The organism is Xanthocytophaga agilis (assembly GCF_030068605.1).
Lineage (GTDB): Bacteria > Bacteroidota > Bacteroidia > Cytophagales > 172606-1 > Xanthocytophaga > Xanthocytophaga agilis.
This window is the reverse complement of the sequence record NZ_JASJOU010000005.1, coordinates 288,357-403,699: the sequence shown is the minus strand read 5'-3', so window position 1 is coordinate 403,699 and position 115,343 is coordinate 288,357. Positions and strand designations below refer to the sequence as shown.

Genomic DNA, 115,343 nt, shown 5'->3' with positions numbered 1-115,343 from the left:
AAGAGCAAAGTTTGATTTGGGGATCTTTGGTTTCTCTACAAGCTTTTTGATCGTTCCCTGATTATCAAGTTCTGTAATGCCAAATGACCAGGGAGTATCTACCTTCTTGACTCCCAGCATAGAAATAGGAGAAGCTAATAAAGTTTGTAAATCCAGGGTTACAATTGTATCTCCTAACACTATTAATACCTCGGAATCATTCTGTATATGTTCCCTAGTAAGCCAGATTGCCTGACCAAGACCTTCACGTGGTTCTTGAATTACATAGGTGACGTGAATATCAGGATACGTTTCAGATATGTATGTTTCTATTTTGTCACCCAGATAACCTATGACTAATATAAAATCACGGATCCCTGCAGCAATTAGGTCATCCATGATATATGATAATATAGCTTTTCCCGCTACCGGAACCAGTGCTTTGGGTTGTGTATGTGTATGGGGGCGTAAAGTTGATCCTACCCCAGCTACCGGAATAATTGCTTTCATGAAAAAAATCATACTGATTTAAGGATGTAATATTGCAATCATTCTGCATATTTTCTGCTTTTTTTCTTCAAAAAAATGTTAACATATGTAAGGCCTTCTTACTGATTTTTCATAACAAGTCGCTAAAATGTATTCAGTCCTCATTTTTAGCCCTGCAAAGTTATCCACAAAATTGGTGTTTTTTAAGGGGTAGTTAATAAATTACTACTCAGCCAATTATAGGGATGATTTTGAGGGCTGTGGATAAGTATTTTCATTGTGTGGATAAAAGAGCCCTATTCTTGCTACTGGTATATTCACTGTATTGATTTCCAGTCGTTTCCAAATAAATTATGTTTTGTGTTTTTCTAAGGCCGTATGTTTTTTGTATAAAAACGGCATAAGTCATCAGGAAAATAGAAATATTTTTGCCAAATGGAAAGTGATTAAAAGGTGTTACCTGGTTTTTTTATAAAAAAAGATATACCTTGCCATAGATAAGGTAACTCTCTGATACACAAAGTGTATCTTTTTTCCAAACATTACGTAAACTGTTTATATTTCATCAATTATATGATACTCATGAAAAAGAACTGGCTTTTACTTATTATCTTGTTTTCCTTAAGCGTTACTACTGGGGTATATGCCCAAAAAAAATCGAAAGAGGATAAAGAGTTGGAAAAAGAATGGAAGAAGAAATTAAAGGATATGGATCCTCTGAAATTGAAAGCATTGTATGATGAGAAAAATGCTTTGATACAAGATAAAACAGATTTAAATAGCCGGGTAGTTGATCTTGAAACTCAGTTGAGTGACAAGGATGCAGAGATAAGTAAAGTAAAAGCTCAGTTACAGGAAAACGAAAAACAGCTTACAGATGCCAAAGCTGCTGCTGACAAAGCGTCTAAAAATAGTTTCGGCGGACCAATGTCATCCAATGGAGTAGTTTTTAAGGTACAGGTAGGAGCTTTTAAAAACAAAGATCTGACGAAATACTTTAAAAATAATAAGAACTTCAGTGGAGATGTTGACTCTGACGGAACCAAAAAATATACACTTGGATTCTTTGGAGATTATTGGGAGGCTGAAAACTTCAAGAAATATCTGCGGGAAATGGGTGTAAAAGATGCATGGATCGTAGCTTATAAAGACGGAAGCCGCGTTGAATTAAAAGAAGTGCTTGAAGGCGCTACAACAAGTAATCTATCGAAATAGTATAAGTCTTCTTTTCATATCAAAGCCTCGCCTGACAAAGCGAGGCTTTTTATTTTGATAGACATTACTAAACCAATAAACTAAAAACAATTCTGATTTTACAGGAAATACCTCTATATCTTTGACCAGATATACGATACTTTATACTATAAACTATGCAACAAGTTTTAATCTTAACTGGAATTAGCGGAAGCGGAAAGTCAACCTTTGCCAAACAATTTGTTCAGGACAACCTAAACTGGCTTCGAATCAATCGGGATGATTTACGAAAAAGTATTCTGACTGTCTCATTAAATGACTATTGGACATGGGATGTCAAAGCTATTAACCGTATTGAGATGCTGGTAAATGAATTACAGGAAACAGCTATACAAAAAGCATTGGATAGAGGGTGGAATGTTTTGATAGATAATACTCACATCCGGCAAAAATATATCAATGAATTAATTAATGTTATCTCAAACTATAAAGTCGAGATCCGTTTTAAACTGATTGAGATATCGTTGGAAGACGCAATAGAAAGAGACAAACAGCGAATAGATGTAGTTGGAGAGCGTATTATCCGGGAACAATATGAGAAACTTAGAATACTGAAAAAGAACTTTAACTTTGACAAAGTCATTACACCACAACCAGAAATTTCCATAACACTGGAACAAGACGAATCACTCCCTAAGTGTGTATTGGTAGATATTGATGGTACAGTCGCAAAGATGAATGGACGTATGGCTTATGATTGGAAGCGGGTAGGTGAGGATCTTCCTAAGTGGAATGTGATCAATGTTGTCAAATCATTGAAAAATCATGGATACCACATTATATTTTTTTCAGGACGGGATGGTAGTTGTCACAATGAAACTTCTGCCTGGATTACACAGTATTTCGATTGGACTGAAAAGGAACATTTTCAGCTTTTTTTGCGAACACCTAAAGATCAGCGTAAGGATAGTATTGTGAAAAAAGAAATGTTTGAAACCTATATTCGCGATAAATACTTTGTAGAAATGGTGATTGATGACCGTGATCAGGTCGTAGCTATGTGGCGAAAAGAATTAGGACTAACCTGCTTACAAGTAGATTACGGTAATTTCTAAAAGTACTTACTCAAAGAGGAATACAGAAATATCTCCATTTCAGTATTCCTCTTGTTGAAATTTTAGGCTACACTTTTAGGCTCATTAAGCTTCTTCTCAATATAATCTACCGCCTGTCCTACTGTCTTAAGCTGTTCCCCTTCTGTATCTGGAATTCGTATGTCAAAGACTTGTTCAAACTCCATGATTAATTCAATATAATCTAATGAATCAATGCCCAGATCTTTAATAAAGTTAGCAGTAGGAGTTACCTGAGAGGGCTCTATGTTAAGCTTCTCTACCAGCATTTCTGTCACTTTCTCTTGTACATTAACCATAATATATAAAAAGAAAAATAAGATGAATACTTAGAATACGTAATGATACTTGTAATTATGAAGCAAATGTATGAATCTGAATGGAAATTAAATTTTTGAAATACATCTTTGTGTGTAATAATCCGATTTTTACAAAAGAAATTATATTCTATGTAAAAATTGTTCCTTTTATCAGTACACTATAAATAGAGTACACTACCAAAATGTAAAGATACTATTTGAAAGAATATAAAAAACCGGCTTTATCTGTATAAATAGCTAAATACCGTCCTACCAATATGGCAAATTTTGCAGCTACTGGTAGCTTGATACTTCGTTGTGAATGGGAATAGATATTTAAAAAATATAATGTTTCTTTATCTGTAAAATATATTTCTTCTCCCAAACACTGAAAGTAGGTTAGTCCTTTAAAGGGTAATACTTTACGATAGTTACCCAGATTATCAAACACCAGGATTCCCGAGTTACGATCAGCCATAAATAATTGATTCTGGTATTCCCGTATCCAGGTAATCTGATAGTCCTGTGTTTTAAGTATAAGATTAAGAGGAGAGTTTATTTCCACTTTTTGCCTTTGAAGATCATATTTTTTCAGGCTGAAGTCTGTATCATCAAATATCCATAGTTGATCATCATAAGCAAGTGTCATAACTCTGCCAAATCCTATCTCTTCAGTTTGCAGGCGAGCCGGTTGATTATATCCTGGTAATGGTGTCAGAAAGCGATCCAGTTGCACATATTGTTGCAAATCTCTGTAAAATACAAGTATTTGCATAGACCGCCAGGCCTCCAGCATAGATACGTCTCCAACTACAGCAGGCGAATAAGAATACAATGCATTACCTAAGGTGTCATAGGCTGTAATATTTCCCTTCTCATCAGCTGTAATTATGCGATCATATTTATCAACAGAGACTGCAACAACAGGTATTGAAGAAATCTGGCGAACCAGAACCGGAGTTTGGGAAAAACATGTTATTATGATCAACAGACTAAAAATAATCTGGAACAGGCAATGACGATATATGACACATGTGTGTTTCAATGGCTAACGAGTAGGTTGTCAACTAGTAGAACCTAGAAGAGTTATTATCCGGTAAAAACCTCCAGACTTATCTTTTTTCCGTCAAAAGATGCATATGTACAGTGATGTATCCATTCTCCAAGATTGGTATAGGTTGCATTTTCGCCTACAGAAAGATTATCCAAAGGCAGGTGTCGGTGGCCAAAGATATAAAAGTCATGATGCTGTTGTTGCTCTACTTCTTTGCAGTAAGTCCATATCCATTCGTCATCGCCCATAAATTTTTCTTCCCCTTTTTTCGTACTTGCTGCCCGACTGCTTTTAGACCACGCATTAGCTATACCCATTCCAAGATTAGGATGGATTCGGGCAAATAACCACTGACAAAGTGGATTTGCAAATATCTTTTTAAGGAATTTATATTTATAGTCGCCTGGACCTAGACCATCTCCATGTCCTACCAATAACTTTTTGTTGTTTACAATGAATGTAGTGGGTTCTCTTAAAACTGGAATTCCTAATTCTTCCTTGAAGTAATTAAACATCCACATATCATGATTACCTGTAAAAAAGAATACAGGAGTACCCCCATCTGTTAGTTCTGCAAGTTTGCCTTGCAAACGTAAAAAACCTTTGGGCACTACATATTTATATTCAAACCAGAAATCAAATATATCACCTACCATACAGATAGCATAAGCTGAATTCTGTATAGATTCCAGCCATCGTACAATTTTCGCTTCCCTGTTACGACTACTTACAGCATTGGGAACACCTAAATGAAAATCGGATGCAAAATAAATTTTTTTGCCTTCCGGAAGAGTAAGGATTTGAGTAGGATAAGAATCTGTAGTTGACAAAAGTATAGCGGATTAAGTCACAAAATTGGTCATAATAATAAAATTATGCAAAAAAGATACCTCATTACCTGATAGGTATATTGTCTTAATAATAGGATTCAAACTATTTTAATTAGACTCGTTATTGTTATTTTTCGTCAAATAAGGTTTTTTACTGGTAAAAAGATACTATTTTCGCGCCGTTTTGTGATCAATACGTAGTAATTACTGTTTCACTATTCCTTAACTTTATCATGTCACAATTAAAAAGAGTAGTTGTTACCGGCTTGGGAGCACTTACACCAATAGGTAATAATCTTGCAGAATTTTGGAAAAGCTTAGTAGAAGGCAAAAGCGGGGCTGCTCCTATCACTAAATTTGACACCACTCATTTTAAAACAAAATTTGCCTGTGAATTGAAAGGATATGATCCTTTGCAACATTTTGAGAAACCAGAAGTAAGAAAGATGGATGCGTATACTCAGTATGCATTTGTTGCTGCTGATGAAGCTTTGAAAGATGCAGGCTTTGATCTTGAGAAACTTAACAAAGACAAAGTAGGTGTTATCTGGGGATCTGGTAATGGCGGTTTCTTTACTTTTCAGGAACAGGTAACAGATTATGTAGAAGGCGGAAAAATTCCAAGATTTAATCCCTTCTTTATTCCTAAGACTATTGCGGATATTGCATCCGGAATGATTTCTATCAAACATGGCTTCCGTGGAGTAAACTTTACTACTGTCTCCGCTTGTGCCAGTTCAAACTCTGCATTGGTTGATGCATTCAATTACATTCGTTTAGGTAAAGCGGTTGCTATTGTAACAGGTGGCTCAGAAGCTCCTATTTGTGAAGCAGGTATTGGAGGTTTCAATGCTTGTAAGGCCCTTTCTACCCGCAATGATAGCCCGGAAACTGCTTCCCGCCCATTTGACGTAGAACGGGATGGATTTGTGATGGGAGAAGGAGCTGGATGTCTTATTCTGGAAGAATACGAACATGCAAAAGCACGTGGTGCTAAGATTTATGCCGAATTGGTAGGTGGAGGTATGTCAGCGGATGCGTATCACCTTACAGGCACTCATCCGGAAGGCGAAGGTGCTGTGTTAGGTATGCAGGCAGCTTTGGAAGATGCAGGTATTCAGGCTTCAGATATTGATTACCTGAACACACATGCTACATCAACCCCATTGGGAGATCTAAGCGAAATGAAGGCAACAGCTACTTTGTTTAGTGGCAATAACAATTTACGAATTTCTGCTACTAAGTCTATGACAGGGCATTTGTTGGGTGGTGCAGGTGCTATTGAAGCTATAGCTGCTGTAATGGCTATTAAAGAAAGTATGGTTCCTGCTACTATCAATACCAAAGAGTTAGATCCTAATATTCCACAAGGACTTAATATTGTAATTGGCAAAAGTGTGAGTCATCCAATACGTTATGCTATGAGCAATACATTCGGTTTTGGAGGGCATAATGCAACAGCAATTTTTAAGAAGTATGAATAATGCTGGTAAAACCAAAAAAGCTCCACAGTTTGGAGCTTTTTTGTTGAATGATCTTCACTATTAAAACAACTTTGCTTTTTCCACTTCTTCCAGTGTTACATTGTAAAATTCTTTGTGAATATTGAAAGGCGTATTGTCTGTAATGCAGCGGTAATACTCTCCATTTTCCTGCATTACATAGGAGTTAACATTATCTCTGAGATTATAAGCCAGAATATTGATAGCCTGCTGTTTGATACGTGGTGATGCTAATCTGAATAACGACTCTACGCGACGATCAAAACTACGCACCATCATATCTGCACTACCTCCATATACTTTCGGATCGCCATTACTATGAAAGTAATACAGGCGGGCATGTTCCAAAAAGTCTCCTACAATAGAACGAACTGTAATATTTTCACTCAATCCCTGCCTTCCAGGTCGCAAACAACATATTCCTCTGACAATAAGATTGATAGGTACCCCAGCTTGTGATGCAAGATACAATTCATCTATGGTTTCTTTGTCTTCCAATGAGTTGATTTTGATTACAATACCACTAGGTAATCCTTTTCTGGCATTTTCTGCTTCCTGCCGGATAAGTTCGATCAACTGTCGGCGCATATCTCTTGGTGCAGTAATCAGATACTGGTAAGTGCTTGGAAGTGAATGTCCTGTTATAACATTGAAGAACTCAGAAACATCCTGCGCATAGATCTCATTGGTAGTTAACAGACCTGTATCTGTATAGATTTTGGATGTATCCTCATTGTAATTCCCACTAGACAAATGGACGTAGCGTGTCACACCATCCCCATCTTTGCGAACTATAAGTAAAAGCTTCGTATGGGTTTTGTAACGGCTAATACCATATACCACAAAGCAACCTGCTTTTTGCAGACGTTGTGCTTCACGGATATTGTTTTCTTCGTCAAAACGTGCTTTAACCTCAAACAATACAGATACGTGTTTTCCATTCTCCGCCGCTTTTAGAAGTGCGTTGGTGATACGTGAATGTTTAGCTAAACGATAGATGGTAATCTTAATGGCTAGAACATCAGGATCTTCTGCTGATTTTTCCAGTAAGTCTACAACAGGTTCGATATTATTGTACGGATGATGGAGTAAAATATCCTGTTGTTTGAGCACGTCAAAAATATTTTTCTCCTTCAGACTTGGCGGTAAGTCCAACGATGGAACTTGTGGTGGAATTGGAGGAATACGATCCCTAAACTCTTTGTGACCCACAATTTGCCATAAAGATGTAAAATCTAGCATCTTATCTGCTACAAATACATTGTCGTCATCCAGCTCCCAACGAGTCTTCAGCGTTTTCATCATCCAGTATGAAGCTCCTGGTTCAATTTCTATCCGAACTACACGACCTGTACGCCTGGTTTTCAGCTTTTGCTTTACTTCATCAATAAAATCAGCTTCTACATCGTCACTCTCTTCCAGCGTAAAATCTCCGTTTCTTGTAATGCGAAAAAGATTAACAGATACAATTTCAACGTTCCGATAGAGCTTACCAATTTCCATCCGGATAATTTCTTCAATAGGAACAAACACGATTTGTTCATCCCGATAGATTTCAAAGAAACGAGGGAGGTTCTGAGGAATCTGGACAAAGGAAAGTCGCTGACCTTCACGACTGTCATCTTTGGTTACCACGCCAAAGATGAGAACTTTATTTACCAGAATAGGAAACGCATGATATCCATCAAACACCATAGGTGTAAGCATTGGAAATATAGTGCGCATAAAGTAAGCCAATACATCCGAACGTTCTTCATCCGTTAACTCAGATGGTTTGGCAATGATGAAGTTGTTAAGCCTGAAGAGTGGCTGAAGATGTATCTTAAATTCATCTTGCTGATCTTTGAAAAACGCCTGCGCAGTATTGAGCAATGTTTTACGAAATGGCATTTCCCGCAAGCCCGAATAATCTACGCGCTCTTTTCCATAATCAATGTAGTTATACAAACTTCCTACACGAATCATGAAAAACTCATCCAGATTAGATGATGTGATTGCTAAAAACTTAAGTCGTTCAAATAAACCACGTTTAGAATCTTTCGCCTGATCCAGCACCCGCCAGTTAAACTGCAGCCAGCTTAGGTCCCGGCTGATATAATTACTTTGTCCAATTACATTCGAAACTTTCTCACGTGATAACATCGTATCACGTAAACGGAAGATTGGCTGTAGTAAAAATGAAAAAGGGGGAGATGCGGCCTGCCCCTTTTTATCTTCTGTATTTCCAGCTTGATTAAGCACTTTTCTACTGGTTAATGAATGAACAATCCTGAATAATCACTTCCTGTTAAAAAAATATCTGGAAAGGTGAATAGAATGTTCATTCATCTTTCCAGAATAACTGTTTTTTATACATCTACCTTTGCATAACGGGCATTTTTCTCAATAAATTCCCGGCGAGGTGCTACTTCGTCTCCCATAAGCATAGAGAACAAGTGATCAGCCTCTGCTGCAGATTCAATAGTTACTTGTTTCAAACTACGACGCTCTGGGTCCATGGTAGTTTCCCATAGTTGTTCTGCGTTCATCTCTCCCAATCCTTTATAACGCTGAACATGTACAGAATCTTCACGGCCATCTTTCGCCAATTCTTTGATCGCTACATCACGTTGATCTTCGCTCCAGCAATAGCGGAACTCTTTGCCTTTCTTTACCTGATATAATGGAGGAAGAGCAATATACAAATAGCCATTCTCGATCAGTTGCTTCATATATCGGAAGAAGAACGTAAGAATCAAGGTACGGATATGACTTCCATCAACATCGGCATCTGTCATAATAATGATTTTATGATAACGAAGTTTATCTAGATTCAACGCTTTTTCATCTCCATCTTTACCAAACTGCACCCCTAGCGCTGTGATCATATTTTTGATCTCTTCGTTTTCATAAATTTTATATTCCTGCGCCTTCTCTACGTTAAGGATTTTACCACGCAATGGAAGAATAGCCTGGAATGCACGGTTACGACCTTGTTTAGCTGTTCCACCCGCAGAGTCACCCTCTACCAGATAAACTTCACAAAGAGAAGCATCTGTTTCGGAGCAATCTGCCAGCTTTCCAGGTAACCCTGTTCCTGATAATACATTTTTACGTTGAACCATCTCACGTGCTTTGCGGGCAGCGTGACGAGCCTGAGCCGCCAGAATCACTTTATTGACAATCTGACGAGCTTCTTTAGGATGTTCTTCCAGCCATGTTTGAAGAATGTCTGCAACTGTAGTATTTACTGCACCCGAAACATCTGAGTTACCAAGTTTTGTTTTGGTCTGTCCTTCAAACTGTGGTTCTGCAACCTTTACAGACACCACTGCTGTCAGACCTTCTCTGAAATCATCTCCTGCAATGTCAATTTTCACTTTATCAAGCATCCCTTCTTTATCTGCGTATGCTTTTAACGTACGGGTCAATGCTGCCCGGAAACCAGCTACGTGAGTACCGCCTTCAATCGTGTTGATGTTGTTGACATACGAAAACACATTTTCTGAATAAGATGTATTATAATGCATAGCTACCTGAACCGGAATAGCTCTATCTCCTTCCATGTAAATAACTTGCGGAATAAGTTTTTCACGGGTAGAATCCAGATATTCAACAAATTCAATTAACCCACCCTCTGAATAGAATTCCTCTGTAATAGGGTTGCCATTATCATCTTTCTCACGAAGATCTGTAAGCGTAATGGTAATGCCACGATTGAGATAAGAAAGTTCTCTCAATCGGGTAGCAATGGTCTCATATTTATATTCTGTTGTGGTGAATATAGTTGCATCAGGATGAAACTCTACTGTTGTTCCATGTTTATCTGATTTTCCTATTTCTTTAACAGGATACAAAGGCTTACCCATAGAATATTCCTGTTCAAACATTTTTCCTTCACGTTGAACAGTTACTTTCAGATGTGATGACAATGCATTCACGCAGGATACCCCTACGCCATGCAATCCACCAGAAACCTTGTAACTATCTTTGTCAAATTTACCTCCGGCGTGTAGGACAGTCATTACAACTTCCAATGCCGATCTTTTCTCTTTTGGGTGAATATCTGTAGGAATCCCGCGACCATTGTCAACGACTACAATTCCATTATCAGGGAGGATGCTTACTTCAATTTTGTCACAATGTCCAGCTAAAGCTTCGTCAATTGAGTTATCAACAACTTCCCATACCAGGTGGTGCAGACCTCTTACGTTAGTGTCCCCGATGTACATACCCGGGCGTTTGCGTACTGCTTCTAGACCTTCTAAAACCTGAATACTGTCAGCACCATAGTTAACGGTTGTGGGTTGCTCTTCTACAATTTCGCTCATATAGTTCTTGTTCTATGGAATAAATTAAAAATTCTTGATAATGAGAATGTTAATACAAAAAAAGTAAGGATTTAAATGAAAGAAGTAAACTACTCCTTAAACGGAAAAATACTACGGTAAAGTTACCATTTTTTTTGCTTTTAGCGAAATTTTTTGACGCTATCCGTTCCTTTTTATAACGAAAAAAACGGGCGAAAAATTTCATTTTATCTAATATCAAAAACTGGCTATTATAAATAAACATTTACTAAAAAGTAATCTTTATTACACATATATAATCTCACTCTTTTGTTGTAGTTCTACTTTTATTATAGTTTTCGAAAACATATCTTTAAAAATTTATTACTTATATTATCGTTACCATATGAAAAACTTAATTTTATTAAAAACAGCATTATTACTATTAGCCTTAACACTAATTTCAAGTTGTGATAAATCAAAAGATGAACCTTCTCAACCTAAACCCTCTAAGGAATTTTATATACAAGCCACTATTGATAATAAGAGTACTATTCTGGAAACAGATAATACTGGTGCAAATGGTATGGGAATGGGGACTGGATATAATTCTTCTGGCAATGGAGAGGGTGAGGAATATATGACGCAATTTGGCGGTATTTATAACATCACAGAAACTAATGAAATAGAAATTAGATTAGTAACTAAAATAATGCAAAGGACAGAAGAAAATAGCGACATATGGAAAGCAACTATGTATAGTTTATTTAAACCACAAACTTACATCTATGGTAGAGATAGTCAGGATGGGGATACGATAGACGAGGAAAGTTATAAGAATGGAATTGTAATCAGCTATATAGACAACGATGGAGCAGAATGGCGTTCTGATTATGGCTCAGCCGATCAAACAGGTAGTATATTTAAAATCACTTCTGTTGTTAAGAATACCGATCCAACAACTTATCCAACAATGAGGCAAGTGATTACTGGAGAGTTTTCGTGTAAATTGTATAATAAAGCAGGTAAATCTAAAAATATTGAGGATGGAAAATTTAATATAAAAATTTTAAACCACTCTGATTTTAGAATTGATGAATAAACGAAAGAGCCTCTGTTTCCAGAGGCTCTTTCGTTTAGTATAAGTATACCAGATTAGTTTACAACTTCAAGTTTGACATTAAGTGTAAACTCATCCAGATCTAATGGTACTGCACCTGCGACCTGTGGTGAAATTGCGAGTTCGAGTGCCTGTGTTTCAGAACAGATATACTCACGATTACTTTCCAGTGCTGAATCCACAAAGGCATCCAGATTCTGGAATGTCAACCGGATCTTGTCCTGAACTTCCAAACCTGAGTCCTTACGTAGGTTCTGAATACGGTTTACAACATCACGTGCAATCCCTTCACGACGAAGATCATCATTTAGTGTGATATCCAAGGCAACAGTTAAGCCACTTTCACTAGCTACGATCCAACCTGGAATATCTTCGGCAGAGATTTCAACATCTTCTGGTGTGATCGTAAGTGATTCTCCATTCAGACTGGTTACAAACTGACCTGTTTTTTCCAGTTCACGGATATTATCCTGGTTCATTGTCTGGATCAATGCTGCAACATCTTTCAGTCTTGGACCATATTCTTTACCCAGCTTTTTAAAGTTAGGTTTGATCTTCTTTACTAATAGTCCGGATGCATCATCAACATATTCAACCGTTTTGATATTTGTTTCTGAAAGGATCAGATCTGCAACAGAACGAACACGATCTTTTTGATCTTCATTCAGGATAGGCAATAATATCCGTGACAATGGCTGACGTACCCGCAATGTATGTTTTTTGCGTAGTGAGTGTACCAAGGAGGAATAACGTTGCGCCAAATCCATAGATTCTTCCAGTTTTTTGTCTATACGTTGCGTATCTGCCTTTACAAAATCAGTCAAGTGCACAGATTCAGGTGCTAGTGGCGTATTTTTTGCTTTCGCCTCTTCCCGTACATTATCTGTCATGTTTTGATACAGCCAATCAGCAAAGAATGGAGCTACGGGACTTATAAGCTGGGCAATGACAACGAGACATTCCTGTAAAGTTTCATAAGCTGCTCTCTTATCTTCAGTAAGCTCTCCTTTCCAGAAACGGCGACGAGACAATCGTACATACCAGTTTGACAACTGTTCTGTTACAAAATATTGTATCGCACGAGTTGCTTTGGTTGGTTCGTAGTTGTCATACGCTTCGTCTACTTCCAAGATTAATGACTGAAGCTTTGATATAACCCAACGATCCAATTCTGATAATCTTTCATATGGAACCCGATCAAACTCAGAAAGTTTGTAGTTATCAAGGTTGGCATACATTGCATAAAACTGATAGGTATTAAACAATGTGCCGAAGAATTTACGTTGCACTTCTATGATACCATCAGAATACTGATCTGCCAGTTTCATATTTTCATAGAATTCTGGCTTTTCTTTGATATTATAGACATGACGACCGCCCTTTTCATCTTCATACACTTTCTCCCAGCTAAACTTCAGATCATCCCATGGGTTCGCATTAGAGATCATATACCAACGTACGGCATCCGAACCATACTTACCTAAGGCATAGAATGGATCTACTACATTGCCTTTACGCTTTGACATTTTCTCTCCATTCTTGTCAAGAACCAGACCTGTTGATACAACGTTCTTGAAAGCTACACTATCAAACAACATACCTGCAATTGCATGCAGTGTGAAGAACCATCCACGAGTTTGATCTACCCCTTCTGAGATAAAGTCTGCCGGATAGCTATTTTTAAAGATATCCTGGTTCTCGAATGGGTAATGCCATTGTGCATAAGGCATTGCTCCAGAATCGAACCATACATCGATCAGATCAGGCTCTCTAAACATTACCTTACCACTTGGAGATACAAGATATACTTCATCAACATATGGACGGTGTAGATCATGTTCTCCTTTGGCTAGCTGAGCCAGGAATTTCTCGTTCTTTTCACGTTGCTCTGCTGATAATACTGTATCCTTCAGTGCGTGAGTTACACTTTGCTTCAGTTCTTCCACTGATCCTATACATACCTCCTCATCATCTTCACTACGCCAGATAGGCAGAGGTGTACCCCAGAAACGGCTACGACTCAAGTTCCAGTCTACCAGATTTTCTAGCCAGTTGCCAAAGCGACCGGTTCCTGTACTTTCAGGCTTCCAGTTGATGGTTTTATTTAGTGATACCAATCGGTCTTTCATTACTGTAGTACGGATAAACCAGCTATCCAGTGGATAGTAGAGTACCGGCTTGTCTGTACGCCAGCAATGTGGATAGGTGTGTTCGTATTTCTCAACTTTAAACGCCTTGCCTTCCAGCTTTAAGATGATAGAGATGATTTCGTCAGTAGTCTTGTAATCACCTGCTTTCTCATCCTCAGCTGTATAGTTTTTCACATAAAAGTCATCTTCTCCCAATGGACGATGTGTCTTTATGCTATATTCCTGTACTTTCTTGGCTAACTGGCTACCTATTTCTTTTACGAATTGTCCTTTACGATTTACAACAGGCATTTCTTTGTCTGTATCATCTTTCACCATGATAGCAGGGATGCCATTTTGCTGAGCAACCCGGAAGTCATCTGCACCAAATGTAGGCGAAGTATGTACCACTCCTGTACCATCTTCAGTAGTAACAAAGTCACCGACTATCACCCGAAACGCCGGAGCATCAGGCTTTACAAATGGCAATAATTGCTCATATTCAACGCCTTCCAGATCACCACCTTTGAATTCTTTCAGAACTGTCCATGGCAATATCTTATGATCGCCATTCTGATAAGCTTCAAAGTCACCATCTTTTCCTTTTTCAGTAAAGTATTTTCCTACCAGTGCTTTGGCTAACACTACCTGCACAGGAGCATACGTATAGGGATTGAAGGTTTTTACCAATACATAGTCAATAGACTTTCCTACTGTCAATGCTGAGTTGGCAGGAAGTGTCCATGGAGTAGTTGTCCAGGCTAATACAAATACATCAGTCTGAGGTTCTTTTAACTTGAATAAGAATTCAGACTTTGCATTCTCTAACACCTTAAACATCGCAACAATGGTCGTATCTTTTACATCCCGATACGTTCCTGGCATGTTTAACTCGTGTGAACTTAATCCCGTACCCGCTGCTGGTGAATATGGCTGAATAGTATAGCCCTTGTAAAGCAGTCCTTTCTCATGTAGTTGCTTTAATAGCCACCATAAAGATTCAATGTAGTCATTTTGATAGGTAACATAGGGATGCTCAAGATCTACCCAATAGCCCATCTGTTCAGTGAGATTATTCCACTGATCAGTAAAGCGCATCACGGTTTCCCGGCATTTTTTGTTATATTCCTCTATGCTTATTTTTACACCAATATCTTCTTTCTTAATATTCAGTTCTTTTTCTACCTGCAGTTCAATAGGCAATCCATGTGTATCCCATCCACCTTTACGTTTTACCTGAAAGCCTTTTAACGTTTTATAGCGACAAAAAATATCCTTAATAGTCCGTGCCATAACGTGGTGAATACCAGGTGTTCCGTTGGCTGACGGCGGTCCTTCATAAAACGTAAAACTGGGTTTGCCTTCGCGAAAGCTAACCGATTGTTCAAACAGACGATTCTGTTTCCAGAACGCAAGTACGTCCTTGGCAATCTGCGGATAATCCGCATTTTTATATTCCTTGTACTTCACAGTTTTGAATGACTGAGTGATAGAATAAATAAAAGAGCACGAAATTAGTTAAAAATGCCGAAACAAGTGCATTTACTCGAAAGAAACACATATTCAGTATCTTGTCTGTTGTGACTCTTGTATCTTCTATAACAGTTTTAATTTAGGAAAAAGTTTTCCTGCACCAGTTGCAAATGTCTGGTGAAGGTAATTTTGCTATACAATGGATTTTTATCCGCTCTATTTATTCTGTTATCTGGCTATTTTACAACTTGTAACAGCCTATGAGAATAAATGATTATTGCCCCTTTTCTTTTTTTCTCAGATTCATATTGTGGAAGTAAAATAAACGAATAACATGTATACTTCTATAACGATTGCCTGCAGCCAATTGCTGGAATACATTGCTATACCCAAACTGAAAGTTATCATGATCATTTACATGATAAGCTAAGCCTGTAAAAAATCGATTCTGGTCGAAATAGTTATTGATAATCTCTTTACCAAAGTTGAGGAGTATCTCATCATTTACTACCCAGGAAAAGGTTTTAGGTGCAAACTTGTTTTTATTCAGAGGAATGAAGAGTTGAAGATTATATCGAAGTCGGTAGTTAAAATTGTATCCGTCTGCCAGTTCATCGTCATTCTTAATTTTGTGACGGAACCGTTCTTCCAGGCGAATCCATTGCATAGTACGTACTCTGCTATAATTGGTATGCCACTGTAATTGTTGCCAGATACGATGTTCTGGCTGTGAAATATTGGCATGCCCCTCAGTAGGAAAAAAGTTTACATACGCATAACCCGCTGTGAGTTTAGTATTAGTGGCAAAGTAATACGTTCCACCCAAACGAATAATAGATAGAGATAGGTCTTTTACAAAGTCATCTTTTGTTCGCAAATGAAAATCTGTCCATATACCCCATTTTTCGGAAAGGCGGGTTTGATTCATATAGGCCATCCATACTTGGCGAACTGTTGTAGTTTGTTTGGTAGTTTGTGCTTTTGTATAAAAAGCAGTAGTTAGCAGAAGAACAAAGAGAAGGAAGTATCTGTGTTTCATTATCTTGAATAGATGAAGAGGAGTATACAAAGATAAAATCTTTCAATAAAAAAATCCTCCAATCAAGAGTTAGATTGGAGGATTTAGAATATGAGTTAAATCAAGGAGAAGCTACGCTATTTCTGTAAGAGACCGTCTACTGTAATGGTTGTATAGTAGAAAGCACCAATAGTTGGTCCGCCAAAATACTGGAAGTAACGTTTGTTCAACAAGTTAGAACCCCCAATCTTAATCTGTGACTTAATAGCAGGCAGTCGATAGGTAATCTGACCGTCAAATGTATAATACGAAGGTACTGTTCCATTGCCCAGAGGTGCCTGCCATGCGAAACTGGATTGCCAACGCCACGCAATATTAAAACCAAGGTTTTTTGCTATCTCACGATTACCAATGCTTAGATTTACAATATCCTGAGGGGTATTGAATGAGGTTTCTAGCCCGGAATCTTTGCGATCCACCTTTGCCAGCTTTGCATAACTGTAGTTTCCGGTAAAAGTAAACTTACGGAAGAAATTGTAGGTAATACCCAAAGATGCTCCATAGTTATAATACGTATTCTTGGCGTTTGTCCACATTCGGTAACGTGTTTGTTTAGTATTATCAGCTGCTTCATAAATTGCAGGACTCACTCCCTCTGCCTGATCATCTATTTTAGTTGTATTAGGAACAACTATCTCAACCTGATCAATGAAGTTATTGTAGATATTATAATAGCCATCTACATCCAGAAATACTTTATCATTGAACAGAGAGGCTTTATAGCCAATGTCAAATGCTTCAATTTGCTCTGGTTGTAAATAGGTGTAGGTATTACGAACCAAAAGATCTTTGTTATCTAGTATTGCCTGGTCCTGAGTTTTTCCATTCTGGTTTACATCATTCGTAATTGCTTTCTGGAATGCATCTACTGAGCTACGTAGGTAAGAGTTTTCAAACAATCCGTTAGTAAGCATAGATAAACCGCCATAACGAATTACACCCCCATTGTTAACTGTTGAGAATCCTTCAAACAGAGTGGGGAAACGGTAACCATTCTGGAAAGAAATACGGAAGTTGTGTTTTTCTTTCAGTGTATATACAGCTGCAATACGTGGATTTAGTTTTGCTTTAAAATATTGTGCTTTATCCAAGCGTGCAGAAGCTACCAGCTTTAGATTTTTATTTAACAGATACTTTGTTGCCTGTACAAAGCCACCCACTTTATTATAATGAAGTATTCCTAGTGGATCGTTTTTATCCGGATTGATAAAACTGTTTCCTTCCGGAGTAATCAGGAAATCACGGAAATCAGCGCCTACCAGCAGATCAATCCAGGTAATCTTACCTGCAAAGTCGTATTGTCCTTCCAAATGATAAAATTTATGATTCATCAGAAGTTGTGCCCCAATATCCCAGTTATTGATGTAAGTTAGTTCATGCAGCTTATCATTATAGGCTTTAGTACCTGGTTCATAACGTCCTGCATCCGCAAATGCTCTTGCCTGCTGATGGGCATTTGTTACAGAAACGCCTCCGTTGTATAGCTCATTGTATTTACTTTGGTATTCACTAAACCATTTTGCATCTGTTTTGAATGCTCTGTCTATGTTTTCACCCATTGGACGGATATTATAAGACTTATCAGTATACTCCTGAGTCAAATAAGCACGAAAGAAATAATTAGTACCCCGTAAATACACCTTGTGCTGTTGGATTCGGTAATCATCTAAACGAATCCGGTTTCCACGTTGATAGATAGCATCGGAAACTCCTATACGATAAGAATAACTAGCTTCCAGTTTCTCAGTGAATTTGTAATGAATAGCAGCATCAGCTTTCAGATTACTTACATTGTAGTCATCATTTACCAAATCCTTTTCATAATAACCTGTCCGACGCACCTCATACCGTTTTCCGTCTGCCAGAGTAAGTGTTTTCCGGTTTGAACTCTCATTTCCATATGAGTTTAATGGATCTTTACCTGGATTATCCGCTCCTAGTAGTCCTGTTGAACTATTTGCTGTTGCGTTTAAGTCATAGGAGTTATTTGCTACCCAGTCAGTTCCTTTTAGATATCCAATGTTTACTTTAAATGCAAACTTGTCATTTATGGCCTTTGCATAACGGATAGCCGTTTCTGTAAACGGGCGAACTGAATAGTCAGGGTCATTGATGTGGTTAATTCCAACTTTTTGATAGACACTAAGTCCCTGATAGTAAAAAGGTGATTTGGTAATTACATTGGAGATACCATTCAAGGCATTCATCCCATACAATGCAGAGGATGCTCCAGGAGTTACTTCAATACTTTCAACATCCAGTTCGGTTGGGCCTACTGTATTGGCGATAGATACTCCTAAGCCGGGCGCTTGAGTATCGGCTCCATCTACCAACTGTAAAAAACGGGGATTTGTTGTATTGCCAAAACCACGGGTATTAGGTACTTTAAATCCCAGACTAAGAGTAGTCATTTGGACACCTTTTACAGACTCTATAGCATCGAAAAAGCTGGGTGCAGGTGTTTCTTTAATGGCTCTAAGATCAAGTTTTTCGATTGCGACTGGCGATTTCATGACCGTTTCTTCAACACGTGATGCTGTTACAACTACCTCCTGACCTAACATAGTCTGGGTTTCCAGTTGCACATTGATCTTATCTTCCAATGTTTTTACTACATACTCCTGAGGTGCATAGCCAACAGAAGAAAAAACGAGTGTAAGAGGAAATTTTAGTTTTGTTTTTAATGCAAAGGCTCCTTTGCCATCAGTAATAACTCCACTTATGGTACCTTTAATCTGTACAGTAACTCCAACAAGTGGCTCCTGAGTTTGATTATCAATAACCTTTCCACTTATAAGTAATAGATTATCCTGTGCAGACAGGGATAGAATTACCAAGTTGAAAAGCACATAGAATAGGAATAAACTTTTTTTCATGGAATGATAAAGATTTGTTTGGTGGGAACAGAATCGTTCAGGTATCCAGTAGACTGTTTGAAATGCAGCGGTCTTGCAACTTAATAAGTTAACAATAACTTATTGAAATTCAAATCATTGTACTCTGAGTATATATATATATATATATAGGCTAAGTATGTAGAATATTTGGATTTTAATCAACATATAGACAATCCAAATGCTCATAAACAGAGAAAAAATTAAACATAAGACTTGCTTTTAAATAGTATGTATCTGAATGAGGCAACAAAAGTAAATATTATTGTCAATATTCCTATAGGATTAGTAGAGATATGTGAAAATATTTTTTTACTTGCAGACTTTACTAAAAGATTAACTTGAGATAGGTACTCTACGGAAATAAAAAATGTAGATTGATGGTAACGAAGCAGAAGAGATTATCGTAGAAAATATCAATATAGAAAATAACAGAAGTGTAAGTTTTTCAAAACAATTACATATTAGGCTCAGGACAAAGTTTGTATCTTGGTGAGACATTGGAGAAGAAGTAGTCTATGTGTTGAAGTAGTGTTAATTGTTGCGACCCGCCACTCGTCTTCCTATAAAATAGAAATACTACCTCAGTATAAAAGCCATAAAAGCACCCTGTTAGATGGATCTGGCAGGATTATTTAGTTAGGATAAGACAAACATAAATGTTGTAGTTGATTATGAATCAAATTGTTTTCATTCAGACTTATCTTGTGAAGTATGTTGTTTTGTTTCTGTTTTTAACTACAGCAACAGGATGTTTTCGGGGCCAGATTATGACAGATAAGAAGTTTGCCAAACACTACAAACATCTTCCTGTCAAACCTACTTTCCATTCGATTCAAAATGATTCAGTAACCTTACACTATGCCAGTGTTGGCTCTGATACTTTACCTACTTTATTACTGATTCATGGCGCGCCTGGTGGTTGGTATGGATATATGAATATGTTGGATGATACAGTGCTGCAACAGCATTTCCACATTATTGCAGTAGATCGACTGGGATATGGCAAATCTAAACGTAAAAACCAGTTTGCTGTCACATCTATTGAAAAGCAGGCTCAGGGAATATTACCTTTATTAAATGAAGCCACAAAAAGCCAGCCTGCTATTGTTGTGGGCAGATCATATGGAGCTGCTATTGCTGCACAACTCACACTTCTAGCGCCAGAAAAGGTAAAATATCTATGTATGGTGGCTCCTCCTATTGATCCTGAAAAAGAAAAAATATTCTGGTTTGCACGTGCAGCTCGTTATCGGGTAGTACAATGGTTTTTGCCACATTCATTTGTTGTTGCTACAGCTGAAAAATTTGCACATGCCAGCGAACTACGTGAACTAGAACCTAAATGGCAACAATTGAATACTCCTCTTACCGTATTGCAAGGTGGAAAAGACTGGATTGCCGATCCTCTTAATCTGACATTTGCTAAAAAACACATCAAATGTAAAAAAGCTCGCTTCATGTTCTTACCACTAGCCGGCCATTTTATTACTCAAACGCACGCAGAACTTATTAAGAAAGTTGTTTTCGAAGCTGCTGGACTATCTTTAGGCGAAATTGCCTCACAAGGAGAGTATTTACTCGAAGAGAGTGAAGTAAAATAGTATCTTTGCACATAGATAAGGTCATCTTAATAAGTTAGGATTAAAAGATTCTAGCCCACAGCAGTGTTAAAAACAAAGAGGTATTCTGATTAATAAAATCGGAATCGTTTACATCTTTGTCTCTGAAAGAATAAATATTTATTTGTCTTTGTCCTCGCAGCACAGATATTGATCTGATGCTACTTTTTATTTGTATTCAAACCATGAATAAAGAAGCTGTTCTCAAACAATATTTTGGGTATGATGCATTTCGCCCGTTACAGGCAGAGATTATAGATACAATACTTGGCAAAAAAGATTGTTTGGTTCTCATGCCTACAGGTGGTGGAAAATCTATCTGTTATCAGGTGCCTGCAATGGTTTTGCCTGGAATAACAGTGGTTATCTCACCATTGATTGCTTTAATGAAAGATCAGGTACAGGCATTAAAGGCCAATGGGATTGAGGCAGCCTATATCAATAGTACACTCAATACATCTGAGCAGAATGCAATTCTTAAAGATTGTGAGAGTGGAAAGATTAAAATTATATATGTCTCTCCTGAGAAAATTTTTGCTAGTGGCTTCCTTGCCTTTTTACACACCCTCCCTGTCAATCTGTTTGCGGTAGATGAGTCTCACTGCGTCTCTTTTTGGGGGCATGATTTTCGCCCGGAATATACCCAGCTTAGCATTCTGAAAGAGTCCTTTCCAGAGGTACCTGTGGTGGCTCTTACGGCTACTGCAGATAAAGTAACCCGAAAGGACATTCTGCAACAACTGGATATTGCAGAAGCAAAGGTATTTATAGCCTCATTTGACAGACCTAATTTGAGTCTAACGGTTTTGCAGGGACGCAATCGGATGAAGGCTATTCATGAGTTTCTTCTAAAACATCCGAATCAACCAGGCATTGTGTATTGTCTGAGTCGTAAGTCTACAGAATCAGTAGCAGCTAAGCTAAACGAACTTGGCTATAAAACAAAGTACTATCATGCAGGTATGGATAATGATGAAAGATCCACAGTACAAGATGAATTTTTGAAGGATGACGTACAGATTATTGTAGCAACTATTGCTTTTGGGATGGGTATCGACAAATCAAATGTGCGTTGGGTAATTCATTATAACATTCCTAAAAATGTTGAAAGTTACTACCAGGAGATCGGACGTGCTGGGCGTGATGGTTTACCTAGTGATACCGTTTTATTTTATAGTTATGCAGATGTGATGATGCAAATGGATTTTAATGAGAAAGCATCTCCTGAACGTAAAGAACTACTCAATGCCAAACTGGATCGGATGAAGCAATATGCAACATCTGATATATGCCGCAGACGTGTACTACTTAGCTATTTCAATGAAAGTATTGATACTGATTGTGGTAATTGTGATGTATGTAAAAATCCTCGTACCAAATTTGACGGGACAATACTTGCACAAAAAGCATTGTCCGCCATTGCTCGTACAAATGAAAAAGTGGCACTGGGCCTTCTGATTGATATACTGCGAGGCTCTTATCGGCATGAGATAACAGCAAAAGGATATCAGCAGTTGAAAACATTTGGTACAGGTAAGGATATACGATATGAGGAATGGGTTGATTATATCTACCAAATGCTGAATCTGGGCATAATGGACATCGCCTATGATGAAGGCCATGTGTTTAAACTAAACTCTACAAGCTGGCAGGTATTAAAAGAAAATCGTCCGGTACAGTTATCTGCGTTTGTACCTTTCTCTGAACGTAAAGCGGCTGTTGTAGAAGCAACAGAACCTGTGAAAACCAAACGCGAAATTATTCGGGATGAATTATTTGAACATCTTCGTACCATTCGTAAAAAACTGGCTGATAATGAAGGAGTACCTGCATACATAGTATTTAGTGATGCTTCGCTTTCTGACATGGCACAGAAGAAACCTGTAACTAAAGCCGAAATGCTGAATATTACGGGTGTTGGTCAGGAAAAATTTAATCGATATGGCGAAACATTTTTGAACACTATTCTGGATTTTCTGGCACAAAACAAAGGGGCTGCCCGATTAGCTGATGTGGATACCTATCAGTTAACACAGCAACTTTATGAACAGGGAAATACCATTGAAGATATTGCTGCAAAACGAAATATGTCTCCAGGAACGATATTTACACATTTTCTGAAACTAAGTCAGCAGGGAATTTCCATCGATTGGAGTCGTTTCATATCAGTAGAAGATAAAAATAATATACTGGATGGAGCCAAAAAACTGGGAATGCAAAAAGGGGATAGACTACAACCTTTGTTTGAGTATCTTGATCAGAAACATAGCTATGAGAAGATACGAATCGCATTGATGCTGAAAGAACAGGAGAATGTGAGCAGTCTATGAAACGAAAAGCGCCACAAAAATTACTTTGCGGCGCTTTTCGTTTCATAGAATTTTATTTTCTGGGCAATAGTCGCATATCTTCTTCATCTAGCAAAATATTGACAGCCGCTACATTGTCTTCCAGATGGCTGACAGAAGAGGTCCCAGGGATTAAAAGTGTGACAGAAGAGGCTTTTAATAGCCATGCTAATGCAATCTGATACTCAGAAGCATTGTGTTTCTCTGCTACTTTCTTTAATGCTTTTTCTGCACTTAGATCGCCTGCTTGTAGGGGATACCATGGAATAAATGCAACCTGATTTTGTTCGCACCAGGTTAATACATCATTCCAGCGCTGATTTCCATAGTTATACATATTCTGAACAGATACAACTTTTACAAGTTTACTTGCCTGTTCAATCTGTTGAATAGAGACCTCTGACAAACCAATATGACGAATCATGCCTTTGTCCTGAGCATCTTTCAGTACTCCAAGAGATTCTTCTACAGGTACTTGAGGGTCAAATCGATGGAGTTGATACAAATCTATTGTATCAAGCCTCAGGCGTTTTAAACTTCCTTCCAGAGCTGCTTTCAAATGTTTGGGTTGCCCGTTCACTGACCATTGGTTAGGTCCTGTACGGGTAAAGCCTCCTTTAGTGGCAATGACCAGATCTTTGGGATAAGGATAAAGAGCTTCTGCAATAATTTCTTCTGAAACATCAGGGCCATAGCTATCTGCTGTATCAATAAAATTTACTCCTACTTCAACGGCTTTTTTAAGTACACGTATAGCTTCTGCCCGGTCTTTAGGCGGTCCCCAAATGCCTTGTCCGGTAATGCGCATGGCTCCATACCCCATTCGATTGACAGGTAAGTCTCCTGCAAGTGTAAAGGTTCCGGCAGTTGCGGCATTGATTGTGGTTATTTCTTTCATGGCAGGATAAGAATAGTGAGAAAAATGGACGAAAGATTTTATTATAACTAAGTCTTCGGGATTTAAGTTTATTTTTTATTTACAATAGAGAAAATGTAGCTTTCTGTAGCTAACTTATAGATGGATAAAATAGGGAAATTCAAATAAAAACGCGTGTTTGTGGCTTTTTGCCAAACATCTGAATAGCATATAAGAATCAGATAAAATATTTTTTGGTTTTTATTCCCCATTTTTTTCCCGTAATTTTTTCAAAAAATTTACTCCCTCTCGTTTTTATAATCACGAGAGAGGTTTATAATTTTGAAAAGAGATAAGTCAATGCTGACATATTGTTAGCCTCAAACCACGCCTACATTTCAATATTCTGTGAGAGAACAAGTACTAAAAGCCATTTTGCAACTACTTGCCATCAGTGCGAGAATTGATGGTATTTCAGAAGAAGAACGGGAAACAATTCGAAAGTTTTTATACGAAAATGTTGACGATGAGTCAGTCCCTACTTACATCCGTACATTCGAAAACTACCTGAAAACCTCATCATCTACAGATGAGGAGATCTATCGCATCTGTTCCCAGATTAATAGCGAATTGGAACTAAAGCAAAAGGTCATCATTGTTTTGCGTCTGATTGAAATTGGTTTGGCCGACAATACATTTTCTTCGTCAGAAGATCATTTTATGCGACTAGTATGTGAGGCCTTACATGTCGAAAAAAGTATCTATACAACCATCCGCGAATTCGTAGAGACCAGAGATATTTATAGTGTTCAGTCAGAGGATGTATTGATTATAGATTCACAGGACCCCCCTAAAGATCTTACAGCGGCGTATCTGCAGAAACCCGGAATTAAAAGCACATTGGGAGTACTACGCCTGACTGAAGGAGATATGTACTTGTTAGGAGCTGCCCATCCGGCTACTGAGGTATTTCTGAATGGCCAACAACTCAAATCACATTATGTTACTCCTCTAACCAGTGGTAGTGTAATCCGTGCTTCTTCTGAAACAATTTATTATAGTGATATCCTTGGGCATTTTTTACGTTCTGAACATATTCAACGTATTGTTTTTGAGGTAAAGGATGTAGAGTTTTTCTTTCCTAATGGGAAACAGGGATTACATCCTGTGAATATAGCAGAGGAATCCGGTACATTGGTGGCGATTATGGGGGCAAGTGGTTCTGGGAAGTCAACCTTGTTAAACGTACTCAATGGAAATTTGCATCCACAGCGGGGACGTGTGTTGATTAATGGACTGGATATTCATCGCCAGGCAAACCAAGTCCAAGGAGTAATCGGCTATGTACCACAGCAGAACTTCCTGATTGAAGAACTGACAGTCTATCAAAATTTATACTTTACCACTCAGCTTTGTTTTGCTCATTTATCAGAATTTGATGTAAATCGTTTGGTTGTACAAACATTGCGCAGCCTTGGTTTATATGAAGTAAAGGATTTGCGGGTAGGTTCTTCTCTTGATAAAACAATCAGTGGAGGTCAGCGGAAGCGTCTGAATATTGGTTTGGAGCTGGTTCGTGAACCTGCGGTTATGTTTGTAGATGAACCAACCTCAGGATTATCTTCACGGGATTCTGAAAATATCATGGATTTGTTGCGGGAGTTAACCATGTTGGGCAAATTGATTTTTGTGGTTATTCACCAGCCATCTCCTGAAATCTTCAAGATGTTTGATAAGCTGATTGTTATGGATACAGGTGGGTATCAGGTTTATTATGGCAACCCAACAGAGGGTGTTCTCTATTTCAAAAATCTGGTTCATCAGGTAGATAGACAGGAGATTAATTCTGAACAAATATTTAATATCCTGGAAGCTAAAGTTGTAGACGAATATGGTAATCCCACAACGGATCGTAAAATATCCCCACAACGATGGTATCATTACTTTAAAGAGAAAATCAAGTTACCTGTTCTGACTCCGACTAGGGAGCAGCCTCCCCATAGTCTGAATATTCCCAATAGATTTCGTCAGTGGAATATTTATACAATACGCGATATTTTGGCTAAGCTGAGTAATAAACAATACATTACTATCAACCTTATACAAGCTCCTTTACTTGCACTGATCCTGTCATATATTGTACGTTATCATCCGGTTGACGAACTTACCAATAAGGGGACATACGTATTTGCTGAGAATGTAAATATTCCGGCATTTATATTTATGAGCATCATCATCTCTCTGTTTATGGGATTAACCATAAGTGCAGAGGAAATTATTAAAGATGCTAAAACGCGTAAACGTGAGGCTTTTCTGCACCTGAGCCGGAATAGTTATCTGTCTTCGAAGGTATTTGTATTATTTGGCTTCTCAGTCATACAAACGGTAAGTTATATATTGGTTGCCAATCGGGTCGTAGGCATTGAAGGAATGGACCTGACTTATTTCTTTGTGTTGTTTAGCGGGGCTTGTTTCGCCAATATGCTGGGACTGAATGTTTCTGCCACATTTAATTCTGTGATTACCATTTATATTCTCATTCCTATATTACTCATTCCACAACTTGTTTTGGGAGGGATCGTAATAAAGTTTGATGAGATCAATCCTGCTATTTACAAACAAGGGGAAGTTCCTGTAATGGGTGATTTTATGGCTTCACGGTGGGGATTTGAAGCATTGGTGGTTGAACAATTTATGCATAACCGGTATGAGAAGCGATTTTATCCCTACGATAAAGATATTGCTGTAGCTGATTATAAAAAGACATACTATCTGCCCACACTCTCCTCAAAGCTGGAATATTGTATGAGTCTGGAAGATACTGAAGATAGGCTGTATAATGAACAATATATTGATTATCTGGAAGTATTGAGACATGAAGTAAAACATGAAATGACTGAGAACCCTACTATGCGTTTTGCAGGAGTAGATAGTATTACTCCTACACGGTTTACGCATAAACTTGCTATACGACTCAAAAAATTTCTGGATAGATCACGTTTGTTTTATCTGCAAAAATACAATCAGGCTTATGAGCAACGGGATAGCCTTATGCGAAGAATTACCCAAGGGGAAGAAGCCCGTCAGCAACTAATCGAGCAACGCTCCCGTTACTATAATGAGATTATCGGGCAACTAGCTACAAATACGACAGCTGAAAATAGAATTATAGAGTATAAGGGAAGTTTAATACAAAAAATCTATCCGATCTATCATACACCTGTTGTTACAGGAAATTTTTGGGACTGGCGAACGCATTTTTATGCTCCCAGCAAACCTTTTCTGGGCTTCCAAATCCCCACATTGTGGTTTAATATGTTGATGATCTGGCTGATGACAGGAGCATTGTATCTTACGCTTTACTATAATGTATTCCGACGTATTGTAGAAGGAACAGTATTTGGAGAATTGTTTGGAATGTGGCGACGAAAACGGGATGAAGAGCCTGCCCGATAAGAGAATATAAATATAGATATAACAAAAACGGGAGTAAGTTGCTACTCCCGTTTTTGTTATTCGCCTTCAACCAACGCCTCTTGTTCTTCTTTGCGTTCAATCCAGAAATTATTGAACCCTTCTCCTACCCGTATATAGGCTAATCCATACTGGATCATTTCCAGGATAGCAAGAAAGTTATAGATAACTGCAATTTTGCTGTCGTTGAGGGCAATAATATCCGTAAAGGAAAGACGATAATCGGCATTGAGACGTTCTGTAATCCACTTTTTTTGTCCTTCAATAGTATATGGATACTGAATTACCTTGTGTATAGGACGGTTCTGATTGATCTGGTAACGGGTCAGTACTTTTTGATATACCTTTAGTAGCTTGTAAAGGTCCAGATCCTGAAGTTCTACGTCAACATTGCTTTTTTCTGCAATGCCATGCAGTTCTTTTACAATATTTCCTCGTACTTCCTGATTCTGCCGGTCCTCCTCCCATTTGGCAAATTCGCCAATTACAGATTTGTATTTTTTGTATTCAAGCAGGTGTTTTACCAGTTCATCCCGTGGGTCTATCTCATTACCTTGTTCATCAAGCTCAGGACGGGGTAACAACATCTTAGCTTTGATACGCATCAGGGTAGCTGCTACCAGAATAAATTCACTTGCCAGGTCAATATTGATGGCTTCGAGTTCATGGAGATACGTTAAAAATTCATCCGTAATTCGTGAGATAGGAATATCATGTATATCTAACTCATCCCTTTCAATAAAGAAAAGCAGCAGGTCGAAAGGTCCCTCAAAAAGAGGAAGTTTTATCTCAAAATTCAATGTTGTCTGGTTAATAAAAAGATCGGTTTCTCCAAAAGCGAATATAGGATTTTTTTTGTGTGTATTGTAACCCTGTCCAGTGTTTTTTAAGAGAAGCGGAAGAACCGGTTAAACAAATTATAGAAACACAACATCATCAATAACATTGGCTTTTACTTCTTCATTCAGAAGTTCTACAATCCTGGATTTTGCCAGTAAAAGCTCATTCGCCAGAGAAGGAGAGTTGATCTGCAGGAATAATTTACGGTCCTGAACATACACTTTTTCAGTACGTCGGGCAATGGCTACCCCCATAATACGTCCCCATGCATGAACTACATGAGTTTCATCAAACTTACTACGTAACCGATATACACGTAAAAGCTCATCAATAGCTTCTTTCATGGTATAATCGCTTGCCTTACGGGCTTGATCAGGTTGGTGTTTGAACTTCATGCCCAAAGATACGGGATTCCCGTATGGAACCTATTTCTTTACTGAGAAAAACTCCTGACTTTTCGATAAACAAAAACTCCCCTTCGACGTGTCTATCATTACACCAAAGGGGGAGCTAAGATAATGAAGAGAGGTAAATCTTCTTGTTGTTCTATTGAGCGCTTACCCGCCAAAGCGTATTGGCTGCATCATCGGCTACAAGTAAAGATCCATCTGGCAAAACCTCTACGCCCACTGGACGTCCATATACTCTGCTTTGATCTTGATCTGCGACAAAGCCTGTCAGAAAATCTTCCGGTTGACCGGCTGGCTTTCCATTTTTGAAGGGAACAAATACTACCTTATATCCTGAGAGTTCTGAACGATTCCAGGAACCATGCTGGCCAATAAAAGCGCCATTCTGGTATTTAGCAGGGAAAGCTTTTTTATCATAAAATGTCAGCCCTAATGATGCTGTATGCGGACCTAATGCAACATCTGGTACAATGGTCTTTTGTACCAGTTCCGGATTTTCTCCTTTAAGTCGCGGATCTTCGTTAGGGCCAAAATATGCATAAGGCCATCCATAAAATCCTCCTTCTTTTACACTTGTCATATAATCAGGCACCAGTTCATCTCCTAATTCATCCCGTTCGTTTACTGCAGTCCATAACGTGTTAGTACCAGGCACCCAGTCCATACCTACCGGGTTTCGTAATCCGCTGGCGTAGATGCGCTCTTGCGTACCATCCGGATTCATTTCCAGGATATTGGCTCTTCGTTTCTCATTGTCCATACCATGTTCTGCCACATTACTACCAGAACCAACTGATACATAAATTTTAGATCCTTCAGAGTTGGCAATCACATTACGTGTCCAATGGTTATTATATCCCCCTGCTGGCAGACTAGCTATTTTTTCTCCTTTAGTCTTCATCTGAGTTTGTCCTTCCTGATAAGGATATCTCCAGAGCCCATCCGTATTGGCAACGTAGAAAAAGTTACCCAGTACCAACATACCGAATGGCTGATTGAGATCGGTTAAGAATACTTTTCGCACATCTGGTTTACCATCTTTGTTGGTATCTCTAAGCAATGTGATACGGTTCGCACTCGCACCAAGTCGTTGCGACTTGGCCTTACCTGTCGCTACATCTGCAATTTTCTTTACACCTTCTGATTCTGTATTGGCTTCGGCTACAAATATATCTCCATTAGGCGCAGCATAAACCCATCGTGGATTAATCAGATCTGTGGCAAACTTAGTCACAGTAAAGCCTTGAGGAGCTGTTGGTTTTTGATTTCCAGACCAACCCAGTACTTTACTAAAGTTTTTCACCGACTTGGTTTCGTAGGGTTTAGGCATGGAAACTGTTTGGGTTGCCAGTTCTTCTTTACGGCTTGTGTTACCAGATGCTTCATTCTCTTTCTGTTGGGATTGCGAGTTGCAATAAGATAAAGCTAAAAGGAGCATAAGATGCCCTGCAAAGATTTTTATCTGTTTCATATTACATAGTCTTTGGAAGTGACTTACTAACAAAAACAAAACCTGTTCCCTGTACTAGAGTAGAAATTCAGATATTACAGTGGGTTAATCACGTGACAGGATGAAGAGTAAATGAGCCAAGATGATCTCTGACAAAAAGTGTTTTTAACTAGAATAGTAATCACTTTGAAAAATTCAAATAATAATCATTTTAAAGTTTGACCCGAATTCTGATTATTTTATGTTTGCTAATTATTCTTTGCAAAATATTTTTAGAGAAGGTAAGGCAGGTCCATCGATCCATGAACAAATTGTGTATAGATCCAATCACTTTTTTATTTTAACCAGAGTTCCAATCATTTTTTTGTTTACACATAACTCATCGCAAACTATTTTTTGACCGGAATTCCGATTATTTTTTTGTTTGCGCATAACTCACAGCAAAAATAAAATCTGATCGGAATTCACCGCAAACTCTGCATAAAGTTATGTACAGTTTATTCTTTAAGAGATTATACCCAATCAAGTATTTTGTAAAAGAAGAAGGTAGCTCGATAAAGATAAAACAAAAAGCGCCTGATATATGTCAGACGCTTTTTGTTTTATGTATAAATAGAATAGTCAGGATCAGAACTCTGCATTTTGTGGGGTTCTTGGGAATGGAATCACATCACGAATGTTAGTCATACCAGTCACAAACAACACCAAACGTTCAAAACCTAAACCAAAACCAGCATGAGGAGCTGTACCATACTGACGGGTTTCCAGATACCACCAAAGACTTTCTTCCGGAATGTGTAGTTCCTTGATTCTGGTATGAAGCTTCTCATACCGTTCTTCCCGTTGAGAACCTCCAATGATTTCTCCAATGCCAGGGAATAACACATCCATTGCACGTACCGTCTTTCCATCATCATCCTGACGCATATAAAACGCCTTGATATCTTTTGGATAGTTGGTCAGAATCACCGGCTTTTTAAAGTGTTTTTCAACCAGATAGCGTTCGTGTTCTGATTGCAGATCTATACCCCAGCTTACAGGATACTTAAACTGCCCTTTTTGAGCAGGTTTGGATTTTACCAGAATATCTACGGCTTCTGTATAGGTTAATCGTTCAAACGGGTTATCCAGTACAAAACGAAGTTTTTCCAACAATGGCATAGGACTTCGTTCTTCCTGCTTTTTATTCTTTTCCTCTTCAATCAAGCGGTTTTCCAGAAAGGCCAGATCATCACCACAATGTTCCATCGCATATCCGATAACATATTTAACGAAATCTTCGGCCAGATTCATATTATCTTCCAGGTCGTTAAATGCTACCTCTGGCTCAATCATCCAAAACTCAGCCAGGTGGCGTGTTGTATTGGAGTTTTCGGCTCGGAATGTAGGTCCAAAAGTATAGATCTTGGACAATGCCATAGCTCCTAGTTCTCCTTCCAATTGGCCAGACACTGTAAGATTCGTTGGTTTTCCAAAGAAATCCTGTTTGTAATCTACCTGTCCATCTTCAGTCAGTGGTGGATTCACAGGATCAAGGGTTGTTACCCGAAACATTTCTCCTGCTCCTTCTGCATCTGACCCTGTAATGATAGGGGTATGTAGATAGAAGAATCCATTATCGTTAAAATATTTATGAACTGCATAAGCCAATGTATGGCGTATCCGTAATATTGCACCAAACGTACGGGTTCTCGGGCGAAGGTGTGCAATCTCACGCATAAACTCCATTGAGTGGCGTTTAGCCTGAAGTTTATAACTTACCGGATCTGACTCTCCATATAATTCTATCTGTGTAGCTTGTACTTCAACTCGCTGACCAGCACCTTGTGACTCTACCAATTTACCTGTTACAGCAATACAGGTACCTGTATTTTTGATCTTATCAATAAACTCTTGTCCGAAAATAGAGATATCCGCAACGATCTGCAGGTGATTAATAGTAGAACCATCATTTAAAGCAATGAAAGCAATATAAGGGTTCATACGGGTAGTTTGTACCCAGCCTTTTACATGTACCTCCGTATCAAATGCAGTAGATTGGAGTAAGTCTTTAATAATTTGTCGTTGGTTCAGCATAACGAAAATAGTTTTCCGTTGATTGTTTCCGGATTTTACCGTTAGATAAGAATTTTCAAGGCGCAAAGATTGAAAAAATTCCCGAAAGGGAATGCAGGAGGTTTTGTTTTTTAGCTTTAATTCTATCTATAAGCCTTCCTTATATAAAATTCCTCATTGTTTAAGATTGTATTCGTGTCGATTGCCAGGAAATCAATTGCCATTTTCCATTTCTCCTCACATATACATCTGTATAACGCAGGTGCATATCCAACGTCTGACCTACTGTCCATACTCGTACAGTAGCTACTCCATTGATAACTGCAGCATCTCCGATAACTCGTATTCCTACTTCTTCAGATTGGATTGACTGATATAAGGTCTTCCCTTTGTCTAAAGTTTCTAAAAATTGAGATTTTTTTTCTAACACGCCATTTGCATGAATATACACCAAATCTTCACCTAAAATCTCGCTCAGCCCTTTGGTGTCTTTATGTACCATCATTTCGAACCGCCTCATTTCCAGCGCTCTAACTTCTTTTTCTATTTCGTTCTTTGTATCAAAAGTTGAGTTTTGTGCAAAAACTAAAAAAATCTTACATAGGAAGAAAAGCAGGGTCAAGTGAATATTTTTCATTGGTTTTGACATTTTTTTAAACTTTTTTTTTCGAGAGATTAGATGTTAAGTGAAATTTGTAAGGTTATTTACCTTATTTTCAGAGGTTTATTTAAAGTAACCGCGAATTTGCAAAAAATTCATTATCCGGGTGACTTTTTTTCCGAAAAGCGTATATAGATTTACAAAAGCTCATATTACTCAATTGAACTTGCACTTATGACACGCCAATCTTTACTTCTTGTTGTAACCTTTTTGGGAATGATGGTCGGATTTGCACAAACTGAAGCAAACCGGGTTGAGAATTACAGTGCGTCTGCTTATCAGAAAAGCTTGGTTCGTTACAAAAAAGATGATTGTATTGAAGATCTTCGTAAACTTGAGTCTGTAATGAAAGAGGCTCACCCTTGTTTGTACTGTTTTACAGACAGCCTGACTTTTCATCAGACTTTTGCCAATAAAATTTCTTTTCTGGACCAGAAGAAAGATTCCACTATTTCAGAAAATGAATTTCTGACAATCGTTCGTGAACTGGTTGCGTTAGTTCAGGATGGCCATCTGTATGCAGAGTCTAATGAGTCGCTGGTCAACTATGTATCCGAAAGAGGTAAATTCTTCCCTCTGAGTCTGGCCATTGAAGATAATAAGGCTTATATCCGTGAGAATTATTCTACTATGCTGGATTCTACAGCTTTAGGTAGCCAGTTATTGACAGTAAACGGAGTTGCTATTGAAGAGATCATTGATAAGATGATGCCTTTGTTAAGTGCAGATGCGAATCTGGAAAAAGCAAGATGGCGTCAACTGGAGAACGTGTTTACATTTGATATTCTATACTGGTCTTTGTATGAACCTACAGATATGTATGAGGTTTCTTACCGGATGCAGGATGGGTCTGTGCATAAAGTAAAAATTGATGCTGTTACTGGTAGCACCATCAATACTGCCAATGCTGTTGACGAAGTGACACGTAAATTGAATATAGATGAAGCTACTTCTACTGCTTATCTGGATATAAATACTTTCTATAATGCAGATAATAAGCATGATAATGCTACGTATGAGAAGTTTCTTTCTGATGCTTTTAAACAACTGAACGCTAAAAACATTCAAAATCTGGTAATTGACCTGCGTGATAATCCTGGTGGATTGGTACACAATGCTTACCGCTTATTCAGCTATATTAGCCCTGTAAATGTGGAAAGCAAAGTGATGGTTAAATCTAGTACATTCCTGAAAGAACAGAAAAAGCTTTCTTTTATTGAAGTATTGATGAAGAAGTTAAGCCGTAATTCGTATGCTGCACGTATTGACAGAGCAGCTGCAGGAACCTTAGTTGAAATTACCAGCAAACAACATTTTATCAATAATACTGAAAAGAAATACACTGGTAAAGTATATATCCTAGCGAATGGCGCTACTTTCTCAGCTGCCAGTATGTTGGTAAAATTGTGCAAAGATCAACATGTAGGTACTATTGTTGGAGAAGAGAATGCTGCTTGTCAGGCAGTATCTTTCGGTGATCTGGTAAAATATGATCTGCCAAATACATTGACTAAAGTATATATCTCTACTTCTATAGTAAATCGTGAAGATGATCTGGAAAAAAGCAGCATTCGCCCTCAGATTGCTTTAGGTCGTGACGTGTATGATGATGCTCGTGGTGGAGACTCTGTATTAAAACAATTGATGGAACTTGTTCATCAAAGTGCATCCCCAAGCCCTATTGCTCGTGGTCAGAAATAAAAATAACAAACCCTTATAAACCTAACATAAATGAGAAAGGCATCTTTTACAGATGCCTTTTCTTTTTGTGATTAAAAAGTCTTATCCTACCAGCATAGCTGCTCCAAAAACACCTGCACTATCACCTAGTTCTGCTTTTAGAAAAATAGTATCCAACTTGGTGTTAAAAATATGTTTGCTAGCTTCTGCAATACCTTCAGTATATAGCAAGTCAATATTGCTGACTCCTCCTCCCATTACAATTATATCCGGATCTATAATATTGATAATCACAGATATACCTTTGCCAAACATTTCAAGAAGGCGCTTGATGGTTGCTTGAGCATGTGGGTCATTGCCTGCTTCATAACTTTTTACTATTTCTTTCAGGGTAGCTTTTTTGCCGCTAATCGACTCATAGTACCGTTGTAAAGAAGGGCCAGCTATTACTGTTTCAACGCATCCGGTTTGCCCGCAGTAACATGGACCGCCGGATTCATCCAGAAAAATATGTCCCCATTCACCGCCATTGCCCTGACGTCCATTAATTACTTTGCCATGTACAACCAGACCTCCTCCTACACCGGTTCCCATAATCACGCCAAATACAACTTCTGCATCAGGCATTACACGTTTAGCTGCACCTAAGCGGGCTTCTGCCAATGCAAAGCAATTGGCATCATTGGCTAATGCAATCGGAAATCCTAGTTTCGCTTCCAGATCCTTTTTGAATGGTTTCCCATTCATACAAGTAGTATTGCTGTTTTTCAGTGTTTGTGTAATAGGATCTAATGTACCTGGTGTACCAATTCCTAATGTAGCAGGAGTAAGGCCTGATTCAGCAGATAATTTTTGCACAAGCAATACAATACGGTCCAGAATGTGCTCGTAGCCTTGATCAGCTTCTGTGTCAATGCGTAGTCGGCTGATAACTTTTGTATCACTAGCAGACTCCAGAATTACACCTTCGATCTTTGTGCCGCCTAAATCTATTCCCCAAAGTGGCATAAATGCATTATTGAATTAAAAAGTGAACGAATTAATAAGGATTACAGGTTTGGGGGGCAATTTCGAAAGGAAATCTGAATTTTTTGTGTGTAATCAAAATAAAAATAACAATGCGGCAACCACATTGACAAAGTATCCGCCTAGAATACGTATTCTCTTTATAGACTACAGTAATGTTGGATAATATATTTATAAATAATAATCTCTGTTTTACTAGTTACCAGTATATACAATAAAAAGTTAAAGTAACGTTTATATAATTGGATTTGTGCTAATATTTCTCACTAACTCTATTTGTTGAAGATTATTAGGTAAGTATTGGGATGAGATATGTGGATTCAGAAGGGTTAGCGTATCATTACTACGATCTAAACATTCATTTTTTCTTTTTTAATCTTACCAAGTCTAATCCGATGAAACACAAACTCACTTTCTGTTTAACTCTGTTTTTGATTTCTATAACGTCTGCTCATGTATCGGGACAAACTATTGATGAAGTCTATGCTAAGTACATTTCCGCTCTGGGTGGAAGAGAAAATCTGGATGCGATTCAAACTATGCAGACGGAATGGGTGAATGCAAAAGGACAACGGCAGATCGCTTACTTGTCACGCCCCAGTTTGGCACTATATCTTCTAACGGACACTGCTTCAAATATAATGGTGAAAGTGTGTAATAATAGTGGAATCTCTTGTTTGTCAGATAAAAAAATTGTTGGAATAGATACCTCATTTCGCCTACAATTTATTCGTCCTTCAGGTAAACCCAACTTTTTCGCTAACAAACTTATTCCATATAAAGAAAATGGATATAAGATTTCTCTACAGGGTGAAGATATAATCGAAGGAAAAAGATGCTTTGTTGTTCAGTTAGAACCAGATAAAAAATCATATGATCTATATTATATTGATGCAGATACCTATCGGTTAGTTATGTCACAAACAAGGTATCTTTCAGGTCCGGATGGTGCTCAGATCTATTATTCTGATTATCGGCAAGTGAACGGTGTATGGTTCCCATTTACAGTCGAAGACTCAGGAAGCAGCCCTACAGCAGCTAAAAAAACGTACACGTATATGAAAGCAAATATTCCGATTGATAAAAACATATTTGTTTGTCCTACAATGTAAGAATCAACAATTTTTCTGTCGTTAGTGACAAAGAAAACACATCAAACATTTAAACAAAAAGGGACTCTTTTGCAAAAGAATCCCTTTTTTACTGATGAAAATAGATTGAAACTTAGGCATTGAGTAAGTCTGCTACTGCCTTTTCTGCTTTCTCAAAGTTAAAACCATCCATTACTTTCTGCATTTCATTGGCAATTTGAGCATTACACAAATTACCAATGCTGCCTTCATGAGTATGTTGAATATTCAGATTGGGGATATAGGTTTCGTTTGCAATTTCTTTTCCAACTTGTTTGTACGCATCACGGAAAGCAACTCCTTGTAGAACAAGTTCATTAACCCGTTCTACGCTAAACAGATAGTGATAACGAGAATCCTGTAATATGTCTTCTTTCACACGTATATGTTCCAGCATAAAGTGAGTAATCTGCAGACAATTCAGGATCTCATCCAATGCAGGGAACAAAATCTCTTTGGTCAACTGCATTTCGCGATGATATCCCGATGGAAGATTACTCATCAAAAGTGCCAATTCCTGAGGTAGAGCCTTCAGACGATTTGTTTTTCCTCTCAATAACTCAGCTACATCTGGATTTTTTTTGTGTGGCATAATACTGGAGCCTGTAGTCAGATCATCAGGTAATGTAATAAAGCTGAAATTCTGGCTGTTATACAGGCAAACATCCATAGCCAGCCGCGAAAGAGTAGAGGCAATGGCCGCAATAGAAGTAGCAACACTGTATTCTGTCTTTCCCCGAGTCATTTGAGCATACACAACATTGTAATTGAGTGTTTCAAATCCAAGCAGTTGTGTGGTTAATGTACGATTCAATGGAAACGAAGATCCATAACCCGCTCCAGAGCCCAGAGGATTTTTATTGGTGATTTTATAAGAGGATTGAAGGACTAACATATCGTCAACCAGACTTTCTGCATAGGCTCCAAACCATAGGCCGAAAGAAGATGGCATCGCAATTTGTAAATGAGTATAACCTGGTAGCAGAATATCTTTGTACTTATTACTCAGTGTGTTAAGTATATCAAAGAGCCGTTTGGTTTCTTTGGCAATAGTAGTTACCTGATCCCGCAGGAAGAGCTTTATATCTGTAAGAACCTGATCGTTACGAGAACGGCCACTATGTATTTTCTTTCCTGTTTCACCCAGCGTTTGTGTAAGCAGCCATTCGATTTGAGAATGCACATCTTCGATCCCATCTTCTATGATAAATTGCCTTTTTTCTATATCCTGGTAAATGTGTTTAAGTGCAGCATGGATTTGAGTAAGCTCTTCCTTTGTCAGCAGCCCAATAGACTCCAGCATTTGTGTATGTGCCAGGGAACCAAGTACATCCGCTGCAGCCAGATACAAATCCATTTCCCGATCTTTGCCAACCGTAAATTTTTCGATAGTTTCAGCAGTGCTTGTATTTTCTTTTTGCCAGAGTTTCATGATGAATATGTGTTATTTCAGATAGATAAATAGCCAAACCGGGGCGCAAAGTTACAGGGTTTTAAAAATTATACAGGAATATTTTTATTCACTGAAAGGAAAAAATACTTTAGCTAATTTCATATCTCTGTAATTATCAAAAGATTAGATTTGTCTACAATTTTTTATAGAACTTTGTAAACTTCATAATCGACTCCTCTTCCTGTTTTGTATTGTCTCAACTGATGAATTATTAGTAACTTAGGTTGTTAAACCGCTCTTCTATGAAATTTCTTTTACCTCTTTTTTTATTTATTTCTATAGCCAGCTTCGCTTCTAACGCCCTTTCCCCTCGTTTTGTGCGTAATGATGGACAATGGGATACAGATATTTTGTATCGGGCTGCTATTCCAGGTGGATTTCTTTTTTTGAAGAAAAATTCACTTGTATATGTATTTTATCATACAGGAGATGTAGGACGCCAGCATCTCGGAGGTATTAAACATTCCACACCGGCATCACGGCAGGATGTTGCAGTGGGCGGAAATGAGAAAGATAGAATTCGTGCTCATGGATTTGAAGTTAGTTTCCAGGGAGCCAGTGCCAGTACACAACTTGAAGGCAGGGAAGAACATACGGAGAAGCGTAATTATTTTTTAGGGAAAGATCACTCTCGCTGGGCATCTAATGTACCTGCATTTGCAGAAATTATCTATAAAGATATTTATCCTGGCATAAACCTGCGCCTGTTTGCTCAGAATGGCACATTCAAGTATGAATTTCATGTGGCAGCTCAGGCAAATCCAGAAGCAATCCAGATGAAATATAAAGGAATGAATCAGCTAAAGCTGGAGAATGGGTTTTTATTTACAGAAACTTCCGTAAATAAAGTCACAGAAACACCACCTTATACCTATCAGTTTACTAACAAAGGTGTCAGACATGAGGTATCTTCTTCTTTTATACTGAACAATAGTGTTGTTTCCTTCTCTTTCCCCAAAGGCTATAATCGGAGATCAGCTATGGTAATAGATCCTGTATTGGTTTTTGCTACCTATTCCGGATCATATACCGATAACTGGGGGTATACTGCTACGTATGATAAGGATGGTAATCTATACTCAGGTGGAATTGAATTTGGAACTAGGTTTCCTGCGACTATTGGTGCCTTTTCAACAGCATTTAGTGGAATGACAGATGTGGCTATATTGAAATATAATCCAAATTTGCAGGGAGAAGAGTCTCTTATTTATGCAACTTACCTAGGTGGTGCTGAAACAGAAATGCCTGAAAGTATGATCACTACCAGTACCAATGAATTGATAATTCTTGGTGTTACCAGTTCAACAGACTTTCCGGTAACTTCTGATGCATATGATCAGAGTTTTAATGGAGGTACCTTTGCTAACCCCGTGCGAGTACCTTATAATAACGGGAGTGATTTATTTGTAGTCAAACTAAATGCTTCTGCAAGTACACTAGTCGGTTCAACTTATTTGGGTGGCTCATCTAATGATGGCTTAAATCAGCGGGACCGATTTGATGACATTGGATTAGATATATTTAATTATGGTGATCAGATTCGTGGAGAAGTAAATCTGGATGCTCAGGAGAATATATATATTGCAAGCACCACTCTTTCCAGTGACTTCCCTTTGGCAAATGCATCTCAAACACAGTTCATAGGATTAAATGAAGCAGTTGTATGCGAATTTAATCCTACATTAAGCAATTTGGTTTGGAGTACTTATCTGGGAGGAAATGGGTTTGATGCTGCACGAGGTATTCGGATAGCGCCATCAGGTACTGTATATATCACCGGTGGGACCAGTAGCTCCAACTTACCATCATCGCAGGGTGTGATTAAAAGTTCTCTTTCCGGGAGAGAAGATGGCTTTGTTGCAAGCTTTCAAAATCAAAAGCTCACCCATCTATCGTATATGGGTACAAGTAATTCAGATCAAAGTTATCTTATAGATATTGATCCGAATGAGAATGTATATGTATTTGGACTTACCCTTGGAGAATATACAATAACACAAGGTGCATTTAGCAACCGTTTGAGTGGACAGTTTATTCATGCACTAGATAAAACTTTTAGTAAGACCTTATTTTCAACTGTTATTGGAGGAGGGATTGGTAGACCAGAAATAACGCCTACTGCGTTTATGAGAAGTGCATGTGGGTTTATCTATCTGGCTGGCTGGGGTGGTGATGTGAACACTTTTTTTGTAAGTGGCATACAACACCAGTATCTTAGTACAGATAATTCAAAAATGCCGATTACCTCTAATTCACTTAATGGACCAAAAGGAGACTCTTTTTATCTGGCAATTTTGAATGAGAACGCTTCACAGCTTTTGTATGGAACCTTTTTTGGCTCTTCAGCCAGAGATAACCATGTAGATGGAGGGACTTCCAGATTCAGCCCTGATGGAACAATCTATCATGCAGTTTGTGCTTGTCGGGATGGTAACACTTTTCCTGTGACAGTAGGGGCTTATTCTGAAAAGAATCATGGCGAACTGGATAGTAATAATGGCATTAATGGTTGTAACAATGCTGCTTTCAAGATTAACCTAGACAACCTGGAGGCTGATTTTACTATATCAACTGATTCTTGTGGATCACCCAGGCTGGTACAGGTGGCTAATCTGAGTGAAGGGGCTACCCAATACCAATGGCTTGTAAATGGTCAGGTAGTTTCTTCTGCAATTTCACCTCAATTGACATTAAATGGATTAGGCGAATTTACCATTACATTGAAGGCTTATAATCCACTTACATGCAAGAAAGTCGATTCACTAAGTAAATCTGTTGTTGTAAGTGGAACACTCTTTACTATAATGAAAGACTCCGTAATATGTGCCGGAGAAAGTATTAAATTAGGTGCAAGTGGAGGAATATCTTATGAATGGAGCCCATCTGTAGATATGGATAATCCACAATCAGCGAACCCTACCGTAAAACCTACGCAACCTACCACTTATACTGTAGTTATAACAGATGAGAATGGCTGTACCAAAACGTTGAGTACAACAGTAAGTATTAATACATTTGAACCTGATTTTGATATTATAACTTCTTCGGAGTGTGGTGGACAAACCCGGATTCAATTGATAAATAAACTTAATGGAAGCACAGCTGAATGGCAACTTATAGATAGCTTAGGTGTAGTACATCCTATCAGTGATACTCTTTCGTTGGGCATCAAAGACAAGATAGCTCACTATCAGATTGTTCTGCGTGCTTTTCTGGGACATTGCGAAGAAATCATCACAAAGAATATAACTGTCAACCCAGTCAACTTACCTGTTAATATTATTACTAATCACCCTTCCAATTCCTATTTTGAAACATATAGACAAGGTTGGAAGGTAGAGATTGTAGATCAATGGGGGCGTCCAGTGTATACTGATGAATCATATCAGAATGACTGGCATGCCACTGATGTGAAGAATGCTATTTACTATTATAAGCTTACGTCTCCTGATGGTGCATCCTGTCGTGGATGGTTGCAGGTAATTCGATGATAAATACTACACATAAAATAAAAAGTCCTCAACCATATGGTTGAGGACTTTTTATTTTATGAGAAATGCTTTTTTGACTAACCTTTTTCTCTGAAATCAATTCGGTCAATCATATATTTTCCTCCAAATTGTTTTACTACAATATAAACCAGATATGATTTAGAGCCAGACATGTAACTACCAGTGCTATACTTAGATCCTTCAGGAGATGCTCCCTGGTGAACGTAGGCAAAGTCTTTGGCAGGGTTTTTCTGAAAGAATGTACGTAAAATAAGTTCTGCCTGAGTTTGGCTAACTTTGTCCATCTCTACATGTTCAGACTCAATAATCAGTTCGATATTAGAGTTAAAATATTTTGCTAGTTCTCTTGCATTCCCACTTTTCAGCGCCACCTTTGCACCATTAAAAACATCATCCTGTGCTTGAGGCTTAGCATAAGCTACAATCATAAGACTCACCACCAGCGACCACAGGAAGATTTTATTTACTTTGCTCATGTTCATAATAAGAATAAGGAGTTCTGTATGTATATCGCTAAAACTATGCCAAAGCTTCTATTTTTTATAGCCAATGCATCGAGTTCCTTTAGAAAGGATATTTACTCTTACTTTTATCCAAGGAGCGCGATAGAATGTAAAGGTAGTGGTTTGAACAATCATTTCTATACAGGAAGGATATCAGATTAATTATATTTGTGCACGTTTGCAAAAAATGCAGAGTATTGAACTTTACTATTGTTATTGCTTTTATTTTGCCAGAGTATATGTATTTGTAATGACTGACAAATAGTGCTAGTATACATAAAATACATCTATATAATCACATAGTTAACTTTATATTTTTCATGAACAAGAAAGTTATTCTCATTATTCTTGATGGATGGGGCATTGCCTCTGATTCTAAAGTTTCTGCAATTGACCAGGCACAAACACCATTTATGGATAGTCTTTATCCCAAATATAAACATAGCAAGTTAAACACATCTGGACTGGAAGTAGGATTACCAGAAGGTCAGATGGGAAACAGTGAAGTAGGACATATGAATATTGGTGCTGGGAGAGTAGTCTACCAAGATCTGGTAAAAGTAAACAAAGCAGTTGAAGAACATACACTAGACAATGAACCTGTATTGGTAGAAGCATTAAATTATGCAAAAAATAATGGAAAGAAAGTCCATTTTATCGGATTGGTTTCTGATGGAGGCGTTCACTCTCATATTGATCATTTGAAGGGGCTATGTAGCATTGCTCACAAGTATGGTCTTTCAGATGTATTCATTCATGCTTTTATGGATGGTCGGGATACTGATCCCAAAGGAGGGCTGGCATATATGGAAGATCTCCAAAATCACCTGAGTACATCAACCGGAAAAGTAGCTACTATTACGGGTCGTTACTATGCAATGGATCGGGATAAGCGCTGGGGTCGTGTAAAACAAGCTTACTATGCTATGACCAAAGGAGTTGGGGTAAATGTACAGGATCCGTTAGAAGGTATTCGTAAATCGTATGAAAGCGGTGTAACAGATGAGTTTATCCGGCCAATTATTCTTACAGATAAAGACGAAAAACCTGTAGGCTTGATAGAAAAAGGAGATGTAGTATTGTGCTTTAATTTCCGTACTGATCGTGGAAGAGAAATCACTCAGGTATTGACTCAACAGGATTTTCCTGACTTTCAAATGGAAAAACTGGATCTGTATTATGTGACAATGACAAATTATGATGACACCTTCCAGAATGTTAAAGTTATTTTTGATAAGGATAACCTGAATAATACACTGGGGGAAGTATTATCAAAAGCGGGCAAAAAACAAATCCGGATTGCTGAAACAGAAAAATATCCGCATGTTACCTTCTTCTTCTCTGGTGGGCGTGAAGAGCCATTTGAAGGTGAAAAACGCTTGATGTGTGCCTCTCCTAAAGTGGCTACCTATGATCTGAAACCAGAAATGAGTGCATTTGAACTCAGAGATGCTATCATTCCGGAATTGCAGAAAAAAGAAGTAGATTTTGTATGTCTGAACTTTGCTAATGCAGATATGGTTGGTCATACAGGAGTGTTTGAGGCAGCAGTGAAAGCCTGTGAAGCAGTAGACCAGTGTACAGAAGCTGTAGTAAAAGCAGCTTTAGAGAATGGCTATACGTCAATCATTATTGCTGATCATGGTAATTCTGATTGTATGGTTAATCCTGATGGCACACCAAATACTGCCCATACTACAAATCCAGTACCCTGTATATTAGTAGACAATGATTTCAAAGGAACTCTGAAGGATGGAAAATTAGGTGATCTGGCTCCTACCATTTTAACACTTATAGGAGTAGATATTCCTGCTGAGATGACAGGAAATATTCTGATCTCCTAAAAGATAGTATAGAAAGGTATACTTTCTGAATTCACCTTGGAAAGTATACCTTCGACAGAGCTTTCCGATAGAATACTTATATTATTTATCATACTGACTGTGTTGAAAAAGATAATATTTCTTGGGTTAAGTACCTGCTGTTTGTGGGCTTGTGGAAGTCCTTCTGTTAAAACTTCTCCTTCTTCTGCTGAATTTGTCAGTGTTGATACACTTATTGACATGCAGATTTCATTGCTGGATTCTGTAAAACCTGTAGTAAACAAGGAAATATTCGTAGATGGACAAACTGAGAATCAGCGCATTAAATATGTAGATTGGGGAAAAGAATTAGCTATTTTCAGAGAGTTGGATATTAGTAAAGCTGGACTGCAAGATAATTACAGTGTGACGTCTCCTGCACCTGGTGTACGTTTATATACCCTCAAATCTGGAAAGAACTCGGTAGTGCAGCATTTGAAGATACAGTTTGCTTCTGGTTCTTCTCAGATAGCCAGAATGGAAGGTGTTATTGCTCAGAATAATTATCTGTACAAGTCTGAAAAGCTTCTTTCATTAGATTTTCAGACCTCTGACCAGAACAATGTTTATCTGGCGAATTATGAAATTAAAACCACAAAGAAAATACTTTTTGGAGATGAAGAGATTATGCAGATTCATGCAAAGTTGATAGAGTAAAGTTGAATTCTTCCAAAACTAAAATGCTCCGGTAAAAATCTACCGGAGCATTTTAGTTTTAAGATGGTAAGGCTTCTATTAATAGCCACCTCTGTATTTGTATGTATCAGATACCTTCTTGATCGCTACAATATAAGCAGCAATACGCATAGAAACTTTAAAATCCAGTGAAGTCTGATATACCTTATCAAAAGCATCCCGCATAATTCTGTCGCTACGACGATTGACACGTTCCAGCGTCCATTTATAGCCCAGGCGATTTTGCACCCATTCAAAATAAGAGACAGTTACACCACCTGCATTGGCTAGAATATCTGGAGCTACCAGAATTCCCTTTTCGTTGATTACTGCATCAGCAGATGCAGAAGTAGGTCCATTAGCACCTTCAATAATCATCTTAGCCTGTATTCTGGATGCATTTTCCATTGTAATTACATCTTCTTTCGCAGCAGGAACCAGTACATCTACAGGAAGCGTTAACAGCTCATCATTGGTAATCTTCTCAGCACCGCCAAAACCTTCTAACGATCCCCCATGAGTATCCCGATACCGCATGGCTTCTGTTATATTAATTCCTTTGTCATTGAAATAAGCTCCACTTAAATCACTGATTGCCTGTACAGTTACTCCTCTCTCATGTAATAGAGCAGCTGTATGAGAGCCTACGTTACCAAACCCTTGTACAGCACCTGTAGAACGATATGGGTTAATCCGAAGTTTTTCCATGGCGGCCAATGCCGTTACCATTACTCCTCGTCCAGTGGCTTCTGTCCGGCCCAGAGAGCCTCCCAATACAAGAGGTTTACCAGTCACCACTGCAGTTACTGTCATACCCTTTGCTTTAGAATATTCATCCATAAGCCAGGCCATTTCGCGTGGGCTGGTTCCCATATCTGGAGCAGGAATATCTTTATCCGGCCCAAATATATCAAGCATTGCAATGGTATAAGCACGCATTAGACGCTCGATCTCCCCGGAAGACATTGCACGTGGATTGCAGGCAATACCTCCCTTGGCACCACCATACGGAATGTCTACGACTGCACATTTCCAGGTCATCCAGGCAGCTAAGGCACGTACTTCATCCAGAGTCACATCCGGATCAAAGCGGATACCACCTTTGGCCGGACCTAATATGTTAGAATGTATTACCCGGATTCCTTCAAATACTTTGATGGTACCATCATCCATTGTTACAGGTAATCCTACAATTACCTGTCTTGCAGGTACTTTGAGTATATGATACATTTGCTCATCTATACCCAGAAGTTGCGCCGCTGCGTCAAATCGTGACATCATGGATTCCAGAGGATTTTCCTTGTCTTTGATTGGCGCGGGTTCGATATAAGCCATACGAAGATCTTAAATTAAAGAGTTAATTGATGAAGAAAGTTGAATAGTATGCAATAAAACAATCTAAAAAATGTATACGCAGTATCGCAGTATTGGTTATAAATAGTTATCTGCTCCCCATTGAGGAAGAATGCTGCAAAGGTAAAATATTTTAAAAACATATTACTATTCTAAGATATTTTTAAAATATACTCAGAAAAATGTTGTTTGTATCAGAAAAACCCACTATTAATTTGGCTGTGTTTACAATGTCCAAAATAAAAGCAGAGTTAAAGATGTAATAGCCAAATAAAGATGTTTGTAGTCTGTTAAAAAGATAAGTTTTGTGTAAGTTTTAAAACAAAATTAAAGTGACATACAGATAAAATATAGAATACACTTTCCATCCCTGATAGTAGAAACTGTTCTTATACTTGTCTGTGTTTAACTAAAGTAAGTTGTATTACATAGGGGAAAAAAGTTGTCTGGGCTTCAGATTTTTATATTCAGATTTAATAGTCGAAAGTGCTTCTTTCTGTTGAATAATCAGCGCATTGTATTCTTCTGTATAATTGTCATACTTTCTACGTAGAGTAGCTACCTCACTAGTAAGGCTATCAATTCTCTTTTCTAGTGAATCGCATGATACACAGCATGTTGTGGCATGAGTTTTTTCATAAAATAAAGTAAGGTCTGTTAGTAGAGAATCTGTTGCACTATCATAAAAGTCGATTTGATCATTTGTTAGTGAGTCCGGATCTGTATAACGTTTGGATAAAAGGGTTTCCTCCTTGTTTAGTAATTGAGTATAAAGAGCCTTGTCATATTTACAGGATTGAGATATATTTTTTAGGAGGTCTTTAATTTGTTGTATTTTCAGATTATCTGATTCAATCAGTGTACTCCAACTAATCTGCATGCTATCTGTAATTGTAGTAAGCTGAACTTGAAGAGAATCATTATTGATTTCAACGGTTTCTTTACCAGATCTATTTGGCTGGCACTGAACAAAAACACAAAAAGACAAAAGAATAAAAAGGCAACTGCGGACCATGAAAATGTAAATAAAGATAGCTGAAAATAGGGCTTGAATTTTTGATGTGCTAAAGGTAGCAGAATCAAAAAAACAATTCAATAAAAAAATAAACTATTGATAATCAAGTTTGTTTATAGTTAACGTTTACTTTTTCGCAAAAAGGTAACTAACTAATGTAGACTGTTTTGTATTTTGGATATCTATTTTTTTATGAATGAAGCAAATAAAAAAAATCACTTTTCCCGTGTGGAATTAAAGCAGCGACTACAACAATTGGAGGCAGAAATCCAGGCAAAAGAGGCATATGCAGAGATTCCATTATCTAGTATTCGAAAAAATAATTGGAAAGTTTGTTTTCTTCTCTTACTGCCTGTTTTATTTGCTACAGGGTATTTTCTATATACTAGAGCCTATAATAAAAAGCTGTTTAGCCAATATTATGAACCCTATCCTAATGTAATAGGCTATACATTACAAAATACAGTTGAAGGACCTGCTTCACGAACAGAAGCGTTACAACTATATGAACAGGGACGCTATGCAGATGCCCTCAAATATTTTGAACAAGCTTCACAGATGGGGAAAGAACACACTGATTTTCTATTTTATGCAGGGATTGCAAGTATAGAGGTAAACCAACTCGATAAAGCAGAGGCGTATATGCAGGAAGTTGTCAAACATCCTAACAGTAGTTTTGTATCTCAGGCTGAATGGTATCTGGCTTTAATTCATCTTCGAAAAAGTGAGCCCAACCAAGCTAAAGAACATTTACGATTATTAACTCAATCTACAGATCCATTTAAAGAAAAGGCATCCTCACTACTGAATAAATTATAGTAGCATTATTTTTATTCTTATTTTATTCTCCAAATTTTACCTGACGAATTCTGCGGCGAAAAAAAGTTATGCCTTCACTTTATGAAGGCATGATAATTGCGCAGAAAAATACTATCCTTTTTCCAGGTAATTTCTTACCAAATTAAAATTCTGCTGTACATTTGTGTGTGAATTCATTACAAGCTTTATCACGGCTTCTCTATAAGCTGGTTCTATTACTGTTTATTGGTTATGTAGCTCAGGCTCAAGTTCCTGGAGGCAAAGGTGGGCCACTATCCGGTTCCAAAGATCGTAAATCCAGGACGGGAAGTAGTATTCTGGACGATTCTACCAAACAGGTATATGGCCCTGAAACATCCCGATTCTTACTTGAAAGCGACTTGCTTACCAATCGGGATACTACCTATACTATCGATACTTTGCTGGAGAATATTCATAATTACAATTTTGTAAACCGATATAACAATCGATATGTAGATCTGGGAAACCTTGGAACTGCCATACGACCTGTTTTCTATGCGCCTCCTGCGCAAATTGGTACATACTTTGGTATGAATGTATATGATCTGTATGCATTAACTCCTGATAAAATAAAGTACTACGATACAAAATCTCCTTATACCTATCTGAAATATGTTCAGGGCGGCTTATATCAGCAATTACTGAATCTTGGACATAGTCGCAATATCAATTCAAGATGGAACATTGGATTTGACTTTCAGCGGCTAACTTCTGGTAAACAATATGGATATACAGAACGTAGTGAAAGGCAAGTAGATCATTATGGTGTAAGTGCCTACACCCGATGGATATCAAGTGATAGTTCTTATCATATACTTGCACATTTTTCACATCAAAATCACTGGGTTAATGAACAAGGTGGTATTTTGAATAATCTGGGGACAGATCAGAGTACATTGCTGGATAATTTTGCAGAAAATGCTGTTTCACAATTAGTTCCAGCCATATCAGGTAATCCTCCTACTCAGATGGTGCGAGGCAATGATTATCGAAACAACTGGCACATTTACCACCAATATAAGTTTGGCAATGGATTTCAGGTATATCATATTTTTGATCGGCAAACACAACGATATGATTACTATGATAATGGCAATACCTATAGTGAGTATGCATCTGTGAGAGGTGCTGGAAACTATTTTTACCCGGATGTTTCTCCTTCGGATACCGCCTACAGATACTACTTTTCTGATGATACTACACATGATGTAATGCGTTATGTAGTATATGAGAATCGGATTGGCTTGAAAGGGAAGTATCAGGGGTGGGATTATCGTTTATATGCCCGGAGACGAGATTTTAAGGCTACTTATACAGGGTTATATACTACCACAAATACAGAATATAACCCTGTGACTTATAAAAAAGGGGAGACTTTTCTGGGTGCCTGGGGACAGTATAGCTTTAAAAAGAATATTAAATTATATGCAGAGGCAGAATTTTTACTATTCAGAGATTATAAGCTAAGCGGAACGTTTGAATCTCCCTGGTTTAAAGTAAGCTATCTAAGTATGCTCTATTCTCCAACTGTTGTACAGCAACGTATGTACAGCAATCATTTCCGATGGAGCAATGATTTTAGTCCTGTGAGTGTGAATCAACTATCCGGGCAACTGACTCTAAAATACAAAGCCTTAACTTTTGAACCATCTGCCTCCATCAGTAATCTAGCCAATTATATTTATCTTGATCAGGATATAAAGCCACAACAAAGCAGTGCCTTTCAGATTTTTAACGTAGGTGCATCACTGAACCTGCATGGTAAGATATTTCATACCGAAAATCAGGTAGTATTTACACAAACCACCAATAATATAAATGTTATCAGGATGCCTCAATGGTTTATCAATTCACGTTGGTATGCAGAAGGCTTCCTATTCAGAAAAGCATTATTTATGCAGATTGGTATAGATGCACATTATAAGTCTGACTACTATGCCAATGCCTATATGCCTGCCATTGCACAGTTCTATCTTCAGGATGAATTTTTGGTAAAAGGATATCCTGTTATTGATGTGTTTGCCAATGCTCGTGTAGGCAGAGTGCGACTCTTTGTTAAGATGTCACATATAAACCAGGGACTTGTATTTGGAAATGGATACTTTACTACCCCTTATTATCCTGGTCAGAGACGTACACTGGGCTTCGGAGTGCTGTGGCCATTGTTTGACTAATGAGATTCTGCCTTTCATATAGTATCTTTGTGTCAGAATGTTGTTTACTAATAGTATGGAACTTATCGCTAGCCCACAAAACCCTAAGATTAAAAATGTTGTCAGATTATTGGAGAAAGCTTCTGAGCGAAAAGAACAGAATCTGACAGTAGTAGAAGGAGAAAGAGAGATAGAACTTGCCTTGAGGGCTGGCTATAAACTACATACCCTTTTTATTTGTAAAGAATTACACCCTGCTCCTCTAAACTTTTCACCTGAACACAGTTGGGAAATTAGTAAAGTTGTGTTTGATAAAATTGCCTACCGAGAAAACCGGGATGGCTTAGTAGCATTAATCGTTCCTAAGAAGCTCCGTTTGCAGGATTTGAAACTGAGCAGCAATCCATTTATAATTGTATTGGAAGCCGTAGAAAAGCCTGGTAACTTAGGTGCGATCCTTCGTACGGCTGATGCCGCTCATATAGATGCTGTTATAATTTGTGATCCACAAACAGACCTTTATAATCCAAATGTCATCCGTTCTGGAATTGGTTGTTTATTTAGTAACCAGGTAGTGGTTTGTACCTCTGACGAAGCCATAAATTGGCTCCGCCAGAAAAATATTCGTACGTATGCTACTGCACTTACTGCCACTCATTTTTACCATGAAGTCAATCTGGCGCAACCATCAGCCGTTGTGATGGGTACTGAGGCCACAGGACTCAGCAATAAGTGGCTACAAGAAGCGGATGATCAAATCAAGATACCGATGCGTGGGCAAATAGACTCCTTGAATGTGTCTACCAGCACTGCTATTCTGGTATTTGAAGCAATGCGGCAGCGTGGCTTTCAATGATTAAATCTTTGATTTTTCCAGTGCCCGGTTCAGATAATGGGCTGCACTGATTAGTCCCAGATGTGTAAACGCCTGAGGATAGTTGCCTAGCTGTTCACCACGTAAACCGATTTGTTCTGCATATAATCCAAGGTGGTTAGCATACCCCATCATCTTCTCAAAATAAAGACGGGCTTTTTCCAGTTGTCCTCCACGGGCAAGGCACTCTACATACCAGAATGAACACATGGAGAAAGTACTTTCTCCTCCCCCAACACCATCTTCAAAGTGTTCTGTATTGTAACGATATACCAATGTATCTGAGACAAGTTCATTTTCAATAGCTTCTAAAGTTGAAATCCAGCGAGGATCATAAGGGCTAATAATTCGGACCAATGGCATGATTAAGGCTGCTGCATCCAATACATCTCCCCCTTTATATTGCACAAAGGCTTTGCGGTCTTCATTCCAGAAATTATGGTAAATATCTTCAAATATCTCTGTGCGAATGGTACGCCATTTTTCAAATGGATAAGGAAATGCATGAGATTCTGCTAATCGAATTCCTCGGTCTACAGCTACCCAACACATAACTCGTGAATACAGAAAATCTTTCATCTCTGAGCGTATCTCCCAGATACTATGGTCTTTCTGATTCCAGTTCTGACAAACATATTCTATTTGTCGGCAAAGTTGTTGCCAAAAGTCATAGGTAATAGCTTCACCATACTTATCATATAGATAGATACTATCTATCAATTCTCCATAAATATCTAGTTGCAGCTGATTATGTGCATTGTTACCAATCCGTACAGGTTTAGAGCCAAAATATCCTTCCAGATGAGTAAGTTCTTCTTCATGTAAATCAGCGGTGCCATCTACTGCATACATTAGTTGAAGGCCACCTCCTTCCTCTATATTTTTTTCAAACTGTTTGCGTATCCAACGCATAAAGTCGCCAGCTTCCTTTGTAAAGCCAAGACGTATAAATGCATACATGGTGAATGCCGCATCCCGTATCCAAGTGTATCGATAGTCCCAGTTGCGTATACCACCTACGGCCTCTGGCAAACCCAATGTAGCTGCAGCAATGGGGGAGCCATATTTGCGAGAGGTAAGCATTTTAAGCACCAGTGCAGATCTATTAACCATATCTGCCCAACGACCCTTATAAGCCGACTGCCTGGTCCAATCTTTCCAATAGTGTACAGTCTCAAGAAAGGCCTTATCTACTTGGCTTCCAATCGCCTCTGGATCCTTAAAAAGGTCGTTTTCTATATCTTCCCGAGGTATCATCTGAAAAATAAAGTGAACTACCTCTTTCTCGTGAAGAGTAAATTCTGCTGAAGCATCTCGATTGTTTAGTTGTAATGGACAGTCACTTACAAGCCGTAGTAATGTATTGTCTTCCTCACTTTTAAAGATGATCTGATTTTCTTGTTGATAGGCCGTATGAGGTGTGCGGGCATAATTAAAACGAGGGCAACAATCCATACGGATTTTTACTTCCCCTCGTACAACCATTACCTTACGAATCAGGGTACATTCATATTCACTACCTGCAATAGGCATAAAATCTGTGATTTCTACCAATCCTTCGTAAGATAAGAAACGGGTTAGAAGGACATTTGTATCGGGCAGATACATTTGTTTATACCCAATATTGTTTAACTGGGGAACAATCTGGAAACGGCCTCCTTTATCTTTATCTAATAATGCAGCAAAAATGGTTGGGGAATCATAGCGGGGAAAAGACATAAAATCGATAGATCCTTTTAGCCCAACCAGAGCTACAGTAGCCTGGTTTCCTATAATTCCATAATTTTCTAAAGGTTGATAATCTTGTGCCTGTGTTTCCAACATAGCTACTTATTTAGTGTATACAAAGCGTATACACTAACAAACTATGTACCTGCCTAAATGTTTCGTTGTTTTTAATTATACTTTGTTATAAAAAAGGAGGATATTGTGCAAACAGAGTACGGATAGACTTATAATTCCATTAATTCTAAAAAGAAAATCCCTGGTAGTATTACCAGGGATTTTTAATCTTACTATATAGAATTTGAGATTAGTCATTCTCAATCTTATTAGACATACGTTTACGTTCGTTCTCATCCAGATAGATTTTACGCATACGGATTGCTTTTGGCGTAACTTCCACATATTCGTCTTTCTGAATATACTCCAAACATTCTTCTAATGAGAACTGAACTTTAGGCGCAATACGCACAGCTTCGTCAGAACCAGATGCACGCATGTTGGTAAGCTTCTTGGCTTTTTGAATATTGATTACAATATCATTATCACGAGTGTGCTCTCCAATAACCTGACCCATATAAACTTCTTCACCTGGATCAACAAAGAAGCGACCACGATCTTGTAACTTATCAATGGTATACGCAGTACCAGGTCCTGTTTCCATTGAAATCAATGATCCATTGATACGTTCAGGGATAGGTCCTTTGTAAGGTTCATATTCTTTGAAGCGGTGGGTCATAATAGCTTCACCCTGGGTTGCAGTCAGGATATTACTTCTCAATCCAATAATACCACGTGATGGAATATTAAATTCCAGGTGTTGCAGATCTCCTTTAGGCTCCATAATCATCAGTTCACCTTTACGCTGAGTCGCCAGTTCAATTACTTTACCAGCACTTTCTTCTGGAACATCCACTACCATCAATTCGATTGGCTCATGACGAATACCATCAATCTCTTTGAAAAGTACTTGTGGCTGGCCAACCTGTAATTCATAACCTTCACGACGCATTGTTTCAATCAATACTGACAAGTGGAGGATACCACGTCCAAATACCAGGAAGCGATCTTCACTATCAGTAGGCTGAACGCGAAGTGCAAGGTTCTTTTCTGTTTCTTTCAACAGTCGATCACGTAAGTGACGGGATGTTACAAATTTACCATCACGACCATAGAATGGAGAGTTATTGATAGTGAACAACATACTCATAGTTGGTTCATCTACCGAAATACGAGGCAGTGCTTCAGGTTTCTCTGCATCTGCAATTGTATCACCAATTTCAAAGTCTTCTAGACCTATAATAGCACAAATATCACCTGCACTTACTTCCGGAACTTTTACACGACCCAGTCCTTCAAATACCTGGATCTCTTTAATTCTTGCTTTCTTAATGCTGCCGTCAGCTTTCATCAAAGCAACAGGGCTGCTTTCTTTTAATGTACCACGGTGAACTCTTCCGATTGCAATACGACCTACAAATGAAGAATAATCCAGTGATGTTACCTGTAATTGGGCAGGGCCTTCCAATGCTGGAGGTGCCGGAATATATTTAATAATTGAATCCAGTAGTGCTGTGATATCAGTAGTTGGAGTTTTCCAGTCATATCCCATCCAGTTCTGTTTCGCAGAACCATATACAGTTGGAAAATCCAATTGTTCTTCTGTTGCCCCTAGGTTAAACATCAGATCAAATACTGCTTCGTGTACTTCATCCGGGCGACAGTTTTCTTTGTCAACTTTATTGACAACAACGATTGGCTTCAAACCTAACTCAAGAGCTTTGTTCAATACGAAACGAGTCTGAGGCATTGGACCTTCAAAAGCATCAACCAATAATAGTACTCCGTCTGCCATTTTCAGTACCCGCTCCACCTCACCTCCGAAATCGGAGTGACCAGGAGTATCTATAATATTGATTTTTATATCTTTATAACGAATCGAAACGTTTTTAGAGACAATCGTAATACCGCGTTCACGTTCCAGCTCGTTATTGTCCAGAATCAAGTCATCAAACTCTTGATTGTCGCGGAAAAGCTTGGCAGCATGAATCATCTTATCAACCAGCGTTGTCTTTCCGTGGTCAACGTGGGCAATAATCGCAATGTTTCTAATATTTTGCATGGGATTAAGGCTAGTAGCTCTCCGCTACTAGCAGTTGGTTTTAAATTAGCCCGCAAAAGTAAGAAAAAAAAATGACAAGGCCTTGCTTTGTGTATTATTTAATTGTAAAGTCCCGCGGAAAAATGATCAGTAGCAGATAAATTGTAGTCAATAAAGAGAATTTTATACTTTTAAAAGTATAAAACATTGATTATAAATAAGTAACAAGGAGTTAGGTTTCATAAACAGAACGTGTTCTTCTATCGATTATAACAGGAACAGATCTATAAGTCAATGAGCTACGCCTGTTATTACAAAAGTTCAACTATTTTTACTTTACTTTACAAACCTTGTATAATTTTAGAATAGACCTATTGTGCTGTTTCTATGTCTATAAACGTCTCTCATTTTACGAAAATATACGGCGAGCAACGTGCCGTATATGATATTTCCTTTCAGACACAACCTGGACAGATTGTGGGGTTTCTAGGACCTAATGGGGCTGGAAAATCTACTACAATGAAAACCATTACCTGCTATCTGCCACCGACAGAAGGTACAATCACTGTATGTGGATATGATGTGCTGACACAACCTATTGAAGTACGCCGCAATATCGGTTATCTTCCAGAACATAATCCTTTGTATCTGGATATGTATATAAAGGAGTATCTGCAGTTTATCGGCTCGCTGCATGGATTGAAAGGGAGTATTCTTTCAAAACGTATTGAGCAGATGGTAGAATTGTGTGGATTGACTCGTGAACAGAAAAAGAAAATAGGCTCTCTTTCAAAAGGATACAGGCAACGTGTTGGACTAGCCCAGGCACTTATTCACGATCCACAGGTTTTGATTCTGGATGAACCTACTACAGGTCTTGATCCCAATCAGATTGTAGAGATCAGACAGGTAATCAAAAATGCAGGTCAGCAAAAGACAGTAATTTTTTCAACACACATTATGCAGGAAGTAGAAGCAATATGTGATCGGGTTATTATTATTAATCTAGGTAAAATAGTAGCAGATAGCACAGTGAAAGACCTGCAGGCCCATCAACAAGGAGCTGTTCGTATTATTGTAGAGTTTGGCTCAGCTATCAACACTCAGATTATTGCAGGTCTTGCTGGGGTGCAATCGATAACAGAACGAGGGAATAATACATACGAGATTCTTACAGATGGCAGTACAGATGTAAGGGCGTCCATTTTTCAGATTGCGGCTCAGCATAACTGGCCTTTGCTTGGCCTGAAACAGGAAGAGAATACATTGGAAGATGTATTTCGACAACTGACTAAATAAGTAAAATTGTTAAATAAATAGAATCAAGATGAATACTACTTCCTGGCTTATTCAGCTGTATGAACGGGATCTGGACCGATTAATCAAAGAAGTAACATTATTCAATAATTTTGAGAATCTATGGCTTACCAAAGCCGGGGTTACTAACTCTGCAGGTAATCTATGTCTTCATCTGATAGGCAATCTGAATACCTATTTTGGAAAACAATTAGGCAATACAGGCTATGTTAGGGATAGAGCTGCTGAGTTTTCCAGAAAGGATGTTCCAGTACAGGAGATTCTGGATGCGTTGTTAAAGACTAAAGCTATGGTAACACAGGTTCTTGAACAACTTACAGAAAGTGATCTTGAACAAATCTATCCTGAACAGGTTTGGGGAGATGATATACAAACAGGCTATTTCCTGATTCATCTGGCTACACATCTCAACTATCACCTGGGACAGGTTAATTATCTTCGTCGTATTCTGGAAGCACCGGAGAATTAACATATAAAGCAAAAGTGCCTTTCAACAGGCACTTTTGAATATCAGATTTTGAATATCAGAATTAATTTGCTGGGGCAAAATCTACTGTAAGCATTACAAATGACCGTACTACACGTCCTCTACTAGATGCAGGCTTCCAGGCTGGCATTGATTTAATGATACGTGTTGCTTCTTCATCACAACCAGATCCAAGGCTTTTTACAATATGTATTTCTGAGATAGATCCATCCTTCTCAACCAGGAATTTTGTAAATACCTTTCCTGTAACATTTGCTTTTTTTGCTGTTTTAGGGTAGTGCAAATTTGCTTCAATATACTTGTGCATCACTGTAGATCCACCTGGAAATTCCGCAGCTTTTTCTACTACCGTATATACCCGGTCTTCTTCTACAGGAACAGGTGCGGGTGCAGCCTCTTCTGTAGATTCTGATTCTGCATTGGTCACGGATTCAAGCCCTGGAAATGTTTCTTCGGTCACTACAGTAGCTTCTTCCTTTTGCTTTGTATCTTCTTTTGCTGCAGATTCTGCTTTTTTCTCTTCTACAGGCAATGCTGTCATCGTCTTACCTGAAGCTTTTGGAGAATATTTTGATTTCTTTTGTGCAAACACAGGCACCGACAAAAAAATAAGCAGGAAAAATACGCCAAGAAGAGAGGTGTTTTTTTGCATAGCGGATAGATTTAAATATGACATTACAAAAATACTAGAGCATGGATAGATAAAATAGTCCATTGTATCAGAAATCTTACCTTATGATCGGATTACGGTTTTTAGAAAAAAATTCTCAACTTTACCAATCAATTTGTCTCACATTCAGCAAAGAGCATGTTTACCATACTACGTAAAGAGATCAATAGTTTCCTAAATTCCTTAATTGCCTATCTGATTATGGTCATTTTTCTGACAGGCATTGGATTATTTATTTGGGTTTTCCCTGACTCAAATGTGTTGGATTACGGGTTCGCAGATCTGTCTTCACTTTTTGGATTAGCTCCCTATGTGTTCATGTTCCTGATTCCAGCAGTAACTATGCGTTCATTTGCTGAAGAAAAGAAGGGAGGGACAATGGAACTCTTATTGACACGTCCTTTGACAGACTGGGATATTATTTTAGGCAAATACCTAGCCTCTTTCCTACTTATTGTTGTTACTCTGTTACCAACATTAATTTATTATTTCAGTGTATATTATCTGGGGAGCCCTCAAGGTAATATTGATTCCGCTGGGGTAGCTGGGTCATACATTGGTTTGTTATTATTGGCAGCCGTTTTTAGTGCAATCGGGATCTTTGCATCCAGTATCAGTGAAAATCAGATTGTATCATTTATTATTGCGGCATTTTTATGCTTTGTCTTATTTGCTGGCTTTAGCTCTCTTTCCTCACTTACATCTGGTGGAGAGCTGGCTTATTTTGTTAACCAGTTAGGACTTGATTATCATTATCAGGCCCTTAGTAACGGTTTGATAGATTCCCGCAACATAATCTATTTTTTGAGTGTCATTGTGGTCATGCTTATGGCAACCCGACTTGTTCTGGCTAGTCGTAAGTGGTAAGCCTAAGATCTATCACAAGAGTTATTTCATAGTGTAAGCAAAAGAAAGTGATTGTTTTGTTGTGCATGGTTCACTGCATACTTTTTTTAGCAATGGCAAGACAGCTTCATAAACTGAAAGAGAGTTTGAATATTATTCCCTGCATTTTTGCTTTTGGGCGTGCCTCACTACAGATTTTATTTTGACTGGAACTCCTATCATTTTTATGTTTGCGTATAATTCACAGTAAAAACAAAATCTGATCGGAATTCACCGCAAGAAACATACTGTTATACATTCAATACGAAGATGCCTTTGTCAAGAATTTTAATTGGCACGTTATTGATCAAAGAATCTTACGATACAAAATGTGTGTAGATAGAACTTGTACAAGATGGAAAGTTGCAGCATCATCTCTTTAGTTGACAAAGTCATCAGCATAAAGCAGTTATTTCAAGGGTTTTAATGGGGTTTAAATTAGCATAATTATTAGTATTTGCTAAAATACTGATTTGATCAGCCCTATCTGTCAAACCTTCATCCAAAAGCTCGAAACCTCCTCTTTTTAATACTTATTTTTATATAGAATGTACAAAAATGGTATGAGAATTGCTCTCAAAATACTGCTTTTATCTATAGTTTGAGAATAATTATTTGTATGAACTAGCAGATAAAACACTTATACATCTGCTATACCTATTGCTATACCTATGAAACGTATCTTTACTCATCTGTTGTGCTTATGCATAGTAGGCATGGCGAATCCTGCAAATGCTCAGTTTTCCGATTCTGTAAAGATTTCTCTTGAAAAGGAGAAACTTGTTTTTCCTGGTAATACTCTTTCTATAGGGTTCTCTTTTGTATCAAAAGAAGGGAAGGTCTCTCAAACCAAAGGACTACTTAATGGAAAAATTCCCTGGCGCAAATTATATATTGAATCTACTATAGAGCCAAGGATTCGAAATGGGGTTTTGCATATACCTCATGATCTGGCTTTAATAAAGCAGAAATCGTTTACCATACGGGTGTATGACCGAAAGAAAAAAACTCTTTATTCTGAAATACCCATTCCTTATCATTTTCCGGTTGCTATTAAACCAGAATTGCCAGACGATTTTGTAAAAGCTCCTGGATTTAATACTCCTTTTGCACTGGCTCTTCAATGGAGTGATGGATCTACTTCTGTTGTAAATCAGAAAAGAGGAGGCATGATATCACTCGCTGATTTCAACTACAGAGTAGAAGGTGGCGAGATCAAACGCAATCATTTATATATATGGCCAGATGCCTATGCTATTCCCAATCATACTGTAGCCGTCTATGCATATAGTAAAGACTTTATAATCCCGGAAAGTGGTGCCGTTTCATTTAAACTCGATTACAAGGCCAAATATTCTTATAATACATCATCAAGTGATGGTAGAATGGGCTTTAGTGGCTCTTCTGGGTCAAATGGTTCATCCGGGTGTCATGGAGGGAATGGAGGATGGGGAAGTCCAGGTGAAAATGGAGAGCCAGGACATGATATAAAAGTTACGGTAGATGCTTATTTTGATGATATTCTGCAAACTACACTAGTTGATGCTAAGGTCACAGACTTGCAAACAGGTAGAAGTAACTTTTACCGAATTGATGCAGAACAAGGGAATTTGTTTATTAGAGCAAGAGGAGGAGATGGCGGACGTGGCGGGAGTGGTGGAAATGGTGGAGATGGAGGTGCCGGAGTTGATGGGAAAACAGAGACGAAGAAAAAGAAAATAAATGACAGTACGTATGTTGATGAAGTAATCCGGCATCCGGGAACACATGGTGGAAATGGAGGCGACGGTGGCAATGGTGCACCCGGCGGACATGGTGGAGATGGAGGAAACATTTACATATATCATACTAAAGCAGCCGAACCCTATCTTCATGTTATTAAGGCTATTAGCGTTGGCGGTTCTGGCGGATGGGGTGGTAGCGGAGGTTCAGCTGGTAGCGGAGGACGGGGTGGTAGTGGAGAGCCCAGTGGCCGAAGTGGCAGCAATGGAAGACCCGGAATGTCTGGTTTTAATGGTAGCAGTGGACGACGTGGAGAGGTTGTTTATTACCGAGAAAGGGAGTAAAGATATTTCTTTGATTAAGGAATCTATTTTGCTCTGATTTTTATTCACTCTGTGTTAATATATTGGATACAAAGTAATCTGTCAGTATCAGTTAACAAATTACTTTGTAAATATTTCTTTAAGATCTCTTCTTAACGTTCTGAGTGCGATTACCCAGGTAATTCCACAGAAAGCTAATGCATCAAATGCACTGGAAACTTCATTGCCTCTTGCCGCAAAAGGCTCATCAATCGCTCGGGGAATATGCAGAGAAATAACCCAGAACAATAACATTATACTAAACAGCAGCCCAATAACTCCTTCTCTTATTTTTAAAATAATAGCGGTTCCAGCAGCTATTAGAGCTACACCTGTACTATAAGTCCAAAATAAATGATCCGGCCACCATGCCGGAACTAAAATAGCTACATAGTCGGCATACAAAAAATGCATAATTCCAAAGCTAATCATAGGAATTGAAAATAGTGTACTTCCTAATGGTGTAAGCTTTTCCAGAAATCGCAGAGGCGCCACTATTCTTGCCTGTTCAGAGCTCTCCTGAAATGAACCTGCCATCACAAATGCACCTCCTGACAAGGCAAGTTCTTTTAATGCATCCAGCCACAAGGCCAGATGTAAACTACTATTGACTTCACCAAAGAGTTCGAATGGAATATGAACAAACAGAAACAAAAATAGAAATATCCCACCCACTAATAGTGCCGCCTCTTTACCTCTTTTGCCAATAATAATTGATACACCTGCCAATACTAATCCAATCCCTGTCAGATAAGCCCAGATAGATAGTAAAGGTAGATAGGATTGCCATGCAGGAAACTGAACATTTCGGAAATTACTATAAATAAACTGCTGGACTCCATATACAATCAACGCCGCACCATAAAATAAATGACCAATTTTAACAGATTCTTTCATATGTTTTGTGTGTATATTCGTTCTCCAAAACTTCTTTCTATCAGCAAGTTTGCTTACTGGGAAGTTGCTGGCAAAAGCAATAATCTACTGCATAAAATTATGGATGGTAGTTACGAATTGTATCATCAAAACCTGATCAAAACTCTGCAAAAGCAAACCAAATTACAGACAAAGCCTGCTTAAGATATGACTGACCAATACATTGTTAAAAAATGTCTGCTTGAGATCTTTAAAAAGAATGGATATTTAGAAGTAGACCGTCTGACTCAGAGAGACTTTGACCACATTAGCCAACGCATAGAAGATAACACAGGAACATTGATTAGTGGCATTACAATCAAACGGCTGCTGAATGGGGAGTTCAGTCGTTTACCTCAGATTGCAACACTAGATGCCATTTCCAGATATTTGGGGTATCACAATTGGCAAGAGTATAAAGCCCTTTTCAGGGATAAAGAAGAGAATCAGTTAGCGAAAGAAGATACTATTGATACAGAGAATCCTGTTCAGAAAGCCTCCTCGCTAACAAACAAGAGATTCAGACTAGCCGTTGTAATGTGTCTGGTTATTGGAGTTACTGCTGTACTGGGATTCATTCAGTTCTCTGAGAAGAAACCATTTGCCAATGTAGATCGAGCAACTTTATCTGCACGGACTAACACAAATAATGATATCCCTAATACAGTGGTCTTTACCTATAATGTAGATGAAGTACAAGCTGATAGCTTCTTTATTCAACAGTCATGGGATAGAAATCGGAGAGTTCGTATATCCAAAAATAATTATACTCTCACAGATATTTATTACGAACCAGGCTATCATATTGCCAAATTAATTGCCAATGATTCCGTTATCCGGACTATTGATATAAATATTCCAACAGACCGATGGTTTTTCTTTGCAAAAGATAATCCCAGCAGCAAGCCAGATTATATCTACACCAGTCAGATTATACACGATGGTATGTTGAATATAACAGAAGATGATCTACTAAATAGTCACATTGACATATACAAAGAGAAAGAGTATTTGTATACCTATTTTCCTGGCAAAATGCATGTTGATGGGGATAACTACATTCTAAAAGTCAGAATAAGGGTAAAAGAAGTGAAAAAAAATTCGTGTCCATATCTGATGCCCGAAATATTCTGTCAAAGGTATACAATGTTCTTTACCAGTACGCTTAAAGGTTGTTCCAGCGAGTCTATGGTACAGTTTGGAGAACACTTCATCAGTGGAAAAGAAACAGACTTGGCCTCTTTGGGTTTTGACGTAACACACTGGATGGACCTTGAAGTACGAGTCAAAGATAAACAAGCTGTGATCCGAATAAATAACAAAGACGTATTTGCAACTTCCTATAAAACAACCTCCAAACTTTTAACCGGGATTGGATTTATATCCAATGGATTATGTGAAATTGATTTTATTGAATTGAAAGGTTTAAATGGAGACATTGTTTACACAAATACCTTTGATAGTAATGTACACTAGCTTATAAAGCCAGTAATCGGATAGTAATGATTATTGACCTCTCCTTGTTAATTTTAGGTCACACCTTGACTTAAGCAATGCCATTACCCTTGTTCTGCTCTTTGCTTTTCAACCTGTAGAATATTATTCTGAATATCCTGCATAATCCATCGTGCCCACCAGCTTGCATAAAAATTAAAGGTTGTATTTAGCTTAAAATGACTATACAAATGCAATCTGTAAGTGTCTTTATTTAATTCTTCCAGTTCATATGTTCCGTTTAACACATCAAAATAATTACCCCCGATTACTACATGCTCATCCATTGTGGTAGATGGAATTTCATGTGGATAGGCTTTGATCGCAAATACCATTTTCTTTTTATCACTATACTCCAGTACAGTTTCATGAAATACAAGACCATTTGTAAAAATAGCCTCCCGATAAGCACCTACTCCTTCATAGTTAAGTTCTGCTTTCACAGGTCTTGGAAATCCCAGTGTTTTAGTTAACCAACCTTTGTCTTGCTCCTGAGAAATTTCTTTTACCCGAGTCACATTTTTCCAGATCGTATCTGCTGGAGCATGTATGTCGATATAGGTGTAAGCTGTATATGTACCAGGAAGAGAACCTATCCAGCTTTCTAATGGTGAACATAGGAATGGTAAAAGCATCAAAGTAGAAATGTAGATCTTCTTATCTTCCTTTCTTGATTTAAGAATGCCACCAATGATTCCACCTATTGTAGCTGCAAACAAAAATAATGGCAAAACCATTAACCAGCAGGCCCAACCCTCCCATGCAAATAGTAGTGTGATTACTAAAAAAGCAAAGATAGGTATCCAGGGAGTAAAAATTCTGTAAGCAGTGCGTCTGGCTTTATGAACCGGTAGTAAATATACTGCTAAAGCTCCCACTGTAGTTGGTACCAGAAACAAGAATGCTATAGACATCACTGAGAATAGATCATTCCAATTGACTACACCAAAGAGAGAGCGAATTACAATTGCATAAGCCGTAGGTATGGCAATAGGTTTTAGAGTAGTAAAAACTGTTTGCATATTCCTTAATTTATAGGATTTTAGGTTCTATTCTGACTGATGTTACTGCATCTTCCTCTATACAAGTCTTTAAATCTATTAGTCTTTGCCTTACATTATTTCGAAGATTGCGCTTAATGAAATAACTTAAAATCTGCAAAGGAAAACGCAATTCAAAAGAATACAGAAAGATTACCTCGGTTTGGCTTGCTGACAGGTCTTTGAATGTCCATGAGCCTAGAAATGTTTTAAACAGAAAAGGACCTTTTGTCATTTTAATAGCTGTAACTCTGGGTCTGTTAAATGTCACATATTCTGTTTCCATACCCAGACCATTGCGAGCTACACAATAAGCCTTAACACCTTTGCCTGCCTTGGTGGCACCTTCTATTAAATCTGCTTTTGTCAGAAATGTATCCCATTTAAGTCTGTTTGTATAATCCTGAGTATAGTCAAACACTTTTGTTGCTGACGCATGGATAAGGATTTTTTCCGAGAACTTGATTGTATTCTTCATGAGAGTATCATTTTATAGATATGTTATCTACTCAACCTCTTGTATTGTAACCAACTGTGAACTGGAGAATATGGATTGTGGAGAAACTACAGTTTCATCCAATGGTATTTTATGACCATAACGTGTTTTTAGCATTTTCTTTACTATATCATTTGTTAAGTCAAACTCTCCAAGTTTTTGAAGTCGACCCAACTCAATTCCTGCACCACTTTTGTATACTTTCCAGATAAGTTCAGAACAGTATACCTTGTCGTCGCTCCAGCTAAAGGCTACATCATAGTCTTTGCCTTTGAATTGTTCTCCTGCCTGTTTCATTCGTTGTAATGTATTTTCGGTCAGAACAGAATCTACATTTCTCAGGCGTTTAACAACATAATGGCCATTTTTACCCCGTAAAATCCATTGGGCCAGAGGTGTAATCTTTACAGGTTGTACCGCCTCAAATACATAGTAATCCTCTCTGTTTTTATAGATGATACCACAATGAGAATATTTAGACTTTGTGGCTAGCTGAATAGCCTTACTTTGCTCCGAAAGTGAAGTTTGAAAAATTAAGTCACCCTCTCTGAGTTTGGCCAGCACTAACGGAGTGATTACATCATGTGGTTTAGAAATACTGCAAAGCATTGTCAAACTATAAAACCCGGTCAAAACCAATAATCGCATCATTATAAATACATCTGTTTCACACTATCTATCTGAATCTGTAACTAACATCAAATTTAGTCTTAAATCCTGGAGATTAGTACATCTTGGGTAAATGTTTGAGTATGATATCCTTTTACAATCATGCAGGACACTACAGGATGAAAGTTCACCGACAGAAGAGTTTTTTAGTAATAAAGTGTAAGATTTTCTTTTAATTATACAAGCGGATTTTCCTCCACTTACTAATCCAATTTATATTCATGGGGTCTTTTCTCGGTGTTTTCTTTCATGCTTTAGGTGGGTTTGCCTCAGGTAGTTTTTATTTACCTTTTCGTAAAGTCAAACAATGGTCCTGGGAAAGTGCATGGATTGTTGGAGGTGTAGCATCCTGGATTATTGTTCCCTGGCTAATGGGAAGTTTAACAGTAAAAGAGTTGGTGGCCTCTATCACAACTACTGCGATAGATACCTTAGGATGGACGTATTTCTTTGGTGTACTGTGGGGAATTGGAGGGCTTACATTCGGATTAGCTATGCGATATCTGGGTATTTCACTGGGTATGGCAATCGCTTTAGGATATTGTTCTGCATTTGGTACATTGATCCCTCCTATCTGGGATGGTAAATTTAATGAACTCATTTCTACCCGTACAGGAATATTTACACTGGCAGGAGTAGTTGTCTGCCTATTGGGAATTGCAGTGTGTGGGCGTGCAGGTATGATGAAAGAGAAAGAACTGAGTGGAGAACAGAAGAAAGCAACCATAGCTGAGTTTGATCTGAAAAAAGGAATTGTGGTAGCTACCATATCGGGTATCCTTAGTGCCTGCTTTGCCTTTGGATTAGCTGCTGGCAAACCCATCGCCTTGAAAGCTGTCGAATTTGGAACAGATCCTTTATGGCAAAATAATGCAATCTATCCTGTATTACTCCTTGGAGGCTTTACAACCAACTTCATCTGGTGTATGATTCTCAATCAGCGTAATAAGTCCTTTGGTGATTATACTAACTCTCAGACTCCCCTTAGCCGTAATTATTTTTGGGCAATGCTTGCAGGCACAACCTGGTATTTCCAGTTTTTCTTCTACGGCATGGGAGATAACTACTTAAGTGGTGATTTACGGTTTGCTGGTTGGACTATGCACATGGCATTTATTATTACCTTTAGTACATTGTGGGGATTGTTGTTGAAAGAATGGGCGGGTGCAAGCTCCAAAACATTTATGGTTGTTTACATAGGCCTATTTCTGATTGTATTTTCAACTGTATTAATAGGATTAGGCAGCAGCCTGTAAAACAATACCAAATTGCCAAGAACTGATACCTCTTGATTAATTCATTTATAATATGAAACCGTTTATTTACCTGTTTTTAATCTTTATTGCTGGTACGTTAGCAGCACAAACTCTTCAAGTAAAGGACTTGTCATGTGAACACAAAGTCAATCCAATTGGAATAGATGTACGACAGCCTCGCTTGAGCTGGAAGTTGAATAGTGACACCCGAAATACTATACAGGATTCCTATGAAATTCGAGTAGCTACGAAACAGGATTTTTCTGTTCAGAGTCTGGTTTGGAGTTCGGGTAAAGTAAAGTCATCAGAATCGATACTACAAATTTATAAAGGAAAAGCGACAGAATCCGGGAAGCGATATTACTGGCAGGTACGTGTATGGGATACGAATGACAAAGAGTCTGCATGGAGTGAAGCAGCTTTTTGGGAAATGGGAATCCTATTGCCAACTGAGTGGAAAGCCAAATGGATAGCACCTGGAATGCCTGGCGATACACTAAAAGCCAGTTCTGCTTCATTGGCTCGAAAAGAATTTACGATTAACAAACCTATCGCTTCTGCGAGGGTATATGTGACAGCCTATGGTATGTACGAACTTTATCTGAATGGACAGCGGGTTGGACAAGACTTACTGACTCCAGGCTGGACCAGTTATAATAGTAGGCTACAGTATCAGGTTTATGATGTGACAGAACAGGTCAGACAGGGAAAAAATGCAGTAGGTGCTATGATCGGAGATGGGTGGTACAGGGGAACGATAGGCTTTGATAATAGCTGGAATTTTTACGGCAATCAACTGGCATTGCTATGTCAGTTACACGTCCGCTATCAGGATGGATCTCAGGCCATTGTTGGAACAGATGAAACATGGAAGGCAACTCAGGATAGCCCTGTACGCAGCTCTGAGATTTACAACGGAGAGGTATATGATGCCCGTATGGAAAAGAAAGGCTGGAATGTTGTGGGGTTTAATGATAAAAGCTGGCATAAAGTACGCTTAGTGACTCATACCTTTTCCAATTTGATAGGTTCTGCTGGTGTACCCGTACGAAAAATACAAGAGATTAAGCCTAAAAATATATTTCGGACTCCGGAAGGAACACTAGTTGCCGATATGGGGCAAAATATGGTAGGATGGATTCGATTAAAAGTAAGCGGCTCTGCTGGTACAAAAGTCGTATTACGTCACAGTGAGATTCTGGACAAGAAAGGAAACTTCTATACAGCTAATCTTCGTCAGGCTAAACAACGCATTGAATATATCCTTAAAGGAGAGGGTGAAGAGACCTTTGAGCCACATTTTACCTTTCAGGGCTTCCGCTTTGTTGCTATAGAAGGATTTCCTGGAGATATAAAGCCTGAGAACCTAACAGGCATTGTCATTCATTCAGACATGAAGCCTATCGGTACATTTGAGTGCTCAAATGCATTAGTCAACCAGTTACAACATAATATTCAATGGGGACAAAAAGGCAATTTTGTGGATGTACCTACAGACTGCCCTCAACGGGATGAACGTCTTGGATGGACAGGTGATGCACAGGTATTTTGTCGCACTGCTGGATTTAATATGGATGTAGCTGCTTTTTTCACCAAATGGATGCGTGATGTAGCAGCAGATCAGTATTCAGATGGAGGTGTTCCGTTTGTTATTCCGGATGTTTTAAAGAAGGTGATGAAAGGAACCTCTGCTGGTTGGGGGGACGTAGCCCTGATTACACCTTATACCTTATACCAAATTTATGGGGATAAACAGATGCTGGAAATACAATATCCAAGTATGAAAGCCTATGTGGAATATATTCATTCCAAAGCTGGCAAATCAAATATCTGGAGAGGAGGAAGTGTGTTTGGTGACTGGCTTTTTTACAGACCAGGGATAAATAGTCATCCAGAACCAGACGGATATACAAATAATGACTACATAGCTACAGCTTTTTATGCCTATTCAACCCACCTGCTTAAAGAAACTGCACATATCCTGGGCAAACAGGAAGATGAGAGTCAGTATGCTAAATTGTTTGAACAGATTAGGGAGACATTTATCAAGGAATATGTAACACCTGCTGGACGCATTGCTTCCGACTCGCAAACCGCCTATGTATTAGCTTTAATGTTTAACTTACTACCTGCAGATCTGAAGCCAATGGCTACTCAGCATCTTGTAGATGATATCAAAAGTCGTAGAAATCATCTATCGACAGGATTTTTAGGTACACCCTATCTATGTCATGTGCTTTCAGACAATGGGCATACAGAGGTAGGTTACGATTTATTACTACAGGAGTTCTATCCGTCATGGCTCTATCCTGTTAAAATGGGAGCAACTACGATCTGGGAACGTTGGGATGGAATGAAACCAGACAGTACGTTTCAGGATGAAGGAATGAATTCATTTAATCACTATGCGTATGGTGCTATTGGTGATTGGATGTATCGGGTTGTAGCAGGTATTGAAGTTGGCAAGCCTGGGTATAAACATATTCTTATCCAGCCTCAATTACCATCAGATGGCCGACTTACCTATGCAAAGGCCAGCGTGAACAGCCCATACGGAGAAATTATGTCAGGTTGGGAACAGAAAAACGGACAATTGAAAGTTACCATCACTATCCCTGCCAATACAACAGCAACTATTCGGTTGCCAAGAAGTAATGCTTCTGATATCAAAGAGAATGGGCAAGCTCTCACTGCTGCTAACAAGTCAGCAAAAATGGATAAAGATACAACAGTAATAGAAGTAGGATCAGGACAATATGTATTTGAATATCCTTTGAAATAGAAAAGAGCATTACAAAAAATAGCCCATATTCAGAATATGGGCTATTTTTTTGCGAGGTGTATATTCTTAGTTGTTAACCACAATTACTACAGGGCCTTTCTTTGCTTGTGTTACTACAGAAGGTGCCAGCATGGCTGCATTCAAACTCTCTACCAACTCCTTCGCATGTTGATCTACTTGCTGTTTAATATCTTTCCAAACCATATTGTGCCACATCTTATCTCCCTCTACACGATATGGATATTTATCAGCAGTTGTAAGTGCGTTTAAAGAAACACGTGCCTGGTGAGTAAAATTGGTAATTTCATAACTATATTGTTTATCTCCTTCATGAATACGAAGTGCAACTACATAAAAAATAGTACCTTTTGAGTATTCATTACCAGAGGTAACTTTACTGACATATTGAAATGCTCCAACTCCTTTGAAGATACCTTGTTCGTTACGCATCTTTGCCTCTTGTGCATCAACAGGATGCTTAGTATGATTATCAAACCAATTCCATGCATTGGTTACCGCTGCATCGGGTGTCAGACGTGCATTATAGGCAAGTGTATCAGTATATCTTACTTTAGGCAATTGAGCCCACACAGATACTACACAAAATAACATTACTACTGTTGATGTAAAGATCTTCATGCTGGATCAGATTTATATGCTTGACAATGTGGCTTATATAGAGGGTCTTACGTAGAAGCCTAGCTAAAGGTTTATGTATAAAAATACATTTTCTTACTCGTTAAGCCTGTATTTCTGCCTATGCTAAGTTCGCTAGAATCACTTGTATCTATAGTTGATTTGCAATTGATATACTACAAGTGCATGTATTTTCTTAAGTATTATATTACAGGAGTAATGTGCAGGACGTGAGATATTAAAAAAGTTATATTTTTAAATATAATATCTGCTTAATCATTTAGTGAAAAAGTCATAAATGAATTGGTGCACAATATGTACTATAGTTTAAATAGACTACTTATATCTGGAAAAGTTATATAAACTACATTTAGAAGAGCCTTTAATGTATTTTTTTTATGCCTTTAGAGATGACTTCAATTATTCTTTTGATTTATAAATGGATTTGTGCCCTGTTTTATCTTTGATCACCGCAGTATGGACGAAGTAGGCGAAGCAGTATTGTATGCTTTTATCTATAAATCTTACATAAGCTTTCTGCAAAAAGTTTTTAAAAGAGTTTACCTCTTACATAAAAAGAGCCCCACTCTGTTGAATAGGGCTCTTTTTATGTAAAGAATTTTATCTATTATAATCCTTTAAAGTCAAAAGTCTCCAGATAAGAAGTTGTGAACTTACCAGTTCTAAATCCTTCATCATCCATCAGTCGGATGTGGAATGGAATAGTTGTTTTGATACCTTCAATAACGAATTCCTGTAAGGCACGTTTCATCCGTACAATAGCCTCTTCACGAGTCTGAGCACTTACGATCAATTTAGCAATCATAGAGTCATAATTTGGAGGTATTGTATAGCCTGCATATACATGACTATCTACACGTACTCCATGTCCTCCCGGCAGGTGTAGATTCAGAATTTTACCTGGGCTTGGGCGGAAACCATTAGCGGGATCTTCCGCATTGATACGGCACTCAATGGCATGCAAGTTAGGCTCATAGTTATTACCAGAAATAGGTACACCTGCAGCCACCTTAATTTGCTCTTTAATCAAATCAAAATCTGTTACTTCTTCTGTAATAGGATGCTCTACCTGAATACGGGTATTCATTTCCATAAAGTAGAAATCACCATGTTTGTCTACCAGAAACTCTATAGTACCAGCACCTTCATAGTTAATGGCACTAGCACCTTTGATCGCTGCTTCGCCCATTTTACGGCGTAATTCAGGTGTAATAATTGGTGAGGGCGTTTCTTCCACCAACTTCTGATGACGGCGCTGAATCGAACAATCTCTTTCTGACAGGTGACATACCTTACCATATTGATCTCCTACCACCTGAATCTCTATATGGCGAGGCTCCTCAATATATTTCTCCATATAGAGACCATCGTTTCCAAAAGAGGCTCCTGCTTCCATTTTTGCATCATTCCATGCTTTCTCAAATCCATCTTCATCACGAATGATTCGCATCCCTTTTCCACCGCCACCAGCAGTTGCTTTGATAATAACCGGATATTTGATTGCCTTAGCCAGCTCTTTTCCTTCTTCAAGAGAACCTAATAAACCATCAGAACCTGGAATAGTAGGTACTCCGGCAGCTTTCATAGTTGCTTTGGCAGATGATTTATCACCCATTGATTCAATCATCTCTGGTGATGGTCCTATGAACTTAATATTGTATTCCTGACAAATACGGGAAAAATCTGCATTTTCAGATAAAAAACCGTATCCAGGGTGAATTGCATCTGCATTTGTAATTTCGGCAGCTGCAATAATATTGGGTATATTCAGATAGGATTGTCGGCTGGGAGGAGGACCGATACATACAGCTTCATCTGCAAAGCGAACGTGTAGGCTATCTTTATCTGCTGTAGAGTAAACGGCAACTGTTTTGATCCCCATCTCGCGGCACGTACGAATAACACGTAATGCAATCTCACCGCGATTGGCAATTAATATTTTTTTAAACATATAACAATAGATGAGAAATGGGTAAGGAAGTAAGAGTATAATTGAGTGAATAAACAAGCTATCTACTGACGAAGTCAGATCTTGTAAAGCTTATTTATTCAACTACTCAATTGCTCATTTACACATTCAGTAAATTAGTTTGGCTCTACAATAAATAGAGGCTGATCATATTCAACAGGAGTAGCATTTTCTACCAATACTTTTACAATACGACCTGATACTTCACTCTCGATCTCATTGAACAGCTTCATTGCTTCAATAATGCAAACTACCTGACCCTTTTTGACTTCTGCCCCAACTTCTACAAAAGCAGGTGTTTCAGGATTAGATGAACGGTAGAATGTTCCGATCATAGGAGAACGAACAATAACAGTATTGCTTGATGCAGCTACAGGTTCCGCTGCAGGTATAGATACTACAGGCTGAGTAGCTACAGTCTGAACAACAGGAGCAATTGGAGTTGCAACAGGAGCAAATATTTGCTGAGAGGTTGTTTCAATTGCCTTGGTTACAAGACTACTGCTACGTTTTACATTTAATTTAAAGCTTTCTGTTTCAATATTTACCTCGTCAAGTCCGGATTTGGCAATAAAGTCAATAAGATCTTGGATTTCTTTTGCTTTCATGTTTCTATTTTACGTTTGTCGTGTTATATCTGGTTAGTGTGCCAGTTTGCACAGATAGTTATTCATCAGGAAATTATCTCTATAGAAAATTAAGCCTGAACAAATACATTAAGCGAATTTACTTCCGTCATACGCCCATTTCATATATGCGGCACCCCAAGTAAAACCACCCCCAAATGCTGCAAAAATAATATTATCACCTTTCTTTAAAAGATGCTCATAATCCCATAAAGCCAATGGTAATGTAGCATCTGTCGTATTACCATACTTGTGGATATTGATCATTACTTTATCTTCCCCAATTCCCATGCGTTGAGATGTAGCGCTGATAATTCGTAAGTTTGCCTGATGTGGACATAACCAAGCAATATCGTCAGATGTTAAATGATTACGCTCCATTACTTCTGCCGCAACATCAGCCATATTTTTTACAGCAAACTTAAATACCGTAGCTCCTTCCTGATGAATAAAGTGCTCCCGATTCGTTACTGTTTCAATGCTGGGTGGACGACGGCTTCCACCTGATTTTTGAACCAGATATTCCACTCCAGATCCATCTGTTTTGAGTACAAAATCCTGCAAACCATAACTAGGATCTGTAGAAGGTTCTATTAGTACGGCGCCAGCTCCATCACCAAAAATAATACAGGTAGTACGATCCTGATAATCAACAATAGATGACATCTTATCCGCTCCTACTACAATAATCTTCTTGTAACGTCCTGTCTCAATAAACTGAGAAGCTGTCACCATTGAGAATAAAAATCCTGAACATGCAGCCTGCACATCATAGCTAAATGCTTTTTTTGCCCCAACCATATCAGAGATAAGGTTAGCTGTAGCTGGAAAAACAAAGTCAGGGGTAGTGGTGCAACAGATTATTAAATCAATATCCAGAGGATCTGTATTTGTCTTTTTTAGTAGTCCTTCTACGGCCTTAGCCCCCATATGTGAACTGCCTTGATTTTCTCCTTTTAAAATTCTCCGTTCCTTGATCCCTGTGCGACTAGTGATCCATTCATCATTAGTGTCTACCATCTTTTCCAGTTCTGCATTGGTCAACACATAGTCAGGTACGTACCCATGGATACCTGTAATTACAGCTTTAATGGCGGTCATTCGAATGAGTTAAAATTGAATAGAGAAAAGGATAAAAGTTAGATGAGATAAGAACACAAAAATGAATTTAGTGCCTTTATTACTCTTATTCTAACTTTTAACCTTTTAGTAAAATAGTATGTATATAAAAGAAAAACTGGCTCAAAAGCATGGAGAGTACCAGTTTTTTTGAGCCAGTTTAAACAGATTTATTTTCCAAGGCTTGTTTAATCTTTGTAAGAACTTTTGATTCCACCATTTTAACTGCAAGTGAAATCATGTTTTTCACGGCAAGAGGGGATGAGATTCCGTGTCCAATAACAACATTTCCGTTTACTCCCAGAATCGGACTTCCTCCAATCGCTTCATAATTGAATTCACTTAAGAAGGAATCTTCAATTCCACGGCGATGGAATATGTCATAAAATGATTCTGACATCTTAAGAATAATGTTTCCGGTAAAACCATCACATATTAGGACATCTGCTTTGTCTGTAAACAAATCCCGTCCTTCAATATTGCCGATAAAGTTAATCTTCTTATTTACTTTAAGAAGTTGATGAGCCTGTTGTGAGATCAGGTTTCCTTTTTGTTCTTCCTCTCCTATGTTAACCAGCCCTACACGAGGGTTAGCAATGTTTAACACACTTTTAGCATACACACTACCCAGTTCAGCAAATTGATCCAGCACTTCAGGCTTACAATCTGCATTGGCTCCAACATCCAGTATTACACCATGTCCTCCATCCTGTTTTGGATAAAAAGATGCTATAGTAGGACGTAGTATACCTTCGAGTGGCTTTACGCTAAACATAGATCCCACCATCATTGCCCCTGTATTACCCGCGCTACAAAATGCGTCTACCTTGCCTTCTTTCAAAAGATGAAAGCCAATGGCAATACTAGATCGTGTTTTCTGAGTAAGTGCTTTGGTCGGATGTTCGGCCATAGCAATTATTTCAGGCGCATGTATTACTTCAACAACAGAAGTAGAAAAGGCAGGCACATGTAAAAGAGCTTGAATTACATCTTCCTGACCTACCAGAATTAACTCAACATCGGCGGGCAAGGCTTCACCGGCTAATAATGTACCTTCGACAATAGCTTCGGGGGCAAAATCACCTCCCATTGCGTCTATCGCAATTTTCATGTAGGCGTTTAGTGGCTGGTGGAAAAATAAAACAGGCAAGTAGCAATAGGCAATCAGCAATAAAAGTTACTCAACTGCGTGTTGCCTATTGCTACTTGCCTATTGATTTTGCTTGCTCAACAATACAACAATTCTGTGTATTAAGCAATAGCAGTGTAGTTTTCAATAACTACTTTGCCATTATAGTATAGATCTCCGTTTACAACGTATGCACGATGACGTATGTGAGGAGTTTCTGTCGATTGGCAGATAGAGATAGCTTTAGGTGTAGCTACGTCATGCGTACGACGTTTGTCCCGACGGGTTTTGGAAATCTTTCGTTTAGGATGTGCCATTTTCTATTTTAATTTATTGTTTTTTACAAAGGATTTGGTAATTGTTTTATAGAGTTTTTCTTCTTAATTAATAAAGAGAAAACCCTGATTGTATTAATTATTATTCAATTTTCGCAATGCTGCCCAACGCGGATCTATATTTTCTTCGTCCTTCTCTTCTGAAGTTTCCTCCTCCTCTTTAGATCTATAAACTAACAAGCCTTCCTCATTTTCTTCATATTGCTGATCTGCAAATTTAGGATGGATCTTTTTCATTGGGATCGCCAAAACTATAAACTCATAAATATATTGAGCTACATTTATGGTTGCTGTATGACGATTAATAATTTCAATCTCATCTGTGAGTTCCTTATCATCCTCTCCAAACTTCAGAATATGCTTTTCCTCTATATCTAGAGGATAGTCAAATTGTTCTAATGAACGATCACACGTTAACTCAATACTACCTGTAATATGAAAGTTCAGCTGAATCATTGTTGCTGACTTATCCAGGTACAACTCCACTTTAAATACTCCATTCTCAACCAGACTATTTTCAAATAGTTTGAAAAAACTGTTGTTTCCCTTAAAATCAAATGTATAGGCCTTATCTTTAAGGCCGATAATGTCTATATCAAAGTCTTTCAGATCTTTCACGGGACACCCTCCAAAAATTAGAACCGCAAAGGTAAATATATATTTTTGATTTAGAAACATCTTTCTTGAAGATTTTATCACTTTTGTTGATTTCTGGTATTGTACTTAAAGTTGAAAAGATCGATAAAGATTATACAGGTTTACTGCTTTTCGGTTGAGAGTAAGGTTTATCCTATTTCTTGCTGGTAATCACGCTATACATTGATGTATTTTTGTAGTAAAACAGTTTACTATTGAATTGAATTTTACATCGTATAGCCAGCGTTTAGTATGAAAAAAGTACTTGTTTCTGCCAGCCTGATTGTTTTAGGATGGTTCACCCAAACAAATGCCCAGACAAAATTACATTTGGGGCTCACCAGTGCATATAACGGAACATTTGTATTGGACAAAGGATTATCCGAAGATCCTCGTTATAGTGCGAAACCTACCTACAATTTTGCTCCTATTGGATTTACGGCAGGAGTAGACTTTGGAAGAGGATTTGGCTTACAATTAGAGTCTATCTTCTCAAAACAAGGACAGGTTTTTGAAATTATAGATGTGGCAAAACAAGTTATAGGACAACGAAATGTAGATTTGAGTTACATTCATTTACCTCTGTTGTTACGTTCCTTTGGTACTGGCACTGCCCGTACACGTTTCAACTTTATGTTTGGTCCTCAATTATCATTACTTACAAACGGTAAAGAGATCTATGATCAGTACAGAGCCGGAACGTTACAGTTACCTCCAGGCGCAGATGCTCCTACCGATCCAAATACGGGTGAACCGGTAAAAGTAAATTCAGATGGGACATATGAATACCCAGCTACCAAGCAAACTATATTTAGTACAGAAGCTAAGAATGCGATAGAAAGATTTAAGAAAACAGATGTCCAGATTGCATTTGGGATAGGTGCTGATATTGATCTTGGGAATAATCTATATCTATCTACACAGGTTCGGGCAAACTATGGCTTTGTAGATATGAGAAATGAAGATCTGGTAAATGAATTGAAGGATAAAACAGCTAAACAAGCTATTAATGATTTGTTTGGACGTAGAGCTAATTTACTTGTTGGTGTACAGTTAGGGTTGCATTGGATGTTTGGGGGGAACCGTTCTTCCGCAGGTGGAAATAACGGTGTTCCAAGTCGTTAATATATTTTACTAAATTTTAGAATTTTCTAGTCTCACTAAGTACCTGATCGGAATTCACATCAAAAGTTTTATTGCGCACAATTCTATACAAGCAATTGTTTGCGGTGAATTCCGATCAAAATAAAAATTGTTGTGAATTATGTGCAAGAGAAAAAACGACTAGAGTTCCGGTCAAAATGAAATCTGCAATTAGTTATGTGCACCGCTGGAAATGATCGGAGTTCTAGTCAAAAGCAAAATTGCCGTAATTAAAACGTAATTCATTAGCCGATAGATAGGACTGCTTTGCGATTACCAAAAAACTGTTTGCGGTGAACTATACACAAATTGGAAATTTTCTCTAAAAACGGTCACTATCTTTTCCTAAGATTCACGATGACTTAGATACCTTATCAATAAAAAAGGAGATACTTAAGAGTATCTCCTTTTTTATTGATAGTATAAAATATTAGGCTACTGCCCGAAGAGCATCAGGTGTTGGTTCATTCTTACTAGTTTGTAATTGGCTGATCCAAGTTTGAGCTGTATTTAAGTCTGCAAATACTCTTAAAGGTACTATTCCGGATTGTTTATTCTGAAAATCGTTTAATGAAACAGACATAAAGAAATCTTCAGGCATTACGTTTGCGCAGGCCTGATAACCTATTTTGATCATTTTAGGCATATATTCTTCATCCAGCCATTGAGTAATAGCGCCGAACCCACCTTCGTATTCTCTCAGATCTGCAATAACATAGTTAGCTTCATAATAACGGAATACTTCCCATATTCTCTCAAATCCACTTTTAGCCTCATCTGCGGATATGTAACCAGACCAGGAAGCTATAACTGCATTCAGTTCACGATTGTAACCTACAGATAGATATGAAGATTCCATATATTTATTTATTTTATGTATCAAAGGTGGCCTTTTTGAGACAGGTATTCAATTCAAGAATGGCTAAAAATTACACAGAGCAGGTATTAGTTAAAAAAGTGTGCCTGAGTATGAATTCGTAAGTTTTTTGGTGGTTATCGTAATAGTAAAACTCCTTTTTAAGTTTATTTGCTCATATGCATCATGTAACTTACTGATTCTCTTATTAATAATTGAGCTAAAAAAAGGTAAACCTTAAACGGCTTCTTTTTTCTGGAAAAACATAGATTGTCAGAGGAGTAGAGTAAAAAGGTATGAAAAAGGGATATTTCTGTAAAAAAGATATTTTTCTTACAAGGAAAGATATACTATATACATGGAAGAAAAATAACTGACTAGCTACTTTCCAGTATCAATGGGGAATATATGGGGTTAATAGAGGGCAGAATATAAGTCTGGAATGTAGAATAAAACACTAGTTTGATACTTCAGGAATAAGGATTTTTCCGTCTTTCATTTCTAGTTTCCGATCGGCCATATTAGCTAGATCTTCATTGTGTGTGACAATCACAAATGTCTGACCAATCTCATCTCTGAGTCTGAAGAAGAGTTGATGAAGTTCCTGTGCATTTTTGGAGTCAAGATTGCCGCTTGGTTCATCTGCAAAAACTACCAGAGGCGAATTAATAAGAGCTCTTGCAACAGCTGTACGTTGTTGTTCACCACCAGACATACGGGACGGAGTATGATCAAGACGATTTTTAAGGCCCAGCATAAGCAATAATTCTGTGGCCCGAGCCTGTACTTTTTTAGCGTCCTTATTACTTAAATAGCCTGGTATACAGACATTTTCAAGTGCTGTAAATTCAGGAAGAAGATTGTGGAACTGAAAAATGAAACCTATATTCTGATTTCTAAAATCTGCCAGTGCTGAACTGCGAAGATTTACAACATCCTGGCCATTAATACGAACAAGACCTGTATCAGGCTTATCAAGAGTGCCCATAATATGCAGAAGAGTACTTTTACCTGCTCCGGAAGCTCCTACGATAGAAACAACTTCTTTGCGACGAATAACCAAGTCTATTCCTTTCAACACTTGTAACGTGTTATAAGACTTTGAGATATTTTTGACCTCTATCATGCGTAATTATGGAGTATATGCACAAATGTATTTAATATTCGGGAATATAGATACGTAATAGTTGTTTAGTTCTTACATTTTATTGGATAAATAATAGGGTATAACTTGTAAACCTTCTAATCTGATAAGATGGTTTTGTATAATTTATATGAATATTAAGTTGATAATCAATATATTGCTTTTAAAATCAGCATATCTATAATTATCAGAAAATAGACGTTGATAGAAGTCCTATAGTTCGCACCCAAGTGATTCTTTTGAAAATTCTCTATAAATCCAGACTGTGATATATTTATATTTAAATCATACATTCTGATACTTAGGATATTTTCCTTTCATGCCTTTATAGTAAGACTTCATTGCTTCTACATCTTTTTCATAGTCACCGGTTGGATAAAAAACAGCCTTTAGTCCGGTTGTTTTTCGACCATAATCAAGATAAGCCAGTACTATAGGTACATTAGCCCCCATTGCTACTCTGTAAAAGCCTGTTTTCCAGTCTTTGACATATTTTCTGGTTCCTTCTGGCGGTATTAATAAAATCATTTCATCATGCTTGTTAAGCTCGTCAATCATGGCATCTACTAAACCTCCATGTTTGGAACGATCTACAGGAATTCCACCAAAGGCGCGCATAATAATACCAAGAGGAAACCGAAACAGTTCTTTTTTGGCAAGATAGTTTGTCTTGAGACGAAGAATAAGTAATGCTGCCATAGCAATAGGAAAGTCCCAGTTGCTGGTATGTGGCAAACCTATCATTACATATTTCTTCAATGTTGATGGAACTTCATTCTTCACTTTCCAGCCTATAAGCCAGAAATACAGCCGGGCTATAAAACGCATCATACAATAAGGATAAATCAACAATCAGCTAGCTGATATTTTTCCTGCGAAAATATGTGTTGTATCTGTTTAAACAAAACACATATTCTATCCTTTTGTTTTGTTACATCCTTATTTATGAGAAAAAGAGTTATATATGACCCTGACTCACAAATACAAAAAATACTTATTGTTTCAAGTGCCCTATTTCCTTTCCCTTTTGTTTTTCTTCATACAGGTTTTTCAATTGCGGGGCTATTTCTTTTGTGTATTTATATCCAATCGAAAAGAGTTCTTGGGCTTTGCTGGCATCTAGTGTTGTAAACCGACAAAGTTCTGGTGGTTCGATGAAATAGTCACAGCGCAGGATTCTATCTTGGATATTATTTTGGATAGCTAATAATAAGCTGCGTTCCATAACTGTACGCATGTTAATTATTGGTAAGGTGTTTCCACATGGGTTACTATGTACACCCACTATAAAATCGCATTGATTGAGCAGAGGTTCTACGGGCAGATTATTGAGTATACCCCCGTCTACCAGCAACTTATTGCCAACACGAAGTGGCTCAAATAAAACGGGTATACAACTGGAAGCCAGAATAGGTTGGATCAGAGGTCCGGAATTGAAGTAAACAATTTCGCCGGTCTGTATCTCGGTAGCATTAATCGTTAGTGGAATGTTGAGTTGTTCAAATGAATTATGGGGGAGATATGTTTCCAGAAATTTTTCTATTTTCCCTAGTTTCAGAAAACCGGTTAATTGTGTTGAGAGACTAAATACTGAACGAATCTTTGCTCTCTGAAAAATATCCATAATATCTTTGGGCAGGTAGCCATTAGCATATAAAGCACATACAATACTCCCTGCACTTGCTCCCGACAGCTTTGTTGGAACAAAGCCTTCTTCCAATAACGCCTGAAGTACACCAACATGTGCAAATCCTCTTGCACCTCCTCCAGACAATGCCAAACCTATTTCCATATTCTAGTCCTGATGTTTATAAGATAGTTTATTACTGATTTGTTAGTGCAAGCCATTCTATAAGTGCTCCTTGTTTCTCTATCCGAATACCTTTTTCTGTATGTTGTACAACAGCACACTCTGTGATAGGGTCATGTTCAAAGAATAAAATCCAGTCCTTTTCCACGGCCTGATCTAGAATTGTTGCTTTTTCATCCATTGTAAGTAGGGGCCTTACATCATAACTCATTACATAGGGTAACGCAATATGGCCTGTGGAAGGAATGAGATCAGCCATATACACAATTGTTTGATTACCAATTTGTATTTTAGGTAATAACATCGCTTCTGTATGGCCTTCTACAAACAGAAAGTCTATATTGGCAAAAGGTGAAGCTTGCCCTTCTTCAATCCAATGCAATTGGCCACTTTCCTGTAAGGGTAGAATATTCTCTTTCAAGAAACTTGCTTTTTCCCTAGGATTAGGTTGTATTGCCCATTGCCAATGTCTGGGTGTAGACCAGTAACGGGCGTTTTTAAAAGTTGGAAAGTATTTCGTTTTATCTGTATCACAGCTTACGGCTCCACCTACATGGTCAAAGTGCAAGTGAGTCAGAATAACATCTGTAATTTCATCTGGAGAAAATCCGGCATTCTGTATAGACTGTAATAGGCTGGCAGTACCATGCAGATAATAATAGCTGAAAAATTTTGCATCCTGTTTATTACCCAAACCAGTATCAACTAGTATCAGACGCTTGCCGTCTTCAATTAACAAACACCGCATTGCCCAACTGCACAAATTATTTTCATCAGAAGGATTAAGTTTTTGCCAGATACTTTTGGGTACAACTCCATACATTGCTCCTCCATCTAGTTTAAAGAAGCCAGTATCAATTACATGAACCTGCATAAAAGAAAAAGTCGTTAAAGAGTTACAAGCAAGTTATTAGTTTTTCACATATAACCTACCATTCTCTATTAACGACTTTCCAATGGAGATATTTTCAGTAAATGAACTTCTATTAATCTTTGAATACACCCATTGAACCGAATTTTTCAATGCGCTGATTAATTCTCTGTTGTGGACTTAAAGCACCAAGCTCTTTCAGTGTATCAGTAATAACCTGCTTGATTGTTTGTGCCATACCTGTAGTATCTGTATGCGCACCACCGAGAGGTTCTGGAATAATGCCATCTACAAGACCAAATTGCTTCATATCTTCTGCAGTCAACTTCAGGGCTTCAGCGGCTTGCTCTTTGTAATTCCAGCTACGCCAGAGAATTGACGAACAGGATTCTGGAGAGATAACAGAGTACCAAGTATTTTCCAGCATTAATACCCGATCTCCTATACCGATTCCCAAGGCTCCTCCCGAAGCACCTTCTCCAATGATAATACAGATTACAGGTACTTTCAGCATAAACATTTCACGAAGATTACGGGCAATAGCTTCACCCTGTCCTCTTTCTTCTGCCTCAATACCTGGAAATGCGCCTGGAGTATCTATAAAAGTAATGATCGGTTTACCAAATTTTTCTGCCATTTTCATCAGACGCAATGCCTTCCGATAGCCTTCCGGATTCGCCATACCAAAATTACGTTGTTGACGCTGCTTGGTATTACGTCCCTTCTGCTGACCAATAAACATTACTGTCTGCCCTTCTATAGTACCAAATCCGCCCACCATTGCCGGATCATCCGAAACAGTACGATCTCCATGCAATTCTATGAACTGATCGGTAACAGAGTAAATATAATCAAGGGTATAAGGCCGATCAGGGTGACGAGAAAGCTGTACCCGTTGCCAGCGCGTCAGATTTTGATAGGTTTCTCTTTTTAATTTCAAGATGTTTTGTTCCAGCGTTTTAACGGCTGATTGCATCTCAGGATCAGAACCTTCTGCGAGCTGCTTCATATCAGCTAATTTTGCTTCAAGTTCTGCTATAGGTTTCTCAAAGTCCAACAGCATGTGTGTGTAATTTGTTGCAGGGGTGCAAATTTAATAGTTTCCTCCAGAAAGTAAATGTGTGTGTATGTAAATCGAAAATCAAAACTGCAAAATACTGATAGATAGTTCATTACTATGTAAATATTTTTATAGAAAACAGCATGCCAGCCCCAAAAACGCGCACAAAGTTGACTTTTGGAAACATGTAAGAAACAAATATATTCTCCATTGTAATAAATTAACTATTTGTAGATAATCTATACTTATTTTGTAGACTTTTAATATATTTGTAAAAATATACATAGACATGTTATCAAAGAAAGCTAAATACGCCCTTAAGGCGCTTTTTGTTCTTGCACGTGACTTTGGAAATGATGCAACCTTGATTGCTGAGATTGCTGAGCAAGAACGAATTCCTAAAAAGTTTCTGGAAGCAATTCTATTAGATCTAAAGAATCATGGTATTTTATTTAGTCGTAGAGGAAAGACGGGAGGATATGGATTATTAAAAAGTCCAGATCAGATTACAATGGGTCAGGTAGTACGTATCATAGATGGACCACTTGCCTGGGTTCCTTGTGCCAGACAGAATGGATACCAGCCTTGTGATGAATGTAATGATGTGGAAACTTGTTCTATTCGGATTACAATGCGTAAGGTGCGTGATGCCACTGCTGATATTCTGGACAGCACAACACTTGCAGATTGCGTACGTCTGGAAAAAGAGCCCTTGGACTGGATCATTTAAGAGTGTAAATGAAGACTGAATCCGGAAAGTTGATAAAAATTTCCGGATTCATTAATTTTTACCTTTTAGTGCCCACTTCCGAAGATCTTGCCAAAGATAAGGTTTAATACCTCTACAAAGATCAACCCAATTACAATCCATTCCAATCGAGTACTTTCTCTGTTTTGCAATAGGTCTGTAAACAGTTCCAGGTTATCCTGTACTACTCTAAGTTCATAATCTAATGCCCGAAATCGCGTGTTGATATCAAACATTTCCCGTAATCCATGATCTAGTTTGGATAAATATTCACTTTCCCAGACCACATCTGGTGAGTTGAATACATATAGATTGTCTATAATACTATTCTTTACATTGATAGTACGGCCAATGAAACGCAATAAGTTCTTGGGAGAAATCTTTACTTTGCCAGCCTTTTCCAATTCTTCTGCAAATCTTTTGGTCCCTTCCAAAATATCATCCCCCAAAGATTCATATGTTTCCAGAGCAACAGATTGAGCTGTATTTAACATGATAACTCGTACAGCATGCTCATTTATTTCGGGAACTATGAGAGAGGTATAATTAAATGTGAGTTTTTTTTGTGAATTTACCTCTACTAATAAATCTTCTTTAAAGTCTTCACGAACAGGGCGTTCACAGAAGTTTTTTAAAAACCGGATTAAATCGCTTTTTTCAATCTCTGAGTGATCTACAAATACAACTACTCCATAGTTGAGTACATATAAGTACTTTCCATGTTCCAGAACATAAAACACTTCATAGTTAGTAGCCAGGTAAGGTTCGCCTGTAAACTCAGCACGAAATGACTTAATATTGATTTGTTCGGCAACTTGAAATGCTTCAACTTTCAGCATAAAATGCGTTTTTATTGCAAGATAGCAATTTATGTTAAGGGGCTACTTCTAACTTATCAAATATGCGAGATAAGAGCTTAACTAAAAGGCACACTAATGCATCGCTGATAATTACTGAATAAAAAGTAAAAAAAATTTATAGTGCATGCAACCATCTATCTGTTTTCTGGGTCATGTATACAAAATCAACTTCATTAGATTGAAGTGAAGAGGAGTTTTGTGATCAGACTCCCGAAAGTTCCTGACTTTCGGGAGTTTCTATTTTATGCTTATATTACACTATCAGCTAATATGTGGCTGTACTACAAAGTGAGGGTTCTCAATAATGCCAACAACATTTCCCCACAAATCCTTTACAGAGGCAGTTTTTATTCCTTCTCCAACTTCTTCTGGTTGTTCATAAGCCACTGCCCCTGCCGCAATAAGTTTGTAAAAAGACAGCTCAATATCAGAGACACCCCAATAGGTAACAACATTATCCGATTTAAAGGCGGAAGATTGTTCTTCTGGTTGTAGTCCTAATTCGTAGCCACCTACATTAAACCCAACATAATAGGATTCATCAAAATAAGGAGAGATCCCTAAAACCTGTGAGTACCATTCTTTTGCTTTGATAATATCATTAACTTTATAGATAGTGGTTCGGAGCCCAAGAAAACTGTCTTTCATGGAAGTAGATGTCTTTTTAGTCTGACTCAGAAGATGAAGTATATGTATTGCAGCAATGGCCACAGAGGACTCTTACGTGAGAGTGTGGTCTATGGTTTGTCATTTTAAGGTAATCTGCTGAATATTTTGTCTATTTTACAAAGCTATGTATCCGTTTGGCTGTCTCTGCCAACGCTTCTTGGCTCATCTGTAACTTTGGCTTGCTGAAATTCATGTCATTCATGGAATTTAACGGAATTAGATGTACATGGGCATGAGGAACTTCAAGGCCTATAACAGTTACCCCAATACGCAGACAGGGGATTGCTTGCTGAATAGCTGGTGCCAGATTTTTACAGAATAGCATTAATTCCGTATAAATTGTATTGTCTAAATCAAAAAGATAGTCAGTCTCCTGTTTTGGTACTACCAATACATGTCCTTCTGCTACCGGACTAATATCAAGGAAGGCAAAGCAATGTTCGTTTTCTGCTATTTTGTGACAAGGGATTTCACCAGCAATGATTCGGGAGAATATGGTAGGCATGCTTAAGTATGTTTACTGATTATCAGGATAAATGAGTTCTCCAAAAATAGTATCTTTTTGAACACAATATCTGTATTATACTAATAATCAGTAAACGAAAAATTCTTAGCGGGTGATATCAACGACTTCAAATTCCATTTGCCCGGCAGGAACTGTAATGGAGGCAACTTCTCCTACTTTCTTTCCTAACAATCCTTTTCCAATAGGAGATTGCACTGAAATTTTTCCGGTTTTAAGGTCTGCTTCTTCTTCTGATACCAGTGTATAGGTAACAGTTGTTCCATTTTTCTTATTTTTAATCTTCACTTTCGACAAGATAGATACTTGAGATGTGTCGATAGAAGACTCATCAATTAAACGTGCATTTGCAACCAGATCCTCCAGCTTAGATATCTTCAGTTCCAGAAGGCCCTGTGCATCTTTGGCTGCATCATACTCTGCATTTTCACTTAGATCACCTTTATCACGGGCTTCAGCAATCTGTCTGGCAATATCCGCACGGCCTTTAGTCCGTAGCTCTATCAATTCATCCCGAAGCCTAGTTAATCCTTCTTGCGTGTAATACGAGATCTTACTCATCTTTTTATATGTTTAAGTTGTTTATTTTTAATTGAATTCAGTGTATATATGACAATAAAAAAAACGGCTGTAACTACAAGCCGTCCTACAAAACGTATACCAATAGCCTTGCAGAACCTGTTAACCAAATCCTGAACCGGACGAGTAAAACTGATCCGGAGAAATCAAATTGAACGTTATCTCTTGCATTAGTATAGACAAAAACAAACCGCAAGAGCCAACTACTCTTGCGGAAGTCTGTAAGATAAGCGCTAAAATACGAATTTTCGTTGAATAGAGCAAGTGACTTCTTCGAAAGTTATTATTTGTTATTGGGTTTATTCAAAAAGGAGAATTCTTATTTTGTGTTACACATATGGAATGTAGATTCCTAATAAAAGAAGTTTGGGAAGCCAGTTGAAGGATACTACTTTTGGTGAAGAGTTGGACAAGTTATTTACATATCTAACATTTTTTGTTATGCGAATCATATTTATGGGTACGCCTGAATTTGCAGTACCTAGCCTGGAAATATTGGTAGAGAATAATTACAATGTAGTTGCTGTAATTACAGCTCCTGATAAACCCGCAGGAAGAGGATTAAAGCTTGTGGCTTCACCCGTAAAAGAAGCTGCGCTTAAACATAGTATTCCTGTACTGCAGCCTGAAAAACTGAAAAATCCTGAGTTTTTAGAAGAATTGAAAAGCTATAAAGCAGATTTGCAGGTAGTGGTTGCTTTTCGAATGCTTCCGGAAGTTGTTTGGAATATGCCTCCCAAGGGTACTTTTAATCTGCATGCTTCTTTATTACCTGATTATCGTGGAGCTGCGCCTATTAACTGGGCTATTATTAACGGGGAAAAAGAAACTGGTGCCTCAACTTTTTTTCTGCAACATGAGATAGATACAGGTAATATTATCTTTCAGGACCATGAACCTATCTCTGAAACAGATAATGTGGGAACTGTCTATGAACGTTTGATGCATAAAGGGGCGAAACTTGTCCTTAAAACTGTTACAGCTGTAGATACAGGTAATTATCCTCAGATACCTCAGGATCTGTCTAAGCCTGCTAAGATGGCACCCAAGATTTTTACAGAAACATGTGAAATCAATTTTGAACAGTCAGTTGAGAAGATATACAATTTTATAAGGGGACTTTCTCCTTATCCAGGTGCGTGGACTAGAGTAAATGGAAAAACGTGTAAAATTTTTCAGGCAGAGAAATTCTATACTACAAATGGAGAAACTCTACAGCCTGGATCTGTTTCTTCTGATAATAAAACGTATCTGCGATTCAAGACTACAGATGGATGGATTGAAATAAAGGAATTGCAGATAGAAGGAAAAAAACGAATGAAGATAGATGAATTTCTGCGAGGAAACACAATTGCACAATAACTCAAGATATATAATAGTGTGCAACGAATCATGCACAATCTAAATGATGATCAGAAATCTGTTCATGGCCTTGATGTCAGCAAAAGCAAATGGATTTCTAATTAAAAATATTTTTGACCATTATTCAAATCATTTTTGCGTTTGACTGGAATACCGATCACTTTCAAGAAATATTCGAATAATGGTCACTTTCTTCATTGACCTAAACTCTGTTCACTTTCATAGATGACTGGACTTTAGTTCAAAAGTTTGTTTAACTGGAGTTTCGGTCGCTTCTGCCAATGACTGGAATTCCAGTCACTTTGGAAAAATATCAAGCTACTGATTATAATTTCACACTATCAGAAATCTGATTACTTTATTTAAGTATCAGGACTCTGATAATCTTGAGATATAACCAGAATCCTGATAACTCACTGTCCTCGCTATTACAGAATCCAACTTCTTAATACATTCTCAAATAATCTGATGAGTATCCTTGATTACATTCATCACAAAAATACTCTGCATGTATCGGATACCTTTGATTTCACTGAGTTCATTGATATAAAAGGTATGATAGTCATCCATACTCTCTGCAATGATCTTAAGCATAAAGTCAAATTCCCCTGAGATAGTATAACATTCAATGACAGATCTCATTTGAAGAATAGCTTCAATAAATCTTCCTCCTACTTTTTTGGTATGCTCCTTTAAGGATACATAACAGATAACCATAATCCCTTTACGTACCAAACGACGATCAACCAGAGCAGCATATTGCTTAATCACTCCATTGTTTTCCATCCGCTTGATCCGATCATGCACAGGTGTTGTACTCAGGTGTACTTTAGCGGCTATTTCTCTTACTGTACTTTTCGCGTTCTCCTGCAGTAAACGCAAAATTTCATAGTCTTTGGAATCCAATACCAAAGCCGGATTAGACATATGTTCTGCTAAGGTAGTATTATATGTACTTGACATGTGTATCTGTTCTGTTTAATATATAATAAATGTATAAATATTCTGTATTTGATACTTTATATAGCACTTATATGGGCAATATGTAATTTTGTGTAGAACAAATGTATGTATTGTGATTAATAGAAAAAATATTATCCTTATAGTAGCTTCAACTGCCATATTCTTTGAAGCATTAGATATTGCCATCTTAAATCTGGCAATGCCATTGATTAAAACAGAATTTGGGGTAGCTAATGAAACCATCCAATGGCTACAAACTGTATATCTGTTGTTCTATGGCGGTTTTCTGGTTGTAGGAGGAACATTGTCGGATGTAATGGGGAGAAAAAGAATATTTCTGGCTGGAAGTGCTTTGTTTCTGATTACTTCATTAGGAGCCGGTTTAGCTCCCTCATTTTCTTGGTTAATGGGATTCCGGGCATTACAGGGGTTAGCTGCAGCTATGGCAATGCCCTCTGCTATGTCAATCATTACCAATACATTTACAGCAAGTCATGAACGCAATAAGGCATTGGGCATCTTTAGTTCATTTGCAGCTATAGGCTCTGGATGTGGTCTTTCTCTGGGAGGGTTGATTGCCACCTATTTTGGCTGGCAGTGGATTTTTTTCATTAATGTACCAGTTATCGCCGTAGCTCTATACATGGCTTACCAATATATAGATAACGATCAGACTACTGATGACAAAAATAAACCTGATATCTTGTCAGGAGTTTTGCTAACAGTAATAATTGTTGCATTATCTTATGTTGTACATGACCTTGCAGATATACAAGACAAGTTTATCAGTACAGGAGTTATGCTTCTGTTAATTTTAGGAGGTCTCTGGTTGTTTGTTTATAGAAGCAAACGTCAAAATACTCCACTAATTGAATTCTTTTTATTTCAACATCCAATTACCATTTTGGGCAATGGGACCTGTTTGCTATTAGGAGCTTTCTTTTCTGGTTATCTATTTCTTTTATCTCTGATACTGCAACAAAATATGCATTTCAGTGCGGCAAAGTCAGGTTTATTATTGGTTCCATTCAGTATATTATCTTCTCTGATTTCTAAGTTTTTGTTACCTGTATTCTTAAAGAAGATGAATATAGTTCAGATTGGAATACTTGGTATGACCTTAATGCTAACAGGAGCTTCATTATTACTAACAGTATTCTGGCTGGATTATAACCTGTTTGTCATTTTATCCTCTGTAGCATGTGTTACAGGAAGTGGTATGGCAATCTGTTTTCCCAGCCTGACAGCCATGGCCATTCAGAAAATTCCAAATGAGAAACAAGGTGTAGGTTCTAGTGTATCTACCACTGCATATTTTATGGGAGCAGGATTAGGACTATCTATATTAGCACTATGTATGCGAATTGGCCATGCGGAAGGAACTGTAACTCCTTTACCTGTATCTGTGCTAACTATATATGCTCTGATTGCTATTGGATGGATGTGGATTTATCAACGACAGATAAAAATACATTCACAACTTTTGTATAATCATTAAAAGGTAATTGACAGACATAAAAAAACTCCACTCAAGAATGAATGGAGTTTTTTCTGTTTGTTCAATTAAATTAAGCTTTAATTTTCTCGCGTTCAGAAACTTCAGTCTGGAGACGGATAGATTCTGTATGAATAAGTTTAAACATCTCTGCTACAAAATCTTTATTGATTTTCATCTTCTCTGCCCATTCAGGACGTGTTTTGAAGATTTCAGACCAACGATCCTGCTGAAATACAGTTACATTATGCTCGCGTTTGTATTCTCCGGCTTTCTCTACAATGTTCATACGCTGAGCCAGGATTTCCAGTAGTTCGCGATCAACATCATCAATCTGATGACGCATATCTTCCAGATGATTGATAAACATAGCATCATCTGATGTAGTCTGGCGGGTTTTTAATGCTGCCAGGATTTGTTCCAACGCAGCAGGAGTCACCTGTTGTGCCGCATCACTCCATGCATTGTCAGGATCCAGGTGAGATTCGATCATTAAACCATCATAGTTCAGATCGAGTGCTTTCTGAGATGCTTCGTATATAGCAGTTCTTTTTCCTGTGATATGGCTTGGATCTCCGATAATTGGAAGATCGGGGAATAATGTCTTTAATTCAATAGCAATCCCCCAAAGTGGCTCATTCCGGTATTTCGTTTTCCGATGAGTAGAGAATCCACGGTGAATAGCTGCAATATTACGAATACCAGCATTATAGATACGTTCAATAGCACCAATCCAAAGAGCAAGCTCAGGGTTGATTGGGTTTTTGATCAAAACCGGGATATCTACACCTTTCAATGCGTCTGCCATATCCTGAACTGTAAAAGGATTTACAGTAGAACGGGCTCCAATCCATAGAATGTCTGCACCATACTTAAGCGCTTCTTCAATATGTTGAGGAGTGGCAACTTCAGTAGCAAACGGTAGTCCTGTAGCTTCTTTTACAGATTTGATCCAAGGTAAAGCTGCTGCTCCATTGCCTTCAAAAGTACCAGGTTTGGTACGAGGCTTCCAAATACCCGCACGAATAGCACTTACATTAAGTTTTTTAAGAGCCAAACCGGTATTTACCAATTGCTCTTCAGTCTCAGCACTACATGGACCTGAAATGATCAAAGGCTTCTTCTCATCCTTATTGATCCAAGCTGACAGAGGATTGAACGTTAGTTTTTGTTTTGACATTGTATATTACTGGATTACTAATATGCGGTTTTGATTAAACAAGCGATCAGTTTTTCTAAACTAACAGGTAGATTGGCTTTTAAGTTTGGATATAATTAGCAATTTAATGGATTAGGTCTTAAATACAAATAAATATCTGGTAAAAACTTTTATAACTGCGTAGATTTTGCATCTAACAAAGCATGTATTGCATATTTTTCAGTAAGCAAAACTACTTACTTATTTTATCTATAATTGTCTCTACTAAATTAACCTTACTGACTAAAATGTAACCTTTCCATATCTAAAGGTTTTCTGCTTTTCCTTCCAGTCGCTACACTATATAATCCGAAAAGGTAGTATTTTGCGCCAAACAAGAATATATACACTATGAAGATTATCTTTTTAGACGCAGAAACATTTGGAGAAGTTCCTTTGCTGTCTTCCCTGAAGGAATTAGGTGATCTTGTAATTTATCCTGTAACTACTCCTGACCAAACGCTATCGAGAATACATGATGCGGATATTGTTCTTACAAACAAAGTGGTATTAGATCGTGCTGTACTTGAAAAATCGACTCACTTAAAGCTTATTTGTGTAACGGCTACAGGTATAAATAATGTAGATGTTACATTTGCTCAGCAACGAGATATACTTGTTAAGAATGCTGTTGGATATGCGGTTGATAGTGTAGCACAACATACATTTACATTATTGCTGGCTTTGCAGGAACAGATTCTCTATTATGATCAGTATGTAAAGTCAGGAGGCTATACACAAAGTCGCACTTTTACACATCTGGAGCGGGAATTTAGATTATTGAAAGGAAAACGTTTAGGTATTATTGGATTAGGAGATATCGGGAGAGGGGTTGCACATATTGCAGAAGCATTTGGTATGGAGGTAGTATACCATTCCATATCAGGTAAGCAACGTCCCGAGAAATATAAACATGTCAGTTGGGAGGATCTTTTACAATTATCAGACGTAATTTCTGTGCATTCTCCATTAACAGAGCAAACACGAAACTTGATTAATGCCGAGACATTACGTCAAATGAAGTCTACTGCCATTCTTCTTAATCTTGGTAGGGGTGGCATAATTAATGAAACAGATTTGGCAAAGGCTATAGATGAAGACCAGATTGCAGGTGCAGGACTGGATGTGTTTGAACAAGAGCCTCTGACTATTCAAAATCCTTTATTATCTGTTCAAAAGAAACATAAGTTAATTCTAACTCCTCATATTGCCTGGGCTGCAGTAGAAACTCGGGAACGTCTTATGGAAGTTGTTATTGATCATATTCGTAATTTTGTGCGCAATGGCCAGATGCAGCAATAAAATTACCTGTCTATCTTTATTTTTAACTCTTTAATTGTTGTAATGCGTATTACGCTTGATAATGTAGGAAGAAAATTTAATCGGGACTGGATATTCCGAAATATACATCTTACGCTTGAATCTGGTAATGTTTATGTCATTACCGGACCGAATGGAAGTGGAAAATCAACCTTTCTCCAGATACTGGCAGGGAATTTGCCACTTACAGAAGGAAAGATCTCTTATTCCTTACAAACAAAAATTGTTTCTGAAGACAACATTTTCCGGCACATTTCCGTAGCATCGCCATACCTGGAATTGATTGAGGAATTGACATTAACTGAAGTAATAGAATTTCATTTGAGATTTAAGCAATTAAGGGATAATCTGAATGTAAATTCTTTTATAGAAAGAATTGGATTGCAGAAATCAAAAGATAAGTTTATCAGCAATTTTTCGTCTGGAATGAAAACACGGCTAAAGTTAGGATTAGCTTGTTATTCTGATACACCCATTCTGTTATTGGATGAACCTACTTCTAACCTTGATACAACAGGAATTGCCTGGTATCAGAAATTAATTTCAGAAACGGTACAGAACCGCTTAGTAATTTTATGTTCCAATCAGGTGTATGAATACGAATCATTTGGAAATATACTACATTTTGAAAATGGGCGTTTACTTCAATAAAATCTCACTTCCCAACCGCAGAGCATCTTATTCTATGTGATACGTTTACACAATTACATACTTTTCTACCAATTTGCATTGAACTACCCTAACCTGTTACAACCATCAATCGGGTCTAAATTTATAAAACTCACTCATCCTGCATGCGGTTATTATTGGCGTTTCTCTTTCTGCCTGTTCTTTATGTCCAGGCTCAATACACTTCTTTATCTGACCATCTGGCACATTATTCTCTTGCTTATACAGACACATTTTCTGGTTCATCAATAGATACTAGTCAGCTACTGTCAGCTTACAACTATTCATATTCTACTTTCAGTCCAAAAGATGGTAATTCGTTGCTGGGTAAATTGCGTCAACGGAATTATGGAGCTCAATTAGGGTTTCAGCGTGGTGCATATAACTTTTTAGAAATGGGGTTTGAGCATCACTGGAGAACTATCAGTTTGTTTAAACCACGTATGTTCTCAGTGGGAGGTTCTTTCGGATATAATTTCTGGGATAATACAGCTGAATATAAAGTGGGTGTATGGTACAAAGCAGGAAGAATAGCGTTGACATATGGAGCAAACCTGGTCTATGCTACTAACTTTAAACAAGGGAAGTTGGGGGTTGCACCTGTTGTTGGTTTCAGGCTGTTAGGATTTCATTTGACTACAGGATATAATGCTTTCTTCAATGGAGATGAAGAATTTAAAGAATACAATCAGTTCTATGTATCGTTGAGATATTTCTTCCCTATTGATAATACGTTCAAATGGAAGAAGAAAAATAAAGGAAAAGATAAAAAAGAATTCAGATGGCCATGGCAAAAGAAGTAAGTAGGACTGGTTTATATAGATAGAAGAAGCTAAAACATTTTAATGAATTTTTCTGGTGTCTATGCGTATTGTTTGCATTTCTGATACACATGGTGCTCATAGTGAAATAGCAATTCCGGATGGGGATTTGCTTATTCATGCAGGAGATATTTCCAAAAGGGGTAAGGAACCTGAAATTATCGACTTTAATGATTGGCTTTCTACATTGCCACATCGTCATAAAGTGATCGTTGCAGGGAACCACGATTTTCTATTTGAGCGAAATGCTAAACGGGCAGAGTCCCTGCTTACACATGCAGTCTATTTACGTAACACAGACGTTAAGATAGAAGGTCTTACTATATGGGGATCACCAATTACGCCCTGGTTCTTTGACTGGGCTTTTAATCGTCAGCGTGGTGCTGATATACGGAGATATTGGGACAGGATACCCATTAATACAGATATACTTGTAACACATGGTCCTCCTCGGGGTATCTTAGATAAGACAGACCGGGGAGATACTGTTGGTTGTGATGACTTATTGGAAGCTGTATGGAAGGTAAAGCCAAAACTTCATTTGTTTGGACACATTCATGAGGCCTATGGTCAGATAGAAGTAGATAATATGCAGTTTATCAATGCCAGTATCATGAACCTGAACTATAAGCCTGTGAACGATCCGATTATAATTGACTTATAAACAATTACTGGAAAACATGTACCTGTTCCCATACAATCTTCAGAAATAATTTTTCCGGTGGAGGTGTCTTCTGGAAATGAAGAAGTTGAAGTGATATATTTCTGGCTATTTGTACATCCCATAGTTCATACATGCCCAGATAATAAACTTTTTTGAGTTTTCCTGTCAGGTCGGCTTCTGCCTCCTGACAGATTTGTATGGACTCTGCTCTTATACATACCACATCCTGCTTGTTAAATAGAGAAGCTTGTTGTTTTATTCTTAGATAGGGTTGCAGCTTAATTATAGATATAATATTGGCATTACCAAAGAATCTGGCAACATAGGATGTGGCAGGGTGATTATAAATATGATGTGGTGTTCCAATCTGAATAAGAGAGCCATCCCGCATAACACCTATTGTATCAGAAAGTGTTAATGCCTCTGTTGTATCATGGGTGACAAATATGGCAGTAGTACCACTTTTCCGGATAATATCACTCACCTCATGTTTCAATTCCTGTCGGCGAATAATATCAACATTACTGAATGGTTCGTCCAGCAACAACAGCATAGGCTCATCTGCCAGTGCACGAGCCAAGGCCACCCGTTGCATTTCTCCTCCGGATAATTGACGAGGTAATTTGTGTTGTAATGCGGATAAATCACATAGATCTATCATTTTATCCAGCCTATCTAGTTGATATTGTAGATCATAGCCTTTGAGAGAATACAGGATATTTTGGCGAATGGATATATTTGGTTGTAAATTGAAGTTCTGATGTACTAACCGTATATGTGTATGTCCTGGTACTAGATTTTGTGAAGGGCCTGTTATAGATTCTTTTAACAAGCGAACACTACCACTATCTGCATCTTCCAGTCCGGCAATGATTCGTAATAGAGTAGTTTTACCACTTCCACTTTCTCCCACTAACCCAAATATTTCTCCTTTCTTTATTGCTAGTGTTATATTTTTAATAGCCGGAGCAAATTGTCCAGAATAAGTTTTGTTTAAATCTTTGACTGTTAGTATATTCATTAAAAGTTTAAAGGCAGTGCCTGTTAATTTATTACTCAGAATAAGTAACTCTAGAGCACATATAGTATACAGCATGTACTCCTCTTTATTTAACAACAGATTGTAAAAACCTCACTTTGTTTCAAACACATTTCGCTAAAATTAGTTTATCTGTTTAAATGACAAATTTACAGGTATTTGTTTGAACTGAAACTTTTCTTTATGCTGAACCTTCAGGTGACCATAGATACAAATTCGGGCTTTTGTTTTGGTGTTGTTTATGCAATTGAGATGGCAGAGGACATTCTTGATGAACAGGGGTATCTGTATTGTCTGGGAGATATTGTGCACAATGATGAAGAAGTTAATCGTCTGGAGAATAAAGGGCTGAGAATCATTAACCATGATCAGCTGGCTGGTTTGCAAAATGAAAAAGTATTGATCAGGGCACATGGAGAGCCTCCTTCTACCTATGAACTTGCTCTAAAAAATAATATTGAATTAATTGATGCATCTTGTCCGGTAGTGTTAAAGCTGCAAAATCGTATCAAAAATTCCTATGATAGAGATGATAGGATATTTATTTATGGGAAACATGGACATGCGGAAGTTGTAGGACTACTTGGACAAACCAATAATGAAGCAGTTGTATTTCAGGATTTATCTGAATTAAATCCAAAAGATATGCCCAGACGTATTACTTTATATAGTCAGACTACTAAAAGCACAGATAAGTTTTATGATATTACCAAGAAACTAAAAGAAGAAGGCATCGAAGTGGAATCCAATGACACTATATGCCGTCAAGTGTCGAATCGTGATAAAGAATTACGTCTCTTTGCAAAGCGTTTTGACAAGATTATTTTTGTTTCTGGCTCTAAATCTTCAAATGGAAAAGTACTCTTCAATGTTTGCAAAGAAACCAACCCTAATACTTTCTTTGTATCTAAGGTGACAGACATTAACCTTGAATGGTTTGCTACTAATGAAACGGTGGGCATTTGTGGTGCTACATCTACTCCTATGTGGTTGATGGAAGAGGTCCGAAATACAATCTGCAAGCTATAATCAGTTGCTATTCAATAAAATACACTTTAAGGTCTTGTATTTATGAGAGCAATGTTTTTAATTTTGTATCCCTACTTAGAGCGGAGAAACATCTGGAAATCCTCAAATTAACCTTAACAATTACAAACCCTACAAAACCTATTATATATGTTTCCCCTTTGGATAAATATTCTGATTGCCATCTCTACTTTTTTTCTGATGGAAGGTGTGGCATGGGCCACTCATAAGTATATCATGCATGGGATATTATGGAACTGGCATAAATCGCATCATACTCCTTATGCTGGAGCATTCGAAAAAAATGATTTGTTTGGATTGGTATTTAGTGTGCCAGCAGCTGCAAGTATAATGATAGGTATTGAGTTTGCGGCTCTACGTTTTTTATTATGGGTAGGTATAGGAATTACAGCATATGGTATTTTTTATGTATTATTTCATGATATATTAGTTCATCAACGCATCAAACATGGATTACGCCCAGAGAATAAATACCTTCGCCGAATGATCCGGGCTCATAAGGTTCACCATAAATGTACAACAAAAGAGGGAGCAGAGGCTTTTGGTTTTTTATATGCTCCACCAAAATATGAAGCATCTACATATAAAGCCAAAGATGTTAAACAATCTGATTCTATCTCTAATCAAGAAAGCAAGCATGTTCCTCAATAAGTCTTTGACTTCGTAAAAATTATCTGATCGTATTAGGATAAATTAATTGTTATCCGTTTTTGTTAGAAAAGAAAGGATTTGTTCTGTTTGTTTTTGGTCATCCAGATTATGAAATTGGATATTGGCAGGTAGTATCTGCAACATCTGGCTTACTATGGAAGAATTTCCTATAATAAACAGTTGTATCTTTGTCGTATATTGTATAAACTTATTAAATAACACGCGTAGTTGCCCTAACGATAAGGCGACATCTTTTTCATCTTCCACTTCAATAACTATAGCAGTTTTAAGTGATTGTTCAAGTAGCTCTGCTGCATAACCAACTATAATACTTTCAGAATGATTATCACAGTCATATATGGTTACATCTTTTGTTTGCATTCTTATAGTTTCAGTAATCCTATTTTGATAAGAAGGAGGAATCGGGATACCTATTCTAAGAGATAAAAGAAGGTACATAGTTAGATAAATAGAGTTTAATAAAAATTTTCAAATAATTTGAGCAGAAATTTATCATTTGTGCAACAAATTGTGTTACTACTACGTTGTAATTTTCTAATTTTGCAGTTAAGCCCTTACAAGAATCCTAAATTTGGCGTCCTTAAAAATATAAACTCAGAGTCTGGCACTTCTGTAGGCTTGGATTCGTTTTTATAATAGTTCCTCAAACTGAGCGATGTAGTAAATTACATTCATGAAAGATTCCAGAAGATTTGTAATACAAGGTATTTTTATACTTGTTGGTATTGTTTATTTAGTACGACTTTTTTATTTACAGGTTGTTGATGATAATTATAAAGCACAAGCCGATGATAATGCCATTCGGAGGGTAATTGTCTATCCACATAGAGGCCAGATTCTGGATAGGAATGGAAAACTGATTGTAATCAATGAATCGGTATATGATATTTCTGTAATTCCCAAAAAAGCCAGGATTGATGACACAGTGAGCTTTTGTAATACAATGGGAGTTACACGGCAGTATTTTGATTCGGTAATGACTATTGCAACACGATCTAAATATGCTAGAGGGCGACCTACTGTTTTTTTGAAACAATTATCTGTAAATGAGTTTGCTCATATTCAGGATCGTCTGATTAATTATCCTGGATTCTTTTATACTTCACGTGCTGTCCGAAAGTATCCTCAACCTACCCTCGCCAATGCACTTGGCTATATAGGAGAGATTAGTGAGAAACGCCTCGAAAATCAGAATTACTACAGACAAGGTGACTACATCGGTATTTCAGGTGTAGAGTCGTATTATGAAGAACAATTACGTGGGCAACGAGGTGTTCGTTATGTAATGGTGAATGTGAATGGAGTTGAGAAAGGGTCTTTTAAAGAAGGCACATTTGATACATCTGCTGTTGCTGGCGAAAATTTGATTTCATCTATTGATTTGGATCTTCAGCGGTATGCCGATAGCTTAATGACTAATAAGATTGGGAGTATTGTTGCTATAGAACCTTCTACAGGAGAGATTCTCACTATGGTATCAGCTCCTAGCTATGATCCAAATCTATTAGTAGGACGTTTGTTTGGAAAGAACTTCAGTGAGTTGCAAAAGAACCCCTACTTACCAATGTACAACAGGCCTATCCAGGCTGTATATCGGCCTGGATCTATCTTTAAGCTAGTGCAATCACTAGTTGCCCTTGAAGAAGGTGTAATCGATCCTCAGTCTCAGTTTGCCTGTATCAAAGTACCAATGAAATGCCATAGCCATCCAAGTGGACATAATGACTTACACAATGCTATTGAGTGGTCCTGTAACCCTTATTTTTACAATGTGTACCGACGTATTATCTACGCACAAAGTAGTGGTAATAATTGGAGAGATGCTCCGATTGGTTTGATGGAGTGGAATAAACATGTAAAAACGTTTGGATTTGGGACAAAGCTAGAGGTAGATATGCCGAACGTAAAACGAGGATTCATACCTGATACTGCTATATACAACCGCTCCTATGGAAAATCTCGCTGGCAGTTCTCAAACTTTTATTCAGTAAGTATTGGGGAAGGAGAGCTAAACGTGGTACCAATTCAGATGGCTAATCTTGCTGCTATCATGGCTAATCGGGGTTATTATTATACACCACACCTGATCAAACGTATAGGTAAGAATGGAGCGCCTCTTCCTCAATATCAGGAAAAACACCATACAAGTATCAAACCGGAGCATTTTCAAACAGTGATTGATGGGATGGAAGATGCAGTAAAACGGGGAACTGTGTGGTCTAAAGCACGTATTCCAGATATTGTTATGTGTGGAAAGACCGGAACTTCACAGAATAAAAAAGGCGAGAAGGACCATTCCGTGTTTGTGGCCTTTGCTCCAAAAGAAAATCCTAAAATAGCATTGGCTGTTTATGTTGAGAATGCAGGCTTCGGTGGATTTGCTGCTGCACCTATCGCCAGTTTAATTGTAGAAAAATATTTGAAAGGGCATGTAGACAGAACTTTACTGGAAAAAGATTTCAAGTTGCGTAATTATATGCCTAAGCCTAAAATTGATCCTAAAGCTATTAAAAAGGATAGTACAGGCTCCAAGCCTAAACCTACACTTCCTGGTTTCCCAAAACCAGATACCAGTAAACAAAACAAGCCTATTATTGTAAGTAATCGCACTAAGTCAGCCACAGAGAAGAACTAATTTATTTCATCAACAATTTACTATTCAGAAAAAAATTATGCTTTATGCTCAGCCCAGGCCTGGACAGGAACTATCAACAGGTAAGCTCGACTGGCTTACAGTTGCCTTGTATGCAGCTTGTGTAATAGCGGGTTGGTTCAACATTTTTGCTGCTGTTTATGATCCCGAACTTCACCAAAGTATTTTTGACTTTGGGATAAATTCTGGAAAGCAACTTATCTGGATTGGCTCCTCCTTTGTTTTGATACTCCTGATCATGATTGTGGACTTCAAGTTCTTTGAAGCTTTTGCCTTTATTCTGTATGGGATAATTTTAGTTGCATTGGTTGGTGTAATCTTTTTGGCTCATGATGTGCATGGCGCAAAAGCCTGGTTTGAAATAGGGAGTATTCGGATACAACCTTCAGAGTTTGCCAAATTTGTTACAGCACTTACTCTGGCAAAATATCTGGGTGATAATGAAATAAAATTTGATGATACTCGGACTCAACTCGTCTGTGGCGCTATCATAGGCATTCCGGCAATATTAATATTAAAGCAAAATGATACAGGGTCTGCTCTTGTCTTTGGAGCTTTTATCCTGGTTCTATATAGAGAAGGCCTTACTCCCTGGGTATTGATACTTCCTATCATTGCTGCGGTCATTGTTATCTTATCATTAATAATAGAACACGTATATCTTCACATTGCAGTCTGGGTTATTATAGGATTGGTAATTCTTAATCTGCGTTGGAAGAGCCCCCGAAACATACTTATGTCTATTGGAGGGGGAGCTTTTGTAAGTGCAATGATTGAGTTGGTTGGTTTCTTTATGTTTAACGTATTGCAAGCTCACCAGCGAGATAGAATTATGGTTTTATTAAAACCTGAGACAGTTGACCAGAAAAAAATTGGCTGGCAGGTACTTCAATCCAAGATTGCTATTGGTTCGGGAGGCTTCTGGGGAAAAGGGTTTTTAAATGGTACACAAACAAAATTTGACTTTGTGCCAGAGCAAAGTACCGACTTTATTTTTGCTACTATTGGTGAAGAGCAGGGATGGATTGGTGGGTTGATCGTTTTTATTTTAATGATAGGGCTGCTTTGTCGTATTATTGCACTTGCAGAACGTCAACGTGATCGTTTTTCCCGTATTTACGGGTATTGTGTTGCCTGTATCATCTTTTTCCACTTTGCTGTAAATCTTGGAATGGCTATTGGATTGCTTCCTGTAATTGGGATTCCTCTTCCGTTCTTTAGCTATGGTGGATCATCTTTGTGGTCTTTTACAATTTTACTCTGGATCTTCTTAAAACTAGATTCTCATCGTATTGAGGTGTTAAGCCGACTTTAATAATGATAGTAGATAAAAATAAAAAGGGTGTGTATCATATACACACCCTTTTTATTTTTATATCTGACATCCTCTTATTCTACAACACCTTTTCTCCATTCTTCAACAACCGGATACCAGATAGGCTCATATTCTACATAACGTACTAACTCATATGCTTCTTCTGTAAATGCATTTGGACGACGCATGAATGTAAAGTTTATCTCTGAGAAATTGGCATTCTGAGTATACGTCCATACTTCTTTGTCTTTTAGTCGGGTCACCTGGTCTGGCTGGCCTAACACAATGTATATCATACCCATATCTGTTTTCCAGCCTTCTTTGTAACTGGAGAATAATCTATTTGCTGTTGCTACACGACGATAGTAAGCTCTAATACTTCGCTTGGCACGAGTTTCACTATTACTTGTCAGACGCAACCAATAAGTATCAAGTGTTTTCTTAGGTATAGTTGTTGTTTGTAATTCTTTCAGTTCGTTCTTAGTACTGATATAAATAAGTGGTTCTACCAAATCCTGGGGATGGGTGTATCTTGGATAACGCTTGTCACCTATCCAGATACTAACTCCTGAATTTTGGCTGGTGTCTTCCTGAAAGAAGTATAAGCCAGGTTTTGGGAGGGTAAAGGATTGATTGGTAGAGACAGTAAATAAAGTATCAGGTTCTAACGTTTTAGGAACATTCTTGGCCGCACTTCCCATAGGAGAAGGCGCAGGTTCAAAATCATGACTATAATGTGTTACCACCATTGAACGTTTAGTATGGTTCAGATCTGCAATCTGAAGTGTATCTGTTTGTGTAGCAAAGTTGCGAATCATCGGATATTCACCATATTGATCGAATATGCCATAGGTATCACTCAAACGGGTGGAAGTAAATTTTAACGGAACATCATGTAGTACCTTTTTGGATGCTGTCAGATTATTGATTTCCAGTAGAAGAAGTGCTGTAGGTACTTGCAACTTGGGAACCGTAAATGAAAACAAAAAACGGTTGTCTTCTAACTTGGTAAGATCATCAACTGTCAGACGAACATTTTTGCGTTGTAATATGTCCCGACTACTATAATCTGGTAGAATAGCATAATTGAAAATAAAATCACTGACAAACCGTTGAGGTGTCATAGACTGGTAGTTACCCAATATTTGTGCTTCGACAAACACCCTGATAGCAGTATCCTGAACCAATGTTTTGGTTTTTGGTATAAGTGAAATTTCTTCTGTTACAATGGGTTTATTAGGATTACTGACAGGCTTGGATGCAGGAGGCCGTGAACAACCAGCTACTAATAGTGCTGCACCAAGAAAAAAATAATATAGTTTCATTGTAATTGTATATGTAATTTATAGACAGAACAGGCTGCAATCAAAATAGTATCTTTTCAAACTGAAAATCTCAGTGTTGTATAAAAATGATTACTTTTGTAAAAGTATATTCTAAAAGTAATGAGTTTTCACAAACACATTGATAAACATTCGCAAAAATAATACCTTGTTAAAAACGAAATTAAGCATTAGTTTATTTTTGTGATACCATCGTTCTTGATTTCTACTATAGTTAGTTCAATTAACCATTTATCGACGGGCCTATTTTCACTTATGGAACTGATTAATCCAATTTATACAGATGCAGCTAAAGTAGAACAACTAGCTGCTGAATTTCAGACTAGTAAGCCATATAAACATCTGGTTCTTGATAATTTCTTTCGCCAAGAAGTAGCTGATAAGCTATATGAAAATTTTCCTTCAGTAGAGAAATTGACCAAGCACTGGAAAGGAATGAATGAAAATAAGTCTGAAGGATCTAACTTTTCTGATTTTGATCCCATCTTTACTCAGGTTCGCAACGAGATCATGTCCCCGGAATTCGCTCAATGGATGGAGAAAGTAACAGGAATCAAAGGTGTATTTGTAACTGACGATAGTCTGGGTACTGGTTTACATCAGGGTAGCGATGGAAGCTTTCTGGATATACATGTTGACTTTAACATACACCATGTAAAGAATGTATATCGCCGTTTGAATTTTCTGGTCTATCTAAATAAAAACTGGAAAGATGAATATGGTGGAGGAATGGAAATGTGGAATGCAGATATGACCAAGATGGAAAAGGTTGTAATGCCTATACTGAATCGGGTATTGATTTTTGAAACCAGTGAGATTTCTTATCATGGATATTCAAAAATTACATTGCCTCCAGGAGAAACAAGAAAATCGTTCTATACTTATTTCTATACTCCTATCACAGATCCTACAATCCTGAATAAATACCATGATACTATCTTTAAGCCTAAACCGGGAGATAGTACATTGAAGAAAGTAGGCACCAATACAAAAGAAACGCTTAAAAACTTTATCAAAGGCCAATTGAAAAGGGCAGGCGTGAAGTTCTAGATTTATATCTGGCAGTTGTTTTTTGAAGAGAGGACTTTTATCAGGTAGTTATACACTGCAAATTATAAAAAACAAAAACGAATGTCTTTTAGTACAACAGAGATAACCTCACACGAAATTATATCGGATAACCCGATACATCAACGTTTGTTGTTTGCGTATTATGAAGCAACCAATATTACTAAAGGCCAGTTGCTGGAAGTAGGTTGTGGTGTAGGCAGAGGTATTGCTATTTTATCTGAGGCTTGTGACAAATATACCGGGATTGATAAAAATGAACAGTTGATAGAACAATTGCGTCAAACATATCCCAATGCGTTATTTATTGGTCAGAATGTTCCTCCGTTACAAAAGATACCTACCGAAAGTTATGACACCGTAGTAGCTTTTCAGGTAATAGAACACATTGAGGATGATAACCTGTTTGTGAAGGAATTACACCGGGTGTTAAAACCAGAAGGTAAGCTTATCATTACAACTCCTAATATCAAACGTTCGCTAACTCGTAATCCCTGGCATGTTCGGGAATATAAGGCACAGGAGTTAATTTCCCTCATGAAAAAGTACTTTACAAAATTGCAGACGTTTGGAGTGCAAGGAAATGAGAAGGTAGAGACTTATATGGAGCAAAACAAAAAGGCAGTAGAGAAAATCACAAAATATGATATTCTGAATCTGCAATACCGTTTACCTAGAGCACTACTGCAAATTCCATATGATATTCTAAATCGAATGAACCGGAAAAAATTGATGGATAGTAATACAGGATTAGTAAATGAAATCCAGTATACCGATTATTTCCTGGATGATAATATTGAGACCTGTCTGGATTTCTTTTATGTAGCAGAAAAATGTAATTGTTAGTGAACTATTGAATCTAAAAATAGAACATACAACTATATTTTACTAGCATAAAAACCTCTCACTAAATGAGAGGTTTTATATTTTGCAGACAAAAACACTTGTTTTACAAATCATTACCAAATCCTTATACCTATGTCGTTGACAGGCCAGCAACTTATCGGATACGAATACTCTCAGCAAGGAAAACAAACCTTTACAGGTATTAATCCCAGAAATAATGAAGCCTTATCACCTATATTTCATGAGGCGACTAAAAATGAAGTAGATCTGGCAGTTCACAAAGCGCATGAAGCCTTTAAGACTTACAGACGCCTGAGTGATAAACAAAAGGCACAGTTTCTGGAAAAGATTGCTGAAGAAATAGTGGAAATAGGGGATGTATTACTCGACACAGCTTCATTGGAAACAGCCTTACCGATAACTCGTCTGCAAGGTGAACGTGGTCGTACTGTTGGACAACTTCAGCTGTTTGCAAATCTATTGAAAGAAGGTTCCTGGGTAAATGCACGAATTGATCTGGCTCAGCCAGATCGTACACCTCTGCCCAAACCGGACATTCGTCAGATGGAAGTGCCCCTTGGACCTGTAGCCGTATTTGGAGCCAGTAACTTTCCATTAGCATTTTCTGTGGCAGGTGGAGATACGGTATCTGCATTAGCGGCAGGTTGCCCTGTTGTTTTTAAAGCTCACCCTGCCCATCCTGCTACTTGTGAGCTAGTTGCTACAGCCATTCTGAAAGCAGCCAAGGCTTGTCAGTTACCTGATGGTGTATTTTCGATGGTACATGGACTCACACATGAACCGGGAATGGCCTTAGTAACACATCCACTAATTCAAGCAGTTGGCTTTACTGGATCTTTCAGAGGAGGAAAGGCTATATACGATGCAGCCGTACGGAGAAATACTCCTATTCCTGTATATGCAGAAATGGGCAGCACAAATCCTGTATTTATACTGCCTGAAGCTCTGGCACAGAAAAAACAGAACCTTGTATCAGGTTTGACAGGATCTATTACGTTAGGAGTAGGACAGTTTTGTACCAACCCTGGAGTGATTGTGACTGAGAGTTCCAGTGAAAGTGAAGCTTTTATTGAACTACTCACCAGCTCTGTTGAAAGTTCTCCAAGCGGCGTTATGCTTACTGCGGTTATCAAAAATACCTATCAGAAGGGGATCGAACTTCTAAGTATGAATCCTGATGTTAATGTCCTGGCAGGTAGTTTACCTCATACATCTGATACAGAAGTATCCTCTTACTTGTTGGAAACTACAGCACAGGCTGCGATTGAGAATCCTGCATTACTGGAAGAAGTATTCGGACCATCCTCTCTTCATGTTCAAGCCCAGTCAAAGGAAGAAGTATTGAAACTGGCAGAAAGTCTGCAGGGACACCTTACCACAACTATTCATGGAACAGAGAATGATCTGAGAGAATATGCTGAACTAATAGATATTTTAACACAAAAAGTGGGAAGGCTTATTATAAATGGATATCCAACAGGTGTAGAGGTAACACATGCCATGACACATGGTGGCCCTTTCCCTGCTACCACAGATTCGCGTAGTACTTCTGTGGGAACAAATGCTATCTATCGGTTTGTGCGTCCGGTAAGTTTTCAGGATCTGCCTCAATTTCTTTTACCAGAGGCGTTACAGGACAGCAATCCTCTTAGTATATGGCGTATGGTTAATGGAGAATATAAAAAATAATTATATGTAAACCAGTGAAGAATATATTGGTGAGGTATGCCTATGTATACTTATGCAATAAGATGACACAAATAGATTACAAACAATTGGTATATTGTATTAACTAGGATACTCAAAAATGCTATTAGTGTAGGGAACTGAACTGTCTGTTTTTTTCGTTTAAACGTTTACCACTTTAGCAACCAGATAAAAATACTATTTTTTAGTATCTGAGTAGGCATTCTCATCACGACTTTAATTAGTAACTAATAAGAAGAAATTAATTTATTAACTCAATGACATCTCGTTTAGAAGAATTATACCTGGAAGGTGAACAAGCAATTAAAAATGGCGACTTTGTAGAGGCTATACATAAACTGGAAGAAATGCTTTCCGAAGATCCCCAATCCTGTAGAGCACATAACTCGCTGGGTTGGCTTTATAAAACACAATTAGATGAATATGAACGAGCAGAGATGCACTACAAAATGTGTTTAAAATATGCCCCCAATTATCCTCATGCCTACTGGAATTATGTGTATTTACTTACCGATCTGGAAAGATTTGACGAAGCCTTGGAATTAATGCAAAAGGCATTGCATGTTTCTTCAGTAGATAAGCCATCTGTACATAATCGTCTGGGTATCATTAATGAGCTTCAGGGTAATTATGAGTCAGCCATTTCCTGTTACAAACAAGCTATCCGTTTGTCTCTCAGTAATGATTTTATTGAGGACTGTAAGAGAAATATAGAACGTTGTGAGTATAAAACAACATTATAAGAAGTAGAGCATCTGATCGCCTTTATACTATTGCTGGAACAGAAATTTATAGAATATAAAAGGCGACAAAATCAAAAGTTGGAAAAGTTTATAGATACAGGCTACTATAATAAGGCGAAATGCAGAGCACTAAGGTCAACTTACTGATAATTAAGTTAAAATAATAGGCAGTGTCAAAACTTTTTATGACTTTTGTTATTGAAATCCAATAAGATTTTTCATAAATTTCATTCATAAAATAAATCTGTATTATCAGGCTTTTTCAATAAAACCAATTGGTCTGTATACTATCCTACAGTCTTACATTTTTTGAGATCCCCTGAAACAGAGTTCTGACATTTTCTCTTATTCAATGTCGCGGAGGACGGTGATTATGATGCTCAAGTTTTTATTGTTGTTCATTATATGTTTCGTTGCGTTTACATGGGTGTTATTTCGTGCCTTACGAAGAAGCTATTTTCCACCCCATAACGATGATGATGGCGGTACGCCTGTGGATGCTGTTTTTCCAACCTTTGATCCTCCTAGCGGTCACGGACTTGATGACTGGCTGGTAGATAGACCTCCTGTTGATAGAGAAACACATAACAGACCTGTGCCTCAAAGAAAAATTTAATTGCCGAACCCGATACCTAATCCAGAAGGTATCGGGTTTTTTCTTAAAAAAGATAGTATTTTTGAATTTTGTTTTTAATAATTCGGTTATTGATAGTTGTAAAATATTGATAATCGGAAACATCATAACTTCTTATAAAAAATGAAAATTGTCAAAGTTGGCTTGATCCAAACAACTTGTAGCGCTGATCCTCTTGAGAACATGCAGAAGACGACAGCACGCATTCGTGAGACTGCCGCACAGGGAGCTCAAATTATATGTTTACAAGAGTTGTTTCGGTCTTTATACTTTTGCGATGTGGAAGATTATAACAATTTTCTGTTGGCAGAGGCTATACCCGGCCCTTCAACTCAGGAACTTGGCGAACTGGCAAAAGAATTGAATGTTGTAATCATTGCTTCATTGTTTGAAAAACGTGCAGAAGGTTTATACCATAATACAGCGGCAGTAATAGATGCAGATGGTACCTATTTAGGTAAATATCGCAAAATGCATATTCCAGATGATCCTGGTTATTATGAGAAGTTTTACTTTACTCCAGGTGATCTTGGCTATAAGGTATTCGATACAAAGTATGCAAAGATTGGCGTATTGGTTTGCTGGGATCAGTGGTACCCGGAAGCAGCTCGTATTACCTCTCTGATGGGTGCTGAAATGTTATTTTATCCTACAGCTATTGGCTGGGCAGGCACTCAGGATCAGGCAACTAATGACGAGCAGTATGGTGCATGGCAGACCATCCAACGTAGCCATGCTGTAGCAAATGGCATACATGTGATTTCTGTGAATAGAACAGGAAGCGAAGCTGGAATGGAATTCTGGGGTGGTTCGTTTGTAGCTAATCCATTTGGCCGCGTATTGTATCAGGCGCCTCATGATAAAGAGGAAATCCATGTACATGAGATCAACTTATCTAAAACAGATTATTATCGTACTCACTGGCCATTTATGCGTGACCGCCGGATTGACTCATACGCCCCTGTAACAAAGCGATATATTGATGCAGATTAAATTTTGTAAACCCCACTGAAGAGTGGGGTTTATATTTTCTATGTAGTAGATTGTGAAAGAAAGAGTTGGATAATAAAGCTAGAGATTAAGATATAACCTTTAGTGGCATAGTTATTTATCGTGTTTTCCTAAACAAATATCATAAACTATGCTTTCAGAAAACTCACCTAAATTAGAACATACCTTAAGCCCACTAACGGCCTGTACCAATGACTTGCAGGCAAAAGGCTTTACTACTAACTTTAAGGTAGAAGATGATGTGTTGAAAATTGTCGGTTCAGATAAAGCATATCAGCCTGAACAAATAAAGATTGTAAACTTCTTTCGTTTTGAGGGTACTTCAGATCCAGGGGATATGACTATTCTGTATGCGATTGAAACGGATGATGGAGTAAAGGGGGCTTTGGTAGATGCTTTTGGCACCTATGCCAATCCGGATATTGATAAGTTTTTGCAGAATGTACATGGGATTAACAAGAAAAATACCAATACTCAGGTGACACCCGAAGATCTTGCCAATGATCATTCACAAGATAATAGTGATCCAAAGGTATTTGAAAACTCTTAATATTAGTGTGTTAGATAATACTATTACCTACTAACTATATAAATAAAAGTAATCCCCAAGACATTCATTATGTTTTGGGGATTGCTTTTTTACTGCGAATTCTCGTCTTTCTTTTTTATAACAGGTTTAATAATCGGCCTGGCAGGTTTTTTAGGTGTACTTTCCTGTGCAGGTAATGGATTATCTGCATTTTCAGAAGTGACAGATGATATATTGATTTCCTGATCCTGCGTTGTTTCTTCTGAAGGTGCTGGAGATTTTTTGATAACAGGCCTAATTACAGGTTTTGCAGGCTTGGGTAGTATGCTTTCAACTTTTTCTGCTTCGGGTAATTGAGTGTTTTCTGCAGAACTCTCTGATTCTGATACATCAGATACGGGTTTCTTTAGTACAGGCTTAATAACTGGTCTGACTGGTTTCTGAGAAACTGTCTCTGATGCCAAAGGCTTTTCTTCTGGTACTTCAATGCTTTTATCATCTTTAGTATTGTCATTTGTTTCTGATTCTACCTTCTTTACAACAGGACGCATTACTGGTTTGGAAGGTTTCTTAACAGATGTATCTGCCGATTTTTCAAAAGCATTGTCTTCATCAGTAACAGGCTTAGTCACTAGTATTTCTGTTTCAATGATTTTATTTTCTGCTGGCTTGGAAACAGCAGGTTTTATTACAGGTTTGGTACCCGATTTCTTCTCAGTGGCAGTATCTGTTTGTATAGTTAACTCCTTTAAATGATACTGACGGCGTAAGTCGTTGATTACAAATTTTTTTTGAGTAGTAAAACTTTCCGGGTGCACTTGCTCAAAAATGGTTTTATACTCTTCCCAACGTTTAGTTTCCTTGTTTTGAAAGGCTGCAGAATCTATTTTTTTACCAGTAAGATATTCTTCAAATGAAATCATAGGATCTAACTAGAATAAACAATGCTTGCAATGTACTGAATAGTAAGCACCGATAATAGTACATAATTATATTGTTAAGGAGTTTTTGGATACAACAAAGAAGTATAGTAGGTATCAAATGAAGTACATTGAAACATCAACTCCTCATAAAAATCAGGATACTGTCTTTGCAATTGTTCATAATAACGGTTGGTTGTGTAATAGGGATTTTTTACTTCTCTGCCTTTCTTATAATCATATATCGTTTCATAAAATTGATTTGTATATAATAGACTATAGAATTTACATCTGCCTGCCATTCGCAAACAAAGCGCCTTCTGGCTTTTATCTTTTGCAAATCCTTGTGCTTTCAAGTAAAAATTCATAGCGCGTTCACATCCATAGTAATTTGCATTGTCAGGATAAGTACTATAAGGATGTTCAGCATAAGAATAGTCAGATACTTCATTTCTACTCCACCAATGTCGGGTCATAATCCAGGAGTTACCCCAGTAACTCATATTTAGATAACAATTAGCGGCTAAGAAATACCATTTTGCCCGATTGGACTCTTTTGGATTTTCTGCACGTTCTATAATATGAATCAGGCTATCCGTTAATGAGAACTTTGTAAATGAAGAAGTATGTGTTGATGAAGAAGAATCAACCTGATAAAAATTAGTATAAAACGGATTTGCCTTCAAATATACTTTGTAAGATTCTTTGTCGGATACCCAAAATTCTTTACTAACCTTTTTAAAAGCATCACGAGCTTCGTAAAGTTTATTCTCTCGTAAATATTTAATTCCAAGCAGGTCTGTAATACGATCTTTTTCTTTCAATAAATCTTTGGCCAGATAGGACTCCAGCTTTGATTTAGGATTCTTATCAAGGAAACTTAGTAGTTTTTCTATGTCAGAAGGAGTTGCTTTCTGATCTAAAAAGAAAAGATACGAACTATAATAGTTCATTCCTTCAGCATTCGTGCTAGGTAGTCTGTCATAATATCTATCTGAAATAGAATCTTTCTCACTATTGAAATTATGCTCAAATCGGACATAATCAAAAATTTTTGAATGGCATAAGGTAGCTCTCACAATATCACCCGCTTCCCAATATCGATTTGTTAATGCCATCATCAATCGGCTGAAGCTGCCTTTATAATGATACAACTCCATCTTATTTTTCTCTAACCATTCTAATTCGGCCAATAACGTCGCATCTGTTTGTCGTGTAGGTTGTTGTGGATTTAATTCAGCCACAATCTTTATCAGATGAGCCTGTGCTTCAATACGCTTGGTAAGACCCTTTGCTTTCAATGCTTGATGTAGATAATTTGAAGATTTATCAAACTGATTATTCATATAGGCGAGGTATCCTGCCATAACATTCCATAATGCAGGATTGTGAATTTTATTTGTGGAAGTATGCTCAATAAATGATAATACCTCAGCAAGATAGATCATATCTTTTTTATAATTCTTTAAGGTATATGCATTTCTCTCTTGAGGTGTATAGTCGTACAGATTTTGATTTCTGTAGTTAACAGCGGGGTCAAACTCTGTGTATCGGGGAGTTAAAATCCAATCCTCCAGTTTATTAATTTCCCGAATCAGTAAAGTCTCCAATGCATCAGAGGTAGGATCTATAGTATAGATCTGTTTAATAACAGATAAAGAACGACCAGGATTGTAAAGTTCATTCATTAGTAGAATGGTTGCCCTCTCGTGATTAGTTTTTGCGTATTTCAGTGATTCCTGTGTATGTGAACGATTAAAAAATTGCCATGCTACTACCTTTTTGTCATGTGCATTGTCAAAAACTTGGGAAACCAGATAATTCTGGTAAACTTTATCCTCGTGCATTTCTGCATAATGCCACATTGCCCAATAGTAAACAATGCTTTGAGAGGGATAGGGTTCGATATATTTTTTATATAGTTGCTTACCTAACGTATAATCACCCATATAGCGTGCTAATCGTACTAATTGAAATCCATATCTGAATTGGAGAAATGGTTGTTTGGTCTGAGAGTACAATTTTTCTCCTGAAGAGATCAACTCCTGATATTCTTTTGTATCATTTGTTTTTTGTCGGCTCCAGGGGTCTTCGTTATATATGCTGTTTACCACTTCGCAGTTTTTGGCAAATTGTAGGTATTGGAGTGTTGCTTGGTTTTTAGTTCTGATTAAATGTTCAATAAACGGATTGCCAGCAAACATCTTTCCTTGAGGTAAAGCCATGTTTTCTGTAAAGTCTTCTGGAGTCACATAATTCAGAATATAGTCGACTGCATGATGGCTGCCTTTAAATTGTGTGTATTTTATCCACTCATCGATATTGCTTCGATTAGAAATTTCACGGTTTTCCAGGTTTTCATAATCGTACAGGAAGTAGGATGTGAAATAAAAAGGTTCGTATCGGCGATTGGCTAGTTGTGGATTAAACAAAACAAACCGATACGTCTCTGCTTCCGGATACCACCCACAAGCAAATGCAATAGATTCAGCAAAGAAGCTTAGTAAAAGGAGTAAAAATACTTTAAATGCACTACCCCAAAAATTCTTGACTATAGATATCATGATCTTATACGAATGTATTACTATCTACTTATTTTACTTCTTACCTATTTGTGAAAGCCTCTATAGATTTTTTCCAGATCCTGGATTTTGTACTTGTGAAGCAATTCTTCATCCAGATGAAAGAATGTAACTGTTAGATCGGTCTTTGCTGACAATGGCTTTAAAAACTTTGTAATCTCTTCTAGCTGAGAGGAAGAAATATCTTCAATCTTAAGTATATCTCCTTCTCTGAGATAAATATTGTTATACACAGTATCTGTAGTGACAGTAAACTGATTGGATGTATTCTTTTTGAGAAATAAACATTGTTCTGCTTTTGAGCTATTTATATTGCGATCAATATCAACATATTTGTTATTCCTAAAGATAATACCCCATGAAAAAATAGGAAGAGCTATATCCAAAGACAAAGGATACTCTGTATGAGTAAGGTATTGTTTGGCTTCCTCTATATCTAAAATAGAATTTTGCTCTTTTAGTTTATGCAGATCAGTTAAATTATATACCATCAACATTCCCCTGTCTACTGGTGGAACACCTGCTTTTTCAAAGTATTTATATTGATACAAACGGATGGTTGCAGAAATACGATATTTCGGAGTGTTGCGCTTAAATTCTTTTAGAAAAAGAAAGAATTTTTCTTTGGTCGATTGAGTCCAGTCACAATCAAACTGGATTTCCTTGAAAGTTTTAGGATACCGATTGTTAGTATTTTCTGTGATCATTTGATCAAGTTTATTACTAACCTTTCCTGCTAATGCAGGTATATCTTGTAATGTTAATTTTTCAAACGTGAAGTTTGTAATAAAAACAGTAGGCACAATCTCCAGAGATAAAGAATCCAGAATTGCAGGAACAGTATCACACTGCTTGTATAAGGAATAATATTCTATTCCATTATATAAATCTGCTATTGGAACGGCTCCTTTAACCGGATTATAACTCACATCAAAAAAACGAACATACAACTTCCTGACATGGAGCGAATCTATATATTTCTGCTCTTCCTCATTGATATCAAAATGAGTTTGCCAGTAGTAGAATGCTCTGGATATTGTGATATTTTTGGATTTGCAGTTAAATAAAAACGTGCTTGTTAAAAGCAGCAGAAGTATAGTTCTTTGCAAGAGGATAAGTAGCTAAATAATCCTCGAAATATACTTATTTCTGTACTAGATAAGAATAGCTGGAACAGACTTTTCTGAGAGATTATCTTGCCACAATCATCTTACGAACCTTTGTTCCATCGCTATTTGTAATTTTAAGGATATACATGCCCGTTGCCCATGAATTGACATTGATAGGCAACTCGGCATTAGCCTGGGTTTTCTTTTTATCCATTAACCGTTTGCCAAGTAGGTTATATACACTTACTTCACTATCCTTCTCTGTAGTAATATAAACAATGTCACTGACAGGATTAGGACCTAAACGAATACCATCATCTGATTTTCCATCTCCTTTGATGCTGGTGTTTTTTAATATCAGTACTCCACCACCACCAGTTCCCAATACTAACTCAGGTAAACCATCGCCATTCAGATCTCCTGCCGCTGGGGTAATATATGCAGGTAGGGGAATGGTATCATATTCATTTAGAAATTGATTGAAAATAGTATTTGCCTGTGGTGTAAAAGTGGCATCATCATTTGTACTAATACTAGGAAAGGCTACAATACGTCCCCCATAAGGAGCACTGGATACATTACGATAAGCTGATAAAAGATCTGGTTTTCCATCTCCATCCCAGTCCGTTATCAACGGTGCCTCACTGCGATCAAAGATGTCCAGTGGATTTTGTGCAAATGCAAAGTTCTTAATTGTAAACACTGGTGACGAGTTAGAACCAGTGTTTTGGTAATATTCTAGTTCTCCCAGGCTTTTTCCAAGTAGCATATCCCAGTCACCATCCCCATCGAAATCATAAAAACAAGGTACATAATCACTTTGCAACAAACTAAATGAGATAACTTGTGAAATCTCTGATGAAAGCTGGTATGGTTTTCCGGCGGTTGTCTGGTTGAGGTAAATGTTGAAGGCAGTTTGTGTACTGGCTGTATTCATAAGCACCAAGTCGGTGGCACCATCCCGATTCCAGTCGAGAAAAAAAGGCTTGAGGTTGGAGGACTTTAACGAAGATAGGGTTTGATAGTCGGAGGTTTTCAGTTGGAAGATTGCTTGGGTTTTGCTACCGATATTTTCATACAAGTAGATAGAACCTAAAAGCTTACCATTTCCATCAGGTGTTCCTGCATTACCAATAAATAAATCTAGATCTCCATCTGCATCATAATCACTGAGAGCAGGAGATGTCATTTCCCCCAAATCTATCATTGTATTTTGTAAGAAGTTATCTTCTGAGAAAATAAGGGTAGGATTTGAATCAGTGCCTGTGTTGGTGTATCGCCAGCTTGAGTGATTAAAGTTTTGCAGATTGCCACTATTGGCTTCAACATTGGGAGCTGCGATAAGATCTTTTACTCCATCAAAGTTGAGATCTTCGTAGAATGCAGCTGGAAATAAAAAACTGATAGGTCGGGATGCTGGAAAAGAGGATGTAAAGCTACTCATCTGCGCTTTCTGTAATGTACCTGTATTGGTTAGCTGATATAATGGATAGCAAGAGACAGCTGAAAATAATAGTTCTTTTAGTCCATCATTGTTTAAATCCAGTGCCAGCAGAGCTGTACCCGCATGTTCTACTTTTTGACTAGAAAAACGTAAGTCTTCATCTCCACAGGTTATATCAAAAGTAAACTGTCCACAAACTTCTGTACTTCGGAATGCCCCCCAACAACGACTTATTGTTTTGAAATCCAAGCTGTTGGGAGATCCTGTTCGTTCCATACTCTG

95 protein-coding genes (2 of these 95 cut by a window edge) are annotated in these 115,343 nt (G+C 37.7%); 42 read left to right on the top strand and 53 right to left on the bottom strand.

The window, feature by feature from the left end:
- Positions 1-489 carry the 5' portion of a sugar phosphate nucleotidyltransferase gene (locus QNI22_RS17415; protein WP_314512531.1) on the bottom strand. 519 nt of this gene lie to the left of the window's left edge, so only the first 489 of its 1,008 coding nucleotides appear in the window; it begins with the start codon at positions 487-489; its stop codon lies off the left edge, out of view.
- A 561-nt stretch (positions 490-1,050) separates the two neighbouring features.
- Between QNI22_RS17415 and QNI22_RS17410 the strand changes: the two genes are divergently transcribed.
- Positions 1,051-1,683, top strand: a complete 633-nt coding sequence (locus QNI22_RS17410; RefSeq protein ID WP_314512530.1) for an Ezrin/radixin/moesin family protein — start codon at positions 1,051-1,053, stop codon at positions 1,681-1,683.
- Between the two features lie 155 nt (positions 1,684-1,838).
- Positions 1,839-2,777: a phosphatase domain-containing protein gene (locus QNI22_RS17405; protein WP_314512528.1), complete on the top strand. Its 939-nt coding sequence runs from the start codon at positions 1,839-1,841 to the stop codon at positions 2,775-2,777.
- A gap of 62 nt (positions 2,778-2,839) precedes the next feature.
- On the opposite strand, the gene QNI22_RS17400 is transcribed toward QNI22_RS17405, so the two are convergent.
- The 3 genes from QNI22_RS17400 to QNI22_RS17390 all read right to left on the bottom strand — a co-directional run bounded on the left by QNI22_RS17400 (position 2,840) and on the right by QNI22_RS17390 (position 4,978).
- Positions 2,840-3,094, bottom strand: coding sequence for an acyl carrier protein (locus QNI22_RS17400; RefSeq protein WP_314512526.1), 255 nt, complete (start codon positions 3,092-3,094; stop codon positions 2,840-2,842).
- Positions 3,095-3,308: 214 nt separating this feature from the next.
- Complete coding sequence (locus QNI22_RS17395) at positions 3,309-4,139, bottom strand: hypothetical protein (protein ID WP_314512525.1); 831 nt, start codon at positions 4,137-4,139, stop codon at positions 3,309-3,311.
- A gap of 44 nt (positions 4,140-4,183) precedes the next feature.
- Positions 4,184-4,978 carry a UDP-2,3-diacylglucosamine diphosphatase gene (locus tag QNI22_RS17390; protein ID WP_314512524.1) on the bottom strand — a complete coding sequence of 265 codons (795 nt, stop codon included), beginning with the start codon at positions 4,976-4,978 and terminating at the stop codon, positions 4,184-4,186.
- A gap of 233 nt (positions 4,979-5,211) precedes the next feature.
- Here QNI22_RS17390 and fabF point away from each other — a divergent pair, with 233 nt between their 5' ends.
- Positions 5,212-6,462: a beta-ketoacyl-ACP synthase II gene (gene fabF / locus QNI22_RS17385; RefSeq protein WP_314512521.1), complete on the top strand. Its 1,251-nt coding sequence runs from the start codon at positions 5,212-5,214 to the stop codon at positions 6,460-6,462.
- 60 nt (positions 6,463-6,522) lie between these two features.
- Here fabF and ppk1 read toward each other — a convergent pair whose 3' ends face one another.
- On the bottom strand, positions 6,523-8,622 hold the full coding sequence (gene ppk1 / locus QNI22_RS17380) for a polyphosphate kinase 1 (RefSeq protein ID WP_314512761.1): 2,100 nt from the start codon (positions 8,620-8,622) through the stop codon (positions 6,523-6,525).
- A gap of 206 nt (positions 8,623-8,828) precedes the next feature.
- Positions 8,829-10,790 (bottom strand): DNA topoisomerase (ATP-hydrolyzing) subunit B, encoded by a 1,962-nt coding sequence (gene gyrB / locus QNI22_RS17375; protein WP_314512520.1) that lies wholly within the window; start codon positions 10,788-10,790, stop codon positions 8,829-8,831.
- Between the two features lie 364 nt (positions 10,791-11,154).
- On the opposite strand from gyrB, the gene QNI22_RS17370 reads away from it, so the two are divergent.
- Complete coding sequence (locus tag QNI22_RS17370; protein WP_314512518.1) at positions 11,155-11,850, top strand: hypothetical protein; 696 nt, start codon at positions 11,155-11,157, stop codon at positions 11,848-11,850.
- Between the two features lie 53 nt (positions 11,851-11,903).
- On the opposite strand, the gene ileS is transcribed toward QNI22_RS17370, so the two are convergent.
- The 3 genes from ileS to QNI22_RS17355 form a co-directional block, all read right to left on the bottom strand.
- Positions 11,904-15,467: an isoleucine--tRNA ligase gene (ileS, locus tag QNI22_RS17365; protein ID WP_314512516.1), complete on the bottom strand. Its 3,564-nt coding sequence runs from the start codon at positions 15,465-15,467 to the stop codon at positions 11,904-11,906.
- 277 nt (positions 15,468-15,744) lie between these two features.
- On the bottom strand, positions 15,745-16,509 hold the full coding sequence (locus QNI22_RS17360) for a DUF2490 domain-containing protein (protein WP_314512514.1): 765 nt from the start codon (positions 16,507-16,509) through the stop codon (positions 15,745-15,747).
- Positions 16,510-16,625: 116 nt separating this feature from the next.
- Positions 16,626-19,424: a TonB-dependent receptor gene (locus QNI22_RS17355; RefSeq protein WP_314512513.1), complete on the bottom strand. Its 2,799-nt coding sequence runs from the start codon at positions 19,422-19,424 to the stop codon at positions 16,626-16,628.
- A 692-nt stretch (positions 19,425-20,116) separates the two neighbouring features.
- On the opposite strand from QNI22_RS17355, the gene QNI22_RS17350 reads away from it, so the two are divergent.
- Positions 20,117-21,046 carry an alpha/beta fold hydrolase gene (locus tag QNI22_RS17350; RefSeq protein WP_314512512.1) on the top strand — a complete coding sequence of 310 codons (930 nt, stop codon included), beginning with the start codon at positions 20,117-20,119 and terminating at the stop codon, positions 21,044-21,046.
- Between the two features lie 203 nt (positions 21,047-21,249).
- Positions 21,250-23,394: a DNA helicase RecQ gene (recQ, locus tag QNI22_RS17345; RefSeq protein WP_314512510.1), complete on the top strand. Its 2,145-nt coding sequence runs from the start codon at positions 21,250-21,252 to the stop codon at positions 23,392-23,394.
- A gap of 52 nt (positions 23,395-23,446) precedes the next feature.
- Here the strand turns inward: recQ and QNI22_RS17340 are convergent, their stop codons facing one another.
- Complete coding sequence (locus QNI22_RS17340) at positions 23,447-24,310, bottom strand: aldo/keto reductase (RefSeq protein ID WP_314512509.1); 864 nt, start codon at positions 24,308-24,310, stop codon at positions 23,447-23,449.
- Positions 24,311-24,676: 366 nt separating this feature from the next.
- Here QNI22_RS17340 and QNI22_RS17335 point away from each other — a divergent pair, with 366 nt between their 5' ends.
- Positions 24,677-27,724 (top strand): ATP-binding cassette domain-containing protein, encoded by a 3,048-nt coding sequence (locus QNI22_RS17335; protein WP_314512508.1) that lies wholly within the window; start codon positions 24,677-24,679, stop codon positions 27,722-27,724.
- 56 nt (positions 27,725-27,780) lie between these two features.
- Here QNI22_RS17335 and QNI22_RS17330 read toward each other — a convergent pair whose 3' ends face one another.
- The 5 genes from QNI22_RS17330 to QNI22_RS17310 form a co-directional block, all read right to left on the bottom strand.
- A complete protein-coding gene (locus QNI22_RS17330) occupies positions 27,781-28,542 on the bottom strand; it encodes a segregation and condensation protein A (RefSeq protein ID WP_314512507.1) in 762 nt (253 codons plus the stop codon).
- 117 nt (positions 28,543-28,659) lie between these two features.
- Positions 28,660-28,977 (bottom strand): DciA family protein, encoded by a 318-nt coding sequence (locus QNI22_RS17325; protein ID WP_314512505.1) that lies wholly within the window; start codon positions 28,975-28,977, stop codon positions 28,660-28,662.
- Between the two features lie 151 nt (positions 28,978-29,128).
- Positions 29,129-30,463 carry a PQQ-dependent sugar dehydrogenase gene (locus tag QNI22_RS17320; protein WP_314512504.1) on the bottom strand — a complete coding sequence of 445 codons (1,335 nt, stop codon included), beginning with the start codon at positions 30,461-30,463 and terminating at the stop codon, positions 29,129-29,131.
- A gap of 606 nt (positions 30,464-31,069) precedes the next feature.
- On the bottom strand, positions 31,070-32,518 hold the full coding sequence (gene asnS, locus QNI22_RS17315) for an asparagine--tRNA ligase (protein ID WP_314512503.1): 1,449 nt from the start codon (positions 32,516-32,518) through the stop codon (positions 31,070-31,072).
- A gap of 160 nt (positions 32,519-32,678) precedes the next feature.
- Positions 32,679-33,134 (bottom strand): nuclear transport factor 2 family protein, encoded by a 456-nt coding sequence (locus tag QNI22_RS17310; RefSeq protein WP_314512501.1) that lies wholly within the window; start codon positions 33,132-33,134, stop codon positions 32,679-32,681.
- A gap of 198 nt (positions 33,135-33,332) precedes the next feature.
- Here QNI22_RS17310 and QNI22_RS17305 point away from each other — a divergent pair, with 198 nt between their 5' ends.
- Positions 33,333-34,859 (top strand): S41 family peptidase, encoded by a 1,527-nt coding sequence (locus QNI22_RS17305; protein WP_314512500.1) that lies wholly within the window; start codon positions 33,333-33,335, stop codon positions 34,857-34,859.
- Positions 34,860-34,940: 81 nt separating this feature from the next.
- Here QNI22_RS17305 and QNI22_RS17300 read toward each other — a convergent pair whose 3' ends face one another.
- Complete coding sequence (locus QNI22_RS17300) at positions 34,941-35,846, bottom strand: ROK family protein (protein ID WP_314512499.1); 906 nt, start codon at positions 35,844-35,846, stop codon at positions 34,941-34,943.
- A gap of 413 nt (positions 35,847-36,259) precedes the next feature.
- On the opposite strand from QNI22_RS17300, the gene QNI22_RS17295 reads away from it, so the two are divergent.
- Entirely contained in the window at positions 36,260-36,976 is a 717-nt protein-coding gene (locus QNI22_RS17295; protein ID WP_314512495.1) for an outer membrane lipoprotein-sorting protein, read from the top strand.
- Between the two features lie 112 nt (positions 36,977-37,088).
- Here the strand turns inward: QNI22_RS17295 and argH are convergent, their stop codons facing one another.
- Positions 37,089-38,426 carry an argininosuccinate lyase gene (gene argH, locus QNI22_RS17290; protein ID WP_314512494.1) on the bottom strand — a complete coding sequence of 446 codons (1,338 nt, stop codon included), beginning with the start codon at positions 38,424-38,426 and terminating at the stop codon, positions 37,089-37,091.
- Between the two features lie 263 nt (positions 38,427-38,689).
- Between argH and QNI22_RS17285 the strand changes: the two genes are divergently transcribed.
- Entirely contained in the window at positions 38,690-41,938 is a 3,249-nt protein-coding gene (locus QNI22_RS17285) for a DUF7948 domain-containing protein (RefSeq protein ID WP_314512492.1), read from the top strand.
- Between the two features lie 77 nt (positions 41,939-42,015).
- On the opposite strand, the gene QNI22_RS17280 is transcribed toward QNI22_RS17285, so the two are convergent.
- The gene (locus QNI22_RS17280; RefSeq protein ID WP_313979267.1) at positions 42,016-42,435 is read right to left on the bottom strand and encodes a DUF4783 domain-containing protein; all 420 of its coding nucleotides are present in this window, start codon (positions 42,433-42,435) and stop codon (positions 42,016-42,018) included.
- A gap of 347 nt (positions 42,436-42,782) precedes the next feature.
- On the opposite strand from QNI22_RS17280, the gene gpmI reads away from it, so the two are divergent.
- Positions 42,783-44,306, top strand: coding sequence for a 2,3-bisphosphoglycerate-independent phosphoglycerate mutase (gene gpmI, locus QNI22_RS17275; protein WP_314512489.1), 1,524 nt, complete (start codon positions 42,783-42,785; stop codon positions 44,304-44,306).
- A gap of 102 nt (positions 44,307-44,408) precedes the next feature.
- Entirely contained in the window at positions 44,409-44,981 is a 573-nt protein-coding gene (locus tag QNI22_RS17270; RefSeq protein WP_314512487.1) for a hypothetical protein, read from the top strand.
- Between the two features lie 78 nt (positions 44,982-45,059).
- On the opposite strand, the gene QNI22_RS17265 is transcribed toward QNI22_RS17270, so the two are convergent.
- Positions 45,060-46,334, bottom strand: coding sequence for a Glu/Leu/Phe/Val family dehydrogenase (locus QNI22_RS17265; protein WP_313979275.1), 1,275 nt, complete (start codon positions 46,332-46,334; stop codon positions 45,060-45,062).
- Positions 46,335-46,776: 442 nt separating this feature from the next.
- Positions 46,777-47,232 (bottom strand): hypothetical protein, encoded by a 456-nt coding sequence (locus tag QNI22_RS17260; protein WP_314512485.1) that lies wholly within the window; start codon positions 47,230-47,232, stop codon positions 46,777-46,779.
- Positions 47,233-47,559: 327 nt separating this feature from the next.
- Here QNI22_RS17260 and QNI22_RS17255 point away from each other — a divergent pair, with 327 nt between their 5' ends.
- The 3 genes from QNI22_RS17255 to QNI22_RS17245 all read left to right on the top strand — a co-directional run bounded on the left by QNI22_RS17255 (position 47,560) and on the right by QNI22_RS17245 (position 51,216).
- Positions 47,560-48,186 (top strand): tetratricopeptide repeat protein, encoded by a 627-nt coding sequence (locus tag QNI22_RS17255; protein ID WP_314512483.1) that lies wholly within the window; start codon positions 47,560-47,562, stop codon positions 48,184-48,186.
- A gap of 167 nt (positions 48,187-48,353) precedes the next feature.
- Complete coding sequence (locus tag QNI22_RS17250) at positions 48,354-50,381, top strand: putative porin (protein ID WP_314512481.1); 2,028 nt, start codon at positions 48,354-48,356, stop codon at positions 50,379-50,381.
- Between the two features lie 55 nt (positions 50,382-50,436).
- Positions 50,437-51,216, top strand: coding sequence for a TrmH family RNA methyltransferase (locus tag QNI22_RS17245; protein WP_314512479.1), 780 nt, complete (start codon positions 50,437-50,439; stop codon positions 51,214-51,216).
- Here the strand turns inward: QNI22_RS17245 and QNI22_RS17240 are convergent, their stop codons facing one another.
- Positions 51,217-53,058: a glycoside hydrolase family 15 protein gene (locus QNI22_RS17240; protein ID WP_314512478.1), complete on the bottom strand. Its 1,842-nt coding sequence runs from the start codon at positions 53,056-53,058 to the stop codon at positions 51,217-51,219.
- A gap of 208 nt (positions 53,059-53,266) precedes the next feature.
- Entirely contained in the window at positions 53,267-55,078 is a 1,812-nt protein-coding gene (gene typA / locus QNI22_RS17235; RefSeq protein WP_314512477.1) for a translational GTPase TypA, read from the bottom strand.
- 366 nt (positions 55,079-55,444) lie between these two features.
- On the opposite strand from typA, the gene gldA reads away from it, so the two are divergent.
- On the top strand, positions 55,445-56,356 hold the full coding sequence (gene gldA, locus QNI22_RS17230) for a gliding motility-associated ABC transporter ATP-binding subunit GldA (RefSeq protein WP_314512476.1): 912 nt from the start codon (positions 55,445-55,447) through the stop codon (positions 56,354-56,356).
- A gap of 28 nt (positions 56,357-56,384) precedes the next feature.
- Positions 56,385-56,843, top strand: a complete 459-nt coding sequence (locus QNI22_RS17225; protein ID WP_314512475.1) for a DinB family protein — start codon at positions 56,385-56,387, stop codon at positions 56,841-56,843.
- 61 nt (positions 56,844-56,904) lie between these two features.
- Here the strand turns inward: QNI22_RS17225 and QNI22_RS17220 are convergent, their stop codons facing one another.
- The gene (locus QNI22_RS17220) at positions 56,905-57,513 is read right to left on the bottom strand and encodes an energy transducer TonB (protein ID WP_314512472.1); all 609 of its coding nucleotides are present in this window, start codon (positions 57,511-57,513) and stop codon (positions 56,905-56,907) included.
- 156 nt (positions 57,514-57,669) lie between these two features.
- Here QNI22_RS17220 and gldF point away from each other — a divergent pair, with 156 nt between their 5' ends.
- Entirely contained in the window at positions 57,670-58,398 is a 729-nt protein-coding gene (gldF, locus tag QNI22_RS17215) for a gliding motility-associated ABC transporter permease subunit GldF (protein WP_314512470.1), read from the top strand.
- Between the two features lie 689 nt (positions 58,399-59,087).
- Entirely contained in the window at positions 59,088-60,482 is a 1,395-nt protein-coding gene (locus QNI22_RS17210; protein WP_314512468.1) for a hypothetical protein, read from the top strand.
- A 99-nt stretch (positions 60,483-60,581) separates the two neighbouring features.
- On the opposite strand, the gene QNI22_RS17205 is transcribed toward QNI22_RS17210, so the two are convergent.
- Complete coding sequence (locus QNI22_RS17205) at positions 60,582-61,397, bottom strand: DoxX family protein (RefSeq protein WP_314512465.1); 816 nt, start codon at positions 61,395-61,397, stop codon at positions 60,582-60,584.
- Here QNI22_RS17205 and QNI22_RS17200 point away from each other — a divergent pair, their 5' ends adjacent.
- Together QNI22_RS17200 and QNI22_RS17195 are read left to right on the top strand one after the other, a co-directional pair.
- Positions 61,398-61,580, top strand: a complete 183-nt coding sequence (locus QNI22_RS17200; RefSeq protein ID WP_314512464.1) for a hypothetical protein — start codon at positions 61,398-61,400, stop codon at positions 61,578-61,580.
- Positions 61,581-61,583: 3 nt separating this feature from the next.
- Positions 61,584-62,891: a hypothetical protein gene (locus QNI22_RS17195; protein ID WP_314512463.1), complete on the top strand. Its 1,308-nt coding sequence runs from the start codon at positions 61,584-61,586 to the stop codon at positions 62,889-62,891.
- An 83-nt stretch (positions 62,892-62,974) separates the two neighbouring features.
- On the opposite strand, the gene QNI22_RS17190 is transcribed toward QNI22_RS17195, so the two are convergent.
- The 3 genes from QNI22_RS17190 to QNI22_RS17180 are packed head-to-tail and all read right to left on the bottom strand — an operon-like array spanning position 62,975 to position 65,054.
- Complete coding sequence (locus QNI22_RS17190) at positions 62,975-63,931, bottom strand: SRPBCC family protein (RefSeq protein ID WP_314512462.1); 957 nt, start codon at positions 63,929-63,931, stop codon at positions 62,975-62,977.
- A gap of 10 nt (positions 63,932-63,941) precedes the next feature.
- The gene (locus QNI22_RS17185) at positions 63,942-64,427 is read right to left on the bottom strand and encodes a type II toxin-antitoxin system RatA family toxin (protein WP_314512460.1); all 486 of its coding nucleotides are present in this window, start codon (positions 64,425-64,427) and stop codon (positions 63,942-63,944) included.
- A gap of 27 nt (positions 64,428-64,454) precedes the next feature.
- On the bottom strand, positions 64,455-65,054 hold the full coding sequence (locus tag QNI22_RS17180; protein WP_314512458.1) for a YiiX family permuted papain-like enzyme: 600 nt from the start codon (positions 65,052-65,054) through the stop codon (positions 64,455-64,457).
- 281 nt (positions 65,055-65,335) lie between these two features.
- On the opposite strand from QNI22_RS17180, the gene rhaT reads away from it, so the two are divergent.
- Both rhaT and QNI22_RS17170 read left to right on the top strand, forming a co-directional pair.
- Positions 65,336-66,370, top strand: a complete 1,035-nt coding sequence (gene rhaT / locus QNI22_RS17175) for an L-rhamnose/proton symporter RhaT (RefSeq protein ID WP_314512456.1) — start codon at positions 65,336-65,338, stop codon at positions 66,368-66,370.
- 52 nt (positions 66,371-66,422) lie between these two features.
- Positions 66,423-69,152 (top strand): family 78 glycoside hydrolase catalytic domain, encoded by a 2,730-nt coding sequence (locus QNI22_RS17170; RefSeq protein ID WP_314512455.1) that lies wholly within the window; start codon positions 66,423-66,425, stop codon positions 69,150-69,152.
- Between the two features lie 66 nt (positions 69,153-69,218).
- Here the strand turns inward: QNI22_RS17170 and QNI22_RS17165 are convergent, their stop codons facing one another.
- The 7 genes from QNI22_RS17165 to QNI22_RS17135 all read right to left on the bottom strand — a co-directional run bounded on the left by QNI22_RS17165 (position 69,219) and on the right by QNI22_RS17135 (position 75,665).
- Complete coding sequence (locus QNI22_RS17165; RefSeq protein ID WP_314512453.1) at positions 69,219-69,791, bottom strand: hypothetical protein; 573 nt, start codon at positions 69,789-69,791, stop codon at positions 69,219-69,221.
- A gap of 625 nt (positions 69,792-70,416) precedes the next feature.
- Entirely contained in the window at positions 70,417-71,760 is a 1,344-nt protein-coding gene (gene accC / locus QNI22_RS17160; RefSeq protein WP_314512452.1) for an acetyl-CoA carboxylase biotin carboxylase subunit, read from the bottom strand.
- A 134-nt stretch (positions 71,761-71,894) separates the two neighbouring features.
- Positions 71,895-72,386: an acetyl-CoA carboxylase biotin carboxyl carrier protein gene (gene accB / locus QNI22_RS17155; protein ID WP_314512451.1), complete on the bottom strand. Its 492-nt coding sequence runs from the start codon at positions 72,384-72,386 to the stop codon at positions 71,895-71,897.
- 108 nt (positions 72,387-72,494) lie between these two features.
- Positions 72,495-73,505 (bottom strand): beta-ketoacyl-ACP synthase III, encoded by a 1,011-nt coding sequence (locus QNI22_RS17150; RefSeq protein ID WP_313979318.1) that lies wholly within the window; start codon positions 73,503-73,505, stop codon positions 72,495-72,497.
- Positions 73,506-73,683: 178 nt separating this feature from the next.
- Positions 73,684-74,634, bottom strand: a complete 951-nt coding sequence (gene plsX / locus QNI22_RS17145) for a phosphate acyltransferase PlsX (protein WP_314512449.1) — start codon at positions 74,632-74,634, stop codon at positions 73,684-73,686.
- Positions 74,635-74,774: 140 nt separating this feature from the next.
- Positions 74,775-74,969 carry a 50S ribosomal protein L32 gene (gene rpmF, locus QNI22_RS17140; protein WP_313979323.1) on the bottom strand — a complete coding sequence of 65 codons (195 nt, stop codon included), beginning with the start codon at positions 74,967-74,969 and terminating at the stop codon, positions 74,775-74,777.
- 93 nt (positions 74,970-75,062) lie between these two features.
- Positions 75,063-75,665 (bottom strand): YceD family protein, encoded by a 603-nt coding sequence (locus tag QNI22_RS17135; RefSeq protein WP_314512447.1) that lies wholly within the window; start codon positions 75,663-75,665, stop codon positions 75,063-75,065.
- A 210-nt stretch (positions 75,666-75,875) separates the two neighbouring features.
- Between QNI22_RS17135 and QNI22_RS17130 the strand changes: the two genes are divergently transcribed.
- Positions 75,876-76,748, top strand: a complete 873-nt coding sequence (locus tag QNI22_RS17130; protein WP_314512445.1) for an outer membrane beta-barrel protein — start codon at positions 75,876-75,878, stop codon at positions 76,746-76,748.
- A gap of 448 nt (positions 76,749-77,196) precedes the next feature.
- Here QNI22_RS17130 and QNI22_RS17125 read toward each other — a convergent pair whose 3' ends face one another.
- The 6 genes from QNI22_RS17125 to QNI22_RS17100 all read right to left on the bottom strand — a co-directional run bounded on the left by QNI22_RS17125 (position 77,197) and on the right by QNI22_RS17100 (position 82,510).
- Positions 77,197-77,625, bottom strand: coding sequence for a hypothetical protein (locus tag QNI22_RS17125; protein WP_314512443.1), 429 nt, complete (start codon positions 77,623-77,625; stop codon positions 77,197-77,199).
- A gap of 454 nt (positions 77,626-78,079) precedes the next feature.
- Positions 78,080-78,748 carry an ABC transporter ATP-binding protein gene (locus tag QNI22_RS17120; RefSeq protein ID WP_314512441.1) on the bottom strand — a complete coding sequence of 223 codons (669 nt, stop codon included), beginning with the start codon at positions 78,746-78,748 and terminating at the stop codon, positions 78,080-78,082.
- Between the two features lie 303 nt (positions 78,749-79,051).
- The gene (locus QNI22_RS17115) at positions 79,052-79,597 is read right to left on the bottom strand and encodes a lysophospholipid acyltransferase family protein (protein WP_314512440.1); all 546 of its coding nucleotides are present in this window, start codon (positions 79,595-79,597) and stop codon (positions 79,052-79,054) included.
- Between the two features lie 163 nt (positions 79,598-79,760).
- Positions 79,761-80,558, bottom strand: coding sequence for a patatin-like phospholipase family protein (locus tag QNI22_RS17110; protein ID WP_314512438.1), 798 nt, complete (start codon positions 80,556-80,558; stop codon positions 79,761-79,763).
- 31 nt (positions 80,559-80,589) lie between these two features.
- On the bottom strand, positions 80,590-81,450 hold the full coding sequence (locus QNI22_RS17105; RefSeq protein ID WP_314512437.1) for an MBL fold metallo-hydrolase: 861 nt from the start codon (positions 81,448-81,450) through the stop codon (positions 80,590-80,592).
- Positions 81,451-81,562: 112 nt separating this feature from the next.
- Complete coding sequence (locus QNI22_RS17100; protein ID WP_313979341.1) at positions 81,563-82,510, bottom strand: acetyl-CoA carboxylase carboxyltransferase subunit alpha; 948 nt, start codon at positions 82,508-82,510, stop codon at positions 81,563-81,565.
- Positions 82,511-82,796: 286 nt separating this feature from the next.
- Between QNI22_RS17100 and QNI22_RS17095 the strand changes: the two genes are divergently transcribed.
- Positions 82,797-83,237, top strand: coding sequence for an RrF2 family transcriptional regulator (locus QNI22_RS17095; RefSeq protein WP_314512435.1), 441 nt, complete (start codon positions 82,797-82,799; stop codon positions 83,235-83,237).
- A gap of 65 nt (positions 83,238-83,302) precedes the next feature.
- On the opposite strand, the gene QNI22_RS17090 is transcribed toward QNI22_RS17095, so the two are convergent.
- The 4 genes from QNI22_RS17090 to greA all read right to left on the bottom strand — a co-directional run bounded on the left by QNI22_RS17090 (position 83,303) and on the right by greA (position 85,868).
- Positions 83,303-84,094 (bottom strand): RMD1 family protein, encoded by a 792-nt coding sequence (locus QNI22_RS17090; protein ID WP_314512433.1) that lies wholly within the window; start codon positions 84,092-84,094, stop codon positions 83,303-83,305.
- Between the two features lie 282 nt (positions 84,095-84,376).
- Positions 84,377-84,763, bottom strand: coding sequence for a VOC family protein (locus tag QNI22_RS17085; RefSeq protein ID WP_314512431.1), 387 nt, complete (start codon positions 84,761-84,763; stop codon positions 84,377-84,379).
- Between the two features lie 130 nt (positions 84,764-84,893).
- Positions 84,894-85,289: an HIT family protein gene (locus tag QNI22_RS17080; protein WP_314512429.1), complete on the bottom strand. Its 396-nt coding sequence runs from the start codon at positions 85,287-85,289 to the stop codon at positions 84,894-84,896.
- A 105-nt stretch (positions 85,290-85,394) separates the two neighbouring features.
- A complete protein-coding gene (greA, locus tag QNI22_RS17075; RefSeq protein WP_313979352.1) occupies positions 85,395-85,868 on the bottom strand; it encodes a transcription elongation factor GreA in 474 nt (157 codons plus the stop codon).
- Positions 85,869-86,327: 459 nt separating this feature from the next.
- Between greA and fmt the strand changes: the two genes are divergently transcribed.
- Positions 86,328-87,248: a methionyl-tRNA formyltransferase gene (fmt, locus tag QNI22_RS17070; protein WP_314512426.1), complete on the top strand. Its 921-nt coding sequence runs from the start codon at positions 86,328-86,330 to the stop codon at positions 87,246-87,248.
- 456 nt (positions 87,249-87,704) lie between these two features.
- Here fmt and QNI22_RS17065 read toward each other — a convergent pair whose 3' ends face one another.
- Complete coding sequence (locus tag QNI22_RS17065; protein ID WP_314512424.1) at positions 87,705-88,211, bottom strand: Lrp/AsnC family transcriptional regulator; 507 nt, start codon at positions 88,209-88,211, stop codon at positions 87,705-87,707.
- Between the two features lie 112 nt (positions 88,212-88,323).
- On the opposite strand from QNI22_RS17065, the gene QNI22_RS17060 reads away from it, so the two are divergent.
- Positions 88,324-89,709, top strand: coding sequence for an MFS transporter (locus tag QNI22_RS17060; protein WP_314512422.1), 1,386 nt, complete (start codon positions 88,324-88,326; stop codon positions 89,707-89,709).
- Between the two features lie 70 nt (positions 89,710-89,779).
- On the opposite strand, the gene QNI22_RS17055 is transcribed toward QNI22_RS17060, so the two are convergent.
- Positions 89,780-90,886 (bottom strand): chorismate mutase, encoded by a 1,107-nt coding sequence (locus QNI22_RS17055; protein ID WP_313979362.1) that lies wholly within the window; start codon positions 90,884-90,886, stop codon positions 89,780-89,782.
- Positions 90,887-91,255: 369 nt separating this feature from the next.
- On the opposite strand from QNI22_RS17055, the gene QNI22_RS17050 reads away from it, so the two are divergent.
- The 4 genes from QNI22_RS17050 (at position 91,256) to QNI22_RS17035 (ending at position 94,378) form a co-directional block, all read left to right on the top strand.
- Complete coding sequence (locus QNI22_RS17050) at positions 91,256-92,206, top strand: D-2-hydroxyacid dehydrogenase (RefSeq protein WP_314512420.1); 951 nt, start codon at positions 91,256-91,258, stop codon at positions 92,204-92,206.
- Positions 92,207-92,248: 42 nt separating this feature from the next.
- Positions 92,249-92,875, top strand: coding sequence for an ABC transporter ATP-binding protein (locus QNI22_RS17045; protein WP_314512418.1), 627 nt, complete (start codon positions 92,249-92,251; stop codon positions 92,873-92,875).
- A gap of 143 nt (positions 92,876-93,018) precedes the next feature.
- The gene (locus QNI22_RS17040) at positions 93,019-93,696 is read left to right on the top strand and encodes a hypothetical protein (RefSeq protein WP_314512416.1); all 678 of its coding nucleotides are present in this window, start codon (positions 93,019-93,021) and stop codon (positions 93,694-93,696) included.
- A 61-nt stretch (positions 93,697-93,757) separates the two neighbouring features.
- A complete protein-coding gene (locus tag QNI22_RS17035) occupies positions 93,758-94,378 on the top strand; it encodes a metallophosphatase domain-containing protein (protein WP_314512414.1) in 621 nt (206 codons plus the stop codon).
- A 4-nt stretch (positions 94,379-94,382) separates the two neighbouring features.
- On the opposite strand, the gene QNI22_RS17030 is transcribed toward QNI22_RS17035, so the two are convergent.
- On the bottom strand, positions 94,383-95,399 hold the full coding sequence (locus QNI22_RS17030) for an ABC transporter ATP-binding protein (protein WP_314512412.1): 1,017 nt from the start codon (positions 95,397-95,399) through the stop codon (positions 94,383-94,385).
- 201 nt (positions 95,400-95,600) lie between these two features.
- On the opposite strand from QNI22_RS17030, the gene QNI22_RS17025 reads away from it, so the two are divergent.
- Positions 95,601-96,446 (top strand): 4-hydroxy-3-methylbut-2-enyl diphosphate reductase, encoded by an 846-nt coding sequence (locus QNI22_RS17025; protein ID WP_314512411.1) that lies wholly within the window; start codon positions 95,601-95,603, stop codon positions 96,444-96,446.
- Positions 96,447-96,593: 147 nt separating this feature from the next.
- Positions 96,594-97,115 (top strand): sterol desaturase family protein, encoded by a 522-nt coding sequence (locus QNI22_RS17020; RefSeq protein WP_314512409.1) that lies wholly within the window; start codon positions 96,594-96,596, stop codon positions 97,113-97,115.
- A 42-nt stretch (positions 97,116-97,157) separates the two neighbouring features.
- On the opposite strand, the gene QNI22_RS17015 is transcribed toward QNI22_RS17020, so the two are convergent.
- The gene (locus tag QNI22_RS17015; RefSeq protein ID WP_314512407.1) at positions 97,158-97,496 is read right to left on the bottom strand and encodes a hypothetical protein; all 339 of its coding nucleotides are present in this window, start codon (positions 97,494-97,496) and stop codon (positions 97,158-97,160) included.
- A 313-nt stretch (positions 97,497-97,809) separates the two neighbouring features.
- On the opposite strand from QNI22_RS17015, the gene mrdA reads away from it, so the two are divergent.
- Both mrdA and rodA read left to right on the top strand, forming a co-directional pair.
- Complete coding sequence (gene mrdA, locus QNI22_RS17010; protein ID WP_314512405.1) at positions 97,810-99,771, top strand: penicillin-binding protein 2; 1,962 nt, start codon at positions 97,810-97,812, stop codon at positions 99,769-99,771.
- 37 nt (positions 99,772-99,808) lie between these two features.
- A complete protein-coding gene (gene rodA / locus QNI22_RS17005; RefSeq protein WP_314512403.1) occupies positions 99,809-101,104 on the top strand; it encodes a rod shape-determining protein RodA in 1,296 nt (431 codons plus the stop codon).
- 74 nt (positions 101,105-101,178) lie between these two features.
- On the opposite strand, the gene QNI22_RS17000 is transcribed toward rodA, so the two are convergent.
- Complete coding sequence (locus tag QNI22_RS17000; RefSeq protein ID WP_314512402.1) at positions 101,179-102,429, bottom strand: GWxTD domain-containing protein; 1,251 nt, start codon at positions 102,427-102,429, stop codon at positions 101,179-101,181.
- A 273-nt stretch (positions 102,430-102,702) separates the two neighbouring features.
- Between QNI22_RS17000 and QNI22_RS16995 the strand changes: the two genes are divergently transcribed.
- The 7 genes from QNI22_RS16995 to QNI22_RS16965 all read left to right on the top strand — a co-directional run bounded on the left by QNI22_RS16995 (position 102,703) and on the right by QNI22_RS16965 (position 109,027).
- Entirely contained in the window at positions 102,703-103,497 is a 795-nt protein-coding gene (locus tag QNI22_RS16995) for a 2OG-Fe(II) oxygenase (protein ID WP_314512400.1), read from the top strand.
- A gap of 81 nt (positions 103,498-103,578) precedes the next feature.
- Positions 103,579-104,361 carry a class I SAM-dependent methyltransferase gene (locus tag QNI22_RS16990; protein WP_314512399.1) on the top strand — a complete coding sequence of 261 codons (783 nt, stop codon included), beginning with the start codon at positions 103,579-103,581 and terminating at the stop codon, positions 104,359-104,361.
- Between the two features lie 132 nt (positions 104,362-104,493).
- The gene (locus tag QNI22_RS16985; RefSeq protein ID WP_314512397.1) at positions 104,494-106,071 is read left to right on the top strand and encodes an aldehyde dehydrogenase (NADP(+)); all 1,578 of its coding nucleotides are present in this window, start codon (positions 104,494-104,496) and stop codon (positions 106,069-106,071) included.
- 275 nt (positions 106,072-106,346) lie between these two features.
- Positions 106,347-106,832 (top strand): tetratricopeptide repeat protein, encoded by a 486-nt coding sequence (locus QNI22_RS16980; RefSeq protein WP_314512395.1) that lies wholly within the window; start codon positions 106,347-106,349, stop codon positions 106,830-106,832.
- Between the two features lie 352 nt (positions 106,833-107,184).
- Complete coding sequence (locus QNI22_RS16975) at positions 107,185-107,448, top strand: hypothetical protein (protein ID WP_314512393.1); 264 nt, start codon at positions 107,185-107,187, stop codon at positions 107,446-107,448.
- A 141-nt stretch (positions 107,449-107,589) separates the two neighbouring features.
- Positions 107,590-108,459: a carbon-nitrogen hydrolase gene (locus QNI22_RS16970; RefSeq protein ID WP_313979403.1), complete on the top strand. Its 870-nt coding sequence runs from the start codon at positions 107,590-107,592 to the stop codon at positions 108,457-108,459.
- A 148-nt stretch (positions 108,460-108,607) separates the two neighbouring features.
- The gene (locus QNI22_RS16965; RefSeq protein WP_313979404.1) at positions 108,608-109,027 is read left to right on the top strand and encodes a hypothetical protein; all 420 of its coding nucleotides are present in this window, start codon (positions 108,608-108,610) and stop codon (positions 109,025-109,027) included.
- 89 nt (positions 109,028-109,116) lie between these two features.
- Here the strand turns inward: QNI22_RS16965 and QNI22_RS16960 are convergent, their stop codons facing one another.
- From QNI22_RS16960 to QNI22_RS16945, 4 genes are all read right to left on the bottom strand, one after another.
- On the bottom strand, positions 109,117-109,929 hold the full coding sequence (locus QNI22_RS16960; RefSeq protein WP_314512390.1) for a hypothetical protein: 813 nt from the start codon (positions 109,927-109,929) through the stop codon (positions 109,117-109,119).
- 74 nt (positions 109,930-110,003) lie between these two features.
- Positions 110,004-112,490 carry a hypothetical protein gene (locus QNI22_RS16955; protein ID WP_314512389.1) on the bottom strand — a complete coding sequence of 829 codons (2,487 nt, stop codon included), beginning with the start codon at positions 112,488-112,490 and terminating at the stop codon, positions 110,004-110,006.
- Positions 112,491-112,534: 44 nt separating this feature from the next.
- A complete protein-coding gene (locus QNI22_RS16950; RefSeq protein WP_314512387.1) occupies positions 112,535-113,617 on the bottom strand; it encodes a hypothetical protein in 1,083 nt (360 codons plus the stop codon).
- Between the two features lie 82 nt (positions 113,618-113,699).
- Positions 113,700-115,343, bottom strand: partial view of a T9SS type A sorting domain-containing protein gene (locus QNI22_RS16945; protein WP_314512385.1) — the 3' portion only. The gene runs 651 nt beyond the window's last position; the window shows 1,644 of its 2,295 coding nt (coding positions 652-2,295); its start codon lies off the right edge, out of view — the gene reads right to left on this strand; it ends in the stop codon at positions 113,700-113,702.

What these genes read in the sequence shown, in the direction of transcription:
- QNI22_RS17240 (WP_314512478.1), bottom strand. Translation starts at nt 53,058, where the DNA reads ATGTTGGAAACACAGGCACAAGATTATCAACCTTTAGAAAATTATGGA.
- QNI22_RS17410 (WP_314512530.1), top strand. Translation starts at nt 1,051, where the DNA reads ATGAAAAAGAACTGGCTTTTACTTATTATCTTGTTTTCCTTAAGCGTT.
- QNI22_RS17360 (WP_314512514.1), bottom strand. Translation starts at nt 16,509, where the DNA reads ATGAAACACAGATACTTCCTTCTCTTTGTTCTTCTGCTAACTACTGCT.
- QNI22_RS17015 (WP_314512407.1), bottom strand. Translation starts at nt 97,496, where the DNA reads ATGCAAACAAAAGATGTAACCATATATGACTGTGATAATCATTCTGAA.
- QNI22_RS17325 (WP_314512505.1), bottom strand. Translation starts at nt 28,977, where the DNA reads ATGAAGTTCAAACACCAACCTGATCAAGCCCGTAAGGCAAGCGATTAT.
- QNI22_RS17180 (WP_314512458.1), bottom strand. Translation starts at nt 65,054, where the DNA reads ATGCTTTGCAGTATTTCTAAACCACATGATGTAATCACTCCGTTAGTG.
- QNI22_RS17255 (WP_314512483.1), top strand. Translation starts at nt 47,560, where the DNA reads ATGAATGAAGCAAATAAAAAAAATCACTTTTCCCGTGTGGAATTAAAG.
- QNI22_RS17280 (WP_313979267.1), bottom strand. Translation starts at nt 42,435, where the DNA reads ATGAGCAAAGTAAATAAAATCTTCCTGTGGTCGCTGGTGGTGAGTCTT.
- QNI22_RS17165 (WP_314512453.1), bottom strand. Translation starts at nt 69,791, where the DNA reads ATGAAGATCTTTACATCAACAGTAGTAATGTTATTTTGTGTAGTATCT.
- QNI22_RS17200 (WP_314512464.1), top strand. Translation starts at nt 61,398, where the DNA reads ATGTTTTGTGTGTATATTCGTTCTCCAAAACTTCTTTCTATCAGCAAG.
- QNI22_RS16970 (WP_313979403.1), top strand. Translation starts at nt 107,590, where the DNA reads ATGAAAATTGTCAAAGTTGGCTTGATCCAAACAACTTGTAGCGCTGAT.
- QNI22_RS16990 (WP_314512399.1), top strand. Translation starts at nt 103,579, where the DNA reads ATGTCTTTTAGTACAACAGAGATAACCTCACACGAAATTATATCGGAT.
- QNI22_RS16965 (WP_313979404.1), top strand. Translation starts at nt 108,608, where the DNA reads ATGCTTTCAGAAAACTCACCTAAATTAGAACATACCTTAAGCCCACTA.
- QNI22_RS17000 (WP_314512402.1), bottom strand. Translation starts at nt 102,429, where the DNA reads ATGAAACTATATTATTTTTTTCTTGGTGCAGCACTATTAGTAGCTGGT.
- QNI22_RS17350 (WP_314512512.1), top strand. Translation starts at nt 20,117, where the DNA reads ATGAATCAAATTGTTTTCATTCAGACTTATCTTGTGAAGTATGTTGTT.
- QNI22_RS17110 (WP_314512438.1), bottom strand. Translation starts at nt 80,558, where the DNA reads ATGGAAATAGGTTTGGCATTGTCTGGAGGAGGTGCAAGAGGATTTGCA.
- rodA (WP_314512403.1), top strand. Translation starts at nt 99,809, where the DNA reads ATGCTTTATGCTCAGCCCAGGCCTGGACAGGAACTATCAACAGGTAAG.
- rpmF (WP_313979323.1), bottom strand. Translation starts at nt 74,969, where the DNA reads ATGGCACATCCTAAACGAAAGATTTCCAAAACCCGTCGGGACAAACGT.
- QNI22_RS17135 (WP_314512447.1), bottom strand. Translation starts at nt 75,665, where the DNA reads ATGTTTCTAAATCAAAAATATATATTTACCTTTGCGGTTCTAATTTTT.
- QNI22_RS17245 (WP_314512479.1), top strand. Translation starts at nt 50,437, where the DNA reads ATGGAACTTATCGCTAGCCCACAAAACCCTAAGATTAAAAATGTTGTC.
- QNI22_RS17210 (WP_314512468.1), top strand. Translation starts at nt 59,088, where the DNA reads ATGAAACGTATCTTTACTCATCTGTTGTGCTTATGCATAGTAGGCATG.
- QNI22_RS17105 (WP_314512437.1), bottom strand. Translation starts at nt 81,450, where the DNA reads ATGCAGGTTCATGTAATTGATACTGGCTTCTTTAAACTAGATGGAGGA.
- recQ (WP_314512510.1), top strand. Translation starts at nt 21,250, where the DNA reads ATGAATAAAGAAGCTGTTCTCAAACAATATTTTGGGTATGATGCATTT.
- QNI22_RS17355 (WP_314512513.1), bottom strand. Translation starts at nt 19,424, where the DNA reads ATGAAAAAAAGTTTATTCCTATTCTATGTGCTTTTCAACTTGGTAATT.
- mrdA (WP_314512405.1), top strand. Translation starts at nt 97,810, where the DNA reads ATGAAAGATTCCAGAAGATTTGTAATACAAGGTATTTTTATACTTGTT.
- QNI22_RS17370 (WP_314512518.1), top strand. Translation starts at nt 11,155, where the DNA reads ATGAAAAACTTAATTTTATTAAAAACAGCATTATTACTATTAGCCTTA.
- QNI22_RS17340 (WP_314512509.1), bottom strand. Translation starts at nt 24,310, where the DNA reads ATGAAAGAAATAACCACAATCAATGCCGCAACTGCCGGAACCTTTACA.
- QNI22_RS17020 (WP_314512409.1), top strand. Translation starts at nt 96,594, where the DNA reads ATGTTTCCCCTTTGGATAAATATTCTGATTGCCATCTCTACTTTTTTT.
- gyrB (WP_314512520.1), bottom strand. Translation starts at nt 10,790, where the DNA reads ATGAGCGAAATTGTAGAAGAGCAACCCACAACCGTTAACTATGGTGCT.
- accB (WP_314512451.1), bottom strand. Translation starts at nt 72,386, where the DNA reads ATGAAAGCAAAAGAAATCCAAGATCTTATTGACTTTATTGCCAAATCC.
- QNI22_RS17090 (WP_314512433.1), bottom strand. Translation starts at nt 84,094, where the DNA reads ATGCTGAAAGTTGAAGCATTTCAAGTTGCCGAACAAATCAATATTAAG.
- QNI22_RS17220 (WP_314512472.1), bottom strand. Translation starts at nt 57,513, where the DNA reads ATGCAAAAAAACACCTCTCTTCTTGGCGTATTTTTCCTGCTTATTTTT.
- QNI22_RS17185 (WP_314512460.1), bottom strand. Translation starts at nt 64,427, where the DNA reads ATGAAGAATACAATCAAGTTCTCGGAAAAAATCCTTATCCATGCGTCA.
- QNI22_RS17035 (WP_314512414.1), top strand. Translation starts at nt 93,758, where the DNA reads ATGCGTATTGTTTGCATTTCTGATACACATGGTGCTCATAGTGAAATA.
- QNI22_RS17320 (WP_314512504.1), bottom strand. Translation starts at nt 30,463, where the DNA reads ATGAAACAGATAAAAATCTTTGCAGGGCATCTTATGCTCCTTTTAGCT.
- QNI22_RS17295 (WP_314512495.1), top strand. Translation starts at nt 36,260, where the DNA reads ATGAAACACAAACTCACTTTCTGTTTAACTCTGTTTTTGATTTCTATA.
- QNI22_RS17040 (WP_314512416.1), top strand. Translation starts at nt 93,019, where the DNA reads ATGCGGTTATTATTGGCGTTTCTCTTTCTGCCTGTTCTTTATGTCCAG.
- QNI22_RS16995 (WP_314512400.1), top strand. Translation starts at nt 102,703, where the DNA reads ATGGAACTGATTAATCCAATTTATACAGATGCAGCTAAAGTAGAACAA.
- QNI22_RS17115 (WP_314512440.1), bottom strand. Translation starts at nt 79,597, where the DNA reads ATGATGCGTTTTATAGCCCGGCTGTATTTCTGGCTTATAGGCTGGAAA.
- QNI22_RS17150 (WP_313979318.1), bottom strand. Translation starts at nt 73,505, where the DNA reads ATGACCGCCATTAAAGCTGTAATTACAGGTATCCATGGGTACGTACCT.
- QNI22_RS17285 (WP_314512492.1), top strand. Translation starts at nt 38,690, where the DNA reads ATGAAATTTCTTTTACCTCTTTTTTTATTTATTTCTATAGCCAGCTTC.
- plsX (WP_314512449.1), bottom strand. Translation starts at nt 74,634, where the DNA reads ATGAAAATTGCGATAGACGCAATGGGAGGTGATTTTGCCCCCGAAGCT.
- rhaT (WP_314512456.1), top strand. Translation starts at nt 65,336, where the DNA reads ATGGGGTCTTTTCTCGGTGTTTTCTTTCATGCTTTAGGTGGGTTTGCC.
- QNI22_RS17080 (WP_314512429.1), bottom strand. Translation starts at nt 85,289, where the DNA reads ATGCCTACCATATTCTCCCGAATCATTGCTGGTGAAATCCCTTGTCAC.
- QNI22_RS17130 (WP_314512445.1), top strand. Translation starts at nt 75,876, where the DNA reads ATGAAAAAAGTACTTGTTTCTGCCAGCCTGATTGTTTTAGGATGGTTC.
- QNI22_RS17170 (WP_314512455.1), top strand. Translation starts at nt 66,423, where the DNA reads ATGAAACCGTTTATTTACCTGTTTTTAATCTTTATTGCTGGTACGTTA.
- QNI22_RS17205 (WP_314512465.1), bottom strand. Translation starts at nt 61,397, where the DNA reads ATGAAAGAATCTGTTAAAATTGGTCATTTATTTTATGGTGCGGCGTTG.
- ppk1 (WP_314512761.1), bottom strand. Translation starts at nt 8,622, where the DNA reads ATGTTATCACGTGAGAAAGTTTCGAATGTAATTGGACAAAGTAATTAT.
- QNI22_RS17265 (WP_313979275.1), bottom strand. Translation starts at nt 46,334, where the DNA reads ATGGCTTATATCGAACCCGCGCCAATCAAAGACAAGGAAAATCCTCTG.
- QNI22_RS16960 (WP_314512390.1), bottom strand. Translation starts at nt 109,929, where the DNA reads ATGATTTCATTTGAAGAATATCTTACTGGTAAAAAAATAGATTCTGCA.
- QNI22_RS17400 (WP_314512526.1), bottom strand. Translation starts at nt 3,094, where the DNA reads ATGGTTAATGTACAAGAGAAAGTGACAGAAATGCTGGTAGAGAAGCTT.
- QNI22_RS17195 (WP_314512463.1), top strand. Translation starts at nt 61,584, where the DNA reads ATGACTGACCAATACATTGTTAAAAAATGTCTGCTTGAGATCTTTAAA.
- gpmI (WP_314512489.1), top strand. Translation starts at nt 42,783, where the DNA reads ATGAACAAGAAAGTTATTCTCATTATTCTTGATGGATGGGGCATTGCC.
- QNI22_RS17300 (WP_314512499.1), bottom strand. Translation starts at nt 35,846, where the DNA reads ATGCCACTTTGGGGAATAGATTTAGGCGGCACAAAGATCGAAGGTGTA.
- QNI22_RS17225 (WP_314512475.1), top strand. Translation starts at nt 56,385, where the DNA reads ATGAATACTACTTCCTGGCTTATTCAGCTGTATGAACGGGATCTGGAC.
- accC (WP_314512452.1), bottom strand. Translation starts at nt 71,760, where the DNA reads ATGTTTAAAAAAATATTAATTGCCAATCGCGGTGAGATTGCATTACGT.
- QNI22_RS17125 (WP_314512443.1), bottom strand. Translation starts at nt 77,625, where the DNA reads ATGGAATCTTCATATCTATCTGTAGGTTACAATCGTGAACTGAATGCA.
- QNI22_RS16980 (WP_314512395.1), top strand. Translation starts at nt 106,347, where the DNA reads ATGACATCTCGTTTAGAAGAATTATACCTGGAAGGTGAACAAGCAATT.
- QNI22_RS17120 (WP_314512441.1), bottom strand. Translation starts at nt 78,748, where the DNA reads ATGATAGAGGTCAAAAATATCTCAAAGTCTTATAACACGTTACAAGTG.
- QNI22_RS17030 (WP_314512412.1), bottom strand. Translation starts at nt 95,399, where the DNA reads ATGAATATACTAACAGTCAAAGATTTAAACAAAACTTATTCTGGACAA.
- QNI22_RS17055 (WP_313979362.1), bottom strand. Translation starts at nt 90,886, where the DNA reads ATGTCAAAACAAAAACTAACGTTCAATCCTCTGTCAGCTTGGATCAAT.
- QNI22_RS17065 (WP_314512424.1), bottom strand. Translation starts at nt 88,211, where the DNA reads ATGTCAAGTACATATAATACTACCTTAGCAGAACATATGTCTAATCCG.
- typA (WP_314512477.1), bottom strand. Translation starts at nt 55,078, where the DNA reads ATGCAAAATATTAGAAACATTGCGATTATTGCCCACGTTGACCACGGA.
- asnS (WP_314512503.1), bottom strand. Translation starts at nt 32,518, where the DNA reads ATGCTGAACCAACGACAAATTATTAAAGACTTACTCCAATCTACTGCA.
- QNI22_RS16985 (WP_314512397.1), top strand. Translation starts at nt 104,494, where the DNA reads ATGTCGTTGACAGGCCAGCAACTTATCGGATACGAATACTCTCAGCAA.
- greA (WP_313979352.1), bottom strand. Translation starts at nt 85,868, where the DNA reads ATGAGTAAGATCTCGTATTACACGCAAGAAGGATTAACTAGGCTTCGG.
- QNI22_RS16975 (WP_314512393.1), top strand. Translation starts at nt 107,185, where the DNA reads ATGTCGCGGAGGACGGTGATTATGATGCTCAAGTTTTTATTGTTGTTC.
- QNI22_RS17095 (WP_314512435.1), top strand. Translation starts at nt 82,797, where the DNA reads ATGTTATCAAAGAAAGCTAAATACGCCCTTAAGGCGCTTTTTGTTCTT.
- QNI22_RS17050 (WP_314512420.1), top strand. Translation starts at nt 91,256, where the DNA reads ATGAAGATTATCTTTTTAGACGCAGAAACATTTGGAGAAGTTCCTTTG.
- gldF (WP_314512470.1), top strand. Translation starts at nt 57,670, where the DNA reads ATGTTTACCATACTACGTAAAGAGATCAATAGTTTCCTAAATTCCTTA.
- QNI22_RS17305 (WP_314512500.1), top strand. Translation starts at nt 33,333, where the DNA reads ATGACACGCCAATCTTTACTTCTTGTTGTAACCTTTTTGGGAATGATG.
- fabF (WP_314512521.1), top strand. Translation starts at nt 5,212, where the DNA reads ATGTCACAATTAAAAAGAGTAGTTGTTACCGGCTTGGGAGCACTTACA.
- fmt (WP_314512426.1), top strand. Translation starts at nt 86,328, where the DNA reads ATGCGAATCATATTTATGGGTACGCCTGAATTTGCAGTACCTAGCCTG.
- QNI22_RS17045 (WP_314512418.1), top strand. Translation starts at nt 92,249, where the DNA reads ATGCGTATTACGCTTGATAATGTAGGAAGAAAATTTAATCGGGACTGG.
- QNI22_RS17310 (WP_314512501.1), bottom strand. Translation starts at nt 33,134, where the DNA reads ATGAAAAATATTCACTTGACCCTGCTTTTCTTCCTATGTAAGATTTTT.
- QNI22_RS17260 (WP_314512485.1), bottom strand. Translation starts at nt 47,232, where the DNA reads ATGCAGATTAGTTGGAGTACACTGATTGAATCAGATAATCTGAAAATA.
- QNI22_RS17025 (WP_314512411.1), top strand. Translation starts at nt 95,601, where the DNA reads ATGCTGAACCTTCAGGTGACCATAGATACAAATTCGGGCTTTTGTTTT.
- gldA (WP_314512476.1), top strand. Translation starts at nt 55,445, where the DNA reads ATGTCTATAAACGTCTCTCATTTTACGAAAATATACGGCGAGCAACGT.
- argH (WP_314512494.1), bottom strand. Translation starts at nt 38,426, where the DNA reads ATGAAACTCTGGCAAAAAGAAAATACAAGCACTGCTGAAACTATCGAA.
- QNI22_RS16955 (WP_314512389.1), bottom strand. Translation starts at nt 112,490, where the DNA reads ATGATATCTATAGTCAAGAATTTTTGGGGTAGTGCATTTAAAGTATTT.
- QNI22_RS17190 (WP_314512462.1), bottom strand. Translation starts at nt 63,931, where the DNA reads ATGCAAACAGTTTTTACTACTCTAAAACCTATTGCCATACCTACGGCT.
- QNI22_RS17085 (WP_314512431.1), bottom strand. Translation starts at nt 84,763, where the DNA reads ATGAAAGACAGTTTTCTTGGGCTCCGAACCACTATCTATAAAGTTAAT.
- QNI22_RS17100 (WP_313979341.1), bottom strand. Translation starts at nt 82,510, where the DNA reads ATGCTGTTGGACTTTGAGAAACCTATAGCAGAACTTGAAGCAAAATTA.
- QNI22_RS17405 (WP_314512528.1), top strand. Translation starts at nt 1,839, where the DNA reads ATGCAACAAGTTTTAATCTTAACTGGAATTAGCGGAAGCGGAAAGTCA.